The sequence below is a fragment of the Nocardioides taihuensis genome, from assembly GCF_042657275.1.
Lineage (GTDB): Bacteria > Actinomycetota > Actinomycetes > Propionibacteriales > Nocardioidaceae > Nocardioides > Nocardioides taihuensis.
Window position 1 is genome coordinate 222,362 of the sequence record NZ_JBHSKD010000008.1, and the last position, 112,724, is coordinate 335,085.

The following is a 112,724-nucleotide window of genomic DNA, read 5'->3' on the forward strand; positions in this document are numbered from 1 at the left end:
CAGCTGCCGGCTGGGCCGCGACGCCGTGGACGCCCGGCTCGTCCTGGCCCACGCGCTCGTCGAGCAGGGCGAGCTCGACCAGGCGACCACGACCTTCCTCCAGGCGGCCGACCAGGCCACCGCGATGCCGATGCCGCTGCGGGTCGCCGACGCGTTCGACGGTCTCGCGTGGCTGGCCCGCGAGCGCGGCTTCCGCGAGGCCCGCGGCATCGCCGCGGCCGCCCGCGCCCTGCGCGCACCGCGGTACGCCGTCCCCTGGGGCGCCGCGACCCTCCACCCGGTCGATGCCGGCCGCACCGCTCCCGAGGGGTGGGTCGAGGACGCCCACGCCACGCCCGTCGCGCTGCGCGAGCTCGCCCGGATCTTCGCCCGGCGCGAGGAGCCCACGGTCGACTCGCCGCTGGCGCAGCTCACCACGGCCGAACGCGCCGTGGCCGAGCGGGTCGCCGACGGCCTGACCAGCCGCCGGATCGCCGAGGAGCTCTTCATCTCCCCGCGCACGGTCGACGCGCACCTCGCGCACATCTACCGCAAGCTCGAGATCAACAGCCGCGCCCGCCTGGCCGCGCTGGTGATCGCCGAGGCCGGTTGAGCGGTCAGTCGGGCGGCGCCGCGAGCCAGGCGTCGACCTCCGCCAGCGACCGTCGTACGACGTCCTCGGGGGCGCGCGAGGCGCGGAACGACATCCGCGCCAGCTCGGCCAGCGTCGCGTCGTCGAGGTCGTGGGCGGCGCGCATGGTGGCGTACTGCCCCGCCAGCCGCGACCCGAAGAGCAGCGGGTCGTCGGCGCCGAGCGCCACCGTCGCGCCGGCCGCGAGCAGCTCCGGCAGCGGCACCGAGGTCAGGTCGGAGTAGACACCCAGCGCGACGTTGGACACCGGGCACACCTCGAGCGCGATGCCGGCGTCGACCACCCGGGCCAGCACCTCGGGGTCCTCGACCGACCGGACGCCGTGGCCCAGACGCCCCGGGTTGAGCCGGTCGAGGCAGGTGCGGACGTGCTCGGGGCCGCGCAGCTCCCCGCCGTGCGGCGCCAGCAGCAGGCCGGCTCGCTCGGCGATCGCGAACGCCGGCGCGAAGTCCTCGGTGCTCCCGCGCCGCTCGTCGTTGGACAGGCCGAAGCCGACGACCCCGCGGCCGGCGTACTGCCCGGCCAGCCGCGCGAGCGTGCGGGCGTCGAGCGGATGCCGGGTGCGGTTGGCCGCGATCACCACCGCGATCCCGAGGCCGGTGTCGCGCGAGGCCTCGGCGACCGCGTCGAGGACCAGGTCGGTGAAGGCGGTGATCCCGCCGAACCGCGCGGCGTACCCGCTCGGGTCGACCTGGATCTCCAGCCACCGGCCGCCGTCGCGGACGTCGTCCTCGGCCGCCTCGCACACCAGCCGGCGCACGTCCCCGGGCGTGCGCAGCACCGACCGCGCCACGTCGTAGAGGCGCTGGAACCGGAACCAGCCCTTCTCGTCGGCCGCCGACAGCTCCGGCGGCCACTCCGAGACCAGCGAGTCGGGGAGCACGATGCCGTCGCGCTCGGCAAGCTCGAGCAGCGTCTCGTGCCGCATCGACCCGGTGAAGTGCAGGTGCAGGTGCGCCTTGGGGAGGTCCTCGATCCGGCGGTGCACTCAGGCGAAGAGCTTCTGCAGCCGGGTGATCCCCTCGACCAGGTCGTCGTCGCCGAGCGCGTAGGACAGCCGCAGGTAGCCGGGCGAGCCGAACGCCTCGCCGGGCACGACGGCCACCTCCACCTCGTCGAGGATGTACTCGGCCAGGTCGGCCGACGTCTCCACGAACCGCCCGCCGTGCTCGCGTCCGAGCAGACCCTTGACCTGGGGATAGGCGTAGAACGCACCCTGCGGGGTGGGGCAGACGACGCCGTCGATCTCGTTGAGCATCGCGACGATCGTCCGGCGCCGGCGGTCGAACGCCGTCTTCATCTCCTCCACGGCCGACAGGTCGCCCGACACCGCGGCGATCGCGGCCCGCTGGGCCACGTTGGACACGTTGGACGTCGCGTGGGACTGCAGGTTGGTGGCCGCCTTGACGAGGTCCGTCGGGCCGATCATCCAGCCGACCCGCCAGCCCGTCATCGCGTAGGTCTTCGCCACCCCGTTGACGACCACGCAGTTGTCGGTGAGGAAGGGGCACAGCACCGGCATCGAGCCGGTGTCCACCCCGTCGTACACGAGGTGCTCGTAGATCTCGTCGGTCAGCACCCACAGCCCGTGGTCCTCGACCCACTGACCGATCGCGCGGATCTCGTCGGCGCTGTAGACCGCGCCGGTCGGGTTGGACGGCGAGACGAACAGCAGCACCTTGGTGCGCTCGGTGCGGGCGGCCTCGAGCTGGTCGACGGTCACCTTGTAGTCTTGGGTCTCGTCCGCCAGCACGGCCACGGGCACGCCCCCGGCGAGAGTGATCGCCTCCGGGTAGGTCGTCCAGTACGGCGCGGGCACGATCACCTCGTCGCCCGGGTCGAGCATGGCCGCGAACGCGCCGTAGATGGCCTGCTTGCCGCCGTTGGTGATCAGCACCTGGGCGGGCTCGATCTCCAGGCCGCTGTCACGACGGGTCTTCTCGACGATCGCCTGCTTGAGCTCCGGCAGCCCGCCGGCCGGGGTGTAGCGGTGGTTGCGCGGGTCGCGGCACGCCTCGACCGCGGCGTCCACGATGTAGTCGGGCGTCGGGAAGTCGGGCTCGCCGGCGCCGAAGCCGATCACGGGGCGGCCCTCGGCCTTGAGCGCCTTGGCCTTGGCGTCCACCTTGAGCGTGGCGGACTCGGCGATGCCGCCGATCCGCTGCGAGACGCGGCGCTCGCGGGGACCGGCAGGGGGCTTCTGGCCCTCGTTCGGGGAGGTGGCGGGCGGCATGGCACCAGTCATGCGCCCATCGTAGGTCCGTCCCCTGTTTGGACGCCGCCTCGGTCTGACCCGTAGACTCCACCCTCGGTGGATTCTTCCCGATGCTCCGGCCTGCCCACAGGGCGGTCGCGGCGTCGCGGCGGAGCCCGGAGGGCACTAGCTCAACTGGCAGAGCATCGGTCTCCAAAACCGAAGGTTGGGGGTTCAAGTCCCTCGTGCCCTGCAGGACGATGGCAAGACGCAGCGAAAGGCAAGCGACCCGCCCCGCGAGGGACCGGTCAGGAGAGGTGACGTCGTGACCGACAGCAAGGCGGTGCGCCGCGAGCGTGCCGACAACCGCACGAGTCCGGTCACCTTCTACCGCCAGGTCGTCGCCGAGCTGCGCAAGGTGGTCTGGCCGACGCAGGAGCAGCTGGTCACCTACTTCGTGGTGACCATGGTGTTCGTGATCTTCTTCATGACCTTCGTCTCGCTGCTCGACCTGGGGTTCGGAAAGCTCGTCTTCGAGCTCTTCACCCAGGACAGCAAGTGAGCGGGGCCGGACACATCCAAGACAACGAGCGGGACAGCGAGTGACGGAGCAGGACGTGTCGGAGCAGTACGACGAGTCGGGCGAGACCGTGCAGGGCGGCGCCCCGGCGTCGGCGACCACGGAGGAGGACGCCGCGCTCGACGCGGCGACCGCCGAGGAGACCGACGAGAGCCTGGTCGAGGCGACCGAGGGCGAGGCCGAGGGTGCCGAGCTCGACGCCGTCGAGTCCGGTGACGACCCGATCGAGACCGAGCCCGAGGAGGCGCCGGTCGACGACGCCCTCGCCGCCGCGGAGGAGCTCGCCGACGAGGCGGCCGAGGAGCTGGCCGACCAGCCCGAGCCGAGCGTCGAGGAGGCCGAGGCGGACGCCGAGGTCGCCGACGACGACCCGCTCGAGGCGTTCCGCCGCGAGCTGTGGGCCAAGCCCGGTGAGTGGTTCGTCGTCCACACCTACTCCGGCATGGAGAACCGGGTGAAGTCCAACCTCGAGAACCGCATCATCAGCCTCAACATGGAGGACTACATCCACGAGATCGTGGTCCCCACCGAGGAGGTCGCGGAGATCAAGAACGGCCAGCGCAAGATGGTCAAGCGGACCGTCCTGCCCGGCTACGTCCTCGTGCGCATGGACCTCACCGACGAGTCCTGGGCCGCGGTGCGGCACACCCCGTCGGTGACCGGCTTCGTCGGCCACAGCCACCAGCCGGTGCCGCTCTCGATGTCCGAGGTCGAGAACATGCTGGCCCCGAGCGTCGTCGCCACGGCCGAGGCCGCGGCGGCCGCCGCCGGCCAGGCCAGCGGGGGCGGCGCCACCGCGGCCCGCAAGCCCGTCGAGGTCGCCGACTTCGACGTCTCCGACTCCGTGATGGTGGTCGACGGTCCGTTCGCCACGCTGCACGCGACGATCACCGAGATCAACGCGGAGTCCCAGAGGGTCAAGGCCCTCGTCGAGATCTTCGGCCGGGAGACCCCGGTCGAGCTGAGCTTCAGCCAGATCCAGAAGGTCTGAGGCCCAGGCAACACAGGTGGCAGAGGGCCTCGGCCCTCGTCATGACCACGAGACAGAAAGAGACACAGAGGAATGCCTCCCAAGAAGAAGATCGCTGCGCTCGTCAAGGTGCAGCTCCAGGCCGGCGCTGCGACCCCGGCCCCGCCGGTCGGGACCGCGCTCGGTCCGCACGGCGTGAACATCATGGACTTCTGCAAGGCCTACAACGCGCAGACCGAGTCCATGCGCGGCAACGTGATCCCGGTCGAGATCACCATCTACGAGGACCGCTCGTTCACGTTCATCACCAAGACCCCGCCGGCCGCGGAGCTGATCAAGAAGGCGGCCGGCCTGCAGAAGGGCTCGGGCGTCCCGCACAAGGAGAAGGTCGGCAAGCTGACCAAGGACCAGGTGCGCGAGATCGCCCAGACCAAGCTCCCCGACCTCAACGCCAACGACATCGACGCCGCGATGAAGATCGTGGAGGGCACCGCCCGGTCGATGGGCGTCACCACCGAGTAACCAGTGGCAGGGCCGCGCTGGCCCACGTTGACCACGACCTTCCGAAGAGAGAAGAAGAAGCATGCAGCGCAGCAAGACCTACCGCGCGGCGGCCGAGCAGTTCGACAAGGACGAGCTCTACGCCCCGCTGGCCGCGATCAAGATCGCGAAGAACACCAGCAAGAAGAAGTTCGACGAGACCGTGGACGTCGTGATGCGTCTCGGCGTCGACCCCCGCAAGGCCGACCAGATGGTGCGCGGCACCGTCAACCTGCCGCACGGCACGGGCAAGACCGCCAAGGTCCTCGTGTTCGCCAACGCCGACAAGGCCGAGGCCGCGCGTGAGGCCGGTGCCGACGTCGTCGGTGGCGACGAGCTGATCGAGAAGGTGTCGGGCGGCTGGCTCGACTTCGACGCCGTGGTCGCGACCCCGGACATGATGGGCAAGGTCGGCCGCCTCGGCCGCGTGCTCGGTCCCCGCGGCCTGATGCCGAACCCGAAGACCGGCACGGTGACGCCCGACGTCGCCAAGGCCGTCTCGGACATCAAGGGCGGCAAGATCGAGTTCCGCGTCGACCGCCACGCCAACCTGCACTTCATCATCGGCAAGGCGTCGTTCTCCGAGGCCCAGCTCGCGGAGAACTACGCGGCGGCGCTCGAGGAGGTGCTGCGGCTCAAGCCCGCCAGCTCCAAGGGCCGCTACATCAAGAAGGTGACCGTCTCCACGACGATGGGGCCGGGCGTCCAGGTCGACCCCAACCGCACGCGCAACGTGACGGCCGAGGACGAGAACCAGGACTGACCGCCGCGGGCACCCGCCCACGACGCACGACGACGGCCCGGAGCGTGAGCTCCGGGCCGTCGTCGTCCCTCGGGGAGGAGTCGCTCAGGCGAAGAGGCGGTCGTCGACCAGCTGCTCGGTGACCTGGCTGCCGTCGGGCGAGAAGCGGCTCTGGTGGAAGTACTTGCGGAACTCCAGGTTGATGCCGTCCTGGCCGAACCGGTTCTTCTCCACCGTCAGCACCGCCCACTGGTGGTACTTCTCGGCGTTGGTCACGTCGTAGACGAGGTGGTGGCGCGCCACCACGTCGTACTTCTGGTTGAAGATCATGACCGCGTCCGCCTCGTAGGCGAGCGCCGAGGAGCCCCGCAGGTGGTGGACCCGCATCCGGCGGCCGGACGTGATGCCGTCACGGTCGGAGGCGACCATGGCGAGCACCGGCATCCCGCCGTCGATGGACAGGTCCTTGAGCCCCTCGGCGACGATGCCCGAGCGTTCCTCGTCGTTGGTCTGCGGGCCGGGCACGTTGACCTTCTGGAGGTAGTCCACCACCAGCATCGGCACCTGGCCGCTGGCCTGCCACACCTGCTCCGCGGTGTTCTGGATCTCGGTCAGGTCCGTGGAGGTCCCGGTCGCCCGGTGCACGTGCAGGCGGTCGGCGTACTCCCGCACCGCGGCGAGCGCCTCGGGGCCCGAGGGCAGGTCGGCGAGGCGCTCCTCGATCGACGTCGAGACGCTGCAGTCCTCGAGCACGGTGCGGATCTGCTCCAGCCCCGGCGCCCGGCTGGAGAGCAGCTCCCCGGCCTCGAGGGAGATCAGGCGGGTGAGCAGGTCCTCGGGATCGTGCTCGAAGCTGAAGTAGACGACGCTCTTCCCGCTGCGGGCGACGTTGCGCGCGAGCTGCAGCGCGAACGTCGTCTTGCCGACGCCCTGCGGGCCGGCGAGGAGGGTGAGTCCTCCGCCCCGCAGACCGCCCCCGAGGGAACGGTCGAGCGCCGCGAATCCGGTCGGCCAGACCCTCGCCAGCGACTCGCCTGCATTGCGTAGGCGTTCGTCGCTCTGCTCGAGGATCCCCGAGATGCTGCTGGTCTGCTCCATCACGCTTGTCATGGGAGCACGGCGGGACCTCCGGCGCAGGACTTTCGTCAATTTTTCGTCAAGGTCCCGTGGTTGGTCCGGACCAGCCCGGGACCCCCCACATGGGCCCCCCGGCCGCCGAACGGACACCTGGCATGGCTCGCCCCGGACCACCCGGACCCCGATTTGGCCCCTCCGGGCCCGCGGCGTAGAGTCCTCGACGAAACCAGAGACCGCCGGTCTGTCGCGATCCTGCACCGTGGGGTGAGCGACCGAAGGTTCCGCGTCAGCGGACGGCCAGCGCAGGGATCAGAGCAACCGGGCCGGTCCGCCGGCTCCACGCCCTGAGCGCCTGCGCTCGGGGCGTTCGTCGTCGCTGGGCCCGGGCCCGGAGCGGTGGTCTCCCCGATCGGAAGGAGACCCATGGCGCGGCCAGAGAAGGCAGCAGCCGTCGCGGAGATCGTTGAGTCGTTCAACGGTGCCGCCGGTGCTGTGCTGACCGAGTACCGCGGTCTCACCGTGAAGCAGCTGCAGGAACTGCGGCGCTCCCTCGGTGCGAACGCCAACTACGCCGTGGTCAAGAACACGCTGGCCAAGATCGCCGCCACCGAGGCGGGCATCGACGGCTTCGACGACCTGCTGACCGGCCCGACCGCGATCGCCTTCATCAACGGCGACGTGGTCGAGGCGGCCAAGGGTCTGCGTGACTTTGCCAAGGCGAACCCCACCCTGGTCATCAAGGGTGGCGTCCTCGACGGCAAGCCCCTCGACGCGCAGGAGGTCGCCAAGCTGGCCGACCTCGAGTCGCGCGAGGTGCTGTTGGGCAAGCTGGCCGGCGCGATGCTCGCGTCGCTCAGCCAGGCCGTCTACCTGCTCAACGCGCCGATCGCGCAGGCTGCCCGGCTCGCCGGCGCCCTGCAGGCCAAGGCCGAGCAGGACCCCTCGATCCTCGCGGGTGGTGCCGGCTCGCCGGCCGCTGACGAGGAGGCCCCGGCCGCGGAGGCGGCTCCCGACGAGGAGCCCGCTGCCGAGGCGGCCGAGACCACCGACGCCTGAGCCCAGCGCGTCGTACACCACCTGAATCCGAAGTACCAAGGAAGGAAGCCATCATGGCGAAGCTCACCACCGACGAGCTGCTCGACGCGTTCAAGGAGATGACCCTCATTGAGCTGAGCGAGTTCGTGAAGCAGTTCGAGGACACCTTCGGCGTCACCGCCGCTGCCCCGGTCGCGGTTGCCGCGGCTCCGGCTGCGGGCGGCGCGGCCACCGGCGGCGGCGAGGCTGCTGCCGAGCAGGACGAGTTCGACGTCGTCCTCGAGGCGGCCGGCGACAAGAAGATCAACGTGATCAAGGAGGTGCGCGCCCTCACCTCGCTCGGCCTGAAGGAGGCCAAGGAGCTGGTCGAGTCCGCACCCAAGGCGGTCCTGGAGAAGGTCGCCAAGGACGCTGCCGAGAAGGCCAAGGAGGCCCTCGAGGGCGCCGGCGCCACCGTCACCCTCAAGTGACCCCCGGCTGACGCGTCCCGCGGACGCGCAGCCACCGCGAGGGCGGTCCCACCGACACGGTGGGACCGCCCTCGTCTGCGTCTCCGGGCACCTGAGGAGACTGCTGGTCCAGCGCTCAGGTGGACCTCGGACCGTGCGGCTCGACGCGTAACCTCCGCGCCGCACCAGCGTTGTTCCCGGCGAGTGGGGGGCTCGGGCAGACGCTCAGCGTCGCGCCCTGGACAGACGGCGACACCGAGCGAGACCTGGGAGAGGGAGGGCCAGCGCGTGGGCGTGGAGATCGAGGTCGACGGCCTCACCAAGTCCTTCGGCAAGCAGCTCATCTGGGGCGACGTCACTCTCACCGTCCCCGCCGGGGAGATCTGCGTGATGCTCGGCCCCTCGGGCACGGGAAAGTCGGTCTTCCTCAAGGCGCTGATCGGCCTGCTGAAGCCCGACCGCGGCTCGATCGTCATCGAGGGTACCGACATCGCGAGCTGCTCCGAGCGCGACCTCTACGAGATCCGCAAGCTGTTCGGCGTCCTGTTCCAGGACGGCGCGATGTTCGGCTCCATGAACCTCTACGACAACGTCGCCTTCCCGCTGCGCGAGCACACCAGGAAGTCGGAGTCCGAGGTCCGCGACATCGTCATGGAGAAGATGGACCTCGTCGGCCTCGTCGGCGCCGAGACGAAGCTGCCCGGCGAGATCTCCGGCGGCATGCGCAAGCGGGCCGGCCTGGCCCGTGCCCTGGTCCTCGACCCCGAGATCGTCCTCTTCGACGAGCCCGACTCCGGTCTCGACCCCGTCCGCACGGCGTTCCTCAACCAGCTGATCGTGGACCTCAACGCCCAGATCGACGCGACGTTCCTGATCGTCACCCACGACATCAACACCGCCCGCACGGTCCCCGACAACATCGGCCTCCTGTACCACCGCCACCTCGCGATGTTCGGTCCGCGCGAGATGTTGCTGTCGTCGGAGGAGCCGGTCGTGCGCCAGTTCCTCAACGCCCAGCGGGTCGGCCCGATCGGCATGTCGGAGGAGAAGGACGCCGACGAGCTCGAGGCAGAGAAGGACCAGGAGCTGCCGCCGCTCCCGCCGATCCCGCTGCAGCTCGAGCCCTCCAACGGCATCCCGCGGCGCTCGCAGCGCGAGCCCGGCGCGTGGTGCCGCGACAACGGCGTCACCCCGCCGCCGGGCTCGTTCGAGGCCACCATGTCGATGGCACCGGGTGGGGCCTGACCGACGCCATGGCCACCTCCCTCACCGCCTCCCGGGCTCTCGCCCCGATCGGGACCGCAGGCAAGCTCTTCGCCTTCGGCCTCGACGTCGGGCGCGGCATGTTCCGCCGCCCCTTCCAGCTGCGCGAGTTCATCCAGCAGGCCTGGTTCATCGCCTCGGTGACGATCATCCCGACCGCGCTCGTCGCGATCCCGTTCGGTGCGGTGATCGCGCTGCAGGTCGGTGGCCTGATCAAGCAGTTCGGCGCCCAGTCCTTCACCGGCTCGGCCGCGGTCCTCGCCGTCGTGCGCGAGGCCGGGCCGATCGCCACCTCGCTCCTCATCGCCGGCGCCGGCGGGTCCGCGATCGCCGCGGACCTCGGCGCGCGCAAGATCCGCGAAGAGCTCGACGCGATGATGGTGCTCGGCATCGACCCGATCCAGCGGCTCGTGGTGCCGCGGGTGCTGGCCTGCATGCTGGTCGCCGTCTTCCTCAACGGCCTGGTCAGCGTGGTCGGGGTCGCCGGCGGCTACGTGTTCAACGTCGTCCTGCAGGACGGCACACCAGGGGCCTACCTCGCCAGCTTCACGGCGCTCGCCCAGCTGCCCGACCTGTGGCAGGGCATGGCGAAGGCACTGGTCTTCGGACTGATCGCCGCGATCGTCGCCTGCTACAAGGGCATGAACGCGGCCGGCGGCCCCAAGGGGGTGGGCGACGCGGTCAACGAGTCCGTCGTCATCACCTTCATGCTCCTGTTCGTCGTCAACTTCGTGATGAGCGCGATCTACTTCCAGCTCGTCCCACCGAAGACAGGGTGAGGCCGGTGTCGAGCCTGAGGTCCGTCTACGAGCGCCCCGTGCGGCAGCTCGACCAGCTGGGACAGGAGCTGGCCTTCTTCGTCCGGGCGCTGGCCTGGACGCCGCGCACCATCCGCCGCTACAAGAAGGAGATCCTGCGGATCCTCGCCGAGGTCACGCTGGGCTCCGGCGCGCTGGCCGTCATCGGCGGCACCGTCGGCGTGATCACGGCGATGTGCTTCTTCACCGGCACCGAGGTCGGCCTCCAGGGCTACGCCGCCCTCAACCAGATCGGCACCGCGGCGTTCTCGGGGTTCGTCTCGGCGTACTTCAACACCCGCGAGATCGCTCCCCTCGTGGCGGCCATCGCCCTCGCGGCGACGGTCGGGTGCGGCTTCACCGCGCAGCTCGGCGCGATGCGGATCTCCGAGGAGGTCGACGCGCTCGAGGTGATGGCGATCCCGTCGCTGCCCTTCCTGGTCACCACCCGCATCATCGGCGGCCTGATCGCGATCATCCCGCTGTACGTCGTGGGCCTGCTCGCGTCCTACTTCGCCACCCGGCTCACGGTCACCCAGTTCTTCGGCCAGAGCACGGGCACCTACGACCACTACTTCAACCAGTTCCTCCCGCCGGGGGACGTGCTGTGGTCGTTCGGCAAGGTGCTGGTCTTCGCGGTCGTGGTCATCCTCATCCACTGCTACCACGGCTACAACGCCTCGGGCGGCCCCGCGGGCGTGGGCGTCGCGGTGGGCCGCGCCGTCCGCACCAGCATCGTCGCCATCAACGTCATCGACCTCTTCCTCTCGATGGCGATCTGGGGCACCACCACGACCGTTCGGCTGGCGGGGTGAGCTGACCGTGTCCCGCATCATCGCCAACCCGCGCCTGCTCGGAGTCGTGTTCCTTGCCCTGCTCGTCGGCGCGGTGTACCTGACCTACGGCATCTTCACCAAGAAGTTCGCGGACTACGACGAGGTCACCCTCCAGACCTCGAAGATCGGCCTGCAGCTCCCCACCCGGGCCGACGTGAAGATCCGCGGCGTCATCGTCGGGGAGGTGCTCGACTTCGACACCACCGCCGACGGCGCCGAGCTCACCCTCGGCATCTACCCGAGCCAGATCGACACGATCCCGGCCAACGTCACCGGCTCGATCGTGCCCAAGACGCTGTTCGGCGAGAAGTACGTGTCGCTCGAGATCCCGCAGTCGGGGGCCGCCGGCACGCTGCAGACCGGCGACGTCATCGAGCGGACCCAGGTCTCCATCGAGGTCGAGAGGGTCCTCTCCGACCTCTACCCGCTGCTGCGCACGGTGCAGCCGGCCGACCTCAACATGACGCTGAACGCGCTGGCCACCGCGCTGGAGGGCCGCGGCAGCGAGCTCGGCGAGAACCTCGAGACCGTCGACAGCTACCTCGAGCGGCTCAACCCGCAGATCCCCGCGCTGGTCGACGACCTCCGCCTGACCTCGAGGGTCTCCGACACCTATGCCGACGTGATGCCCGAGATCGCCTCGATCCTGCGCAACACCGTGACGACCACGGGAACGCTCCAGGACCGCGACGCCAAGGTGCACGCGCTCTTCACCGACGTGGCGGCGTTCGCCGACACCTCGCGCGACTTCCTCGACCGCAACGGCGACAACCTGATCCGGCTCGCCGACGTCTCGCAGAAGCAGATCGGCGTCTTCGCCAAGTACGCCCCGGAGTACCCCTGCCTCACCCAGGGCATCGTGAACGCCGGCCGGCTCCAGGCCGAGGCCTTCCGCGGCTTCACCCTGCACATCGTGCTGGAGACGCTGCCCAACCAGCCGCGCGGCTACGGTCCCCAGGACAAGCCCCGCTTCGGCGAGACCCGCGGACCGGCGTGCGTGAACCTCCCCCACCCGCCGTGGTCACAGACCAACCCGGTCCGCGTGCAGCCCGACTTCGACGACGGCGTCGACGAGCCGACGGGCAAGGGCACCAGCCGCACCGCGCCGGGCTACTGGACGACGGGGACCGGCTACGAGGGCAGCGCGCAGGAGACCGCCCTCCTCAAGTCACTGCTCGCGCCCTCGCTGGGTCTGTCGAGCGCCGACGTGCCCGACCTGGGCGTGCTGCTCGTGGGCCCGATGGCGCGTGGGGCGGAGGTGGGGTACCGATGAGCGTCCTGGACAAGAGGACCACCGTCGACCTCGCCAAGCTGCTCGTCTTCATCGTCGTGACGACGGTCGCGACGAGCATGCTGGTGATCACCATCGGCAACATCTCCTTCGCGGGCAGCAAGGAGTACAAGGCCGAGTTCGTCGACGCGACCGGGGTGGTGGACGGCGACGACGTGCGCGTCGCGGGCGTCAAGGTCGGCACGGTCGAGGACGTCGAGATCGTCGACCGCACGCGGGCGCTGGTCACCTTCACCGTCGACGAGGACACCGCGGTCACCGGGGCCACCAACGCCGCGATCCGCTACCGCAACCTCGTCGGCCAGCGCTACCTGTCTCTCACGCAGGAGATCGGCGACTCGGCGCCGCTCGAGGAGGGCGCCACGATCCCGGTCTCGCAGACCTCGCCGGCGCTCGACCTGACGGTCCTGTTCAACGGCTTCAAGCCGCTCTTCCAGGCGCTGTCGCCCTCCGAGCTCAACCAGCTCTCGTACGAGATCGTCCAGGTCTTCCAGGGCGAGGGCGGCACGCTCGAGGGGCTGCTCGCCAACACCGCGTCGGTGACCAGCACGCTGGCCGACCGCGACCAGGTGATCGGCGCGCTGATCGACAACCTGAACGAGGTGCTCGACCACCTCGGCGACCGTGACGAGCAGCTGAGCCGCCTCATCACCACGTTCCGCACCTTCGTCGGCGGCCTGAAGGACGACCGCAAGGCCATCCTCGACAGCCTCGACCAGATCTCGGCGCTGTCGGTGCAGACCGCCGACCTGGTCTCGGGCATCCGCCGGCCGTTCGTCGACGACGTCCACCAGCTCCGCCGGTTCGCGGGCGCCGTGGACGCCAACAAGGCCGAGCTCGACCGGGCCCTGCAGGTGCTCCCGATCAAGCTGGAGAAGGTCGGCCGCACCGCGGCCTACGGCTCGTGGTTCAACTTCTACCTCTGCTCCTTCTCCGGCAACGTGCACGTCGCCGGCCGGACGATCCCGGTCGACTACCAGACCGGCTCCGACAGGTGTGATCTCCGATGAGCACCCCCTTCCGCGAGCGCAACCCGGTCGTCGTCGGGGCGATCAGCCTCGCCGTGATCGCGGCGCTGATCCTCGCGGCCTTCCGCGCACAGGACCTCCCCGTCATCGGGGGCGGTGACACCTACTACGCCGACTTCGCCGAGGCCGGCGGGCTCAAGGTCAACGACGAGGTCCGCATCGCCGGCGTGCGCGTGGGCAAGGTCGAGGACGTCGCGCTCGAGGGCGACCACGTCCGCGTGACCTTCCGGGTCGACAGCGGCGCCGAGTTCGGCCCCGAGACCGCGGCCGCGATCAAGGTGAAGACCCTCCTCGGTGCCATGTTCCTCGCCCTCCAGCCGGCCGGCGAGGGGCAGATGCCGGAGGGCGACGCGATCCCGGTCGAGCGCACCAGCTCGCCGTACGACGTCGTCGACGCCTTCTCGGGGCTCGCCGAGACCTCCGAGCGGATCGACACCGACCAGCTCGCGCAGTCGCTGACCACGCTGGCCGACCTGACCCGCAACACACCCGAGGAGTTCCGGGCGGCGCTCGACGGGGTCTCGCGCCTCTCGGCCACGGTGGCCTCGCGCAACGAGAAGATCAACGACCTGCTCGGCAACCTCGACCGCGTCTCCACGGTGCTCGACGACCGTGACGAGGACATCGTCGCGCTGATGAAGGACTCCGACGTCCTGTTCCGCGCGCTGGTGGCCCGCCGCGAGGCCGTGCACAACCTGCTGGTGTCCACCACGCGCCTGTCGAAGGAGCTGACGAGCCTCGTGCAGCAGAGCCGCGAGGACCTCGAGCCGGCGCTGCTGCACCTCGAGAACGTCGTCGAGGTGCTCAACAAGAACGAGGACAACCTCGACAACAGCCTCCGGCTGATGGCGCCGTTCTACCGGGTCTTCGCCAACACCCTCGGCAACGGCCCGTGGTTCGACACCTACATCGAGAACCTGCCCCCCGTCCCCCAGGTGGGTGGTTGAGATGGCGCTGCGCAGGCTGGTCGCCCCGGTCATCGTCCTCGCCCTCGTGGTGGCGGCGGCGTTCACCTTCCTCGGGGGAGAGGAGCGCAAGACCCTCACCGCGCACTTCCCGCGGACGGTGTCGATCTACGAGGGCAGCGACGTCCGCGTGCTCGGTGTGCCAGTCGGCACGGTCGACACCGTCACGCCCTCGGGCACCGACGTCGTGGTCACCATGTCCTACGACGCGGACACCGAGATCCCCGCGGACGCCAAGGCAGTGATCGTGGCCCCCTCGATCGTGGGCGACCGCTTCGTGCAGCTCACCCCGGTCTTCGAGCAGGGTGACGACGTGCTCGCCGACGGCGCGACCCTCGACGAGGACCAGACCGCGGTGCCGCTCGAGCTCGACCAGATCTACTCGAGCCTCGACGACCTGACTGTCGCCCTCGGCCCCACCGGCGCGAACAGCAAGGGCGCGCTGACCGACCTGCTCGAGTCCACCGCCGCCAACTTCGGCGGGCAGGGCGAGCAGTTCCACCAGACGGTCGAGGACTTCAGCCAGCTCAGCCAGACCCTCGACGACAACAAGGAGGAGCTGTTCGGCTCCGCTGCCGAGCTCGAGGGCTTCATCGGGACCCTGGCGCGCAACGACTCGACGGTGCGCCGGTTCAACCAGTCGCTGGCCCAGGTGGCCGGCGTCCTCGAGGGCGAGCGGGGCGACCTGCGGGCCTCCCTGCGCAACCTCGGCTCGGCGCTCGGCGAGGTGTCGTCGTTCGTGCAGGAGAACCGCGAGGTGCTCGGCCGCAACATCCAGGGGCTCAACCGCGTGGCGAAGGTGCTGGTCAAGCAGCGCGGCGCGCTCGACGAGATCCTCACCGCCGGCCCGCTGGCGCTCAACAACCTGGCCCTGACCTACAACCCGCAGGCCGGCACGCTCGACACCCGGGCCAACATCGGGGAGCTGCCCGGCCAGGTCGCGGCCGACCCGGCCGCCTTCCTGTGCAGCGTCGTCGACCAGGTCGACACCAGCGGCAACACCTGCGACCTGATCAACCGCGGCCTGCCCCGGGCCGCCTTCGGCCAGGTCGGCGTGCGCACGCACGACCGGTTCGACCCGACCCTCGGCGGCCTGGCGGAGGTGCAGCCATGATGACCCGTCTCAAGGCCCTGCTCCTGCTGCTCGTCACCTCGGTCGCGCTCAGCGGCTGCGACTTCGACGTCTACGAGCTGCCGCTCCCGGGCGGCACCGACGTCGGCGACGACCCGATCATGGTCACGGTCAAGTTCCGCGACGTGCTCGACCTCGTGCCCAGGTCGACGGTCAAGGTGAACGACGTGAACGTCGGGCAGGTCACCGACATCACGCTCGACGGCTACACCGCCGACGTCACGCTCGCCCTGCAGAACGACGTCGACCTCCCCGACAACGCGATCGCCGAGCTGCGGCAGACCAGCCTCCTCGGCGAGAAGTTCGTCTCCCTCAGCCCGCCGCCCACCGGCGCGACCGGACAGCTGGAGTCGGGCGACGTGATCGGCCTCGACAGCACCGGTCGCAACCCGGAGGTCGAGGAGGTGCTCGGCGCGCTCAGCCTGATCCTCAACGGCGGCGGGGTGGCCCAGCTGCAGACGATCGCGCCCGAGCTCAACCAGGCGCTCGAGGGGCGGGAGGACTCGGCGCGCTCGGTGCTGCGCCAGGTCGAGCTGCTCACCGGCCAGCTCGACGACAACAAGGAGGACATCGTCCGGGCGATCGACTCCCTCAACCGCCTCGCGGTCTCCGTCAACGACCAGACCTCGAGCATCGACTCCGCGCTGGAGGAGCTGCCGAGCGCCCTTGAGACCATCGACAAGCAGCGCGGCGACCTCGTCCGGATGCTGCAGAGCCTCAACCGGCTCGGGGACATCGGCGTCCGGGTCATCAACGCCTCCGAGGACGCGACGATCCAGACGGTCCGGCAGCTCGACCCGGTGCTCACCGAGCTCGCCAACAGCGGCAAGGACTTCGTCGACGCGTTCAACGTGTTCCTGACCTACCCGTTCGTCGACGAGGTGGTCGGCCGCGACCCGCAGGTGGCGCGCAACCTCCACATGGGCGACTACACCAACCTCTCCGTCGAGCTCGACGTCAACGTGGGGAGCGACGAGAACGACACCGGGCTGCCCGACCCCACCGACCTGACCGACCTGCCCACGGTGGTCGACCCGACGGTGGTCCTCGGCGACGTCGCGAAGTGCCTGCGGTCCGGCAAGGTCACCAGCAAGGCGTGCCAGAGGGTCCTGAAGTCGCCCGAGAAGCTGCTCAAGCTCCGTGAGGAGTGCGCGAAGCCGGAGAACGAGGACAAGCCGATCTGCACCTACCTCGTCAACCAGGTCCCCGGCCTGCCCTCGCTGCCGAGCCTGCCGGGCCTGCCGGGCCTGCCCCGCGTCGGGTACGGCCCCTCCCTGCCGGACGCGTCGTACGACCCGGCGAAGGGACCGACCATGGGCTGGCTGCTCAAGCGCTACGACCCCGCCCTCGTCTCCCTCCTCGTCCCCGGGATGGTGACCCGGTGATCACGCGTCGCACCAAGGTCCAGCTGATGGTCTTCGTGCTCATCACGCTGCTCGGCGTCAGCTTCGTCGGCGCCCGCTACGCGCGCCTCGACAGGCTGCTGTTCGACGACACGTACGCCGTCACCGCGCACTTCGCCGACTCCGGCGGCATCTTCGCCGGCGGCGAGGTGACCTACCGGGGCGTGCGGATCGGCCAGGTCGAGAAGCTGGTGCTGACCGACCAGGGTGTCGACGTCGTCATGGACATCGACAAGGGCTACGACTCGATCCCCGCCGACACCCTCGCCGTGGTCGGGAACCGCTCCGCGGTGGGTGAGCAGTACGTCGAGCTGCAACCGCAGGTCGACGCGCAGCCCTACCTCTCCGACGGCGACGAGATCGCCGAGGAGGACACCCGGACCCCGATCCAGACCCAGCAGCTGCTCGGCGACATCTCCGACACCGTCGAGTCGGTCGACAAGGACGCCCTGTCCACCACCGTCTCCGAGCTCGGCGACGCCTTCGGCGGCACCGGGCAGGACCTCCAGCGGATCATCGACTCGGGCAACTCGTTCATCGCCGAGGCGAATGCCAACTTCGACACCACGAAGGCGCTGATCCGCGACAGCAACACGGTGCTGCGCGGCCAGCTCGACTCGGCGCAGGCGATCCGCTCGTTCGCCCGCGACCTCCAGCTGTTCACCGGCACGCTGGCCGGCTCTGACCGGGCGCTGCGCGAGGTCATCGACAACGGGTCGGCCACGGCGACCCAGCTCCGCACGTTCCTCGAGGAGAACGACGTCGACCTGGGCGAGCTGATCGGCGAGCTCGTCACGACCGGCGAGGTCGTGGTCGAGAACATCCACGGCGTGGAGCAGATCCTCGCGATCTACCCCTACGTCGTCGAGGGCGGTTTCACGGTGGTCTCGAAGTCCCCCGAGACGGGCCTGTACGACGCCCACTTCGGCATGGTGCTCACCCAGAACCCGTCCGTGTGCCACGACGGCTACCAGGGCACCGACATCCGGCCGCCGCAGGACGGCAGCAACGCGAAGATGAACACCGACGCGCGCTGCACCGAGCCGCCGTCGCAGAGCGACCCGCGCGGGGCGCAGAACGCTCCGCGCGCCGCGGCCGCCTACCGCGCGCCCGTCGCGTCGTACGACCCGACCACGGACCGGCTGACATGGGGCAGCCAGGTGCCGGGAGGACTCACCTCCCCGGGCACCCCCGCACCACGCACTCTGGGAGAGGAGTCCTGGAAATGGCTGTTCCTTCAGCCCTTGTTGACAGGGAAGTGATCCACGAGGAGCAGACCTCTGCTCCTCCCGCCCCCCGTTCCCGCGGCTTCCGGGTGGCGCTGCTCGGCGTGCTCGTCGTGGCGCTGTTGGCCTCGGCGGGGACCCTCGTCTGGCTGTTGGCCGGCCGTCGCGGGGAGGCCGACGAGCTCCAGCGGCAGCGGGAGCAGGTGATGGCGCAGACCGAGCAGTTCATGCTCCGCATGGGCACCTTCGGTCCCGACCAGCTCGACGACCGGGGCCAGATGCCGGACTACCGGGAGAAGGTCAAGGAGGTCATCACGCCGAAGTTCGCCACCTCCTTCGACAAGGAGGTGACGACCGCCGAGCAGCTGGTCTCCCAGGCCGAGGTGTCGCGCGTGGCGAAGGTGTTCTCCACCGGGGTGTCGATGATCGACGCCGACTCGGCGACCGCGCTGGTGGCCGGCAGCTTCACCGACACCTACCCCTCGGCGAAGGACGGGGAGCCGGTGCAGGCCCAGCCGGTGCCGTTCCGGATCGAGGTGCAGCTGGTGAAGACCGACGGCCGGTGGCTCGTCGACGACTTCTCCCCGATCACCGGTGCCGACGGGGAGGAGCAGCAGTGACCCCGAGCATGTACGACCTGCTGGACGTCGACCGCGACGCGAGCCCGGAGGAGGTCCGGGTCGCCTGGAAGTCCGCGATCGCGGACCTCGACCCCTCCGACCGACGCTTCCGCGCCTACAACCAGGCGGCCGAGGTGCTCCTCGACCCCCGGCGCCGGGCCGCGCACGACCACGCGCTGGCCGCCGACGACGAGGCCGCGGGTGCCCCGGCCGCGGTGGCGACCGCCGTCCCGCTCGAGGACCCGCTCGAGGACGAGGAGGCCGGCTCCGCGCGGGCCGGCTGGGTGCCGCCCACCTGGTTGCTGGTGGGGCTCGCCGCCGTCACGGCGGTGGTGGGCGGCTTCGCGGGCTACCTCGCCACGACCCCGTCCGACGACGACGTCGAGGCCGCGACCCGGGCGGCCCAGAGCGCGGCCGAGCGCGCCGTCGTCCCGCTGCTCTCCTACGACTACCGCCACCTCGACGACGACCAGGCCGCGGCGCACGCGTACCTGACCTCCTCCTACCAGGAGGACTACGACCAGCTGTTCGGGGTGCTCCAGGACAACGCGCCGGGCACGAAGACGGTGGTGCAGGTCGACCCGCCCCTGGCCTCGGCCGTCGTGCGGTCCGGCGAGGACCGCGTCCAGGTGCTGCTGTTCGTCGACCGGCCGACCACCAACAAGGCCGACCCGGAGCGACCGGTCGTCTACAAGGACCAGGTCACGCTGACCATGGCCCGTGAGGGGGACCGGTGGCTGGTGGACGACCTCGAGACCTCCCCGGTCGCGCAGTAGGTCGTCTGCACACCTCCACCCGACGCTCCCGCGGCCCCGCCGCGGGAGCGTCTTCGTTCCCCCGGGATGCCGTGTTCTGCTTGACCTCGGTCGCGCGGTCCCTCATCATCGTCGGCAGGCGCTGGCCGTGAGGGCTGGCCGCGCCTTGTGGTGCGCGCTCTGTTGCGCTATCGTGGGTCCTTGCGTCTGCCCTCATATGCCCTTCCGCCTGCCCGGTGGCGGTCCTGGTGGTCGGTGGACGCCCTTCCCAGAGCGACCCTTGAAAAGGACACCTCTTGGCCGCGCGCACCACCTCTGGTCAGTCTCGCCGCATCTCCTTCGCAAAGATCACCGAACCTCTCGAGGTTCCCCAGCTCCTCTCTCTGCAGACCGACAGCTTCCACTGGCTGATCGGCGACGAGGGGTGGGAGCAGCAGGTCCAGGCTCGCGTCGACGCGGGCGAGGACGTCTCCCCGAAGTCCGGTCTCCAGGAGATCTTCGAGGAGATCTCCCCGATCGAGGACTTCTCCGAGACGATGTCGCTCTCGTTCGAGAACCCGGTCTTCTACGACCCGAAGTACACCGTCGACGAGTGCAAGGAGAAGGACTTCACCTACTCCGCGCCGCTCTACGTCTCGGCGGAGTTCACCAACAACGACACCGGTGAGATCAAGGGCCAGACGGTCTTCATGGGCGACTTCCCGCTCATGACCGACAAGGGCACGTTCATCATCAACGGCACCGAGCGCGTCGTGGTCTCCCAGCTGGTCCGCAGCCCGGGCGTCTACTTCGAGCGCACGGCCGACAAGACGTCCGACAAGGACATCTACACCGCGAAGCTCATCCCCTCGCGCGGCGCCTGGCTCGAGTTCGAGATCGACAAGCGCGACATGGTCGGCGTCCGCCTCGACCGCAAGCGCAAGCAGAACGTCACGGTGCTGCTCAAGGCCCTCGGCTGGACCAACGAGCAGATCCGCGAGGAGTTCGGCGAGTACGAGTCGATGATGCTGACCCTGGAGAAGGACCACACCCAGGGCCAGGACGATGCGCTGCTCGACATCTACCGCAAGCTGCGCCCGGGCGAGCCGCCGACGCGCGAGGCAGCGCAGACGCTGCTCAACAACTACTACTTCAACCCCAAGCGCTACGACCTCGCCAAGGTCGGCCGCTACAAGGTGAACAAGAAGCTCGGCCTGCTCGAGGCGTTCGACCAGCAGACGCTGACCGTCGACGACATCGTGGCCGCGATCCGCTACATCGTCGCGCTCCACGACGGCCGTGAGCAGCTCGAGACGCCCCAGGGCACCTTCGACATCTCCGCCGACGACATCGACCACTTCGGCAACCGCCGCATGCGCACGGTCGGCGAGCTGATCCAGAACCAGCTCCGCACGGGCCTGGCCCGCATGGAGCGGGTGGTCCGCGAGCGGATGACGACCCAGGACGTCGAGGCGATCACGCCGCAGTCGCTGATCAACATCCGCCCCGTGGTGGCGGCGCTGAAGGAGTTCTTCGGCACCTCGCAGCTGAGCCAGTTCATGGACCAGACCAACCCGATCGCGGGCCTGACGCACAAGCGTCGCCTGTCCGCGCTCGGCCCGGGCGGTCTGTCCCGGGACCGCGCCGGCATGGAGGTCCGCGACGTCCACCCGTCGCACTACGGCCGTATGTGCCCGATCGAGACCCCTGAGGGTCCCAACATCGGTCTGATCGGCTCGCTGGCGTCCTACGGCCGGATCAACCCGTTCGGCTTCGTCGAGACGCCCTACCGCAAGGTGAAGAACGGCAAGGTCACCGACCAGGTCGAGTACCTCACCGCGGACGACGAGGACCGCTACGTCATCGCCCAGGCGAACGCCCCGCTCGACGACAAGAACAAGTTCGTCGAGGAGCGGGTGCTGGTCCGCCAGCGCGACGGCGAGGTCTCCGAGGTCCTGGCCGACGAGGTCGACTACATGGACGTCTCCCCGCGCCAGATGGTGTCGGTGGCGACCGCCCTGATCCCGTTCCTCGAGCACGACGACGCCAACCGCGCGCTCATGGGCGCGAACATGCAGCGCCAGGCCGTGCCGCTCATCAAGAGCGACGCGCCGCTGGTGGGCACCGGCATGGAGTACCGCGCAGCGGTCGACGCCGGTGACGTGGTCGTGGCCCGGGCGGCCGGTGTCGTGAAGGAGGTGTCGGCCGAGGTCATCGAGACCATGAACGACGACGGCACCTACACGACGTACAAGCTGGCGAAGTTCCGTCGCTCCAACCAGGGCACCTGCATCAACCAGCGTCCGCTGGTGACCGAGGGCGACCGGCTCGAGGTCGGCACCCCGATCGCCGACGGTCCGTGCACCGACAACGCCGAGATGGCGCTGGGCACGAACCTGCTGGTCGCGTTCATGCCGTGGCAGGGCCACAACTACGAGGACGCGATCATCCTCAGCCAGCGCCTGGTGCAGGAGGACATGCTCACCTCGATCCACATCGAGGAGCACGAGGTCGACGCCCGCGACACCAAGCTCGGCCCCGAGGAGATCACCCGGGACATCCCGAACGTCTCCGAGGAGATGCTGGCCGACCTCGACGAGCGCGGCATCATCCGCATCGGCGCCGAGGTCACCACCGGTGACGTGCTGGTCGGCAAGGTGACGCCGAAGGGCGAGACCGAGCTGACCCCCGAGGAGCGCCTGCTCCGCGCGATCTTCGGCGAGAAGGCGCGCGAGGTGCGCGACACCTCGATGAAGGTGCCGCACGGCGAGTCCGGCACCGTCATCGGCGTCCGGGTCTTCGACCGCGAGGACGGCGACGAGCTGCCCCCGGGCGTGAACCAGCTGGTCCGCGTCTACGTCGCGCAGAAGCGCAAGATCTCCGTGGGTGACAAGCTCGCGGGCCGTCACGGCAACAAGGGCGTCATCGCGAAGATCCTGCCGATCGAGGACATGCCGTTCATGGAGGACGGCACCCCGGTCGACGTGGTCCTCAACCCGCTCGGCGTCCCGCGACGCATGAACATCGGCCAGATCCTCGAGCTCCACCTCGGGTGGCTGGCCAAGCAGGGCTGGGACATCGAGCTGAGCGAGGACAAGAAGACCGAGGCCTGGAAGCAGCGCCTGATCAAGATCCACGCCGAGAAGGCCGAGCCCAACACCAACGTGGCGACACCGGTGTTCGACGGCGCGCGCGAGGACGAGATCACCGGCCTGCTCGGGGCGACCCTGAAGAACCGCGACGGCAACCGCCTGATCGGCGTCAACGGCAAGGCCAACCTGTTCGACGGCCGCTCCGGCGAGCCGTTCCCGGACCCGGTCTCGGTCGGCTACATGTACATCCTCAAGCTGCACCACCTCGTGGACGACAAGATCCACGCGCGCAGCACCGGCCCCTACTCGATGATCACGCAGCAGCCGCTGGGCGGTAAGGCCCAGTTCGGTGGCCAGCGGTTCGGCGAGATGGAGGTCTGGGCGATGGAGGCGTACGGCGCCGCCTACGCCCTGCAGGAGCTGCTGACGATCAAGTCGGACGACGTGCCCGGCCGGGTCAAGGTGTACGAGGCGATCGTGAAGGGCGAGAACATCCCCGACTCGGGCATCCCCGAGTCGTTCAAGGTGCTCGTCAAGGAGATGCAGTCGCTCTGCCTCAACGTGGAGGTGCTGTCGCAGGACGGCACGGCCATCGAGATGAAGGACGCCGAGGAAGACGTCTTCCGGGCGGCCGAGGAGCTCGGCATCGACCTGTCCCGTCGCGAGCCCAGCAGCGTCGAAGAAGTCTGAGGTGACCCCGTCGCCGTCGGTCGAGCAAGTCGAGACCACGGCGGCGGGACCTCGGTCCACAGCCTTGACTCAAGAGAACTAACCGAAGGAATCCAGCCATCGTGCTCGACGTGAACTTCTTCGACCAGCTTCAGATCGGCCTGGCCACAGCGGAGGACATCCGCCAGTGGAGCCACGGCGAGGTCAAGAAGCCGGAGACCATCAACTACCGCACGCTCAAGCCCGAGCGTGACGGCCTCTTCTGCGAGAAGATCTTCGGTCCCACCCGGGACTGGGAGTGCTACTGCGGCAAGTACAAGCGCGTGCGCTTCAAGGGCATCATCTGCGAGCGCTGCGGCGTCGAGGTCACCCGCTCCAAGGTGCGCCGCGAGCGCATGGGCCACATCGAGCTCGCCGCACCGGTCACCCACATCTGGTACTTCAAGGGTGTCCCGAGCCGCCTCGGCTACCTGCTCGACCTCGCCCCGAAGGACCTCGAGAAGGTCATCTACTTCGCGGCGTACATGATCACGAGCGTCGACGAGGACGCCCGTCACCGTGACCTGTCCTCGCTCGAGGGCAAGGTCGGCCTGGAGCGCGAGCGGCTCGAGAAGCGCCGCGACGGCTCGCTCGAGGACCGCAGCAAGAAGCTCGAGGAGGACCTCGCCGCGCTCGAGGCCGAGGGTGCCAAGGCCGACGCCCGCCGCAAGGTGCGCGACGCCGCCGAGCGCGAGATGAAGCAGCTGCGCGACCGTGCGCAGCGCGAGCTCGACCGTCTCGACGAGGTGTGGAACACCTTCAAGACGCTCAAGGTCCAGGACCTCATGGGCGACGAGATGCTCTACCGCGAGATGAAGAACTGGTTCGGCAAGTACTTCGAGGGCCACATGGGCGCCACGGCGATCCAGAAGCGCCTGCAGGACTTCGACGTCGAGGCCGAGGTGGAGTCGCTGCGCGAGACCATCGCGACCGGCAAGGGCCAGCGCAAGGTCCGCGCCCTCAAGCGGCTCAAGGTCGTCGACGCCTTCCGCAAGACCGGCAACCAGCCGATCGGCATGGTGCTCGACGCCGTCCCGGTCATCCCGCCGGACCTGCGCCCGATGGTGCAGCTCGACGGTGGCCGGTTCGCGACGTCGGACCTCAACGACCTCTACCGGCGCGTCATCAACCGCAACAACCGCCTCAAGCGGCTGCTCGACCTCGGCGCGCCCGAGATCATCGTGAACAACGAGAAGCGGATGCTCCAGGAGGCCGTGGACTCGCTGTTCGACAACGGCCGCCGCGGCCGGCCGGTGACCGGTCCGGGCAACCGCCCGCTCAAGTCGCTGTCCGACATGCTCAAGGGCAAGCAGGGCCGCTTCCGCCAGAACCTGCTCGGCAAGCGCGTCGACTACTCCGGCCGTTCGGTGATCGTCTCCGGTCCGCAGCTGAAGCTGCACCAGTGCGGTCTGCCCAAGCAGATGGCGCTCGAGCTGTTCAAGCCGTTCGTGATGAAGCGGCTCGTCGACCTGTCGCACGCGCAGAACATCAAGTCCGCCAAGCGGATGGTCGAGCGCGCCCGCCCGGTCGTGTGGGACGTCCTCGAGGAGGTCATCACCGAGCACCCGGTGCTCCTCAACCGTGCGCCCACGCTGCACCGCCTTGGCATCCAGGCCTTCGAGCCCCAGCTGATCGAGGGCAAGGCGATCCAGATCCACCCGCTCGTCTGCACCGCGTTCAACGCGGACTTCGACGGCGACCAGATGGCGGTGCACCTGCCGCTGTCGGCCGAGGCGCAGGCCGAGGCCCGGATCCTGATGCTGTCGACGAACAACATCCTCAAGCCGTCCGACGGCCGCCCGGTGACGATGCCGACCCAGGACATGATCGTGGGTCTGTTCTTCCTCACCACCGACCGTGACGGCGAGCCCGGCGAGGGTCGCTCGTTCTCCTCGCAGGCCGAGGCGATCATGGCGTTCGACCGTGGCGAGATCTCGCTGCAGAGCAAGGTCCGGATCCGCCTCGACGACGTCGTCCCGCCGCTCGACTGGGACCTCACCGACTGGGAGGAGGGTCGCTCGCTGACCCTCGACACCACGCTGGGGCGCACGCTGTTCAACGACACGCTGCCGGCCGACTACCCCTACGTGAACTACGAGGTGGGCAAGAAGGCCCTCGGCGCGATCGTGAACGACCTCGCCGAGCGCTACACCAAGGTCGAGGTCGCCGCGTCGCTCGACGCCCTCAAGGACACCGGTTTCCACTGGGCCACCCGGTCCGGTGTCACCGTGTCGATCGAGGACGTCGTGACGCCCGCCAACAAGGCGGAGCTGCTCGCGGACTACGAGACCCAGGCGGCCAAGGTCCAGAAGCAGTTCGAGCGCGGTCTGGTCACCGACGAGGAGCGCCGCCAGGAGCTCATCGAGATCTGGACCGAGGCGTCGAACAAGGTCGGCCACGCGATGGAGACCAACTTCGACCGCACCAACCCGATCTACATGATGGTCGACTCGGGTGCCTCCGGAAACATGAACCAGATCCGGCAGGTGGCCGCCATGCGAGGCCTGGTGGCGAACCCGAAGGGCGAGATCATCCCGCGGCCGATCAAGTCGAACTTCCGCGAGGGCCTGACCGTGCTGGAGTACTTCATCGCCACGCACGGTGCCCGCAAGGGTCTGGCCGACACCGCGCTGCGGACCGCCGACTCGGGTTACCTGACCCGTCGTCTGGTGGACGTCTCGCAGGACGTGATCATCCGCGAGGACGACTGCGGCACCGAGCGCGGCCTGCCCAAGCGGATCGGCCGTCGCGACGACGCCGGCGTGGTCCGCAAGGACGACAACGCCGAGACCGCGGCGTACGCCCGGACCGCCGCCGTCGAGGTCACCCACCCGGAGACCGGCGAGGTGCTGGTCGGGGCGGGCGAGGACCTCGGCGACGTCAAGATCGGCGAGCTGGTCGCGGCGGGTGTCGAGGAGGTCAAGGTCCGCTCCGTGCTGACCTGCGACGCCAAGACCGGCACCTGCGCCAAGTGCTACGGCCGCTCGCTGGCCACCGGCAAGCTGGTGGACATCGGCGAGGCCGTCGGCATCATCGCGGCCCAGTCGATCGGTGAGCCCGGCACGCAGCTGACCATGCGTACCTTCCACACCGGTGGTGTGGCCTCGGCCGACGACATCACGCAGGGTCTGCCCCGCGTGGTCGAGCTCTTCGAGGCCCGCTCGCCCAAGGGCCGGACCCCGATCTCCGAGGCCGCCGGCCGCGTGGAGATCGAGGAGACCGACAAGGCCCGCAAGGTGCTGGTCACGCCCGACGACGGCTCGGAGGTCCAGGAGTACCCGGTCTCCAAGCGGTCGCGCCTGATGGTCGCCGACGGCGAGCACATCGAGGTCGGGCACCACCTGACGGCCGGTACGCCGGACCCGCAGGACGTGCTGCGGATCCTCGGCGTGCGCAAGGCGCAGGAGCACCTGGTGGACGAGGTCCAGGCCGTGTACCGGTCGCAGGGTGTGTCGATCCACGACAAGCACATCGAGATCATCGTGCGGCAGATGCTGCGCCGGATCACGGTGATCGAGTCGGGCGACACCAACCTGCTGCCCTCCGACCTCGTGGACCGTGTGGTCTTCGAGGAGGAGAACCGGCGCGTGGTCTCCGAGGGCGGCAAGCCGGCCTCGGGTCGTCCGGTGCTCATGGGCATCACCAAGGCCTCGCTGGCGACCGAGTCGTGGCTCTCGGCGGCCTCCTTCCAGGAGACCACCCGCGTCCTCACCGACGCGGCGATCCACGGCCGCTCCGACTCGCTGCGCGGTCTGAAGGAGAACGTGATCATCGGCAAGCTGATCCCGGCGGGCACCGGCCTCGAGCGGTACCGCAACATCCGGGTGGAGCCGACCGAGGAGGCCCGCGCCGCGGCGTACTCCGTCACGGGCTACGACTCCTACGACTACGAGTTCGGCAACACCGGCGGCCAGGCCGTCGCGCTGGACGACTTCGACTTCGGTTCCTACCAGAACTGAGCCGACCCCACGCTGACCCGCCGTTAGTTAACGGCGGGTCAGCGTTGATTTCGGGCCCTGACCTGCCGCCTGAGAGAATCGGGGCCGTGAGCACAGGAGTTCCCGCGCAGACCGACGTCCTGGTCGTCGGCGCCGGCCCGGCCGGGTCCGCGGCTGCCGCGTGGGCCGCGCGCGCGGGTGCTGAGGTGCTGCTCGCGGACGCGGCCGTCTTCCCCCGCGACAAGACCTGCGGCGACGGGTTGACGCCGCGCGCGGTGCACGAGCTCGAGAAGCTCGGCCTGCGCGACTGGCTGCGGGCCCGCACCGTCAACCGGGGCCTGCGCGCCCACGGGTTCGGGCAGACCCTGCACCTCCCGTGGCCGGGCGGCTCGCTGCCCGACTGGGGTTCCGCCGTGCCCCGCACCGAGCTCGACGACCACCTGCGCACGACCGCGATCAAGGCGGGGGCCACGGCCGTCGACGGCGCCCGCGCGGTCGACGTGCGGATGGACGGCGACCGGGTCGCCGCCGTCGTGTTCCGGGGCCAGGACGGCACCCACGAGATCGCCTGCCGCCGCCTCGTCGTCGCCGACGGCGTGCGTTCGCCGCTGGGCAAGGCGCTGGGCCGGGAGTGGCACCGCGACACGGTCTACGGCGTCGCCGGTCGGGCGTACGTCGAGTCCACGCGCGCCAACGACCCGTGGATCAGCTCGCACCTCGAGCTGCGGGGCGAGTCGGGCGAGATCCTGTCGGGCTACGGCTGGATCTTCCCGCTGGGCTCGACCTCCGGCACCGGCGAGATCAACATCGGCGTCGGCACCCTGGCCACGGCCAAGCGCCCGGCCGAGGTCGCGCTGCGCCCGCTGATGCGCCACTACGCCTCCCAGCGCCGCGAGGAGTTCGGGCTCAGCTCCGACCTGCGCGCGCCGACGTCGGCGCTGCTGCCGATGGGCGGTGCGGTCTCCCACGTGGCCGGCCGCAACTGGGCCCTCATCGGCGACGCCGCAGGCTGCGTGAACCCGCTCAACGGCGAGGGCATCGACTACGGCCTCGAGACCGGACGCCTGGTCGCCGAGGAGCTGGCCGCCGGCGACACCGACCTGGGGGAGCGATGGCCGGCGGTGCTGCGCGAGCACTACGGCGAGTCGTTCTCGATCGCCCGACGCCTGGCCGGGCTGGTCACGGTCCCGCGGCTGCTGCCCACCCTCGGCCCGGCGGGCATGCGCTCCGACCTGCTGATGACCCTGGCCCTGCGCTGGATGGGCAACCTGGTCACCGACGACGACCGCGACCGCGCCGCCCGCGTGTGGCGCTGGGCCGGTCGTCGTTCCATCGCGCGCGACGCGCGCCCGCCCTTCGCCTGAGCCGCCCGTGCGCCACAATGCCCCGGTGGCCGGGACGGGAGCGCGGGAGGGTTGGTACCGCAGCACGGTGCTGCTCGGCCGGGGCCTGCTGCGCGGCCTCGGCGTGCGGGTCCGGCTCTCCGGCACCGAGCACCTGCCGGCCGACGGCCCGGCGCTGCTCGCGGCCAACCACGTCTCCTTCCTCGACTTCGTCTTCCTCGCCCACGCCGGGATCGACCGCGGACGCCACGTCCGTTTCCTGTGCCGCCACGACATCTGGGGCGCTCCGCTCGTCGGCCGGGCGATGGACGGGATGCGCCACGTGCCGGTCGACCGCGCCGCTCCGGCGCACTCCTACCTGGTCGCCCGGCGGCTGCTCCGGGCCGGCGAGGCGGTCGGCGTCTTCCCCGAGGCAGGGGTCTCCCACTCGTTCACGGTCCGGGGGCTGATGCCCGGCGCCGCGGCGCTCGCCCGCGACACCGGCGTCCCCGTGCTGCCCGTCGCGCTCTGGGGCGGCCAGCGGATCTGGCGGGCCGGGCGCGCCCCCGACGGCCGGCGGATCCGGCCCGAGCTCGCCCGGGGCCGCGTGGTCGACGTGCGCATCGGCGCGCCGCTGCCGGTGGCGCCCGACGCCGACCCGGTCGTCACCACCCGCCGGATCGGCGAGGTGCTCACCGGCCTCCTCGAGGACGTGCAACGGCTCCCGGACCACCGGCCCCGGCCCGGCGAGGGCGCGCCGTGGTACCCCGCCCACCTCGGCGGCGACGCTCCCGACCGGCGCGCGGCCCTGGCGCTCGACGTTCTGCCGCGCTCGGCCGTCGCGCCCACCTGGGGGCCGAGCCTGCCGCCGCGACCCGCGCTGCCCGAGGCCGGCTGATGGCCGGGCTGCCGCGACGCCAGCGGGTCGGCGCGTACGCCGTGATCGTCCGCCACGACCACATCCTGCTGACCCGCCTCGCACCCCACATCACCCGCGGCGAGCTGTGGACGCTGCCCGGCGGCGGACTCGACCACGGCGAGGACCCGCGCGACGCCGTGCTGCGGGAGATCCGCGAGGAGACCGGCCTCGAGGCCCAGGTCGGCGAGACGGCGCGCGTCTACTCCGCCCACCTTCCCGCCACCTGGCGCGACGGTCGCCGGGTCGACGCCCACGCCCTGCGCATCGTGTACGACGGGTGGGTGGCGCCCGACGCCCCCGAACCGCAGGTGCTGGAGGTCGGCGGCTCCACGGTGGCGGCGGCCTGGCACCCGGTGGCCGGCGTCATGGACGGCTCGGTGCCGGTGGCCGCCCTGGTGCGCGAGGCCCTCGCCGACCACCGGCCGTTCCGGCGGCAGCGGGTCGCGGCGTACGCCCTGTGCGTGCGGGGATCGGGCGACGCCGCCGAGGTCCTGCTGACCCGGATCTCCGCGCTCGGCGCCCACGCCGGCTCGTGGACCCTCCCCGGCGGAGGCATCGACCACGGCGAGCCGCCCCGCTCGGCGGTGCTCCGGGAGGTCCGCGAGGAGACCGGCCTGGAGTGCGAGGTGGGCGAGCTGCTCGACGTCCACGACGTGCACTTCGACGGGGTCGCGCCGACCGGGCGGTTCGAGGACTACCACGGCCTCCACCTCGTCTTCGCCGCGACGGTGTCGGGCGGGGAGCCGCGCGTGGCCGAGGTCGACGGCACCACCGCGGAGGCCGCGTGGGTGCCGGTCATCGCGGTCGCCGACGGGAGCTGCGAGGTGCTGGACGTCGTGCGGCACGCGCTGGCGGTGGCGGGGGAGGGGTAGTCCCCGACGTCAGGGTGGTCTATCGGGGGGATCGACCACGGGAACGTCGGGGACTACCGGTCAGGGGACGCGCCGACTACTGCGGGGCGACGGCGTCCCAGAGGTGCAGCGGCTCGAGGACCGACTGCATCCAGTCCTGCACCGCGGCGGTGTCGACGCGGTAGGAGAAGCCCTGGCCGCCACAGCTCCAGTTCTTCACGAACGAGTTGACCGCCAGCACGCTGGTGGTGTCGCCGGCGAACACCGGGCCGCCGGAGTCACCGAAGCAGGTGCCGACGCGGCCGCCGCCGGGGTTGGACGACAGCTGCAGGTTGTAGCCGGCCGTGTACGTGTTGCGGGTGCTGATGATGAACGCGTGGCCCATCAGGCGCTCGCGGAACGACACCGTGTGGTTGCCGTTCCTGCCGTTGACGCGGGTGATGCCGTAGCCCGAGACCGTGACCACGGCGTCCTCACCCGTGCCGAGCAGCGAGGCGTCACCGACGCCGGCCAGGGTGCCGTAGGTGTCGATGTCGGGGTACACGTCCGCGACCGCGCCCGGGGCGAGCACGATCAGGCCGGCGTCGTGCGTCTCCGGGATCGAGCCGAGGTCGGTGAACCCGTAGTTGTAGAGCATCGTCGAGGTGACGCCACCCGACTCGGGGTAGCCCGAGGGGGCCGGCGTTCCGGTGGCCGGGTCGTAGCCGACCCCGGCGTCCTGCTCGAACCAGATGCGGGCCGAGGGGGCGACGTTGCCGGCGTCGTCGGCGGCGACGCAGTGCCCGGCGGTCAGGAAGACCTCGGGGGAGAGCAGCGTGCCGGTGCAGCGGTGGAGGAAGTTGCCGTCGGCGTCGTAGAAGGCGACGAGACCGACGTACTCGTGCTCGAAGTCGGGGGCGATGTTCTTGCCGGTGACCGCGAGCGAGGGTGGGGCGATCAGGGCGGCGAGCAGGGCCAGGGCGAGCGCGAGTGGCGCCAGCGCGAGGCCGGTGAACTTCTTGAGCATCAGGGCTCCTTCACACGGTGGGTGTATCCGACCCTCGGTTGTAACCCGGCAGCCGCGCCGCGGCGGCGTTCGTCGTGAGAGTTACCCAAAACCGGTCTGCCGGCGACGCCGGCAGACACCCCGCGCGAGTCAGTGGGCGCGGTGGGAGGCCGAGGAGTCGGTGGGGTGGAGGGCGTCGACCTCGTCGGCGAAGCGGGCCAGCGAGTCGGTGAGCTCGTCGAGGGTGCGGCGGTCGGCCTCGAGCTCGGGCGTGGCCGGGGCGCCGGCGCCCATCGCGATCCGGTGGGCCTCGCGACGGGCGTTGAGGCGGATCAGCTCCGCGTCGAGCTCGGCCTGGGCCATGAGGAGGTCGGTACGGCGCTCGGCCTCGGCCTCGATCGCCTCGAGGTGGCGCAGCATCGCCTGCTCGGTGTCGAGCAGCCGCTTCACCACCCGGCGTGCGACCTCCTCGACACCGGTGTCGTCCCCGGCGTGGCTGCCCGGGCGCGCGGGCAGCGGCGGGGCGACGGGGTCGGGGGCGAGGGCGTCGGGGCGGCGGGTCGGGTCGTCGTACCACGCCTCGACGAGGTCGCGGCGGGCCGGACCCGTGGTCGTCGCCGGCCCGGTCGTCATGGTCGGTCCCTGCGGCTCGGTCGTGCTCATGCTCTGCTCCCGTGGTCCGGGCGTGCCTGATGGAACGGTTTCCCTGCGCCCGAGACCTCGCTTGCCACGATAGGGAGGGCGCCCGGCGCGTCCCACGCCGACACGCGTTTGTGGAGAGACTGTGGACGGGTTGTTACCGTCTCGTTGATCTGCGAGCCCGCCCCGCGAGGGCCGGTCTGGCCCACGTCACCGCCGAGGAGCGCCCGTGCCCGAGCCGTCTGCGGAGCAGGTCTTCACCTACGGCGCCCCGGCACTGAAGTTCGGGCCCGGTGCGTCGGCCGAGATCGGCTTCGACCTCGAGCAGCTCGGGGCGCGGCGCGTGCTGCTGGTGACCGACCCCGGGGTGGCCGCCGCGGGGCACCCCGCCGCGATCGCGGAGCGGCTGGCCGACCGCGGGCTCGACGTCACGACGTACGACCGCGCGCGGGTCGAGCCGACCGACGCCTCGCTGGCCGACGCCGCCGACTTCGCCCGCGCCTCCGGACCGTACGACGCGCTGGTCGCGGTCGGCGGAGGATCGGCGATCGACACGGCCAAGGCGATCTCGCTGCTGCTCACCAACCCCGGCACGGTGCTCGACTACGTCAACGCGCCCGTGGGAGGGGGGCGCGCCCCCGCCCACCCGCTGCTCCCGCTCGTCGCCGTGCCGACCACCACCGGCACGGGTAGCGAGAGCACCACGGTCTGCGTCCTCGACGTGCTCGACCAGCACGTCAAGAGCGGCATCAGCCACCCCCGGCTGCGCCCGACCCTGGCGGTGGTCGACCCGCAGCTGACCTGGTCGCAGCCGGCCATGGTCACGGCGAGCTCCGGGATGGACCTGCTCTGCCACGCGCTCGAGAGCTGGACGGCGCGCCCCTACTCGTCCTTCCCGGCCAGGCAGCCCGAGCAGCGCGTCCCCTACTGCGGCGCGAACCCGATCTCCGACCTGTGGGTCGAGCGGTCGCTGGTGCTGCTGGCCGGCGCGTTCCGCACGGCGGTGCACCGGGGCGACGACGTCGTGGCCCGCGAGCAGATGGCGACGGCGGCGACCTTCACCGGCATCGGCTTCGGCAACGCCGGCGTGCACGTGCCGCACGCGAACGCCTACCCGATCGCCGGCCGCGTGCGCGGCTACCGGCCCGCTGACTACCCGCAGGACGAGCCGATGGTGCCGCACGGCATGGCGGTGTCACTGACCGCGCCCGCGGCGTTCCGGCTCACCTTCGACGCCGACCCCGCGCGCCACCTGCGGGCCGCGCGGCTGCTCGACCCCGACGGCGCGGGGGTGCCCGACGGCCCCGACCAGCTCCCGGCGGTGGTCTCCGCGCTGATGCGCGACGTCGGGATGCCGCCCGGCCTCGCCGCGATCGGGTACGGCGAGGCGGACGTCGACGACCTCGTCGCCGGCGCCCTGCAGCAGCAGCGGCTGCTCGCGACCGCCCCGCTGGAGGTGACGCCGGACGACCTGGCGGGGGTGTTCCGGCGGTCGCTGGAGCTCTGGTGACCGGCGCCCCGCCCGACCCCGCGACCGGTGACCTGCTCGCGGAGCTGCGCGGCCGCGGCGTGACCGACGTCGACGCCTCCACGCTGACCCGGGCGCTCTACTCCTCCGACGCCTCCCTGTACCGGGTGGTCCCGCGGGCCGTCGCCCGGCCTCGGCACCCGGACGAGGTCGTGGCCGCGCTCGAGGCGGCCCGCGCGGTCGGCGTGCCCGTCACCGCCCGCGGCGCCGGCACCTCGATCGCCGGGAACGCGGTCGGGCCCGGCCTGGTCCTCGACACCGTGCGCCACCTCGGCAAGGTGCTCGAGGTCGACCCGGAGGCCCGCACCGCGCGGGTGTGGCCCGGCACCGTGCACGCCGACCTGCAGCGCGCCGCCGCGCCGTACGGCCTGCGCTACGGCCCCGACCCCTCGACGCACACCCGCTGCACGATCGGCGGGATGGTCGGCAACAACGCCTGCGGCTCGCGGGCGCTCGGCTACGGCCGCACTGCCGACACCGTGCGCGACCTGCAGGTGGTGTGGGGGACCGGCGAGGTCGGGCGTGCGGGCGACGGCGCCGTCGGTCGCGCGCTGGTCGACCTCGTCGCCGACGACCTCGGTCACGTGCGCATGCACTTCGGGCGCTTCTCGCGCCAGGTGAGCGGGTACGCGCTCGAGCACCTGCTGCCCGAGCGCGGCGGGCGCGTCGACCGGTTCGTGGTCGGGTCGGAGGGCACGCTCGGGCTCGCGCTCGAGGCGACCGTCGACCTGGTGCCCGAGGAGCCGCGCACCCTCGTCGTGCTGGGCTACCCGAGCATGGCGGAGGCGGCGGACGCCGTGCCCGCGATCCTGGCCAGCGGCCCGCGGCTGGTGGCCTGCGAGGGGCTCGACCACCGGATCACCGACCTGGTCGCTTCGGTGCCGCCGCTGCCGCGAGGCGCGGGCTGGCTGTTCGTCGAGACCACCAGCGACACTGCCACAGCGGCCGCCGCGGTGGTGGCCGCGGCCGGCGCCCTCGACCACCGGCTGGTCGACGACGAGCGCGAGGCCGCCGCCCTCTGGCGGATCCGCGAGGACGGCGCCGGCCTCGCCGCCCGCAGCCTGGAGCGCCCGGCGTCGAGCGGCTGGGAGGACACCGCCGTCCCGCCCGAGCACCTCGGCGCCTGGCTGCGCGACCTCGACGGCCTGCTCGACGAGCACGGCCTGCAGGGCGTGCCGTACGGCCACTTCGGCGACGGCTGCGTGCACGTGCGGATCGACTTCGCCTTCGACGACGGCGGCCGGCGGTTCCGCGAGTTCCTGGTCGCCGGCGCCACGGCGCTCCAGCGGTACGGCGGTTCGCTCTCCGGCGAGCACGGCGACGGCCGGGCCCGCTCGGAGCTGCTGCCCCTGATGTACGACGAGCGCTCGCTCGCGCTGTTCGCCGCGGCCAAGGCGGTGGCCGACCCCGAGGGCCTGCTCAACCCCGGGGTGCTCGTGGACCCGGCCCCGCTCGACGCCGACCTGCGCCCGGCCCGACCGGGGCACGAGCCGGCGCTCGCGCTGCGGATGGTCGACGACGGGGGCTCCCTGGCCGCGGCCGTCCACCGCTGCACGGGTGTCGGGAAGTGCGTCGCGCCGCGGCCGGGCGGCGTGATGTGCCCGTCCTACGTCGCCACCCGCGAGGAGAAGGACTCCACCCGCGGCCGCGCGCGGGTGCTGCAGGAGGCCCTCGACGGCACGCTGGTGCACGGCCTGGACGACCCGGCGGTGGCCGAGGCGCTCGACCTCTGCCTGGGCTGCAAGGGCTGCGCGAGCGACTGCCCCACCGGCGTGGACCTGGCGACGTACAAGGCGGAGGCGCTGCACCAGCAGTACCGCGGGCGGCGTCGCCCCCGCGCGCACCACGTGCTCGGCGCCCTGCCGAGGTGGGCCGCGCTGGCGCCGCCCGGCTCGGGCGCGCTGGTGCGGGGGCCGGTGGCCGCGCTGGCCAAGGCCGTCGCCGGCGTCGACCGTCGCCGCTCGCTCCCTGCCCTGGCCCGCACCAGCGCCCGCCGGGCCGCGGGGGAGCCGCCCGCCGACGTCGACGTCTGGATCTGGGCCGACACCTTCACCGACCGCTTCCTGCCGCAGACCGCCGCCGCCGCGGTCGAGGTGCTGGCGGCCGCCGGCCTGCGGGCGGCGGTGGTGCCGGAGGCCGCCTGCTGCGGGCTGACCTGGTTCACCACCGGCCAGCTCGACGAGGCGCGGGCGCGAGTCGCCGACGCGGTGCGCACCCTGGCGCCGTACGCCGGGCGGGGCACGGTCGTCGGCCTCGAGCCGTCGTGCCTGGCGATGCTGCGGGGCGACGCCGCCCAGCTCGTCGGCGGGACGGTGGAGATCAGCACCCTGGCCGAGGTGCTGACCCGGCAGCTCGAGGCCGGGGCCTGGACGCCGCCCGACCTCGCCGGCGTCGAGGTGGTCGCGCAGCCGCACTGCCACCACGCGTCGGTGCTCGGGTGGGAGAAGGACGAGGCGCTGCTCCGCGCGGCGGGGGCCACCGTGACCCGGGTGCCGGGGTGCTGCGGGCTCGCCGGCAGCTTCGGCATGGAGCGCGGCCACTACGACGTCTCGGTCGCCGTGGCGGAGTCGCACCTGCTGCCGGCGGTGCGGGCCGCGGGTCCCGGCGCGGTGGTGCTCGCCGACGGGTTGTCGTGCCGCCACCAGCTCGCGGACCTCGCCGGCGTCCCGGCGCAGCACCTGGCCGAGCTGCTGGCTCGCCCCGCTCAGTAGGCTCGGCTCGTGAACCCTCGCCACCGCCGCCTGATCATCCCGGTGGCCCTGGGCCTGCTGATCCTGATCGTCGTCGTCGCCGCGGTGGTGTGATGGCCGAGCCCCTCCTGCGTGCGCTGACCCGACTCCGGTCGCACCTGCTCGACCCCGACGCGCTGGTGCGCGCCGTCGCCTCGGGTCGGCAGAAGGGCGCGACGCCGCGCTGGCGGCGCGCCGAGCTGCGCTACGTCGACCTCAAGACGGGCCGCCACCTGCAGGTCACGACGTACGACGAGACCCAGGCCTTCACCGCCAACCACGCCCCCGGTGAGCCCGCGCGCGAGGCGGTCGACGCGCTGCTCGACGAGCCCTTCGGCAACTGGCACGTCGAGACCACCACCCAGCAGCACCAGCTGCGGGTGACGCGCAAGGGCGAGGCGCTGGTGCACACCACGGACCGCGCGGACGACGTCGAGGTCGACCGCGACCACGACCGCGACAAGGGCCGGCTGCTGCCCGAGGACGACGCCGCCCTCGTGGCCCTCGGCATCTCCGACCACGAGGGCCGCGTCAAGCCCAGCCGGCAGGCGAAGTACCGCCAGGTCGAGGAGTTCCTGCGCATCCTCGACGCCTCCCTCACCGACGCCCTGGCCGGCGGGCACGTCCGCACGCCGACCCCCGACGACCCGCTCCGCATCGTCGACCTCGGGTGCGGCAACGGCTACCTCAGCTTCTCGGCGCTGCAGTTCCTCGGCAACGTGCGCGGGCTCCCGGTGCGGCTGATCGGGGTCGACGTGCGCGAGCAGTCGCGCGAGCACAACGAGCGGATCGCCCGCGAGCTCGGCGACCGGCTCGGCGGTGCGACGGAGTTCGTGGTCGGCACGATCCACGACGCGACCCTGCCCGAGCCACCCGACGTGGTGCTGGCGCTGCACGCCTGCGACACCGCGACCGACGAGGCGCTGGCGCGGGCGGTCGGCTGGGGAGCCGGGCTGGTGCTCGCCGCGCCCTGCTGCCACCACGACATCGCCGCGCAGCTGCGCAAGCAGCAGACGCCGTCGCCGTACGCCGCGCTGACCCGGCACGGCATCCTGCGCGAGCGGTTCGCCGACACCATGACCGACGCGCTGCGGGCCTCGCTGCTGCGGCTCGAGGGCTATCGCGTCGACGTCATGCAATTCGTCGAGAGCAAGCACACCCCGCGCAACACCCTGCTCCGCGCGGTGCGCACCGGATCGCCGGTGCGCGGGGGCAAGCTGCGCACCGAGTACGACGACCTCGTCGCCACCTGGTCGGTGCACCCCCGGCTGGCCGAGCTCCTGGCCGGCGGGGAGGCCGACCGTGCGTGACGCCGTGCTCGGCGTGGCGGCCGTGGTGCCGCTGCTCCTGGGGTCGGTGGTGGGCGGCGACGAGGTCGACGGCCGCGTCGAGATGCGATTCCAGGACCCTCAGATCACCGAGGCGAGCGGCCTGGTCGTACGCGACGGGCTGGTGGTCACCGTCAACGACTCCGGCGACTCGGCGCGGATCTTCACCGTGGACCCGGCGGACGGCCGCACCGTGGGCATCACCACCTGGGACGCCAAGCCGGTCGACGACGAGGCGCTGGCGCCCGCGGGGCCGGGCAAGGTCTGGGTCGGCGACATCGGCGACAACGCGGCGGCCCGGCCGTCGGTGACGGTGACCCGGGTGCCGTTCGGGCCGGGCGAGCGCCACCTCGCAGGCACGCCGTACGAGCTGGTCTACCCCGACGGTCCGGTGGACGCCGAGACGCTGATGGCGGACCCCGGCACCGGCCGCCTGTACATCGTCAGCAAGGAGGTCTTCGGCGGCACCGTGTACGCCGCACCGGAGACGCTCGACCCCGACCGGCCCAACCGGCTCGAGGCGGTCGGGAGCGCCCTGGGCATCGCCACCGACGGCGCCTTCCTGCCCGACGGCCAGCACGTCGTGGTGCGCGACTACCGCCAGGCGGCCTTCTACACCTGGCCCGACCTCGACCTCGTCGGCGAGGTGCAGCTGCCGCCGGAGCGGCAGGGCGAGGCGATCGCGGTGGACGAGGAGTTCTCGATCCACGTCACCTCGGAGGGCGTCGAGGCGCCGGTGCTGAGGGTCGACGTGCCGACCCGCCTGGCGCGCCAGGTGGCGCCGGCGTCCGCGCCGATCGCGTCGCCGCCGCCGTCGCCCGAGGTCGACCGCGAGGGCAGCGAGCTGCCGGAGGCGCCTGCCTCGGACCGGCCGGCGTGGCCGTGGTTCCTCACCGGCTGGATCGGGCTCGCGGTGATCGTGGCGCTGGTCTTCGCGCTGCGGCGCCCCCCGAAGCAGCGCGGGCACGACGAGCCGCCCCCTGGTCTTGACCGGCCCTCCTAGGGTCACCGCATGACCCGCTTGCGCCGCAGCTCGCCCGACCAGCCGGGCTGGACGCGCCGGCGTGCGGGCAAGGGCTTCGTCTACCTCGACGAGTCGGGCGCCCGCCTGCCCGAGGAGGACGCGCAGCGCGTGCGCGACCTGGTGATCCCGCCGGCGTGGACCGACGTGTGGGTGTGCCCGTGGCCCCACGGCCACCTGCAGGCGGTCGGCACCGACGACGCCGGACGGCGGCAGTACCTCTACCACCCGGCCTGGCGCAGTCGGCGCGACAGCGAGAAGTTCGACCGGGTGCTGCTGTTCGGCAAGGCGCTGTCGAAGGCGCGCGAGCAGGTGCTCACCGATCTCGGCAACGACGGCATGGACCGGACGCGCGCGTGCGCGGTCGCCGTCCGGTTGCTCGACCTCGGCTACTTCCGGATCGGCAACGACGTCTACACCGACAAGCACGGCAGCTTCGGGCTGACCACCCTCGAGCGGCGGCACGTGCGTCGCAAGGGCGACGCGCTCGTGTTCTGCTTCGTCGGCAAGTCGGGCGTCGAGCACTCGATCACGATCGACGACCCCGCGACGGTCGAGGCGCTGGAGGCGATGCGGCGCCGCCGGGGTGGCGAGGACCGGCTGCTGGCCTACAAGGAGGGGCGCGACTGGCGCTCGCTCGACTCGGCCACCGTCAACGACTACGTCCGCGAGACCACCGGGATGGACGCGACGGCCAAGGACTTCCGCACCTGGCACGCCACCGTGATCGCCGCGGCGGCCCTGGCCGAGACCACGGAGAAGGGCGCGTCGAAGGCGTCGCGCAAGCGGGCGATCACCGCCACGATGAAGGAGGTCGCGGAGTTCCTCGGGAACACCCCGACGCTGGCGCGCACGTCGTACGTCGACCCGCGTGTGGTGGACGCCTACGAGGAGGGCCGCACGATCGCCTCGACGACCCGGCGGACCTTCCAGACCGCCGACGAGCGGCAGGCAGCGCTGGAGCGTGCGGTGCTCCGGCTCCTGCGCAACCAGGGGTGAGGCCGTGTCCGCGCGGGTGACGGTGGTCGAGGGCGACATCACCGCCCAGGAGGTCGACGCGGTCGTGAACGCCGCGAACCGCGCGATGCGTGGTGGCGGCGGTGTCGACGGCGCGATCCACCGGGCCGGCGGGCCCGAGGTGCTCGAGGACTGCCGCCGGCGCTTCCCGCACGGGCTGGCCACCGGCGACGCCGGCTGGACCACCGCCGGCCGGATGCCCGCCCGGTGGATCATCCACGTGGTGGGACCCAACTACCGGGCCGGCGAGACCGACCGGGCGCTGCTCGTGTCGTGCTACGCCCGCGCCCTGGCGGTGGCCGACGAGCTCGGGGCCTCGACCGTCGCCTTCCCGCTGGTGTCGGCCGGGATCTACGGCTGGCCGCGGGGCGACGCGATCGATGCCGCGGTCTCGACGCTGGGCTCGACGCCGACGTCGGTCGAGGAGGCCCGGCTGGTCGCCTACGGTCGTGCGGCGTACGACGAGATCGTGACGGCGCTCAGCCGGTGACCTCGACCTCGCTGATCGCGTAGCCGATCTCGTCGTCGACGGCGTCCTGGATCGGGTCGAGACCTGCGCTGTCGGGCCACGCCTGGTCGGCCGGCCAGTCGAGCGTGACGCGGTCGACGCGCGGGTCGAGGGCGCGGTCGATGATCTCGGGGATCGTGAGCCGCAGGAACGCGGGGACTGCGGGCGACCGCGGGACCTGGTGCGCCTGCGTCACCTCGCCGTCGGCCACCGTGATCCGGGTCTGCGTGCCCGCACCGGGGCAGAAGCAGCTGACCACGAGCGTGTAGGAGTAGTCGTCCGCGGTGAAGGCCGGGCGCTCGCCGACCGGGGTGTCGACCGTGGTGGGCGCGCCGTCGGTGGTCGGGCCGGCCTCACCCGGGTCGCCGTACCCCGTGCCCGACCCGCAGCCGCCGAGCAGCGCGAGCGCGGCGACTGCCGCCGCCAGCACGGTGATGCGTCGTCGGGAGGCGGGGCTCATGCGGGTCGGACGTGTGCGCCGCCCGCACGGTTCCGTGCCGGTACCGGTGCCGGGTCAGAGGCGCTCCACCACGAAGTCGACGCACGCGGTCAGCGCCTCGACGTCGGCGGGGTCGATGGCGGGGTACATCGCTATGCGCAGCTGGTTGCGGCCGAGCTTGCGGTAGGGCTCGGTGTCGACGATGCCGTTGGCCCGGAGCACCGCCGCGATCGCAGACGCGTCGATGCCCTCGTCGAAGTCGATGGTGCCGATCACGAGCGAGCGGTCGGCGGGGTCGGGGACGTACGGCGTGGTGTACGCGGTCTTCTCCGCCCAGCCGTAGAGCGCGTCGGACGACGCGGTGGTGCGCTCGACCATGCCGGCCAGGCCGCCCTGGGCGTTCATCCAGTCGAGCTGCTCGGCCATCAGGAACAGCGTCGCCACCGAAGGGGTGTTGTAGGTCTGGTTCTTGCGCGAGTTCTCGACCGCGGTCGGCAGGTCGAAGAACGCCGGGACGTGCCGCCCCGACGCCGCGATCTCGTCGACCCGCGCCAGCGCGGCCGGCGACATGATCGCGATCCAGAGTCCGCCGTCGGAGGCGAAGCACTTCTGCGGTGCGAAGTAGTAGGTGTCGACCTCGGCGGGGTCGAGGGGCAGGCCGCCCGCGCCCGAGGTCGCGTCGACGAGCACCAGCGCGTCGTCCGCCGTCGTCCCGGCCGGCCGGCGTACGGGCGCCATCACGGCGGTCGAGGTCTCGTTGTGCGCCCAGGCGTAGGCGTCCACGCCCTCCTCGGCCACCGGCTCGGGACGCGATCCCGGGTCGGAGGCGATCACCGACGGGTCGGCCAGCCACGGCGCGGCCTGTACCGCCTTGGCGAACTTCGCGGAGAACTCCCCGAAGGACAGGTGCTGGCTCTTCTCCCGGATCAGGCCGTAGGTCGCGACGTCCCAGAATGCCGTCGCGCCGCCGTTGCCGAGGACGACCTCGTGGTCCTCGGGCAGCGAGAACAGCGCCGCGAGCCCGTCGCGCACCCGGCCGACGACGTTGCGCACCGGCGCCTGGCGGTGCGAGGTGCCCATGAGGGAGGTGCCGGTCGCGGCCAGCGCGTCGAGGTGGCTGGTCTGGATCTTGGAGGGCCCGGCGCCGAACCGGCCGTCCGCGGGCAGCAGGTCGGCGGGGATCGTGATCGCGGGAGCGTCGCTCATCGAGGACAACCTTCCGGAGGAGGGATGGGGTGGTCTGTCACGACGGCGCTGTCGGGGCCGCCTATTGTGTCACGGTCACGCTCGGGAACGACCAGGGGGAAAGCACATGGACAGCACGCCCGACACCCACCGGCAGGGCTCCGCCGGCCCCGGCCTGCGCGACCAGGGCGCCGCGCGCACCGTCTTCCGCGTGCTCGGCTGCCTGCTCACGCCCCTCGGTGCGGTGCTGGTCGCGGTGGGGTTCTACCGGTTCGTGACGGTCGACCCGGGCTTCGACGGCCCGCCCGCCGGGTTCCTCGTGTTCGCCGCCGGCGGCTTCATGACGGTGGTCGGCTTCGGCTTCCTCAACGCCGGCTTCCTCGGCACCGCGGCGCGCTACAGCGCGGGCGAGACGATGCCCGTGGTGAAGGACAGTGCGTCGTACCTCAGCGACGGTGAGGGCATCCTCGGGATGGGCCGCACCGTCGACGACGGCCGCCCGGCCCCGACCGCCGGCAGCACCGCCGCGGCCGGCCCGTACTGCCGCTCCTGCGGCACCCGCAACGACCCCGAGGCCAGGTTCTGTGACGGGTGTGGACACTCCCTCGCCTGAGGTCACCTTCGTCCGGGTGGGCTTCGGCCACCCGGACGCCCTGCTGCTGATCGAGGCGGTGCAGGAGGAGTACGTCGCGCGCTACGGCGGGCGCGACGAGACGCCGCTCGACCCGGCGATGTTCGACCCGCCGAGCGGCTCGTTCTACGTCGGGTACCTCGACGGCGTGCCTGTCGTCTCGGGGGCGTGGCGCCGCCGGGACGACGTCGACGCGCTGGGGACCCGGCACACCGCCGAGGTCAAGCGGATGTACGTCGCGCCGGCCGCGCGCGGCCTCGGGCTGGCGCGCGCGATGCTCGCGCACCTCGAGACCACCGCGCACGCGGCCGGCGCCGCGGCGACCGTCCTCGAGACCGGGCTCGCGCAGCCCGAGGCGATCGCGCTCTACGAGTCCTCGGGCTACACGCCGATCGCGAAGTTCGGCTTCTACGCCCACGCGCCGCAGTCGCGCTGCTACGCCAAGCGGCTGGGCTGAGCCTCGGCGGCCTCGGCGGCCTCGGCGGCCTCGGCGGCCTCGGCGGCCTCGGCGGCCTCGGCAACCTCGGTGCGGCGCGCGGCGACCAGGCTGGTCGCCGTCGTCGCGGCGAGGATGGCCACGATCACGCCCAGCGAGGCCAGCGTCGGGATCTCGGGGACCGACGGCCACACCAGGTGCGCCCAGTGGAGCACCAGCTTGACGCCGATGAAGCCGAGGATCGCCGCGAGGCCGAAGGCGAGGTGCGAGAGCTTCGACAGCGCGCCCTCGAGCACGAAGTAGAGCGCCCGCAGGCCGAGCAGCGCGAAGGCGTTGGTGGCGAAGACCAGGTAGGGGTCGCCGGTGATGCCGTAGACCGCCGGCACCGAGTCGATCGCGAACACCAGGTCGGTGACGAAGACGGCCGCCACCACAATCGCCAGGGGCGTCAGGGCCCGCACGCCGTTCTGGGTGACGGTGAGCCGGGGGCCGTGGTAGTCGTCGGTCACCGGGCGCCAGCGGCGCAGCAGGCGGACCACCCGCATGTTCGCCACGTCGGGACCGGCGTCGTGGCCGCGCACCGCGTCGCGGAGCAGCTTGACGCCGGTGACCAGCAGCACCAGCCCGAACAGCAGGAACACGACGTCGAACGCCGACAGTGCGGCCGCGCCGAGCGCGATGAAGATGCCGCGCAGCACCAGCGCGCCGATGATGCCGTAGAGCAGCACCCGCTGCTGGAGCTCGCGCGGCACGGCGAAGGCTGCGAGCAGCAGCAGGAAGACGAAGAGGTTGTCGACGCTGAGCGACTTCTCGACCAGGTAGCCGGTGTAGTACTCGACGCCGGTCCCGCTGCCGTGCTGGGTCCAGACCCAGACGCCGAAGCTGAGCGGCAGGGCGACGTAGAACGCCGACCAGGCCAGCGCCTCCTTCATCGAGACCTCGTGCGGGCGCCGGGTGACGACGAAGTCGACCGCCAGCAGGGCGATGACCGCGCCGATCGTCACCGCCCACAGGGTGGGGGTGCCGATGGTGTCGAGCGCCAGCGGCGCCGGCGACGGCAGGGAGACGGAGGGGAGTACAGCGGACAGGGGCACAGCGGGCTCCTCGGATCGGTGAACGGTCCGAGGTCTCCCTCACCCGGCGGGCCGGGTGTCCACCCGGGGCGCCAGTGGCGCCGTACTGACCGGGATGGAGCTGGTGAGGTACTCCCCTCGGGGTAAACCGTACCGGATCGGTTCAGTTCGTCCAAACGGTGACCCCTTGAGAAAATCTTGTGAAACCGCTGACGGGCTCCGGAACCACACGTAGCGTCGATGACGAGTCGCACGAGCCCGTGGGAAGGCCCGGCGGCCACGACCGCCGCCGGGGAGCGTGGCGGTCTCGTCATGCAGACCGACCACGGGGAGGGACGCACGTCATGGACGCGCGCGCACACACCGACGACCACACGCTCCGCACGCCCGCGACGACCGGCCCGGGGAGGGTGGTCCGCGTCGTCGCCGGGCTGGTGCTGGCGCTGCTGCTGGCACCGCTGCTGGCGCTCGCCGCCGCCGGGCCCGCCTCGGCCAAGATCGAGGACTACCCGGCCTACCAGCCGCAGACTCGCTGCTCGCCGGCGGCCAAGGTGGGCACGCTCCGGCTCGCCACCTACCTGCTGCACCACGGTGGCGGCGACCTCGGCATCTCGCGCTCGTGCACGATCGGGGGGACCTCTGAGCACAAGGAGGGCCGGGCGTTCGACTGGGCGCTCGACGCGACGTCGAAGCACGACCGCAAGCTGGCGATGTGGTTCATCGACATGGTGCGCGAGACCGACGAGCGCGGCAACGAGGACGCCGTCGCCCGCCGCATGGGGATCATGTACATCCTCTGGAACGACCACTCCTGGTCGGCGTGGAACGGCTACGAGAAGGCCGACTACCTCAGCTCGAGCTGCAAGTCGGTCAAGAAGTGCTCCGTGACGCTGCGGCACCGCAACCACGTGCACGTCTCGATCACGCGGCCCGCGGCCCGCGGCGAGCTGTCGTGGTACACCCGCCACGGCGTCACGCCGGTCACGCCGACCAGCTGAGCCGACCGCTCAGTCGGCGCGGGCGGTGACCAGGTAGCGCTCGTCGTCGATCTCGCGGCCCCAGTACGCCGCATCTCCCAGCGGGTGGAGCTCCGGTTGCACCCCCTGCGCTCGCAGCAGGGCCACCGTCTGCTCGCCGGTCAGCCCGGCGCCGGTGCCCCAGTGGCCCTCGACGAGCACCAGCTGCCCGCCGGGCACGAGCAACCGGCGCCAGCGGTCGAGGGCGGCGGGCTGGTCGGGGAGTGCCCAGAGCACGTGCCGGCAGAGCACCACGTCGTACGACGCGTCGGGCAGCGGCGGGTCGCCGGCGTCGCCCTCGGCGACGGTGAGACCGGCGAGCCCGGAGTCCGCGACCTTGGCCCGGGCCCGCTCGACCATGGCGGGCGAGAAGTCCACACCGTCGACGGCGTAGCCCTCCTCGCCGAGCAGCACCCCCAGCGTCGCCGTGCCGCAGCCGAGGTCGGCGACCCGGGCGGGCGCCGGTGGCAGCACGCCGCGCAGGAGCTCGCGCCACGCGGCGCGCACCGCCGGGTCGTGCAGGCCGTGGTCGGCCGCCTCGTCGAAGGTCTCCGCCTCGCGGTTCCAGAGCCCGACCGCGTCGTCCCGAGTGCTCATCCGGCCATCCCACCACGGGCGGCTCGGTACTGCCTGCCCGGGAGCTGCGCCGCCCGGACCGGACGACCCACGGCCCACCGTCCGGGGCCTTTCGGCACTTACCGCGGCACGGGCTCGGGACCACCATGGAACGAGAGGGACCCAGCAAGGAGGCACTGTCATGCAGTGGGACCTGGGACTTCAGGGATTGGCCGTGCTCGGCGTCATCTCCCTCGGCTTCGGGGTGGTCGCCGGGTTGCTCGTCGGGGGAGGTCGAGCGCGCCGGCTGTGGGCGACCGTGATCACGACCGTCGCCTGCTTCGGCGTGGGGATGCTGACCAGCGAGTGGGTGTTCGGCTGGGCCACGGAGGAGGACCTGCAACCGAACGTCGACGGGTTGTCCCGTGACGAGGTGCTCCTGTCGAGCCTGCTCACCACCGCGGCGGTCGTGCTGGTGATGCGGTACCTCGCCCACGGGCGGACGCGGTCGACCTCGCGCGGCAGGCACCTGGTCGGACAGCACCGCGGTCAACCGACCGGCCACGCCTGAGCCACCGCAGGCGCCGACCTCGCCGGCGGCTGAGTCGCCGGCGGTGTGACGCGCATCCGCGCATCGGAGGCATCCGTGGCACCTGACACCACCGCCGTCCAGCCCCGGGCCCGGCTCGTCCACCTGGACCGGCTGAAGATCGTGCTCACGGCCGGGGTCATCGCCGCGCACGCCGCGATGAGCTACGGCGCGGCCGGGACCTGGCTGTACGAGGAGAACTCCCTCTCGGACGCCCTGGCCCTCGTCCTCAGCGTCCTGGTCGGGGGCGGCGTGATGTTCGTGCTGGGGCTGTTCTTCCTCATGTCGGGGATGCTCACGACCGGGCCCCTGCAGCGGCGCGGTCCTCGACAGTTCCTGGTCTCGCGACTCGTGCGTCTCGGCGTCCCGGTGCTCGCCTATGCCCTGGTGGTGTGGCCGGTGCTCCAGTGGCTGGTCGAGAGGGTTCGGTCCGGGTCCACGTCGTCGCTCGTGGACTTCTACCGCTCCGAGTTCTCCGCCACCAGCTGGACGTCGCGCGGCACCGGCCCCCTCTGGTTCGTCGCCATCCTGCTGGTGGTCACCGTCGCCTGGTGCCTGTGGCGTTGGAGGTTCCCGGCCTCTCCCTCGACGACTCCGGCCGGCACGACTGCCGCCCTGGCTGCCGTGGCCGTGGCCGTGGGCACCTTCGTCGTCCGCACCCGGTTCCCGATCGACTCGGAGCAGTTCCTGGACCTCCACGTGTGGATCTGGCCCCAGTCGCTCGGCCTCTTCGTGCTGGGCGCCGTCGGTGCCGAGCGGGGCTGGATCTCGCCCGTTCCCCGCACCGTGCTGAGGGGATGCCGCTGGGCGGTCCTCGGCGCCGTGCTCCTGCTCGCCCTGCTGGTTGCGCTCTCCCAGGGTCCGGACGCCTTCAGGGGCGGGTGGCACTGGGAGGCGGCCGGCATGGCCGTCTGCGAGGGTGCGATCTCGGTCAGCGTCTCCCTGCTGGTCCTCGACTGGGCGCGCCGTCACGTCGTGGCGCGCGGCCGGTTCGAGCGGTCCCTGGCCGAGTCGGCGTACGGCGCCTTCGTGGCCCAGGGTCCGGTGCTGGTGCTCAGTGCCCTGCTGCTCACCTCGCTCGACCTCGCCGGCGACGTGAAGTTCGCCGTCCTCGCCGTCCTCGGCGTCGCGGGCTCCTTCGCCTGCGGCTGGGTGGTGCTCGTGCTCGTCCGAGCGCTCACGGGATCCGGAGCCGACGGCGGGTGCCCGGGACGTCATACGCTTCGCGCGTCCTGACCGGCAGACCGTATGACGTCGGCCCGTGGTGCCGTCCCGCTCAGCCGGCGGCCTCCTGCCGCAACGCGGTGACGACGGGTGCGCTCGAGCCGGGGAGCAGGCGGGCGGCGTCGGTGGGGAGCTCGATCCGGGCCTCGACCGAGGAGGAGAGCCGGTAGGGCTGGTGCTCGAGCACGGGCCCCAACGAGCGCCGCAGGCGGGAGAGCTCGGCGCGGACGGTCACCACGCGGGTGTCGTCGGCGAAGAGGTCGAGGGCGAGCTCGCGCGCGGAGCGTCCCTCGGGGTGGCGGACGAGCGCGAGCAGGAGCTCGGTGTGCCGGGGTGAGAGCCGGTGGGTCCAAGTGCCGCTCGGCCCGCTGACCGTCACCGTGGGCACGTCGCCGGCGAGGTCGAGCACCAGCTGCGAGGCGCCGGGCGTGGCGCCACCGTCGAGCCGCAGCAGCCAGCCGCCGGGCACCGCCTCCGCCGTGGCCGGTCCGAGCGTGGGCAGCCAGGTGGTGCCGACGGCGAGGTCGTCGGGCAGCGGCACCCGGGCGGGCGGGCTGGTGCCGACGGCGGCGGCGACGTGGCCGTGGGGGTCGACGACGAGCGCGGGGCCGGGCAGGCCGTGCACGAGCGGCGCGGCGTAGGCGCGGAGCCGGTCGAGGCCGGCGCGGTGCTGCTCGCGGACCTGGAGCTCGGCGACCTGTGCGGCGAGCTGCACCATCGCGAGCGCGTGCGGGTGCATCGCCGGCGCGGGGCCGCTGACGTCGAGCACGCCGAGGGTCCGGCCGGTCCACGGGTCGTGCACCGGGGTGGCCGCGCAGCCCCAGAAGGTGTGGGAGTCGACGAAGTGCTCGCCGCCCTGCACCATCACAGGCGCGTCGAGCACCAGCGCGGTGCCGATGGCGTTGGTGCCGACGTTGCCCTCGGTCCACGCCGAGCCGCCGACGAACCCGAGCCGGTCCGCGAGGCGTCGTACGGGCATCTCGCCGGTGCGCCACAGCACCCGCCCCTCGGCGTCGCTGACCACCGCGAGCAGGCCCGACTGCTCGACGGCCGGGGCCAGCGCCCGGCGCAGGTGCGGCAGCAGCGGGGCCAGCGGGCTCTCGGCTCGCCGACGTTCGAGCTCCGCGCCCGTCAGCGGCGCGACCCGCGGGCCGCCGCCGGGGTCGAGTCCGCGCGAGCGCATCCGCCGCCAGGACGCGGCGACGACCGGGCGCACCGAAGCGGCGCGGCCGGCGAGCACGGCCTCGCGCCGCCGCTGCCGCTCGATCTCCTCGCGCACCGTGCCTCCCGCACCGCTGCAACCCGCTGCAACCCTTCCCGGCCGACGCGGCTCGGAGTGTGCTGGCGGTCACACCAGACTAGCCGTGAGGAGAGCCATGACCCAGACCCTCGACTCCGCCGGTGCGCTCGAGCAGCGCGTCGACGGGTGGTTCGCCGACCTGCAGGCCGCCTTCGACGCCCGCGACAGCGCCGCGGTCGCCGGGCTGTTCGCCCCCGAGTGCTACTGGCGCGACCTGGTGTCGTTCACCTGGAACCTCAAGACCGTCGAGGGTCGCGACGAGGTCGCGGCCATGCTCGACGAGGTGCTCGACCGGGTGGCGCCCTCCGGGTTCGCGGTCACCGAGCCGCCCACCGAGGAGGACGGCGTGGCCACCGCGTGGTTCCGCTTCGAGACCGCGGTCGGGCGGGGCACCGGCCTGCTCCGGCTCACCGACGCGGGCGCCTTCACGTTCCTGACCACCCTCGACGAGCTCAAGGGCCACGAGGAGCCGCGTGGTCGGCGCCGCCCGCAAGGTGTCGACCACGGCGCCTTCCGCGACCGTGAGGTGTACGCCGAGCGCCGCCGGCGCGAGGCCGAGGAGCTCGGCATCTCCACGCAGCCGTTCGTGCTCGTCATCGGCGGCGGGCAGGGCGGGATCGCGCTCGGCTCGCGGCTGCGCCAGCTCGGGGTGCCCGCGCTGGTCGTCGACAAGCACCCGCGCCCGGGCGACCAGTGGCGCCGCCGCTACAAGTCGCTCTGCCTGCACGACCCGGTCTGGTACGACCACCTGCCCTATCTCAAGTTCCCGGACAACTGGCCGGTCTTCGCGCCCAAGGACAAGATCGGCGACTGGCTCGAGTCCTACGTCACGGTGATGGAGGTGCCGTACTGGTCGAGCACCGAGGTCAAGCACGCGTCGTACTCCGACGAGACCGGCGAGTGGACCGTCGAGCTCGAGCGCGAGGGACTCCCGCTCACGCTGCGCCCGCAGCAGCTCGTGCTCGCCACCGGCATGTCCGGCAAGCCGCGGATCCCCGACCTCCCGGGCGCGGACGTCTTCCGCGGCGACCAGCACCACTCCTCGCAGCACCCCGGCCCCGACGCGTACGCCGGGAAGCGGGTCGTGGTGATCGGCTCGAACAACTCGGCGTTCGACATCTGCGGTGCGCTGTGGGAGGTCGGCGCCGAGGTGACGATGGTGCAGCGCTCCTCGACCCACATCGTCAAGTCCGCCACCCTGATGGAGATCGGGCTCGGCGGCCTCTACTCCGAGGACGCTCTGGAGGCCGGGATCACCACGGAGAAGGCGGACCTGATCTTCGCCTCGCTGCCCTACCGGATCCTGCACACCTTCCAGATCCCGCTCTACGAGCAGATGGCCGAGCGCGACCGCGACTTCTACCTGCGCCTGGAGAAGGCCGGCTTCGAGCTCGACTGGGGCGACGACGGCTCCGGGCTGTTCATGAAGTACCTGCGCCGCGGCTCCGGCTACTACATCGACGTGGGTGCGGCCGACCTGGTCGCGGACGGCGAGGTGAAGCTGGCGCACGGGCAGGTCGACCACCTGACCGAGGACGCCGCGGTGCTCGCGGACGGGACGACCCTGCCGGCCGACCTCGTCGTCTACGCCACCGGCTACAACTCGATGAACGGCTGGGCCGCGGACCTGATCGGCCAGGACGTCGCGGACAAGGTGGGCAAGGTCTGGGGCCTCGGCTCCGACACCACCAAGGACCCCGGCCCCTGGGAGGGCGAGCAGCGCAACATGTGGAAGCCGACCCAGCAGGAGCACCTGTGGTTCCACGGCGGCAACCTGCACCAGTCGCGCCATTACTCGCTCTACCTCGCGCTGCAGCTCAAGGCGCGGTACGAGGGGCTCGAGACCCCGGTGTACGGGCTGCAGGAGGTGCACCACCTGGGCTGACCCACCGTCCCGCGCACGTCGGGCCCAACGCCTCTGGCGGTCCACGCTGGCCGCTGGCAGCGTGGAGATCGAGGCGAGGACCATGGACGAGCTCCTCCGGCGGTTGCGGACCCGGGTCGAGGACGTCGACGAGCTGCGGTGGAGCGCGCTCGCAGTGGCGCTCGGGTTCGTCGGCCTGGTCACGCTGTTCGTCGGCGGCGACGCCGTGACCGATCCGGGCGGGTGGACCGGGATCGGTGGCACGGCTGCGGGGCTGCTGGTGCTGCTCGGGTCGTGCGTGCTGGCCTGGTGGCGGCCGGGCTTCGCGCTCGTGCTGCTCACGGTCCTCGCGTGCGCCCCGCTGGCCTTCGGCCTCTGGTCGCTGGTCGACTACGGTGCGGCGCACCACTGGGAGAACGACCACGGACCCGTGTCCCTGGTGTTCGTCCTGGCCGTCTGCGCACCGGCTGCCGTCGCTGGCCTGTTCCGTCCGCGCGCCGCCGGCTGGCTGATCCTCGCGGTGACCGTCGTCCCGCTCCTGCTCGCCGCGGTGGGCGCGACGTCCCACTTCTTCGAGCCGCTGTCGGTGGGGGTGCTGGTCACGCCGCTCGTGGTCTCCGGCGCGCTGTTCCTGCGGTCCGCTCGACGGCAGGACCATCCCGGCACACGGCCTGCGGTGGGGCAGGGACGCGGCGCGTAGCATCGCCGCGATGACTCACGAGCCTGCCGCGGAGGTCGCCGTCATCGGCGGCACCGGCTTCTACTCCTTCCTCGAGGACCCCGTCGAGCACGTCGTCGGGACGCCGTACGGCGCGCCGTCGGCGCCGGTCTCGGTCGGCACGGTCGCGGGGCGCCGGGCAGCGTTCCTGCCGCGGCACGGCCCGCACCACGAGCTGCCGCCGCACCGGATCAACTACCGCGCCAACCTGTGGGCGCTGCGCTCGCTCGGAGTGCGGCAGGTGCTCGCACCCTGCGCGGTGGGCGGGCTGCGTGACGACGTCGCGCCGGGCGACGTGGTCGTGCCCGACCAGCTCGTCGACCGCACCTGGGGCAGGGCCCAGTCGTACGTCGAGACGGGCGCGGTGCACGTGCCGTTCGCCGACCCCTACTGCCCGCGGGTCTCCGCAGCGGTGGTCGCGGCCGACGAGCGGGTGCGGCACGGCGGCACCATGGTCGTGGTGGAGGGCCCGCGCTTCTCGACCCGCGCAGAGTCGCGCCACTACGCGGCGCAGGGGTGGACGCTGATCAACATGACCGGGCACCCCGAGGCGGTCCTCGCCCGCGAGCTCGGGCAGTGCTACGCCGCGATCGCGCTGGTCACCGACATGGACGCCGGCGCCGAGAGCGGTGCCGGGGTGGGGCAGGAGGAGGTGTTCGCGCGCTTCGCCGCCAACCTCGACCGGCTCCGCGGGCTGCTGGCGACCGCGATCGGCAACCTCGGCGACCCCGATGGCTGTACGTGCTCCACCTGGGCCGACGGCATCGAGCTGACCTACGAGGTCCCGTGAGGGTGCTGGTGACCGGATCCGCCGGATTCATCGGCGGGGCCGTGTGCGCCGCACTGCGCGAGCGCGGCGACGCGGTCGTCGGCGTCGACGTGATGCTGCCGCTGGCCCACGGCGCCGGTGAGGCGCCGGCCGGCACGCACCGGCTCGACGTGCGCGACGCCGACGACTGGCGCTCGCTCCTCGAGGGCGTCGACGTCGTCTGCCACCAGGCCGCGGTGGTGGGCGCCGGAGTCCGTGTCGGCGACCTCCCGGCGTACGCCGCCCACAACGACCTCGGCACGGCTGCCCTGCTGGCCGCGATGCACGAGGCCGGCGTCGCCCGGCTCGTCGTCGCCTCCTCGATGGTGGTCTACGGCGAGGGGCGCTACACCTGCCCCGAGCACGGCGACCAGCTGCCCGGGCCGCGCCGTCGCGACGACCTCGACGCGGGGCGCTTCGAGAACCCCTGCCCGGTCTGCGACGGCCCGCTCGACTGGGCGCTGGTCGACGAGGACGCCAGGCTCGACCCGCGCAGCGCCTACGCCGCGAGCAAGGTCGCCCAGGAGCACTACGCCGCCGCGTGGGTGCGGCAGGCCGACGCGGCTGCGGTCGCGCTGCGCTACCACAACGTCTACGGCCCCCGGATGCCGCGGGACACGCCGTACAGCGGGGTGGCGGCGATGTTCCGCTCGTCGCTCGAACGGGGCGAGCCGCCGGTGGTGTTCGAGGACGGCGGGCAGGTGCGCGACTTCGTGCACGTGCACGACGTGGCGCGGGCCAACCTCGCGGCGCTCGATGCCGTCGTCGACCGGCCGGGCGGCAGCTGGGAGACCTACAACGTCTGCTCGGGCCAGCCGGTCACGATCCTCGACGTGGCCCGCCTGGTCGCCCGCGGCACCGGCACCGGCACCGGCGTGGAGCCGCGGGTCACCGGGCAGTACCGGCTCGGCGACGTGCGGCACGTGGTCGCCTCGCCGCGGCTGGCGGCCGAGCGCCTCGGCTTCCGCGCGGAGGTCGCACCCGAGGACGGCCTGACCGCCTTCGCGACGGCGCCGCTGCGTCACCAGGTCGTGTAGAGCAACGTCTCGATCACCACCGCGGTGGCCACCTGGAGCACGAGCCCCCAGCGCCGCCACCGCTCCGACAGCAGGGCCACCGACAGCAGCAGCCACGGCACGAAGGGCAGCCAGATCCGCTCCACCTCGGCCTTGCTCATCCGCGACGCGTCCGCGAGCAGCACGGACGCGGCGGCCGCCCCGACCAGCCACCGCACCACCGGCTCGGCCCGGCGCCGCAGGGCCAGGAGCTGACCCACGCCCGCCGCCAGCAGCAGGCCGGCGCTCAGCAGGAGGGCGGCCAGGTTGCCCCAGAGCCAGTACGACGCGGGCCGCAGCTTGGCCAGGCCCCGCCAGTAGCGCTGGTCGAGCGCCGGGTAGGCGTCCCACCACGCGAAGCCGGCCCACGCGAAGCCGAGCACGACGGCCAGGGCCACCGCGGCGGCGACCGGCAGCGGGCGCCACCGGCCGGCGAGGTGCAGCACCGCGAGGGCGAGGAGCCCGAGCAGGGGCAGCCCGTAGGAGAGCATCACGCACGCGCCGAGCAGCAGGCCGGCCAGCACCGCCCGCGCCACCCACCAGCCGTCGCGCCGGGTCGCCGCCAGGGCGAGTGCGGCCAGGCCCCAGGCCGCGACCGCGCCGAAGAGCGCGTCGGCCGAGACCGCCATGAAGACCGCGGCCGGGCCCAGCACCAGGAACGGCGCCGCCCGGCGGGCCACCGGCTCGGCGCCGAGGGCACGCAGCGTCACCAGCACGGCCGGGGCCGTGGTCGCGGCCAGCACCACGACCACGAGGCCCGCGGCCAGGTCGCCACCCAGCCCGATGCGCACCAGGCCGATGAAGAACAGCACCGCCAGCGGCGGGTGCCCGGCCACGTGGGTCGGCCAGTTGTCGGGGTGGTCGGCGTCGATCCGCGCGACGTACTCGTGGAGCATGGCGCCGACGTCGGTGACCGAGCGGGCGGTGCCGAGGTACTCGTAGGGGTGGGCGAGCGCGCGCGAGATGCCCACGGTGCCGTCGACCAGGGCCAGCGACAGCATCCAGGCCAGGGCGGTGGCGAAGGCAGCGACCAGCAGCCACCGCCACGGGAGTCGGGCCGCGAGCGGCACGGCGTACACGCACCCGAGCACGGCGAGCACCAGCGTCGGCAGCGTGCCGGGGCCGAACCAGATCGGGTCCCACAGGCCGTGCAACGGCTCGGCGGCGTGCTCGGGGCTCGAGCGCGCGGTCACCGGCCAGTCGAGCAGGCGGGGGAGCGTCGCCGCCAGGAGCACGAGCACCGCGCCCACGGCCAGCCCGACCCAGGGCGCGCGGGCCCGCGGCTCTCCGGGGCGGTCGTCCACGCGAGCAGCCTAGGAGGAGGGGGTGCGGACGGCCCGCTCGACCGGGCGGCGTCACCGATCCGTAAGGACGGCAGGGCCGCTGCCGCCCACAGGCCTCCTACGGTGGCGACGTGGATGCCGACTGCGACCTCGTCCTGCCGTGCCGCGACGAGGCGCGAGCGCTGGAGCGGCTGCTGCCGCGGGTGCCCGACGGGATCTCCGTGATCGTCGTGGACAACGGGTCGGTCGACGACACCGCCGCCGTCGCCCGCGCGCTCGGGGCCCGGGTGGTCGCCGAGTCACGCCCGGGGTACGGCGCGGCCGTGCACGCCGGCGTGGAGGCCGCGACCCGTGAGCTGGTCGCGGTGATGGACGGCGACGACTCCTTCGACCCGCTCGACCTGCTGCCGCTGATCGACGACGTCCGCAGCGGCGCGGCCGACCTCGCCGTCGGCCGCCGGCGGCCGGTTGCCCGGGGTGTCTGGCCCTGGCACGCCCGCGCCGGCAACGCCGCCGTGGTGGCGCTGCTGCGGCGCCGCGGCTTCCCCGCCCACGACATCGCGCCGATCCGGGTGTGCCGGCGCCGGGCGCTGCTCGAGCTCGGGGTCGCCGACCGCCGCTTCGGCTACCCGGTCGAGCTGCTGCACAAGGCGACCGTCGCCGGCTGGCGGATCCGCGAGCGCGACGTCGCCTACCACCCCCGGGCCGCGGGGACGCGCTCGAAGGTGTCGGGGTCGGTCCGCGGCACGGTGCGGGCGGCGCGCGACTTCTGGCGGGTGCTGGCATGACCGACCTCCGGGTGCTCGTCGTCGCCAAGGCCCCGGTGCCGGGCCGGGTCAAGACGCGGCTGGGGGCCACGATCGGTGCGACCGCGGCCGCGGAGGTCGCCGCCGCCTCGCTGCTCGACACGCTGCTGGCCGGCACCGCTGCCGCCGGCGCGGGGCGCTGCCACCTGGCGCTGGAGGGTGACCTCGCGGAGGCGGTCCGCGGCCGCGAGCTGCTCGCCGCCGCGGCCGGGTGGACGACCAGCCCGCAGCGCGGGTCGGGACTGGCGGAGCGTCTCGTCCACGCGCACGCCGCGGTGCCCCCCGGACCCGGACCCGTGGTGCAGGTCGGGATGGACACGCCCCAGGTCACCGCCATCGACCTGGTCGAGGTGGCCGGGGCGCTGGGGGACGCGGACGCCGTGCTCGGCCCGGCCGACGACGGCGGCTGGTGGGTGCTGGCGCTGCGCGACCCGGCGGCGGCGCGACCGCTGCTCGGCGTACCGATGTCCACGCCGACGACCCACGACGACACCCTGGCTGCCCTCACCGCCGCCGGCCTGCGGGTCGCGAAGGCGCCCGCGCTGCGTGACGTCGACACCGCCGAGGACGCCGAGGCGGTTGCCGCGCTGGCGCCGGACGGGCACTTCGCCCGCGCGTGGCGGGCCCACCGCGTGGTGGCAGGAGGTACGGCGTGACCGCGGCGGGGAGCGACGTCGAGGACCCCTTCCGCGAGGTCTTCGCCCGGGCCCTGCGGGGGGAGCCCTGCTCGGTGGTCGGCCCCGGCGGACTGTCGGCGCCGCTGCCGGTCGGCCGGTGGAACGACGACGACGACGCGCACGACGCCAGCCTGCTGCGGCACTGCCGTGGCGCCACGATCGACGTGGGCTGCGGCCCCGGCCGCCTCGTGGCCCGGCTGGCCCGGCTCGGCCACGTCGCCCTCGGCATCGACGTGGTGCCGGAAGCGGTCCGGCAGGCGCGCGAGCGGGGTGCGGCCGCCATCGTGCGCGACGTCTTCGACCCGGTGCCGGGGGAGGGGCGCTGGGACACGGCGCTGCTCGCCGACGGCAACATCGGCATCGGGGGCGACCCGGAGCGGCTGCTCAGACGGGTCCGCGCCCTGCTGGCGCCGGGCGGCCGCGTGGTCGTCGAGGTGGCCGCACCCGGGACCGGTCTCCAGTCGTCGTGGGCGGCGCTGCACTGCGGCGAGGTCCGCAGCCGGCCCTTCCGCTGGGCCGTGGTGGGCGGCGACGCGGTCGCCCCGCTGGCCCGCGACGTCGACCTCGAGCCCGGGCCGGTGGACCGGCACGGCGACCGCTGGAGCACGGTGCTGCGGAGGCCGTGGTGAGGGCGCCGTCGGAGTCCGACTTCGGCTCGCGCCTGCGCAGCGCCGCCGTCGCGGCGCGGGTCGGCACCTGGCTCGGGGTCTGCTTCCTCGTGGCCTTCGTGACGGGTCTGGTGAGCCACTACGCCCAGACCGGCCACCAGCCGGTGCCCTTCCCGGCCTCGCCGGCGTGGGGATACCGGCTCACCCAGGGCGTCCACGTCGCGGCCGGCACCGCTGCCGTGCCGCTCCTGCTGGTCAAGCTCTGGACCGTCTACCCGCGGCTCTTCCAGCCGCTGCCGCGGGGTCGGGCACGGGCGCTGGTGCTGGCGGGGCTCGAGCGCGGCTCCATCGCCGTGCTGGTCGCGGCGGCGATCTTCCAGCTCGTGACCGGGCTGGCCAACGCGGCGCAGTGGTACCCCTGGTCGTTCTCGTTCCGGTCGAGCCACTACGCGATCGCCTGGGTGGCGATCGGCGCGCTCCTGCTGCACGTGGCCGTCAAGCTCCCGGTCGTGCGCGACGCGTGGTTGACCGACGTGGACGGCACGACGCACGACCGGCCGGCCGCCGTCGAGCCGGGGTCGCTGACCCGGCGCGGCCTCCTGCGCACCACCTGGCTGGCGGCCGGGGTGGCCGTGGTCGCCACCGCCGCGAGCGGGGTGCCGGGGCTGCGCCGCGCCTCGGTGCTCGCCGTCCGCTCCGGCGAGGGCCCGGGCGGGGTGCCGATCAACCGCTCGGCCGCGGCCGCCGGGGTCACCGCCGACGCCGTCGGCCCGTCGTACCGGCTCCAGGTCGCGCACGGCGACCGCCTGGTCGAGCTCAGCCGGGACGACCTCGTGGCGATGCCGCAGGCCACCGAGGTGCTGCCGATCGCGTGCGTCGAGGGGTGGAGCGCGTCGGGCACCTGGACCGGCGTCCGGCTGCGCGACCTGCTGGCCCTGGTCGGTGCGCCGGCGGACAGCACGGTGCGGCTCACCTCGCTGCAGACGCGGTACGCCTTCGGCACCTCGACGCTGCCGGGGCAGTTCGCCGCCGACCCGCGCACGCTTCTGGCGCTCGGCCTCGCCGGCGAGGACCTCGCGCTCGACCACGGGTTCCCCTGCCGGCTGATCGCGCCTGACCGGCCGGGCGTGCTGCAGACCAAGTGGGTACGACGGATCGAGGTGCTGGCGTGAAGGCCGTCCGCCTGGCCCTGGGTGTCGTCGGGCTCGCCGCGGCCGCGTACGGCGCCTGGCTGGTGCTGGGCCTGTCGACGTCGTCGTGGCCGGGACTCCTGACCTGGCTGGCGGCGGGGGTGGTCGTGCACGACGCCGTGCTCGCGCCGCTGGTCGTCGCGGTCGGTCTCGCGCTGCGCCGGGTGGTGCCGGGCCCGGCGCGGGGGCCGGTGGTGGTGGGGGCCGTGGTGCTCGGCGCGGTCACCCTGGTGGCGGTGCCGGCGATCGGGCGCTTCGGCGCCCGCCCCGACAACCCCACGCTGCTCGACCGCGACTACGTCGCCGGGTGGCTCGCGCTGGCCTGCCTCGTGGCCGTCGGGGTGGGGGCGGCGACGCTCGTGCGGAGCCGTCGCGAGCGCCGCCGGGATAGGGTCTGACGTGGCCCGCGTCCTGGTGGTCGACGACGACCCGACCGTCCGTGAGGTGGTCGTCTCCTACCTCCGCGCCCACCACCACGAGGTGGTCGAGGCCGCCGACGGCGAGTCGGCGCTGCGGCTCTTCGCCGCCGAGCAGGCCGACCTCGTCGTCCTCGACCTGATGCTGCCCGACCTCGACGGGCTCGAGGTGTGCCGCCGGCTGCGCGCGCGGGCCGACGTGCCCGTCGTCATGCTGACGGCCCTCGGCGCCGAGGAGGACCGCGTCGCCGGGCTCGAGCACGGTGCCGACGACTACGTCGGCAAGCCCTTCAGCCCGCGCGAGCTGGCGTTGCGCGTCGACTCGGTGCTGCGGCGCTCGGGCGAGGCGACGTCCGAGGGCCCCCAGCAGCTCGTGGACGGCGACCTCGTCGTCGACGTGCCGGCCCACGTGGCCACGCGCGCGGGCGCCCCGCTCGCGCTGACGGCGCGCGAGTTCGACCTCCTGCGCTTCCTGCTGGCGCACCCCGGCACGGCGTACTCCCGCGACGAGCTGTTGCGCCAGGTCTGGGGCTGGACCTTCGGCGACCAGTCGACGGTCACCGTGCACGTCCGCCGCCTCCGCGAGAAGGTCGAGCCCGACCCCACGCGGCCCGAGCGGCTCGTCACGGTGTGGGGCGTCGGCTACCGGTGGGAGCCGGCATGAGCAGCGACCAGGTGCAGATCGTGCTGGTCGCGATCGCGGCGGCGCTGGTGGTCGGCGCCGTCGGGCTGCTCGCGGCCTGGGGGGTGCGGCACCGCTCGATCCGCTGGCAGATGAGCGTGGTCGCGGTCGTCGGGGTCGCCGCCGTCCTCGCCGGCGTGCTGGCCACCGCGCAGCTGATGTTCCTGTCGGCGCACGACTTCCAGGTCGTCGTGGTGGTGGGCGCCGCGGCCGGCGCAGTCTCGCTGGGCGTGGCGCTGGTCGTCGCCGCCGCCGTACGCCGGTGGTCGGAGCGGCTGCGTGTCGAGGCCCGGCGGTTCGGCACCGACGGGGTCTTCGTCGCCGAGCGGCACGGGCCCGCCGAGCTCCAGGAGCTCGCCGAGGAGCTGGCCCGCACGAGCGAGCGGCTCGAGGAGTCGCGGCTGCGGGAGGCCCGGCTCGAGGGCTCGCGCCGCGAGCTGGTCTCCTGGGTCTCCCACGACCTGCGTACACCCCTGGCCGGGATCCGCGCGATGGCGGAGGCGCTGGAGGACGGGCTGGCCACCGACCCGGCGCGCTACCACCACCAGATGCGCCTCGAGGTGGACCGGATGGCGCGGATGGTCGACGACCTCTTCGAGCTCTCGCGGATCCAGGCCGGAGCCCTGCGCGTCAGCGTCGAGCGCCTCGTGCTCGGCGACCTCGTGAGCGAGGCGATCGCCGGCGCCGACCCCGTCGCCCAGGCCCGGCAGGTGCGGCTCGGTGGCTCGGTCGAGCAGGGCCTCGAGGTGCACGCCGACCCGGCGGGCCTGTCGCGGGTGCTCTCCAACCTGGTGATGAACGCGATCCGGCACACCCCCGCCGACGGCACGGTGGAGATCCGCGGGCGGGCGGTGCCCGAGGGCGTCGAGCTGACGGTCGTCGACGAGTGCGGCGGCATCAGCGACCAGGACCTGCCGCGGGTCTTCGACCTCGCCTGGCAGGGCAGCCGGGCCCGGGCCACCACGGTCGACGACGCGGTCGCCGGCCCCGGGGCCGGGCTGGGGCTGGCGATCGTGCGCGGCATCGTCGAGGCGCACAGCGGCACCGTCGAGGTGGCCAACCAGCACGACGGCTGCCGGTTCCGGGTGCTCCTGCCGGCCTGACCGGCGGCCCGTGCCCGCGCTACTCCCGGCGGAGCTCGTGGACGACCTCGCCCTGCTCCCAGCCGGGGATCGGCTCGTCCCACTGGTCGACGTAGGTGCGGACGTACGACATCCCGAGGCGCTCCATCACGCGGCGCGAGCGGGTGTTGACCGCCATCGTCTCCGCCCACACGCGGTGCAGGCCGAGGGTGGTGAAGGCGTGCTCGACGAGCGCCCGTGCCCCCTCGACGGCGTACCCGTGCCCCCACGCGGCACGGGGGAGGCGCCACCCCGTCTCGCCCGCGTCGGGGTCCTCGGGGTCGGCCGAGAGGAACCAGATGCCGGCGAAGCCGTCGGCCGCGTCACCGGCCCAGAGGCCGAAGTCGCCCTCGCCCGCGACCCAGCCGGGCAGCTCGGCGGCGACCTCCTCCGCGGTCTGGGTGGGGCCGAGGTACGCCATCACCTCGGGGTCGGCGTTCATCGCGACCAGGGCCGCGAGGTCGTCGTCGCGGACCGGCCGCAGCGTCAGCCGCGCGGTGCGCAGCGTGGGTCGCACGGCGTCGTCCGCCCGGGCCCGACCGGTGCCCTCAGCCCGCCCACGTCTCGTCCCACCCGGGGACGTCGCTCGCCGGTCGCGACGCCGGCCCGGTGTAGATCGCGGAGGGGCGGATCAGCCGGCCGGTGCGCTTCTGCTCGAGGATGTGCGCCGACCACCCACCGGTGCGGGCGCAGGTGAACATCGAGGTGAACATCGGCGCCGGCACGTCGGCGAAGTCGAGCACGATCGCGGCCCAGAACTCCACGTTGGTCTCGAGCACCCGGTCGGGCCGGCGCTCGCGCAGCTCGGCCAGGGCCGCCTCCTCCAGCGCCTCGGCGACCTCGTAGCGCGGGGCGCTCAGCTCGCGGGCGGTGCGGCGGAGCACACGGGCACGGGGGTCCTCGGCGCGGTAGACGCGGTGGCCGAAGCCCATCAGGCGCTCGCCCTTGTCGAGCAGCTCCTTGACGTAGCCGCGGGCGTCGCCGCGCTGCTCGACCTCCTCGATCATGCCGAGCACCCGCGAGGGGGCGCCGCCGTGCAGGGGGCCGCTCATGGCACCGATCGCCCCGGAGAACGCGGCCGCGACGTCGGCGCCGGTCGAGGTGATCACGCGGGCGGTGAAGGTCGAGGCGTTCATGCCGTGCTCGGCGGCCGAGGACCAGTAGGCGTCGATCGCCCGCACGTGGTCGGGGTCGGCCTCGCCGCGCCAGCGGATGAGGAACTTCTCGGCGAGCGTCGCGCCCTCGTCGACGATCCTCTGCGGCACCACCGGGCGGCCGAGGCCGCGCGCCGACTGCGCGGCGTACGACAGGATCATGACGGCCACCCGCGACAGGTCGAGGCGCGCCTGCTCGTCGGAGATGTCGTAGGTCTGGCCCATGCCCAGCATCGGCGCCAGCATGGCGACGGAGGCCTGCACGTCGGCGCGCACGTCGCCCGTGTGGATGGCGATGTTGTAGGGCTCGGCCGGCGGGAGGCCCGGCTCGTAGGAGCCGTCGACGAGCAGCCCCCAGACCTTCTCGAAGGGCACCCGCCCGACGAGCTCCTCGATGTCGACGCCGCGGTAGCGCAGCGCCGACCCCTCCTTGTCGGGCTCGGCGATCTCGGAGGCGAAGGCGACGACGCCCTCGAGCCCGTGGTGGACCTCGGTCATGACCAGTCTCCCGTTCCGGCACGGCGCCACGATGGCCGCGCCGGTCGCATTCTGCCCCGCACCGCCGGTGCGCTGTGCAGCCGGACCTACAGTCGGGACCATGGACCTGGCTCACCTGCGCGAGGAGTACGCCCGCGGCGGCCTCGAGGAGTCGCACCTCGCCGCCGACCCCTTCACGATGTTCGGCCGCTGGATGGAGGAGGCGGTCGCCGCCGGGCTGCACGAACCCAACGCGATGGTCGTGGCCACCGCCGACGCGTCCGGCGTGCCGTCCGCACGGATGGTGCTGCTCAAGGGGTACGACGCGCGGGGCTGGGTGTTCTACACCAACACCGCCTCGCGCAAGGGCGAGGAGCTCGCCGCCAACCCCCGCTGCGCGCTGCTCTTCCCGTGGCACCCGCTCGAGCGGCAGGTGCGCGTCGACGGCACGGCGACCCGGGTCTCCGACGACGAGGTCGCGGCGTACTTCGCCCGCCGCCCGCGCGGCTCACAGCTCGGCGCCCACGCCTCCCGCCAGTCGCGCCCGGTCGCCGGCCGCGAGGAGCTCGCCGCGTCGTACGACGAGGTGGCGGCGCGGTGGGACGGCGACGCGCCCGTGCCCGTGCCGGAGGAGTGGGGCGGCTACCGCGTGGCCCCCGAGGCGGTCGAGTTCTGGCAGGGCCGTCCGGGCCGGATGCACGACCGCCTGGTCTACCGGCGCTCCGGCGATGTCTGGGGGACGGTCCGCCTGGCGCCGTGAGCGCCGCGTGGAGAACCCACTTGTGAGTGAGTGCTCACTCACTTACTCTCGACCGGGTGACCACGCCGAAGCCGACCCGTGAGCGGGCCCGCCCGATGTCGCCCGACGAACGGCGCGCCGCGATCGTGGCCGCGGCCCGGCCGCTCTTCCTCGAGCACGGGCACGCCACGACGACCCGGCTCGTCGCCGAGGCGGCCGGGGTCGCCGAGGGCACGATCTTCCGGGCTTTCGCGACCAAGGAGGAGCTGGTCGACGCCGTGCTCGACGCGGAGTTCGACCCGCAGGTCTTCCTCGACCAGGTGGAGCAGATCGACCTCGACCTCCCGCTCGAGGAGCGCCTGGTCGTGGCGACCTCGCTGCTGCAGCGCCGGTTCCTCAAGGTCTTCCACCTGATGACCGCGCTCGGGCTGACCAAGCCGCCCGAGCGGTTCCGCGCCGAGGAGTTCCGCCGCCGCCTCGGCATGGAGGGCATCGCGCGGGTGGTCGGCCCCGACGCCGACCGCTTCCGCGTGCCGCCCGCGGAGGTCGTGCGCGTGCTGCGCCTGCTGACCTTCGCCGGCAGCCACCCCCACATCTCCGACGGCCGCACGATGACTCCCGAGGAGATCGTCGGCGTCGTCCTCCACGGGACCTTGAAGGAGAACGACTGATGCTCCTGCACCTGATGCGCACCTACCTGCGCCCCTACCGCCGCTGGCTCACCGTCATCGTCGTCCTGCAGTTCACCGCGACCGTGGCCATGCTGTTCCTGCCCTCGCTCAACGCCGACATCATCGACAACGGCGTCGCCACCGGTGACACCGGCTACATCGTCCGCATGGGCGCGGTGATGCTCGCGGTCTCGCTGCTCCAGATCCTGTGCTCGGTGGTCGCGGTGTGGTTCTCCGCCCGCGCCGCCATGGCCTTCGGGCGCGACCTGCGCGGCTCGCTCTTCCACCGGGTCGGCTCGTTCTCCGGCAGGGAGGTCGCGGCGTTCGGTGCGCCGTCGCTGATCACCCGGACGACGAACGACGTGCAGCAGGTGCAGATGCTGACGCTGATGACCTGCACGATGGCGGTCTCGGTACCGATCATGATGGTCGGCGGTGTGCTGATGGCCATGCGTGAGGACCTCGCCCTCTCGTGGCTGCTCGTGGTCGTGGTACCGGTGCTGTTCCTCTGCGTCGGGCTCGTGGTCTCCCAGATGGTGCCGAGCTTCCGGCTGGTGCAGGTGCGCATCGACGAGGTCAACCGGGTGCTGCGCGAGCAGATCACCGGCATCCGCGTCGTGCGGGCCTTCGTGCGCGAGCCCCACGAGACGCAGCGCTTCAGCGAGGCCAACGCCGGGCTGACCGAGGTGTCGGTGCGGGCCGGGCGCTGGATGGCCACGATGTTCCCGCTGGTGATGCTGGTCGTGAACATCTCCAGCGTCGCCGTGATCTGGTTCGGCGGGCACCGGGTGAACGACGGGGAGATGGAGGTCGGCGCCCTCACCGCCTTCCTCAGCTACCTGATGCAGATCCTGATGTCGGTGATGATGGGCACCTTCATGCTGATGATGATCCCGCGCTCGTCGGTGTGCGCCGACCGCATCGGCGAGGTGCTCGACACCGACTCGACCGTGGTCCCGCCGGAGCGGGGGGTCACCGAGCTCGACCTCCGGGGCCACCTCGACCTCGACGCCGTCTCGTTCACCTACCCCGGTGCCGAGCAGCCGGTGCTCGCCGACGTCTCGTTCAGCGCCCGCCCCGGCCAGACCGTGGCGGTGATCGGCTCGACCGGGGCGGGCAAGAGCACCCTGGTCAACCTGGTGCCCCGCCTCTTCGACGCGACGGCGGGCAGGGTCCTGGTCGACGGCGTCGACGTGCGCGACCTCGACCCCGACACCCTGTGGTCGCGGATCGGGCTGGTGCCGCAGAAGGCGTTCCTCTTCACCGGAACCGTCGCCAGCAACCTGCGCCACGGGGACCCCGACGCCACCGACGAGGAGCTGTGGCGCGCGCTCGAGATCGCGCAGGCCCGCGACTTCGTCGAGGCGATGCCGGGCGGACTCGAGTCGCCGATCGTCCAGGGCGGCACCAACGTCTCCGGAGGTCAGCGGCAGCGGCTCGCGATCGCCCGCGCGCTGGTGCGACGCCCCGAGATCTACCTGTTCGACGACGCCTTCTCGGCGCTCGACCTCGCCACCGACGCCCGGCTCCGGGCCGCGCTGCGACCCGTGACCCGTGACGCGACGGTGGTGGTGGTCGCGCAGCGCGTCACCACGATCCGCGACGCGGACCTGATCCTGGTGCTCGAGGACGGGCGGGTGGTCGGGCGCGGCACGCACGCCGAGCTGCTCGCCGGCAACGCGACCTACCAGGAGATCGTCGCCTCCCAGCTGAGCGCCGAGGAGGCGGCATGAGCACCGACACGAGCGCCGGCACCGCGGCCACCAGTCCCGCGGCCGGCAAGCCCGGCGCCGGCCCGACGATGAAGGAGACCGAGCGCGTCCAGGCGCCGATGGGCGGCCCGGGTCGTGGTCCGATGGGCGGCGGCATGGTCGGCCAGAAGGCGATGACCTTCGGCCCCTCCGCACGCCGCCTCGTCGCCCGGATGGGCCCCGAGCGCGCCCGCGCGCTGGCGGTCGTCGTGCTCGCCGTGGTGAGCGTGACGCTGATGGCGCTCGGGCCGCGCCTGCTCGGCCACGCCACCGACCTGATCTTCGAGGGCTACCTCACGCAGACGCCCATCGACTTCACCGCCGTGCGCGACGTGCTGCTGACGGTGCTCGCCGTGTACGCCGGGGGCGCGTTCCTCGGCTGGGTGCAGGGCTACTTCCTCAACGACGTCGTGCAGCGGACGGTGCAGCGGATGCGCGCCGACGTGGAGGAGAAGGTGCACCGGCTGCCGCTGGCGTACTTCGACCGCCAGCCGCGCGGTGAGCTGCTGAGCCGTGTCACCAACGACATCGACAACGTCAGCCAGACGCTCCAGCAGACGATGAGCCAGCTGCTCACCTCGCTGCTCACGGTGGTCGCGGTGCTGGTCATGATGTTCTCGATCTCCCCGCTGCTGGCACTGATCGCGCTGGTCTCGGTGCCGATCTCGATGGGCGTCACGGCGCGGATCATGAAGCACTCGCAGGGCGAGTTCATCGCGCAGTGGCGCCGCACGGGGGTGCTCAACGCCCACATCGAGGAGACCTACTCGGGCCACGCGCTGGTCACGGTGTTCGGTCGCCAGCGCGAGACCCAGCAGACCTTCGACGACCAGAACGACGAGCTCTACGAGGCGTCGTTCAAGGCGCAGTTCATCAGCGGCCTGATCATGCCGGTGATGATGTTCGTCGGGAACCTCAACTACGTCGTGATCGCGGTGGTCGGCGGCCTGCGCGTCGCCAACGGCACGCTGTCGCTGGGCGAGGTGCAGGCCTTCATCCAGTACACGCGCCAGTTCACCCAGCCGCTGACCACGGTCGCCTCGATGACCAACCTGCTGCAGTCGGGCGTCGCCTCCGCCGAGCGGGTCTTCGAGCTGCTCGACGCCGAGGAGGAGCGCCCCGAGGCCACCGACGACGTCGTGTGGCCCGAGCGCAGCGGCGAGGTGCGGTTCGAGGACGTCTCGTTCCGCTACGAGCCCGACAAGCCGGTGATCGAGGACCTCTCGCTCGTGGCCCGGCCGGGCGAGACGGTCGCGATCGTCGGCCCCACCGGCGCCGGCAAGACCACGCTGGTCAACCTGGTGATGCGCTTCTACGAGCTCGACGCCGGCCGGATCACCCTCGACGGCACCGACATCACCGCGCTTCCGCGTGCGGAGCTGCGGGGCCGGATCGGCATGGTGCTGCAGGACACGTGGCTCTTCGAGGGCACGATCCGCGACAACATCGCCTACGGGCGTCCGGGGGCGACCGAGGAGGAGATCCTCCGCGCCGCACGGGCGACGTTCGTCGACCGCTTCGTGCACTCGCTGCCCGACGGCTACGACACGGTGATCGACGAGGACGGCGGCAACCTCTCGGCGGGCGAGCGGCAGCTGATCACGATCGCGCGGGCGTTCCTGGCCGACCCCGCGCTGCTGATCCTCGACGAGGCGACCTCCTCGGTCGACACCCGCACCGAGCTGCTGGTGCAGCACGCGATGGCCGCGCTGCGCACCGACCGCACGTCGTTCGTGATCGCGCACCGGCTCTCCACGATCCGCGACGCCCACCTGATCCTGGTGATGGAGGAGGGGCGGATCGTCGAGCAGGGCACCCACGACGAGCTGCTCGCCCGCGAGGGCGCCTATGCCCGGCTGTACCAGTCGCAGTTCGCGGCGGCGGTCGCCTGACCCGTGGGAAATGCCTTGAGCGCGCCCGGTGCGCGACCTACGGTGTGGGCACACGGGAAAGGAGGTGATCCGAAGAATGAATTCTTCTGGGACGCGTGAGGTGGCTGCCCGCTAGCAGCCCCAGCACCATCACGGGCTGAGACGCCCGCGACGCTGCTGGCGAATCCTTGGCAGCTACCCGACCCGCAGACGAGCCGGTACCACGTCCACCGGTGCGGGGCCTCTCCGGAGGCTCCACGTCTGCGGGTCGCTGCATTTCCCGGATTCCGCCATGCCGGGGGCGCTCCGCTCCTAGCCTTGGGAGAGTGCCGGCTCGACGAACGACCCCGTCGCGGCACAGGACGGAACGTCGACCTGTGTCGTGGCGCTACCGCGGCTGCGCGGTCGCAGCCATCCTCGCCCTCCCCCTCGCGCTGAACCCGAGCGAGGGCGTCCTCGCGTCCCTCTCGCACACCCCCGCGCCAGCGGCCTCCGAGGCCGAGGTGACGACCCTCGCGGCGACCGTCCGGCAGCTCGACGCCCTGGCGGCGTACGCACGCGCCGGCGCCGACCACGCGCAGCGGACCGTCGAGGTGAAGACGTCCACGGGCACCGTCACCTGGACCGCCAGCTCGCTCACCGACAATGGCCTCCCGTCCGCGGCCCGCCGCGCGTACGTGCGTGCGGCCTCGTCGATGGCACAGACCGATCCCGCCTGCCAGGTCCCGTGGACGCTGCTGGCCGGGATCGGCCGGGTCGAGTCCGACCACGGCCGCGACGGCGGCTCGGTGCTCGGCGCGGACGGAGTCTCGCACCCGCTCATCATCGGGGTGACGCTCGACGGGTCCGGCCCGGTCGCGGCGATCCGCGACACCGACGACGGACGGTTCGACAAGGACCCGGTCTGGGACCACGCCGTCGGCCCGATGCAGTTCATCCCGTCGTCGTGGGCCGCGGTCGCGCGCGACGGTGACGGAGACGGCGTGAAGTCGCCCAACGACATCGACGACGCGGCGCTCGCGACCGCCGCCTACCTCTGCTCGGGGAGCGGATCGGTGCTCGGCGAGACGGCGATGCGCGCGGCGATCTACAGCTACAACCACTCCCGGCAGTACGTCGCGCTGGTGATGGCCATGGAGGTCGGCTACCGGACCGGCGTCTTCATCATGCCGACCTTCGGGGGCCACCACGGTGGCAAGCACGCGCACCACGGTGGCAAGCACGCGCATCACGGCGGTCACGGGGGCTCCGGCTCCGGCGGGCACTCCTCGACGGGCGACGGTGGCGGCCAGTCCGGCGGCGGTGGCGGTGGCTCCACGGGCGGCGGCTCGACCGGTGGTGGCGGCGGTGGCGGCTCCACCGGCGGCGGTGGCGGTGGCTCCACAGGCGGTGGCGGTGGCTCCACCGGCGGTGGTGGCGGCGGCGGTGGCGGTGGCTCGACCCCGCCCCCCGACCCGACGACCGAGCAGAAGTCCGGGACGCTGGCGACCTGCGGGTCCGGGTGGTGCCTCGACGGCTGGGCGCTCGACCTCGGCGGCGACGCCGTGCTCGCGCAGACCGCGACCCACGACTACGACGGCGACGGCGCGTCCGGCGAGACGAACCAGCAGGAGCTCGAGGGCCTCGCCGGCGTGAACGTGACGGTGGTCGTGTCGTTCGGCACCGCCACGGTCCTCAAGCTCCAGGGCCTCGCCTACCCGTAGCGCACGTCCCAGGTCTCGGAGAATTGCGGTCGACCAAACCAGCAGGCTGCGTGGTCCCCGGCGAGCCTGACGTGCGGATCTCGGTCACCAGCGGCGTGACGGACGCGGACGCCGTGGAGGTCTGGCTCGTCCACGACGAGGTCTTCGGCGACCAGCCCCGACCTGACCACGTGGCGTGGGGCGGTCTGGGACCACCACCGCGGACGCGCGTACTTCCGTCTCGCCCGGGCGCACGACTCGGGCGAGAGCACGGCGCGGGCGTGGTCGGTGAACCACTGGCCGTCCTCCCCGGTGTGGCCGTAGGCGAAGGCACCAGGCGGCTTCGCCGTGCTCGCCCTCGAGTCCGAGCCGCTCGACCCGCGGCTCTGAGCGTCAGCGCCGACGGCTCCCGGAACGAGATCCCGCCCGGGCGCGGCCGGGTACTTCGAGAGCCGCGCAACCCTCAGCGTCGGGATCTCCAGCAGGTCGTTCACGGACCTGCACTCGGGGCGCACGCCGAACAGGTTCACCTCCTCCAGCTTCGTCAGCGCCCTGAGCGGCTCGAGGTCGGCGGCGAGCCAGTCGATGACCTCGAGCGACACCAGCTCGGTCAGCTCGCCGATCGCAGCCCAGTCGGCGTAGCGGCAACCTTGCACCCGGGCGTGAGTGATGGCGAGGAGCTGCGGGAGGTGCGGGAAGGCCTCCTGGCGGTCTCCGACGATCATGAGCTCCCGCGCCATGCGCGGAGCCTCGGGCCGGACATGCCGCTGGCCCCGCCGTGGGGCGGGGTGTGGGGCGGGGTGGTCAGGTGTGGCCGGGTCGGCCGGGTGGGCCGGGTGGGTCGGACAGGAGTCGGGTGCCGGTGTGGTCGCGGAGCAGGTGGAGGCCGTGGGGCGAGCGCCAGAGGTACTCGCCCGGACGGATGACGGTCAGGTGCCAGCCGGCGTGGGTCTTGGCGCGGTGGTGTCGGCGACACGGGGGCGCGGTGTTGTCGGTCGACGTCGGTCCGCCGGCGTCCGAACGGCTGGACGTGGTCGGTGTCGCAGCGTTCGGCGGGTCGGGTGCACCAGGGGAAGATGCAGGTGTGGTCGCGCAGGGCGGCGTGGTCGCGGATGCGGTCGGGGACCTCGTAGGCGTTGACGTGGATCCGCTGGTTGAGGTCGATGACGGGCTTGATGACGAGGTGGTCGGCGGTGCCGCACCAGGTGCGGATGGTGTCGGCGGTGACGGGGGTGTGGGTGGTGCCGACCCGGCCCAGCGGCTCCGCGCCGGGTCCCGAGGTCCGTCGTGTGGCTCCCCGGCCGTGGACCCCTCGCCGACCCGTCGCCAGCCGCCCTCCTCCGCTTCGCTCCCCCGGTACGTTGCCGACGGGTCGGCTCCGAGCCCGTCGCCGGGAGAGGACGCTCCGCGCCCCCTCGCCAGCAACCGGGTCAGGCGGTGCAGTCGAGCGGTGACGTCGAGCGCGGTCTCGGCCGTGTGAGGCGGGCATGCCGCGCCGCCACCGCGGCGAAGTAGCCCTCGCGGCGCCGGTCCGCGCGGCCGCCCGGACGCGGGGGAGCGGACACCAGGTCGGGGTCGAAGGCCTTGTTGACGGCGTCCCGCAGCAGCGCGAGCGCCTCGGCCCGCAGCTGCGAGATCCGCGACTCGGTGACCCCGAGCTCGGCGGCGATGTCGGCCATCGTCCGCTCGGACCGGAAGGACTCGCAGACGACGAGGCGCGGTCGCCAGGGGAGCTCCTCGACGGCGGCCACCACGTAGCAGAGCTGCTCGCGGTGCTCGACCTCGGCACCCGGGTCGGGCTCGCTGCTGACCAGGAGGTCGTCGAAGGCGCCCTCCCGGGTGGCCTGGAGCGAGAGCACACGGGCGCGGGCCACGTCGTGGTCGTTGGCGACGACCTTGTCGACGGGGACGCCGAGGGCAGCGGCGACCTCGTCGTCGGAGGGGGACCGGCCGAGCGTGACCGACAAGGTGGCGCGCGTGTCGTCGAGGTCGCGTGCGCGGCGGCGGACCGCCCGCGAGGCCCAGTCGAACGAGCGCAGCTCGTCGAGGAGGGCGCCGCGGATCCTCGTGGCGGCGTACCGGGTGAAGGGGACGCCTCGCGAGGCGTCGTAGGCCCGACCCGCCTGCACGAGCGCAGTCAGGCCGGCAGACAGGAGGTCCTCACGGTTGACGTGGGCGGGCACCCGTCCCAGCGTCTCGCGCACCAGGTGCCCGACGAGCGGGATGTTCTCGGTGATGAGGTCGTCGACGGTGGTCTCGGCGGGGGGTCCGAGGGGGTCGACCTGCTGGGGGTGGGAGCCCGGTTTCGGGGGGAGGGGCGGGGTCACCTCCCAAAATTGAGTCAATCTTGAGGATTTCGGACGCCGTCCGGGGCATTTGGCACCGAGGTGCTACCCCTGGTGGGACCTTGGTCCCGGTCGACCCCTCCCGTGCTGACTACGGCCCGCCCCAGGTCAGGCGACGCCGAGCTTGGCGGCCAGCAACGCGGCCTGCGTGCGGCGGGTGACGCGGAGCTTGGACAGGATGCTGGTGACGTGGTTCTTCACGGTCTTCTCGGCCAGGGAGAGCTCGTCGCCGATCTGGCGGTTGGTCATGCCCCGGGCGACGAGCACGAGCACCCGGCGCTCCGTGGGGGTGAGGTCGGCGAGGCCGGGGGCCTCCTGCGCGGCGGGCTGGTTGCGCTCGGCGAGCCGGAGCACGACGGCGGGGTCGATCATCGAGTGCCCGCTCGCGACGAGGCGCACCGAGCTGACCAGGGTGTCGATCGCGATCTGCTTCTGCACGAAGCCCGACGCGCCGGCGACCACCGCGGCGAACAGCGCCTTGTCGTCCTGGAAGCCGGTGAGCACCAGGCCCTTGATCTCCGGGTTCTGCTGCCGGACCTCGCGCAGCACCTCGATGCCCGACCCGTCGGGCAGGCGTACGTCGAGCACCGCCACGTCGGGCGAGGCGTCGAGGATCGCGTCGGCGGCGCCCCGCGCGGTGTCCCACTCGCCGACGACCTCGAGGTCGGGCTCGGCGTCGAGCACGGCGCGGATGCCCTCGCGGACCACCTCGTGGTCGTCGAGCAGGAACACCCGTTTGCTCGTCACCCGGCCATCCCACCATCCACGGGCGCCCGAAGGCGCATTGTCCGGCAAATGCTGACGGACCGCAGCGCCAGTGGTCTGGTCGGGCGGCAGGTCGTCTGGTTTGGACACCGGAGCGTCGTCCCGATATGGTTGCCAATGGCAACTAATCCGCGTCCCCGAATCGAGCAGCTGTGCCTCAGACCCCGCAACCCGCCGCCGCGCCCGGTGCCCAGACCGCCGTCGCCGGTGCCGCCAGCAGCGCGGAGCAGGCCGGGCAGATGACGCACCGGGAGGTGCTCGAGGCCCTCAGCGGCCTGCTGCTGGCCATGTTCGTCGCCATGCTGTCGAGCACCGTCGTCACCAACGCGCTGCCGCGCATCATCAACGACCTCGGCGGCAGCCAGACCGGCTACACGTGGGTCGTCGTGGCCACTCTGCTGACGATGACCGCGACCACCCCGATCTGGGGCAAGCTCGCCGACCAGTTCAGCAAGAAGCTGCTGGTGCAGTCGGCGCTGGTGATCTACTCGATCGGCTCGTTGGTCGCGGGCCTCGCCCCCTCCATGGGCGTGCTGATCGGTGCCCGCGCCGTGCAGGGCCTCGGCGTCGGCGGGCTCACCGCGCTGGTGCAGGTCGTGATCGCCTCGATGGTGCCGCCGCGCGAGCGCGGACGGTACGCCGGCTACATCGGGGCGACCTTCGCCCTGGCGACCGTGAGCGGCCCCCTCGTCGGCGGCGTGATCGTGGACGCGCCGGGCATGGGCTGGCGCTGGTGCTTCTTCCTCGGCATCCCGATCTCGATGATCGCCTTCCTCGTGCTGCAGAAGACCCTGCACCTGCCGGTGATCCGGCGCGCGGTCGACATCGACTACCTCGGCGCCACGCTGCTGGTCGCGGGTGTCTCGCTGCTCCTCGTGTGGGTGTCGCTGGCCGGGTCGTCGTTCGACTGGGTCTCGCTGACCAGCCTCGGGCTGGTCGCCGGCGGCCTGCTCGTGGTCGCCGCGGCGATCTACGTCGAGGCCCGCGTGGCGGGCGACCCGGTGATCCCGCCGCGGCTCTTCCGCGACCGCACCATGTCGCTGGCCACCGGGGCGTCGGTGCTGGTCGGCCTCGCGATGTTCGGCTCGACGGTCTACCTCAGCCAGTACTTCCAGCTCGCCCGCGGCATGAGCCCCACCGAGGCCGGCCTGATGTCGGTCGCCATGGTCGGCGGGCTGCTGGTCTCCAGCATCATCAGCGGCCGCCTGATCACGAAGTACGGCCGGTGGAAGAAGTTCCTCGTCGGCGGCATGACGCTCGTGGTGGCCGGCCTGCTGCTGCTCTCGCGCATCGACGAGACGACCAGCCTCCTCTACGTCGGCGCCTCGATGTCCGTGCTCGGGCTGGGGCTCGGCGCCTCCATGCAGAACCTCGTGCTGGCCGTGCAGAACAACGTCCCCCAGTCCGACCTCGGGGCCGCGAGCTCCGTGGTCACCTTCTTCCGCTCGATGGGCGGCTCGATCGGCGTCTCGGCGCTCGGTGCCGTGCTCGCCCACCAGGTGGCCCAGCAGGTGGCCTCCGACCTGAGCCGGCTCGGGATCGCCGCCCAGCACAGCACCGGCGGCATCCCCGACCTCCGCACGCTCGACGAGCCGTTCCGGTCGATCTTCGAGCACGCCTTCGGTGTGGCCACCGGCCACCTGTTCCTCGTCGCCGTGCCGTTCGCCGCGCTCGCGCTGCTCCTCATCCTCTTCATCGAGGAAGTGCCGCTGCGCACCACCGTGCTCAGTGACGACGAGATCGCCCAGCAGCAGGATTCGGCGGAGCCGGGTGCCGAGCAGGAGCCGGTCCGGTGAGCGCCGCCACGGTGACCCGCACCGAGACGCTCCGGCGTCTCGAGCAGGAGGTCGGCGTGCTGATCCGTCGGGTGCGCCGCGTCATCGGCGAGCGCGCCCGCGCGGTGCACCCCGACCTGCAGCCGTCGTCGTACCTGCTGCTCGCCCACGTCGCCGAGGCCGGCCCACAGCGGTCGTCCGCGGTCGCCGAGGCGCTCGGCATCGACAAGGGCGCGGTCAGCCGCCAGGTGCAGCACCTCGTCGACCTCGGCCTCGTCGACCGCACTCCCGACCCCGCCGACGGTCGCGCCACGCTCGTCTCCGCGAGCACCGACGCCGTACGCCGGCTGGCCGAGGTGCGCGGGAAGCGTCGCCGGCAGCTCGAGGACCGGCTCGGCGACTGGACTGACGCCGACCTCGACGTGCTGGTCACCATGCTGGGCCGCTACAACGCCTCGCTCGACACGCCGGCGCGCTGAGGCCCGCCCGACCTACTCCACCAGTGGCTGCCAGGCGATGCCTACGAAGTAGCCCGGGGACACCAGCCGGTCATCGGACCCGTCCGGCCGCATCACGTGCAAGCCGGCGGAGGGACCGTTGTGCCGCACCGTGACCGCGAGGTACCGGCCGTCCGGGCTCCAGGTCATGACGGGAACCGGCTGTCCTCCGCACGGACACGAACCCGCGTCGAAGAAGCGGTGTTCGCCGCTGCCGTCGACCGCCATGGTGACCACGGTCCAGTCGAGCTCGTCGTCGTCGCCCCCGTCGCGGGGCACCCCCTCGAGAAAGGCGATCCTGGAGCCGTCTGGCGAGAAGGTGACGGGTCGCCAGACCGCGGCCCGCCCCGGCAGCGGCTGCACGAGGCGCAGGTCGCTCCCGTCCGGTCGTACGAGGTAGACACCCTCGGGAGATGTGAACGCGATCCAGGAGCCGTCAGGTGACCAGCTCGGCCACCCGGCCCAGTCGACCTCGTCCGTGAGGGGGATCGTGCGCAACTCGTCCTGCCCGACCTGCTGGAGGCGCAGCCCCGGCGGCCCGCTCCAGGCGAGGGTGGAGCCGTCGGGTGAGAGTGCGGCCACACACACCTGGTCGGGGCACGTGCCGATGACCTGCGAGCCACCCGTGTAGACGTCCAGCATCAGGACTCTCCCGCGCTCGTCCACGTAGACGGCCTGACGGCCGTCGGGCATGAACTGGAGGTCGGTGCCGTCGCTGGAGGAGTCGGGGAGGTGGTCCAGGGCCGGTCCCTGGATGACCCGCCACCCGCCGACGGCGTCGCTGACGTCGGGCGCCGCGACCAGGGCGCCGTTGCTGACCCGGTGGGGCGACGGGGCCGGCTCGATCCGGTCGTCGTCGGTGTTGGTGGCGACCCACGCGGTGGCGCCGACGAGGGCGGCGGCCGCGACCGCGAGAGCGGCGAGGCGTCCGGTGTCGCGGCGGCGCCGGGTGGCCCGGAGGTCGGCGAGCCGGCGGGTGACGTCGACGTCGGTGGCGGCGAGGAGCTCGCGGACGGCCGCATCGGCGCGCTGGTCGAGGGTCATCGCTCCTCCTCCCCGGGCTCGACGTGGAGCGCGGCCGCGAGGCTGTGCCGGGCCCTGCTGAGGTGCTGCTTGACGGTGCCCTCGGTGCACTCCAGCGTGTGGGCGATCTCGGCGACCGGCAGGTCGTAGACGTAGCGCAGGGCCGCCGCCTGCGCCTGCCGGGCGGGCAGGGCCCGGACCGCCGTCCAGAACTCCTCGGCCTCCGCCCCGAGCTCGGCTGCCGGTGTCTCGGGCGTACGACGACCGCCGAGCCGCGACACCGCGCGGAGCTCGACCACCCGGCGGCGGAACGTCGAGACCGCGAGGTTGGAGCACGTACGCCGCACCCAGGCCTCCGGCCGCTCCAGCGAGCTCACCTCGCGCCAGCGCCGGTAGGCCACGAGCATCGCCTCCTGGGCGACGTCCTCGGCGTGCGCCGGGCCGCACAGGCCGCGGGCCAGGGCGACCAGCCGCGGCAGCTCCGCGACGTAGAACTCGTCGAAGTCCCTCTCCCGGGCACCGGCGCGCGAGCGACCACGGGTCGCTGCAGCGGTGGGAGAGGCGTCGTTCATGACCAGTTCCTCGCGCGAGCCTCGGATCAGGATGACACGACGTGTCATCCCGGCGAGGGGTCGCGCGCGAGGACAAGGCAAGGACCGAACCCCGAGGAGGACGTCATGCCCCTGCCCACCACACCCGCCCGACGGCTCACCCGACCGGCTGCGGCCGCCGCGGCCCTGGCCGGTGTCGCCGTCGCCCTCGCGCCGGCCGCGGCCCACGCCGCCGGGCCGGTCCCGACCACCTTCACCGACCAGCGGTCCGTCACCGGCGAGAGCGTCGTCACCTCCGACCTGCCCGGGTGCACCACGGGCACCGCGGTCGACCTGCGCGCCGGCGCGCACGACCACCCCGGCGGCGGCGTGTTCAGCGCCGTCCGCGAGGTCCGGTGCGACGGCGGGTCGGGCTTCGTGCTGACGATCACCGCGCGCTACGGCGGCGGCGACTCGACGGGCACCTGGGCCGTCACCGGCGCCTACGGCGAGCTGGCCGGGCTGCGGGGTCGCGGCACGGTGGAGGGCGCGCTGTTCGACGCCGACGGCGACGGCCAGCCCGACGGCATCACCGACACCTACACCGGGGCCGTGGTCCTGGGCTGACCCGGCCCCTCAGACCAGCCAGGCCGCGCTGTCGGGCGGCAGGGAGCCGCCGGCCACCGGGGAGCTGGCGGCGACCACCGTTCCGGCCGGCAGCGCGACCGAACGGTCGCTGCAGTTGACCACCACGGTCAGCGGCCCGCGACGCAGCACGAGCACGTCGTCCGCGCTGGAGACGACCTCGAGGTCGTCGCCGGCCGGGTCGGCGTGCGCCCGCCGGGCTGCCAGCGCCCGGCGGTAGAAGGACAGCGTGGAGCCCTCGTCGCCGAGCTGTGCCTCGACCGTCAGCGCCTTCCACTCCGCGGGCTGGGGGATCCAGGGCTGGCCCTCGCCCGGCCCGAACTCGAAGGGCGGCTCCGTGCCGCCCCACGGCACGGGCACCCGGCAGCCGTCGCGCCCGACCTCGCCGGTGCGGAACCAGACCGGGTCCTGCCGGTGCTCGGGTGCGACGTCGACCTGCTCGAGGCCGAGCTCCTCGCCCTGGTAGAGGTAGGCCGAGCCGGGCAGCGCGAGCATCGTCAACGTGGCCGCCCGGGCGCGGGCCAGCCCGCGCTCGCCCCCGCCGTAGCGGCTGACGTGACGGTCGACGTCGTGGTTGCTGAGCACCCACGTCGGCAGCGCGCCGACCGGCTCGACGGCGGCGAGGCTGTGGGTGACCACCTCGGCGAAGGCGACCGCGGACCACGGCGCCATCAGCCAGGCGAAGTTGAAGGCCTGGTGCAGCTCGTCGCGCCGCACGAACGCTGCCATCGACTCCGGAGTGCGGGTCCAGGCCTCGGCGACGGCGATCCGCTCGCGGCCGGGCGTCGAGGCGGCGTCGAGCACGCGCCGCCAGCGGCGGTAGACGTCGTGCACCTCGGGCTGGTCCCACATCGGCTCGTCGTGGTGGCGGCGGTCGATGAGGCGCGTGTCCTCCGCGGGCTCGCCGGCGTCGCGGACCTGGTCGCGGAGGTTGACCTCCTTGTGCAGACCGTGGGCCACGTCGACACGGAACCCGTCGACCCCGCGGTCGAGCCAGAACCGCAGGACGTCGTCGAACAGGTCGGCGACCTCGGGGTTGCGCCAGTCGAGGTCGGGCTGCGTGGCGTCGAAGAGGTGGAGGTACCACTGGTCGCCGCGCGCGTCGGGCACCTTGGTCCACGCCGGGCCTCCGAAGACCGACTCCCAGTTGTTGGGCGGCACGTCGGGGGCGGCCGGGTCGACGTCGCGGAAGTGGTAGCGCGCCCGCTCGGGGCTGCCCGGTCCGGCGGCGAGGGCGGCGCGGAACCACGCGTGCTGGTCGCTGGTGTGGTTGGGCACCACGTCGACGATCACGCGCAGGTCGAGCTCGTGCGCGCGCGCGATGAGGGCGTCGGCGTCGGCGAGGGTGCCGAAGAGCGGGTCGACGTCGGTGTAGTCGGCGACGTCGTAGCCGTGGTCCTTCTGCGGCGAGGTGTAGAAGGGCGTGATCCAGAGCGCGTCGACGCCGAGGTCGCGCAGGTGCGGCAGGCGCGCGGTGATGCCGGCGAGGTCCCCCACCCCGTCACCGTCACTGTCGGCGAAGCTGCGGACGTAGACCTGGTAGCAGACGGCGTGCTGCCACCAGAGGCTCTTTGGATCGTTCCAAGACATGCGGGCAATTGGACCGGCCGGGCCGGGGTCGCGTCAACTCCCGGGCCGCGGGCTCAGGCCGGGTCGTTGAAGACGGCGGGGTCGACCGCCACCCAGAGGTGCTCGGCCACGGCGACCACCCGACCATCGGCGTCGCGCAGGGTCGAGGCGGTCCAGGTCTTGCGGCCCTCGATGCCGCGTCCCTCGCCGACCACGACGTGCGGCTCGCCGACCTCCGGGAGCGCGTCGACCCGCGCGGTCATCGAGGCGAGCACCATCAGCCGCTCGGTGAGGTCGCCGGCCCAGCCGCCGACGCAGTCGACGGCCGCCCAGGTGGCGGCGAGCAGGTCGTCGGCGAGGGAGGCGTCGGGTGTCCACGAGGCCGCGACCCGGGCCAGCGGACCGCCGTCCGCGCCCTCGTCGACCGAGTCGGCGACCCGTCCGGGGAAGATCCGCAGCCCGTCACCCGGTGCCCGGGCGGTGCCGCAGGCGAAGCAGGTGGGGAAGGGGTGCGAGGCCAGCCCGGCGTACGACGCCTCCGCGGCGCGGGCCTCCTCGAGCGAGACCCCCTCGACGTCGGTGAGGGCGCCGTGGACCTCGACGGCGCTGGCGACCACCGTGGCCGGCGTGCCGTCGAGGGTGACGCTGGTGGTGCCGGCGTGCTCGTCGACCAGCACCGGCATCGCGGTGTCGAGCGGCGGTGGCCGGTGCAGCGAGACGCGCACGGTGGCCCGGGTGTCGGACGTGAGCGCCGCCAGCGCGCCGGCGGTCCAGCCGCCGTTGCCCGAGGCGGCCGGCCCGCAGAACCGGGCCGGGACGACGAGGCTGCGCTCGCGCGCCGGGGTCACGCCCGCACCGCCTGGTAGCGGTCGAGCGCCTCCTGGCGCTCGGCCTTGTGGTCGACCAGCGGGGCGGGGTAGCCGACCTCGCGCCTGGTCGCCTCGTCGGGGTCGTGCGGGTCGGGCACCCGGTCGGGGTCGGCGAGCTCGGGCACCCAGCGCCGCACGTAGGCACCGTCGGGGTCGAACTTCCTGCCCTGCGTCGTGGGGTTGAAGACCCGGAAGTACGGCGCGGCGTCGGTGCCGCTGCCCGCGACCCACTGCCAGCCGTGGTTGTTGGACGCGAGGTCACCGTCGACCAGCCACTGCAGGAAGTGCCGGGCGCCGTGCTGCCACTCGACGTGCAGGTCCTTGACCAGGAAGCTCGCCACGATCATCCGCACCCGGTTGTGCACCCAACCGGTCGCACGCAGCTGGCGCATCCCGGCGTCAACGACCGGGAAGCCGGTGCGCCCCTCCCGCCACGCGTCGAACTCCGCGCCCGGCTCGTCGTACGCCATCCGCGACAGCTCGGGGCGGTAGTAGTCCCGCGCGCTGTCGGGCCGGTGGTGCAGCACGTCGGCGTAGAACTCCCGCCAGGCCAGCTCGGTGCGGTAGGTCGCGGCACCGCGCGAGCGGCGCCGGGCGAGGTCGGCGAGCAGCGTGCGGGGGTGGACCTCGCCGTACTTGAGGTGCACCGACATGCGCGAGGTGCCGTCGGTGCCGGGCAGGTCGCGCCGGTCGGCGTAGTCGTCGACGTCGTCGAGGAACTCCGCCCACCGGCGCCGGGCCGCCGCCTCCCCGGCCTCGGGCAGCGCGATGCCGTCGGGCAGCGCCGGGTCGGGGATGTCGGTGGTGTCCTCGTCGAGCGAGAGCCAGTGCGCGCCGGTCGGCGGGTCCACCGGCGCCCGCCACCCGTGCTCGGCCCAGGCCCGCGAGAACGGCGTGAACACCTGGTAGGGCTTGCCGGAACCGTTGGTCACCCGCCCCGGCGCCACGGCGTACGGCGAGCCGGTGCGCACCAGCTCGATCCCGGCGGCGGTCAGCGCCTCCTCGACGCGACGGTCGCGCTCGGCGCCGTAGGGGCCGTGGTCGGCGGCGACGTGCACCCGGTCGGCGCCGACCGCCTTCGCCGCCAGTACCACGCGGCGCACCGGGTCGCCGCGCACGACGGACAGCCCGGCCCGCCGCTGGCGCAGCGACGCGTCGAGCGAGCGCAGCGAGGCGCCCAGGTAGGCGCGCCGGGGGGCGCCCGCCGGCCCCCACAGGTGGGGGTCGAGCACGAACAGCGGCAGCACGCCGCCGCCGGCGTCCGCGGCCTCGACCAGGGCGGGGTTGTCGGCGAGCCGGAGGTCGCGGCGGAACCACATCACCGCAGTCGGGGAGCTCATCGGTCCCCATGCTGCCAGCCGCCACCAGCGGACGTCGCGGGTCATGGGGGAGGATGGGCCGCGTGAGCGACCTGATCGACACGACCGAGATGTACCTGCGGACCATCTACGAGCTGGTCGAGGAGGGCATCGTCCCGCTGCGCGCGCGGATCGCCGAGCGGCTGCACCAGAGCGGGCCGACCGTCTCGCAGACCGTGGCCCGGATGGAGCGCGACGGGCTGGTCACGGTCGAGGGCGACCGGCACCTCCAGCTCACCGACGAGGGCCACCGCCTCGCCACCCGCGTGATGCGCAAGCACCGCCTGGCCGAACGGTTGCTCACCGACGTGATCGGGCTCGACTGGGAGCTCGTCCACGCCGAGGCGTGCCGCTGGGAGCACGTGATGTCGGAGACCGTCGAGCGGCGCCTCATCGAGCTGCTCGACCACCCCACCGAGTCGCCGTACGGCAACCCGATCCCGGGGCTCGACGAGCTCGGGGAGTCCGGGCTCGGCGAGGAGTTCCGCGACGGGGTCGAGCCGCTGTCGCGCGCCGCCGGTGCCGAGGAGTCACTCGTGCACATCCGGCGCATCTCCGAGGAGATGCAGAAGGACGAGGTGCTGATGTCGGCCCTGCGCCGGGTCGGCGCCCTGCCCGACAAGACCGTCACCGTGGCGGCGACCTCCGAGGGAATCCTGATCGGCTCGGGCGGGGAGACCGCCGAGATCGTGCCCGAGGCGGCCGAGCACATCTTCGTGCGCCGCGGCTGACCACCGGATCAGCATCCGGACCAGACCGGGACCGTCCTGCTGGTCCTGAACGCCCGTGCAGCCGCTCCGGGCGTCGCTACGCTCCCGGGAACGGCGCTCCGGCGCAGCAGTGCCACGTCCTCATCGGCACGTCAGGACGGACAGGCCGGACGACAGGGGGACAGGAGCACACCATGGAGCTGATCGACGTCCCGGTGACGCGCCTCGAGGGGCACGAGGGGACCGTCGAGGTCTCGCACCGCGCCGCGGGCTGCCGTCGCGGGCTCGAGTTCGGCGAGGTGGTCATGCTGCGCGGCGGTGACGGCCAGACCTGCCTGGCCCGCGTCGCCGACATCGCCTTCGAGCTCGACGACACCGTCTACCACCTCGAACCGGTCGTTCCTGCCACCGTGGACGGTCTCAACGCGCTGCTCGAGGAGCTCGACCTCCCCGGCGTCGCCGCCCCCGCGCCGCGCGACGCGCGCACCCCCGACCTCAGCTCCTGACGGTCGCGTGGCTCAGGGCGCCAGCCTCGCCAGGAACTCGCTGCACCCGGCCTCGACCCGCTCGGTCGCGAGCGGGTCGCCCCGGGTGGCGCCGCGGTTGACGACCACCACCGGGACCCCGGCCCTGGCCGCCCGCTTCACGAACCGCAGCCCGCTCATCACTGTCAGCGACGAGCCGGCCACCAGCAGCGCCCCGCCGGAGCCGGCCAGCGCGTCGACCGCGTCGTAGCACCGGGCCACCCGGGGCGCCGGCACGTTCTCGCCGAAGAAGACCACGTCGGGCTTGAGCACACCGCCGCAGTCCTCGCAGGCGGGCACCACGAAACCGTCGGTGTCGTCGAGCTCGACGTCGCCGTCGGGGCGCACCGTCGCCGCCCCGTGCCGCTCGGCGTACGACGGGTTGGCGACCGCCATCCGCTGCTGCAGCGCGGCCCGGCTCGACGTGGCCCGGCAGTCGAGGCAGACGACGTCGGCGATCCGGCCGTGCAGGGCCACCATGCTGCGGGTGCCGGCGCGCTCGTGGAGGCCGTCGACGTTCTGGGTGATCAGCAGGTGCGGGTCGAGCCGGGCCAGGGCGCGGTGGCCCGGGTTGGGCTCGGCGTGCCGCATCCGGCCCCAGCCGACGTGGCTGCGGGCCCAGTAGCGCCGGCGGGCGTCGGGGCCGGAGACGAACTCCTGGTAGGTCATCGGCATCCGCGCCGGGGCCATCGGCCCGCGGTAGTCGGGGATGCCGGAGTCGGTGGACAGCCCCGCGCCGGTGAGCACCACGAGCGGGCGTCCCGACAGCAGGGCCAGGGCCCGCTCCGCCGCCGCGGGGTCGGGCGCGGGCGCGGCGTCACCGCTCGCGGGCGGTCCGCCGTACGCGGTGCGGAGCGTGGGCACGGTCAGCGGCCGTAGCGCACGGCGGCCCGGGCGCGCGCCTTCTCCGCCTCGACCTCGCGGTCGCGCGGCGGGGCGGCGGTGACCAGCGCGTCGAGCAGGTGCCGGGTGGCGTGGGCGACCTCGGCGACGGCGCGGTCGAAGGCCTCCTGGTTGGCCTGCGAGGGGTGGGTCGAGCCGCTGACCTTGCGGACGTACTGCAGCGCGGCGGCGTGCACCTCGTCCTTCGTGGCAGGCGGCTCGAAGTTGTGCAGGGTGCGGATGTTGCGGCACATGGCGACGAATCTACGCCGCCGCGGAAGGCGTCAGTAGTCGAAGGCCGACACCTCGTCGCCGGCCACGAGCACCACGCGGGTCGGGCCGTCGGGGTCGTCGGCGGTGGGCGGCAGCGGCACCAGCCGCACGCCGGCGGCGGGACCGTGCGCGACCTCGACCAGCCGCCTCTCGACCGGCCCGCCGTCGATGGTCAGCTGCGAGACCCAGACGCCGCGCGGCCGCCAGCCGTGGCTGACGACGGTCAGCACCTGCCGCTCGCGGGGCAGCCAGGTCAGCTGCCGCGGGTCACCGGCCGCCGCCGCCGTCGTGCCCGGGCCGTAGTGGACGACGTGCAGCCGGCGCACGTGGGCGAGGTCCTGGACGTCGAACAGCGCGGCCTGCGCGCCGCCGCGGCCGGTCTGCCCGACGCCGAGCATCCGGCGGGGGCCGAAGGGGTGGAGGTACTCCGAGAACCCCGGGATCTCCAGCCGCCCGGCCAGTCGTGGGTCGGCCGGATCGGAGAGGTCGACGGTCCAGAGCGGGTCGACCTGGCGGTAGGTGACCACCACGGCGAGTCCGTCGAACCAGCGCACCGACTCGATCTGCTCGTCGCGGCCGAGCCCGCCGAGATGGCCGAGCTCGACCAGCCGGTCGCCCTCCTCGGCCAGGGTCACGACGGCATTGGCCCGGCCGGTCCCGACCGAGGGTCCGACGGCGACCCGCAGCACGCCGTCGACCTCGTCCATCGCCCAGCGGTCGGCGACGGTGCCCGCGACCTCGCCGGCGGCGGTGTAGGTGGTGGCCGGCCCGTCGAGGGAGAAGGAGTAGAGCCGGGTGACACCGCGCCCGACGGCGTCGGTGACGCGCCAGCAGCAGCCCCAGCCCAGCGGCGCGGGTGGCGTCGCGAGGTAGAGCCGGTCGGTCGAGACGTAGGCGATGTCGGAGCCGGTGGCGATCCCCTGCGCCGACGTCGTGGTCGGGGCGGCCGGGTCGAGGCCGACGACGGCCAGCGTCCCGAGCCCGGCGTCCTTGCCGGGCACCGCGACCTGGTCGCAGCCGAGCAGCCGTTGCGTGGTGCCGTCGGGCGACCCGGTGGTGACGTGGGGGAGCCAGTCGTCGAGCGTGGAGCTCCGCACGACCTCGCGGTTGCGCCGCTCCGCCCACCGGGTCGCGGGGGCACGCCAGCCGTGCGGCACGACGAAGTCGAGGTCGGGGAGGGGAGTGGTGAGCACCAGCCGGACTGTGCTCCCGTGCTGCACCGCGCTGACCAGCCCGGTGTCGTAGGTCGAGGTCGAGGCCACCGACGGCTCCGCGGGGTCGGCGAGGTCGACGACCACCGCCGCCGTCGACGCCCGCCCGCTCGGTGCCGTGTGGCTGCCCAGCACGACCGCCCGGGTGCCCACCAGCAGCAGCTCGGGGTGGCGGCCGGGGAGGTCGAGGGCGCGCGAGCCGAGCTCGGTGGGCTCGCGCGCGGAGACGTCGTACGTCGTGAGGGTGGCACCGCGGACGCGCACGAGGAGCTCGCCGTCGGCCTTGACCTGGTCGGGCTCGTCGACCCCGGCCTCCTGCACGGTGGTCCCGGTCGCGCTGGCCACCGCCTGCGAGGTGTGCGGCCCGCTGGCGAGTGCCTGGCGCGCGAGCGTCGCCGTGTCACCCTCCGCGGCCGCGAGCGTGGCGGTCGGCCCGTCGTACATGCCGAGGTAGGGCGACGACCAGCCCCAGGGCCCGACCTGCTCCATGCCGAGGCCGACGTAGTGGTCGAGCAGGTCGGCACACGACCCCGGGGCCAGCGCCTCGTCCCAGGCGGCCGCAGTGATCGCCGGCGCCTCGGTGCGTGCGGCCGGCGCGGCGTCCTCACCGGGCCGGGCCGCGACGGCGCCACCCGCCAGCGCGGCGGCCGCCAGGGCGAGCACGACCGCGCTGGTCAGGGGGCGGGTGAGGAGTGGGCGTGCCATGGCTGCTCCTGCGGGTGGTCCGGATCCACGTCTTGGACGCTGCCCGCGGCGCGCTGGTTCCCCCCTGCCACGATGGCGGCATGCCCCGTGACACCCGTGAGTCCCGCGAGCTCGACGTCGTCCTGTTCGGTGCCACCGGCTTCACCGGCCAGCTGACCGCCGCCTACCTCGCGGAGCACGCGCCTGCCGGGCTGCGGTGGGCGATCGCGGGACGCAACGCCACCAAGCTGGCGGCAGTGCGTGACGCCCTGGTCGCCGGGCACCCCGACCGCGCCGGCCTCGCCGACCTCGAGCTGGTCGAGGCCGACTCCTCCGACCCGGCGTCGCTCGCGGCCCTCGCGACCCGGACGAAGGTGGTCGCGACGACGGTCGGCCCCTACCTCTCCTACGGCGAACCGCTGGTCGCCGCCTGCGCCGAGGCCGGCACCGACTACGTCGACCTGACCGGTGAGCCCGAGTTCGTCGACCGGATGTACGTCGCGCACCACGCCACGGCGTCGGCCAGCGGCGCCCGGATCGTGCACGCGTGCGGCTTCGACTCGATCCCGCACGACCTCGGCGCCTACTTCACGGTGCAGCAGCTGCCCTCCGACCAGCCGATCACCCTGCGCGGCGTCGTGCGCAGCGGCGGCAGGTTCTCCGGCGGCACCTTCCACTCGGCGATGACCGCGATGTCGCGGCCGCTTCAGATGAAGGAGGCGCGCAGCGAGCGGCGGGCGCTCGAGCCGCGCCCCGCGGGCCGCTCGTCGCGCTCGGTCGGCGCCCGGCCGACCCGTGACCCCGACCTCGGCTACTGGCTGCTGCCGCTGCCGACGATCGACCCGCTCGTCGTCGCCCGCAGCGGCGCGGCACTTGCGTCGTACGGCCCGGAGTTCCGCTACTCCCACTTCGCCGGGTGCAAGACCCTGCGCTACGCCGTCGGTGGCGCGTCGGCGGTGACCGCGCTGGGCGTCGCTGCCCAGGTCGGGCCGGTGCGACGGGCCCTCCTGGGCAGGGTCTCGCCGGGTGACGGTCCCGACGCGGGCCGTCGGGCGAAGTCGTGGTTCACCGTGGACTTCATCGGCACGGCGGGTGGCCGGTCGGTGCACACCCGCGTCTCCGGGGGCGATCCCGGCTACGACGAGACCGCCAAGATGCTGGCCGAGTCGGCGATGTGCCTCGCGCTCGACGACAACCCGCCGACGTCGGGCCAGGTGACCACCGCCCAGGCGATGGGCGACCACCTGCTTGCGCGGCTGCAGGAGGCCGGCATGCGGTTCGAGGTCGTCGGCTGAGCCGAGGGGGGCAGCTCGCTGGGCTCCCGCCGGACCCGTGGCAGCACGGGTGAGCGGGGGCCGGGGCGAGGGTGCCGGTCCCCACCCCGCCCCCCTGCGGAAACCGTACTACCGCGGGCAGGTGGCTGGACCTGTCCGGTCTCTCAAGGGTTGGTCAAACTCGGACGCGACCCGCGCCCGGCGTGCTCCCGATGCGCGCGCGGGCGCCGGCGCGCCCTATTCTGGGGCCGTGACGACCGACCAGCTCGACGTGGCGAAGCCCAAGGCCCACGGGCCCGACTTCGCCCTCTTCCTCGTCATCGGCGTCGCCCTGCTCGTGCTGGCCGCCCTCTACCCGGCGGCGAGAGTCGTCGACGCGTATTTCGACAGCAAGCGTCCGCTCTACGACGACGTGAGCGAGATGGCGTGGATCCAGTACAACTACTACCAGCTCGAGGGCGAGGCCTACCCGATCGAGGTCCAGGGCGGCCAGTCGGTGACCGTCGGCGACCAGACCTACGCGGTCAACCCGGGCGTCGAGCTCGCGGTGAGGGCCACCGAGGACGGCTGGTGCATCAAGGGCCACGACGACCACGGCAACAGCGGAGACTGGTGCTTCCCGGGTGACGTCGACCCCGGCAACCCGAACTGAGGCCTGACCGGCCGAGAGACACCCGACGCCCCGCCGGTCGTGGCCGGCGGGGCGTCGAGGGTGGAACCTCAGGGGGTGCGTCCGGAGCGGCGTCAGCCGACCGAGACGCAGGAGGCGTACGCAGTGACGTCGAAGCTGGTGGTGCCGGTGGCACGCCGGAACGTGACCACCCAGCCGCCCGACGTCGGGTAGGTCGCCGCGACCACCAGGTCGGTGGTGCTGTAGACGCCGCCGCCGAGCGCGACCTTGCCGGTCGGGCAGCTGACGGTCACCGTCTTGTTGCCGGCGCCGTTCTGCGTCGAGGTCGCGGTGACGAGCTGGTAGCCCGAGACGCCCGCGGGACCCGCCGGGCCCTGCGGGCCCTGCGGCCCCTGCGGACCCGCGGGTCCCTGCTCACCCTGCGGACCCTGGGGGCCCTGCTCGCCCTGGGGGCCCTGCGCGCCGTCGGCGCCGTTCGCGCCGTCGGCACCGTCGCGGCCGTCCGCGCCGGGCGCGCCTGCCGCGCCGTCGACACCGGCCGGGCCGATCGGACCGGCGACGCCGTCCGCGCCGTCCGCGCCGTCCTGGCCGTCCACGCCGTCGACACCGTTCGTCCCGTCGACACCGTCGGCGCCGGCCGGACCCGCGGGGCCCTGCTCACCGGCCGGACCCGCCGGGCCCTGCTCGCCGGCGGGGCCCGCCGGACCGGTGGCGCCCGTGGCGCCGGTCGCCCCCGTGGCACCGGTGGCGCCGACCTGGCCGGCGACGCTGTCGATCCAGGCCAGCAGGGTGTCGGAGAGGTCCACGGACGTCAGCGTGCCGTTGCGCACGTCGTTGCTGCGGACGTTGTTGTTCTTGATCTTCTTGGTGGTGACGGCGTTCTTCTTCAGGTCCACCGAGCCGATGCTGCGGTCCTGGATGTCCTGGCCGCCGACCTTCTGGGAGGCGACGGCGCCGCCGACCCCGCCGAGGGCGAGGAGCAGCGAGGCGCCGGTGGCGACCGCGAGTGTGCGACCGCGGAGTGCGGAGCTGGGCATGGGTTTCTCCCGTGTCGAGAAAGGGGGCGACGGGAGGGCGGCCTCTGAGGCGAACGGCCCCGTCCGCCGGTCGCGTGACCATTGAGTCAAGAAAGTTGCCGAAAACCTCAAGATCGCGCCAGAGTGGCCGATGGGCCTACGGGGTGGTGCGGCCCTGACCACGTACGGTCTGGTGCCGCAGGGCTGGTCTGGACCGCCCTAGGTCCCGGGTCTGCGCTCGTCCGAGCCTCAGCCGACCTCGCCGAGCGTCCGCCGCAGGACGCGGCAGGAGACCCAGCCCTCGCGCGCCTCGCCCTTGCGGCAGGCGGCATCGAGGCGCACACGGAGCGCCCACAGCTCCATCTCCGGCGAAGCGGGCCAGTCGAACTCGCTGACTGGTGCGGGGTCCGGGCGCCGGTGACGGCCGGGTGCGGCCGTCTGCCCGGTCCGGGGCTCGGCGTCGAGTGCGGTCATCGCCACCACCTCCGTGCGAGGACGGCTCCCGCGTCCTCTCCCGACGACGGTAGGGAGGACCGTGCCTGCGGGGGCGGATTCGGTGGGCACGTACCCCAACCTGAGGACCGCCGGCGGACGGGAGGCCGCCGTGAGGTGCCCCAGGCAGGAGTCGAACCTGCGACCTTTCGCTTAGGAGGCGGCTGCTCTGTCCACTGAGCTACTGGGGCCCGGACGCCGCCCCCGGGCGGCGTCGGCGCACATCTTGTCACGCGCGCGGAGGGGCGCTCGTGGGGGCGTCCGGGGCCCCCGCGCGCGGTGCGGGCATTTTGTGGTACGGCTCCGCCGCCGTCATATTGGGGTGCTGGCGTAGGTTCGGCTTGCGCCTACCGCCCTGCCTCCGACCGCGAAGGCCCCCATGTCAGATCTCGAGAACGGCCCCGACGACGCCGCCGAGACCGGCGACGCCGCTCAGCCGTCCGACGGCGACGAGGACGTGGCAGGCAATGACGTGACGGGCCAGGCCGGCGAGGGGGACGACGGCAAGCCGGGGGCTCCCAAGCGCAAGGGCAAGACGGCCAGGAAGCACACGGTCGGCAAGGTGCTGCTGGCGTCGGTCCTCGTGCTCGCCCTGGCCACCGGCCTGGGCGTCACCTACCTCTACCGGCACCTCAACGGCAACCTCAACGTCGTCGACGTGACCGGCCAGCTGGAGAACCGGCCCGAGAAGAAGCAGGTCGAGGGTCCGGCCGAGCCGCTCAACATCCTGGTGATGGGCTCCGACGAGCGGTTCGGGCCCAACAGCGACGGCTCGGCCCGCTCCGACACCACGATCCTCATGCACCTCTCCGCCGACCGGCAGCGGGCGTACGGCATCAGCATTCCGCGCGACTCCCTCGTCACCCGGCCGAGCTGCAAGCAGGAGGACGGGACCCGGATCCCCGGCGGCACCGACGTGATGTGGAACGAGGCCTTCCAGCTCGGCGGCCCGGCGTGCACGATCCAGCAGTTCGAGCAGACCACCGGCGTCTTCATCGACCACTACGTCGTCGTCAACTTCGAGAGCTTCGAGAACATGGTCGACGCCATCGACGGCGTCCCGGTGTGCATCCCCGAGCCGGTGGTCGACCCCGAGCACAACATCAACATCCCGGCCGGCACGCGCGAGATCCAGGGCAAGGAGGCGCTCAGCTACGTGCGCGCCCGCTACACCCTGGGCGACGGCTCCGACATCAGCCGGATCAAGCGCCAGCAGGCGTTCATCGCCGGCATGGTGCACAAGGTGATGTCGGCCGGCACCCTGACCCGCCTCGACCGGCTCGTGCGGTTCCTCGACGCCGCGACCAAGGCGCTGCAGACCGACATGGACAACGTGGTCAAGATCGCCAAGGTCGGCGTCGGCTTCCAGAACATCGGTCTCGACAACATCCAGTTCCTGACCGTGCCGATCGAGTACGACCAGCGGCCCGAGTACGCCGGCCGCGTCGTCTGGACGCCGGCCGCCGACAAGCTGTGGGCCAAGATCGCCGCGGACGAGCCGCTCAGCAAGCAGCTGACCGCGGACTCGATCAACGCCGCGAAGCTGCCGGGCGCGGACGAGTCCCCCAACTCGAAGGACCCCTCCTCCAGTCGTCCGAGTGGCCAGTCCTCGTCGAGCGTGTCCCCCTCCGACTCGCCCTCGTCGGCCGCGGAGGCCGAGGCCAACGGCCTCTGTGCCTGAGGGTCACGCGGTGAGCGAGCGGCAGGAGACCCCGGACACCCCGGACACCCCGGAGACCCCGGAGCAGCGCCGCCGCCGGCTGGCCGCGGTCTTCGGCGACGTCCTGCCGGAGACCACCACGGACGAGCGCGACCCTGCCGAGGACCGGGGCACCTCGGGCGACGACTGGCTGCGCGCCCAGGTGCCGCCGCACCACGGCAGCTGAGCCGCCCGGCCAGCCTCAGGGCGTGGGCGTGGTGCCGCGCTGCTGGGCGAGCAGGTCGCGGATCTCCTCGAGGAGCTTGACGTCGTCCGGGACCCCCGGCTCGTCCTTCGGGAAGTACTTCTCCTGGGCCATGGTGTAGGGCTTCACGATGAGGAAGTAGACGACGGCGGACATCACCACGAAGGAGATCACCGCGGTGATCCAGGCGCCGACGGACAGCTGGTAGGGGTCCCAGTCGCTGAAGTCGGGGGAGCCTCCGACCTTGCCGATCAGGTCCATGATCAGGTTGACGGTCGCCGTCACCACCGCCGTGAAGGCCAGTGCCATGATCAGGGCCACGGCGAGCTCGACGAGGTTGCCGCGGAGGAGGAAGTTCTTGAAGCCGGTCATCTCGACTCCTGCGTGAGGGCCCCGAGGGGAGCCGGTGGGTGGACGCGCCTCACGCTAGCGGGCGTAGGCGTAGCCGAGGAACAGGCGGGCAGCCGCCCCGGACACCGCCGCCACCTCCACGGGCTCGACCCCCACGACCACGAGCGCGCCCGGCGGCTCGGCACCCGTCGTCCCTGCGGGCGCGGGCAACGCCAGCACGGTCGCGCGGGCGGCGACGGTGTCGGTGGTGCCCGACTGCGGGTCGGTCGCGAGCAGGTCGATCCGGTCGCCGACCGCCAGCAGCCGCACCGCACCCGCGTCGGGCATCCGCACCGGCAGCGCCGTGAGGCCCGGGTCGGCGGTCGCGAGCGGTGTGCCGACCAGGCGCACGTCGGTCAGCGGCTCGCCGCGGCGCACGGGGGCGGCGAGGGTCCGGCCGACCGCGTCTCCGAGTGTGGTCGTCGCGCCGTCGGGGACGCCGTCCGGTGGCAGCGCGACGTGGGCCAGGTCGTCGTCGTCGAGCAGCGTGCCGGCCGGCAGGTCGCGGCCGGCGGCGAGCACCGCCACGGTCGGCGGCGGTGGCGCGGCGACGACGTGGAGCCCCGCGACCACGGCGACCGCGAGGAGCCCCGCGGCGATCAGGCGCCGGCGGCGCAGCACCGCCCGCCGGAGGCGGCTGCGGGCACGGGCGAGGTCGTCGCGGGCGGGCATGGCGCCACGCTAGGCAGGATCAGCAGCCCGCGTCGGCCGCTCTCCACAGGCGCCGGCGTGGGTCCGGGTCAGTCGGAGGAGGTGCTCGCGGCCGGGGCGGGGGACTTGGCGCCGGAGTCCCCCGAGGAGCCCGAGGACCCCGAGGACGACGAGCCCGCGTCGCCCGACGACGAGGAGCCCGAGGTCGTCGAGGAGGAGCCGGTGGTGGAGCGGCTGTCGGTCCGGTAGAAGCCGGAGCCCTTGAAGACCACGCCCACGGCGTTGAAGACCTTGCGCAGGCGGCCGCTGCACTCGGGGCAGGTGGTCAGGGCGTCGTCGGTGAAGCTCTGCACCTGCTCGAAGGCGTGGCCGCACTCGGTGCAGGCGTACTGGTAGGTCGGCACGGTTCCTCCGGTGGGGTTCTCCGCTGGGCGTCGCCGTGAGGGGTTGGCACTCGCGGTCGGCGACTGCCAATGGTACGGCACAATGACGACACGATGACGAGTGCGACCCCCGGCCCGCCCCCGCCCACCCCGTCGGCGTCCACGTCCGAGGACGCCGCGAGCGAGCGCGCGAGCCGTACGTCCGGCCCGGCCGCCTGGTGGCGCGCCTTCCGCGGCTGGCCACGTGCAGGCCGGGTCGCGTCGTACGTCGCCGTCGGGCTGGTGCTCGTGCTGGTGGCGGTGCTGGCCGTCGGCGTGGTGCTGGTCCGGCGCCCGATCCCGCCCTACTCCGGCGAGATCGACCTGCCGGGCCTCGACGCCGACGTGACCGTGCTCCGTGACGCCCACGGCATCCCGCAGCTCTACGGCGACTCGGTCGAGGACCTGGTGCGTGCCCAGGGCTACGTGCACGCGCAGGAACGGTTCTACGAGATGGACGTGCGCCGCCACGTCACCTCCGGCCGCCTCTCGGAGATGTTCGGCGAGACCACGGTCGAGACCGACGAGTTCGTGCGCACGCTCGGGTGGCGCCGGGTGGCGGAGAAGGAGCTCGCGCTGGTCGAGCCCGAGACCCGCGACGCGCTCGAGGCCTATGCCGACGGCGTCAACGCCTACCTCGAGACCCACAGCCCCAGCGAGATCGCCGTCGAGTACGACGTGCTCCGCGCGGGCGGGCTCGACTACACGCCCGAGCCGTGGACCGCGGTCGACTCGCTGGCCTGGCTCAAGGCGATGGCGTGGGACCTGCGCGGCAACATGACCGACGAGATCGACCGCGCCCTCGCCCTCGCCGAGCTCAGCCCCGACCAGGTCGCCGACCTCTACCCGCCGTACGAGTACGACCGGCACCAGCCGATCGTGACCGGCGGCGCGGTGGTCGACGGCGCGTTCGAGCCCGACGCCACCGGCCCGGGCACGCGGCTGCCGCAGCGCCCCGCCCCGGGAGCCCTCGAGCCGCTGCGGCGCGTGCGCGACGCGGCCGCGCAGCTGCCCGACCTGATCGGTGAGGGCGACGGCATCGGCAGCAACTCGTGGGTGGTCGACGGCGACCACTCCGCCACCGGGGCGCCGATCCTGGCCAACGACCCCCACCTCGGCGTCTCGGTGCCGGGCGTGTGGATGCAGATGGGCCTGCACTGCCGCACGGTCGGCGACGACTGCCCGCTCGACGTCGCCGGCTTCACCTTCTCGGGCGTGCCCGGCGTGATCATCGGCCACAACGACCGCGTGGCCTGGGGCTTCACCAACCTCGGCCCCGACGTCTCCGACCTCTACCTCGAGCAGGTCGAGGGCGACCAGTGGCTCTACGACGGCCGGATGCGCCCGCTGAGGATGCGCACCGAGACCATCGAGGTCGCCGGGGGCGAGGACGTCAGGATCACCGTCCGGTCCACCGCGCACGGGCCCCTGCTCTCCGACGTCTCCGACGACTTCGTGGACGTCGGGAAGGCGGCGCAGCCCGAGCACCTGGCCGGCACCCCGCCCGACGGGTACGCCGTGTCGCTGGCGTGGACCGCGCTGCAGCCGGCGCCGACCGCCGACGCGATCCTGGCGCTCGACACCGCCCACGACTGGGACTCCTTCCGCGCCGCGGCCGCGCGCTTCGACGTACCGGCGCAGAACATGGTCTACGCCGACGTCGACGGCCACATCGGCTACCAGGCCCCCGGACGCATCCCGATCCGCCAGTCCGGCAACGACGGCTACCTCCCGGCCGAGGGCTGGCGCGCGGACGACGACTGGACGGGCGACTACATCCCCTTCGACGGGCTGCCGCACGTGCTCGACCCCGACGACGGCTTCATCGTCACCGCCAACCAGGCCGTGGTGGGGCCCGACTACCCCTACTACCTGACCTCGGACTGGGACCGCGGCTACCGCTCGCAGCGGATCCGCGACCTGCTGGAGCAGGAGGGCGAGCTCTCGGTCGACGAGATGGCCGCGATCCAGCTCGACGCACGCAGCCCGATCGCGCCGGCGCTGGTGCCGCGGCTGCTCGACGTCCAGCTCGGCCACCACCAGGAGGACGACGGGCAGGAGCTGCTCGCGGGCTGGGACTACCAGCAGGACGCCGACAGCCCCGCCGCGGCGTACGTCAACGTCTGCTGGCGGCTGCTGCTCGAGCAGACCTTCCACGACCAGCTGCCCGAGGAGGTCTGGCCCGACGGCGGCGACCGCTGGGTCGAGGTCGTCGAGCGGCTCCTCGACAAGCCCGACGACCCCTGGTGGGACGACGTGGAGACCGAGGAGCGCGAGGAGCGCGACGACGTGCTCAAGTCGGTGATGCTCGACGCCCGCGACGAGATGACCCGGCTGCAGGCGCGGCGCGCGGAGGACTGGACGTGGGGCCACCTGCACCAGCTCGACCTCGAGAACTCCACGCTCGGCACGTCGGGCGTCGGCCCGGTCGAGGCGCTGGTCAACCGCGGCGGCTGGGAGGTCGGCGGCGGTTCGTCGACGGTGAACGCGGCCGGCTGGGACGCGCGCGAGGGCTACACGATCGACTGGGCGCCGTCGATGCGGATGGTGGTCTCGCTCGCCGACCTCGACGACTCGAGGTGGATCAACCTCACGGGCGTCTCGGGCCACCCCTTCAGCTCGCACTACACCGACCAGACCGACCTGTGGGTCCGGGGCGAGACGCTCGCCTGGCCGTTCAGCCGCGAGAGGGTCGAGGCCGCCACCGAGGACGAGCTCACCCTCCGGCCGGCCCCCGACCGCGAGCAGACAGGGGGGTGATGCCGCGCGGGCTCGCGGCCGCCAGCACCGGGCGGTCGTGGGGCTCGACCGGCACCTCCCGACCGACCTCGTCGTCGTAGAGCAGCACGATCGTCGGGGTGCCGACCGGCACCCGCGCCAGCGCGCGGTCGTAGCAGCCGCCGCCCTTGCCGATGCGGTAGCCCGCGTCGTCGACGGCCAGCCCGGGCACCAGCACCACGTCGGCGGTGGCGATCGCGTCCACGCCGAGCGGCGGACCCTCGGGCTCCAGCAGGCCGCGCCGGGTGGCCAGGCCCGCGCCGGTGCCCGGGTGGACCGCCCAGTCGAGGTCGAGGTCGGGGAGCACCACCGGCACGATCACCCGCTTGCCCTGCGCGTGCAGGGCCTCGAGCAGCAGGCCGGTGCCGGGCTCGCTGCCCACCGAGACGTACGACGCGACCGTCGCGGCGCGCCGTACCTCGGGCAGCGCCAGCAGGTGGTCGCGCAGCCGGCGACCGGTCTCGGCGACCTCCTCGAGGCTCCGGCGCTTGCGCGCGGTCGTCAGCTGGTCGCGCAGCGCGGTCTTCGCGGCCCTCGCTGGGGAGGGTCCGGGATGGGGCCGTTGGGTCTCGGGCACCCGGCCAGCCTACGATCGAGTCATGGCTAGTGCCGGTCTCAACGCTGCACGCGACAAGATGGTGAAGGCGGGCGTCGACGCGACCGCTATCGAGACCTTCGCCCACTACTACCGGTTGCTCGAGCACGGGGAGACCGGGATGGTCCCCGAGTCCTCGATCGAGCCGATCGACATGGAGTCGCTCGCCGACGTCGAGGTCTCCGACGACGACGCCGCCCGGGCGATCGCGACCACCGCGGTGGTCAAGCTCAACGGCGGCCTCGGCACCTCGATGGGCATGGACCGTGCGAAGTCGCTGCTCTGCGTGCGGCGCGGCCTCTCCTTCCTCGACATCATCGCCCGCCAGGTGCTCCACCTCCGTCGGCAGTACGACGCCCCGCTGCCGCTGGTGTTCATGAACAGCTTCCGCACCTCCGCCGACACGATGGAGGCGCTGGCCCGCTACGACGAGCTCCCCGTCGACGGACTGCCGCTGGAGTTCCTGCAGAACAAGGAGCCCAAGCTCCTGACCAAGAACCTGATGCCGGTCAGCTACCCCCGCGACCCCGACCTCGAGTGGTGCCCGCCGGGCCATGGGGACCTCTACACCGCGCTGCGCGGCACCGGCCTGATCGACCGGCTGATCGAGGAGGGATTCGAGCGGGTCTTCGTCTCCAACTCCGACAACCTCGGCGCCGTGCCCGACGCCCGGGTCGCCGGGTGGTTCGCGACCTCCGGCGCGCCGTTCGCGATCGAGGCGGTCCGGCGCACGGCGTCCGACCGCAAGGGCGGCCACTTCGCCCGCCGCAAGATCGACGGGCGGATTGTGCTCCGCGAGACCGCCCAGACACCGTCGGCCGACCAGAAGGCGCTCGCCGACCTCGAGCGGCACCGCTACTGCTCGACCAACAACCTGTGGTTCGACCTGCGGGCGATGCAGGCCGAGCTCGACCGCCGCGGGGGCATCCTCGGGCTGCCGCTGATCCGCAACGTCAAGACCGTCGACCCGGCCGACCCGAAGAGCGCCGAGGTCGTGCAGATCGAGACCGCGATGGGTGCGGCGATCGAGATCTTCGACGGCGCCCGCACCATCGAGGTGGGCCGCGACCGGTTCGTGCCGGTGAAGACGACCAACGACCTGCTGGTGCTGCGCTCCGACGTCTACGACCTCGGCGACGACTGGGTGCTCGACCTCAACACCTCGGCCGTCCCGTTCGTCGACCTCGACAGCGACCACTACCAGCACGTCGGCGAGTTCGACAAGCGGTTCCCCGAGGGTGCGCCGTCGATGAAGGAGGCCACCTCCTTCCGGGTGGCCGGCGACTTCACCTTCGGCCGCGGCGTGCGGGTCGTCGGCGACGTGAGCCTGAAGGCGAAGTCCGCCCAACGGGTGGCCCCCGGCACCGTGCTCACCGTCGACGCTGCGGACCGTGCATGAGCGAGGCCAGGAGCAGCGACGCACTGAGCACCGTCGAGGAGCACCTCGGCCGCGTGCTCGCCCACCTCGAACCGCTGGCCGACTACCCGCAGCCGCTGATGGACGCCCTCGGGCTCTCCGCGGCCGAGGACGTGGTCTCGCCGATCGCGCTGCCGTCGTTCGACAACTCCGCGATGGACGGCTACGCCGTGCGGCAGGAGGACGTCGCCGGGGCCTCCGACGACACGCCGGTGCACCTCCCCGTCGTCGGCGAGATCGGCGCGGGCCAGGGCGGGCTGATGGCCCTGTCACCGGGCACCGCGGCCAAGATCATGACCGGCGCCCCCCTGCCGGCGGGGGCCGACGCGGTCGTCCCCTACGAGTGGACCGACCGGGGCGTCGCCCAGGTCCGGATCGTGGCGGCGCCCAGCGTGGGACAGCACGTACGCCGCGCGGGCGAGGACGTCGCCGCCGGCGACCTCCTCGTGGAGCACGGCACCGTGCTCGGGCCGCGCCACCTCGGGCTGCTCGCCAGCGTCGGCCGCACCACCGTGCGCTCGCGCCCGCGGCCGCGCGTGGTGATCCTCTCCACCGGCTCCGAGCTGCGCGAGCCCGGGCAGCCGCTCGGCCGCGACACGATCTACGACGGCAACTCCTGGCTGCTCGCCGCCTCGGCCCGCGCGGCCGGCGCGATCGCCTACCGCGTCGGCATCGTGCCCGACGAGCCGCGCGCCTTCCTCGACGCGCTGAGCGACCAGCTGGTGCGGGCCGACCTCGTCGTCACCTCGGGCGGCGTCTCGCAGGGCGACTTCGACGTGGTCAAGGAGGCGCTGCGCCCGCTCGGCACGGTGTGGTTCGGCGGCGTGGCCATGCAGCCGGGCAAGCCGCAGGGCTTCGGCACCGTCGGCGAGGACCGCGTGCCGATCTTCACGCTGCCCGGCAACCCGGTGTCGTCGTACATCTCCTTCGAGACGTTCGTGCTCCCGGCGATCCGCAAGCTGATGGGCCGCACGCCGCTGGCGCGGCCGAGCACGCGCGCCCGGCTCACCCACGCGATCTCCTCACCGCCCGGGCGGCGGCAGTTCGTGCGCGCCAGCTACGAGGTCGACAGCGGCGGGCCGTTCGTCTCGCCCGTGGGCGGGCACGGCTCGCACCTGATCGGCGACCTGGCCAACGCCAACGCGCTGGTGGTCGTGCCCGAGGACGTCACGTCGGTGCCCGCGGGCGAGCAGGTGCGGGTGCTGCTGCTCGACGAGGAGTTCTGATGGCCGACGAGCAGCGCCTCACCCACGTCGACGAGCGCGGCGCGGCCCGGATGGTCGACGTGTCCGGCAAGGACGTCACCGCTCGCAGCGCCACGGCGACCGGGCGCGTGCTGGTCTCCGCCGAGGTGGTCGGCCTGCTGCGCGGCGAGGGCGTGCCCAAGGGCGACGCGCTCGCGGTCGCGCGGATCGCCGGCATCCAGGGCGCCAAGCAGACCCCCGCGCTGGTGCCGCTGTGCCACCCGCTCGCGATCTCGGGGGTCACCGTCGACCTCGAGGTCGCCGACGACGCCGTCGAGATCACCGCGACCGTGCGCACCACCGACCGCACCGGTGTCGAGATGGAGGCGCTGACCGCGGTCGCCGTCGCCGGGCTCACCCTGGTCGACATGGTCAAGGCCGTCGACAAGCGCGCGGTGATCACCGACGTGCGGGTCGAGGCCAAGAGCGGTGGCCGCTCCGGCGACTGGACCCGCGAGGGCCGCCCGTGAGCATGCGCGGCGAGGTCGTCGTCGCCTCCAACCGGGCCGCCGCCGGCGTGTACGCCGACGAGACCGGCCCGCTGATCGTGGCCTTCCTGCAGCGTCTCGGGTTCGCGACCAGCGACCCGGTCGTCGTGCCGGACGGCGAGCCGGTGGCCGCAGCGGTCGCGGCCGCGGTCGAGGGCGGTGCCCGGGTCGTGCTGACGACCGGCGGCACCGGGCTCACCCCCACCGACCGCACCCCCGAGGTGACGCGGCCGCTGCTCGACGCCGAGGTGCCGGGCATCGCCGAGGCGATCCGGGCCGCCGGGGTCGCGAACGGCATCCCGACCGCGGTGCTCTCGCGCGGCCTGGCCGGCGTGGTGGGCTCCTGCCTCGTGGTCAACCTGCCCGGCTCGCGGGGCGGGGTGAAGGACGGCCTCGCCGTGCTCGAGCCGATCCTGCTCCACGCCGTGGAGCAGGTCGTCGGCAGCGACCACTAGTCCCGCCGGTGTGGCCTAGGGTGACGCCCGTGGTGAAGGGCTGGCCGGCGCGCCTGAGCTCCGGAGAGGTCACGTTGCGGCCCCTCCGGCGCTCCGACGAACGCGTGTGGCGCTCGGCCCGCAGCCGCAACGCCGCCTGGCTGCTGCCGTGGGAGGCCACGGTGCCGCCGAACGGCGACCTGCGCCCCACGTCGTACAAGCAGCTGGTGCGGAGCCTGGAGCGCCAGGCCCGGGCCGGCGAGACCTTCCCGTTCGCCGTCGAGGTGGACGGGCGCTTCTCCGGGCAGCTGACCGTCAACAACATCGTGCGGGCCTCGGCGCAGTTCGCCTCGATCGGCTACTGGCTCGACCGCGACGTCGCCGGCCGCGGCGTGATGCCGCGGGCCGTGGCGATGGCGATCGACCACTGCTTCACCACCGCCGGGCTGCACCGGATCGAGATCGCGATCCGCCCCGAGAACAGCAACTCGCTGCGGGTGGTGGAGAAGCTCGGCATCCGCGAGATCGGGTTCGCGCCGCTCTTCCTCCACATCGACGGCGCCTGGCGCGACCACCGGATCTTCGCGATCACGGTCGAGGAGTGTCCTGAGGGCCTGCTGACGCGACTGTCCCACCCGTCACACGAGTAGACACGAGTAGTTCTGCGACACACGGGGGCGCCTCCCCGGCGGGACGCCGGCGCGAACCTACCCTCGGATCCGTGGACCTGAGCGCCTTCATCTTCGTCGCCCTCGCGGTGGCCTGGGCGGTGTACCTGGTGCCCAAGGCCCTGCGCCACCACGACGACGTCGTCCGCAGCCGCTCCGTGGAGCGGTTCTCGCACACGATGCGCGTGCTGGCCCGACGCGAGCCTGTCGCCGCCCGCCGCTCGCGCGGCGAGGCCCGCCTCGTCGTCACCCCCGGCCGCGGCCGGTCGGTGCCCGAGGTGACGACCAAGCCCTCCTCGGCGGCTGCGGTCGCCGAGGCCCACGAGGTGGCCGAGGCCGCCGAGGTGCCGGCGGCGCCCGCCCGGGACCTGTCGCCCGCCGCGCGCCGCGAGGCCGCCGCGACGGCCGCCCGCCGGCGTCGCCGCGTGCTCGGACTCCTGCTCGGCGTGCTCGTCGCCGTGGCCGCCGTCGCCGCGTCCGGCGTCATCTCCTGGTGGTGGACGGCCGCGCCCACCGGGCTGCTCGTCGCCTGGCTGGTCGCCTGCCGGCTGATGGTGCGCTCCGAGCGCGCCGCCCGGCGCCCCGGCGCGATCGTGCCGTCGGGCCCCTCCCGCGAGACGGAGGCCGCGCCCGAGGACGCCCCGGAGGAGGACGCCTTCGCCGAGGCGCACACCGCCTCCACACCGGCCATCACCGACGAGGGTCTCTGGGACCCGATGCCGGTCACCCTCCCGACCTACGTCTCGAAGCCCGCGGCCACGCGCACCGTGCGCACCATCGACCTCGAGTCCACCGGCGTGTGGACCTCGGGCCGCACCGAGTCCGACGCTGCCCTGGCCCGTGAGGCCGACGAGGCGGGCCGTGCGGAGCGTGCCGAGCGCAAGCGCCGGAACGACGACGACGGCCGCGCCGTCGGCTCCTGACCGCCCCCGGGGATAGCCTCGGAGCATGAGCGGACCCCTGGGCGTCGCCGCCAGCCGCACCTACCCGGTGCCCGTCGACCGGGCCTTCGACGTGGTCGCGCCGGCGCCGCTGCCGACGATCTTCCGCCGCCGCTACGGCCCGCTGCCGCCGATCCGCACGGTCCGCGACCAGACCGGCGGTGCGTGGGCGACCGGGCTCGGGCAGACCCGCACGATCGTGCTCGCCGACCGCGGCACGATGCGCGAGGAGCTGGTCACCCTCGACCGCCCGCACCGCTTCGGCTACGAGCTGACCCGGATCACCGGCCCGATGGCGCCCCTCGTCGAGCGGGTCGAGGGGGAGTGGTCGTTCGAGCCCGCCGGCACCGGGAGCCGCGTCACCTGGTCCTGGGTCCTGCACCCGAGATCGGGCGTCACCGCACCCGTCGTACGCCTCGTCGCGCGGTGGTGGAAGAGCTACGCACGCCAGGCCCTGGAGGAGATCGAGCCCCTGCTCGTCGACTGACGGGGACGATTCGGAACGCCCGCCACCCGGGTGCTAACGTTTCCCCTCGCTTGGGGCTGTGGCGCAGTTGGTAGCGCGTCTCGTTCGCAATGAGAAGGTCAGGGGTTCGAATCCCCTCAGCTCCACAACGCCGATGAACCCCGGTGAGAGCGCAGAGTGCTCCCACCGGGGTTCTCGGCCTCTCCACGGGCTGTGCGCCGACCGACGGGCCCCTGCCGGTTCGACGGGCGCCCGCGAGCCGGGTTCGGCACCGCGCGGACGCGGCAGCCCCGGGCACACACCGAGGCGCGGCGGTTCCCGCACCGCACATGTGACACCGAGGGGTTCCTCGGCGCTGGACCAGGAGGACAGGACCACGCCGGCGCCGCAGCCCGCGACCAACGGCTGGCCGACGCCTGGCTCGTCGCCGCCTGGACAGTTGAGAGCCACACCCGCACGTGGGCAGCCGATGTGAGAACGACAGTCCCAGACACCTCGACCGAGCCTCGTCAGCACCCGATCGTGAGGTCAATGGAACAAGCACCCGATGAGCGGGCGGTTGCGCTTGGCCCCTGGCAGCCAGGTCGAAGGCAACCACGGTCGAAACGATCCCTCGCACCTGGCTCTCGAGGGAGAGCGCCGCCAGCGTCGGTCACAGGGGTGGTAGGCATGCCAGCATGCTTCCGATCGCAGAGCTCCATCTCCACCTCGAAGGCACTCTCGAGCCCGAGACCATCTTCGCGATTGCCGAACGGAACGGGGTCGAGCTGCCGTACGCGGACCTCGAGGACTTGAGGGCCCGTTACGCCTTCTCCGACCTGCAGTCCTTCCTGGACCTCTGCTATGCCAACGTCGCCGTGTTGCGTACCAGCGAGGACTTTGCCGACATGACCACCGCCTATCTGGATCGTGCTGCCGCGGCAGGAGTCCGGCACGCCGAGGTCTTCCTCAACCCGCAGGCACATGTCGAGCGTGGGGTCCCGCTGCGTGACGTCATGGCTGGCGTGACGGGCCCGCTGTCCGAGTCGTTGCGGACTCACGGCGTGAGCAGCGGGCTCATCGTGGCGTTCCTGCGCGACGAAGGCGAAGAGTCGGCGATGGCGACCCTCGAGGCAGTCCTGGCGCTCGACGCGCCTTTCATCGGGGTGGGCCTGGACTCCGCCGAGGTGGGCCACCCGCCGTCGAACTTTGCGAGGGTGTTCGAGCGGGCGCGCGCCGAGGGCCTTCACTGCGTCGCTCACGCGGGCGAGGAAGGTCCCCCCAGCTACATCTGGGAGGCACTCGACGTGTTGCGCGTCCAGCGAATCGATCACGGCATCAGGTGCCTCGAGGATGACCAGCTCGTGCAGCGCCTCGTCCAGGATCAAGTGCCGCTCACAGTGTGCCCACTTTCGAATGTCAGCCTGAAGGTCGTGAACAGCATCGCCTCGCACCCTCTGCCGATGATGTTGGAGCGGGGTCTCAAGGTGACCGTCAACTCGGACGACCCCGCCTACTTCGGTGGGTACGTCGACGACAACTTCGACGCGCTGATGGGGGCTGGTCACCTTTGTGCCGCCGACGTCGCGACGCTCGCGCGGAACTCGATCGACGCGTCCTTTGCCGACCCTTCTCGCAAGCGGCAACTGATGAGCGAGCTCGACGTGGCACTCGCCGACCCCGGCATCGACACCGTGCACCAAGGTCCTCCTGGCTCGCAGCCCTAGAGGCCGACAGAGCCGGCCTGTCGACAGCGCCATCGGCCTCCAGCGCCTTTCGATCGCTGTGACCAGCTTCCAGCGCGGATGAGCGGATGGTCAGTTGGAGCGACCGACGCCCGGTACTTCCGGGGCCAGAGCCGCGCTGGAGCCGCTGCCGCAGAGCAGCAGCAGCGCTCAGGCTGGGGTCTGAGCAATGGCCTCCCGGCGCATCGCCCACGCCGTCGGCCCATCCTTGCCGAGGGTTGCCTCCTCGAGCACGCTGAACCCGAGCCGCTCGTAGAAGGGAACGTTGGCGGGTGTGTTGGTGTTGAGGTAGCACGGCAGCCCCGCCTCATCGGCCCTGGCCAACCCGTCCCGCACGAGCGCGCTGCCGCGCCCCCGACCCTGCAGCGCAGGGTCCACTCCGACGATCAGCAGCTCCCAGTGAGGTCCGTCCATGTGACGCTTGTGGATCTTGTCCATGACCCCGTTGGCACCGCCGAACCTGGCCATGGGCCCCAGCCCGGTCCGGAAGGGCACAGCGAGCATTCCGGACCGGACCATCCGCCCGGGGGACATCGGCTCCCCAGGTGGGATCCAGATCGCGACGCACCGGCCCTCGTCGGACTGCCGGACGTAGCCGTAGCGCAGTCCGTACTCAAGGGGGACCCGGTTGAGTCGGCGCAGGCGGCGTGGCCGGGTCGCGGGATCGGGGAACACCCACCGGAACAGCGAATCGTCCATGAAGGCCGCCACCAGCGTGTCGTCCGCCACGTCCAGCATCGACCGGGCGAACGGTGCGACCGCCGAGCTGTCATTCATGCCGGGACTCCGCTTCGTGGGTGGAAGGGACCCGAACCTACCCGCTGGGCAAGCGACATGTCTGGGGATCGATCATGGCGACGTCCCTCGCGGACCTGCGGCCATCAAGACCGATCAGGAGACCGCGACGTCGCCCGCTGACCTCGTCGAACGTCCATGCGGGCAGGTGGGCCACGCGAGCCAGGTTGCCGGATATTGCCCAGCACGACGCCACGCCGTCCTCACCCACCGCTCATCGGCAGGAGTGCGAGCAGACAGCGGCATGCGCGGACCGCTGCAGCGTCGCATGCTGTCTAAGCAGTGGAAGATGAAGAAGTTGCTCCCTCAGCGCGACGCTTGATGCCCCTGAGCATCTTGCGCTCCATCGCGAAGTCACCGAACTCCATCAGCCAGAGGTTGAAGGCCGCGAGGCGCGGGGTTTGCCACCTGTAGTCCTGCTTCATGCGCGTTACCAGACGCGTTCTTCCTCCGGGCTGCTCGACCAACCGCCAGCTCCACGTGCTGTCGGGCGCCTCGCCAGGATGCGGGCGGTGGACCCACAGCATCGAGGTGGGCGGGTCCATCGAGTCGACGTCGTAGGCGATGGCGAGCCCGTTCATCTCGTGGAACATGGGGATGGCATCGCCGACCTCGAGGTCCTGGAGCTCCTCGACGACGCGCTCCGCGCTGGGCTCGCCGGCGTTGTCCAGCAGGTCGTAGGTGTAGAAGCCGCCGCGCCGGTATCCCAGCTGGATGATCCACGGCCACACCGCCGAGGGAGGCGCCCCGATGGTGATGGCCCGGGTTGCGTTGAACTGTGCGCGCTTCACCACCTCATCCCCGGGCATGTCGCCCGCGACCTCGTCGGTGGTCGCACCCCATCGCATGTGCCACGGCCGTACGAAGGGGGAGGCGATCCAGACGGGAACCGCTGGCAGCGTCTCGAGAAGCATCCCGGGCCGCGATCGCGGCGACCGAGGCATCCGAGCGCGGCTGCGACGTGACATTGCTGGACCTCCTCCTGCCGACGAGCACAGCACCGGGGCAGTTCCGAGGTACAGGGTCGAAGGTCAGGTGTACAGACGTGTGCTCTTTTGTCCGCGTACGGGTCCCGAGTGCATCAGTCGCGACACGAGCACGACCCGATCAACAGGGCCGGAACCTCAACCTTCGTGGATCTTGGGAAGACGGGCTCGCTTACCTTGGCGACGTACTTCGTTGTGCCTTGTAGTCATTCCGTTCGCGAACGACTTCGCGGAGCGATCCCCGTTGGGTTGATGTCCTGTTGGGCACCTGGCAAGCCACCAGCAGAACACGGTGGTCTCCGACTCCATGACTGACATCTCTCCCATTCGAAGCAGGATTGCGGTGTTTGAAGCCTGCCCACGGGAGCCGCTCAGCGGCACGACCGCGCACAATGCGGCATGACCGGATGGCCGCAGCGAACGCGAACCTATCCGTGCGCCCGGGCGAACGCGTGGACTACCGGCGGGTGGGCGAGGAGTGGCGTCTCGAAGGAGAGGTGGCACATGCCGAGGCAACGCTCGACGCTGCGCGGGGCCGGGATCCGCCCACAGGTCCAGCACCTACCTCATCTGGGTGATCACGCCATCTCGACCTCGGCGCTGCCACGAAGTGGCGCCTACGGTCGCCAGATGAAAGTGCGGAAGGTTCTGTTGTCGGCGGGTGCAGCGTGGGTCGTGGCGTTGGGGACGGTGCTCGGCCCCGTGGGTTCGGGAGCCAGTCACGCAGCCACCCCGCAGACCAGTCGCACGCCCATCCCAGCCGTCGGCTCCACCGTGGGGCAGCGGGCGACCGACCCGTGGTTCTCCACCGTGAAGTTCACCCCCACGACGATCTACCCGCAGGTGCGCGACGGCTACAAGGACTACGTGAACCTGTACTGGTACTCCGATGATTACGACGGCGACGAGAACGCCCCCTACGGCGCGGACTACACGGTGACCAACAGCGACGGGGAGGTCGTGTTCGCCGGGCATGTCGGTACCGACAAGACCTACCTGCGGTGGCGGGGTGTCGATGACTCCGGTGGGAAGGTGCCGGTCGGGGTCTACACGGTGACCCTGACCGCCTACGACGCGGGGGGCGATGGGCACGTGCTGACCCGGGAGGTCACCGTCGCCACCGGGGAGGTCCTCAAGCGGGACCGGGTGGTCGCCAACGCCGACACTCCCGGCCGCTACCGGGCTGCGGCCCGCGGAAACTGTGACGTCCGCTCGGAGTCCACCGACGTGCTACTGGCCTGCTGGGACGGGAAGTTCGCCATGGTGACCTTCACCCTCAACATCCCCGCCAAGCGGCCCGACAACGCACAGGTCACCAAGAAGTACTTCATGTACGGGAAGCGAGAGTGCTGCCGCCGCGGCACCTTGACGAAGAAGGTGTGGAAGGTGGACCGCGACACCATCAAGGCGAGCATGAAGGTCACCGGCCGGTGCGCCTACCGGATCCGGGGCGTGGTGATGCACTACACCTACACGACCCGCATCTGACTCGCAGGGCGACTCCTGGAGGACAGGGGGTGCCTGTGGTGCCCCCTGCTTCCGTCCATCCGGGGTTCAGCGTCCCCTGCGGCTGCGGCGCGCTCGGGCACTCTGCCGTCACCCAGGACGTCCCGCCACACGGCGCGCTCGCGCGACCACTCATCGGCAGGACCGCGCAGTCTGCGGGATGAGCGGATGGTCGCAGCGTCGCCGGCCGCGGCAGGTCCAGCGGCACGCGCTCGTGCCTCGAGCTGACCTGTCAGGCGCTGATGTTCTGGTTGAGGCGGAAGAGATTCGTGGGATCGGTCCGCCGCTTGACCTCGACCAGGCGCTCGTACTTCTTCTCCCCGTACGCACGCCGCACGAAGTCCTGGCTGCTGTCGGACTGTTCGTTGACGTAGTTCGAGGTCACGCCCGATGCCTGGCTGAACAGCGCAGCAGTCTCGCGGCCCCACTGTGCGGCGACTTCACGGTCCTCGGGTCGGTCCCAGCACCCTGTCACGACGTAGTAGTAGGCGTTGGCTCGACCTGAGTAGGCGGTCTCGTCGTCATCGACGTCAGCGACAGCTCCCCCGAGTTGGATCATGTAGACGTCACACTCGGCGGTTGGTGCTGCGGCGATCTGCTGGGTCATCAGAGCGACGAAGTCATCGTCGAGCTCGGAGACGAAGCCTCCCTTGGAGTAGCAGCAGATCCCCCAGGCGACTGATTCGTCGGAAGCGTGTTGCAGCTCGGTGAACGTGCTGGTCGCCGACTTGCCACGCTGACCACCCAACCGCGTCGCCGGGGCCAAGCGCGCTTCGGCGGTGGCCGTGTCGCCGAACCAGACGGACTTCACCCTGAGCTCGTCGCGTGACAGGAACAGTCCGATGGTCTGGTCGCGGGGCAGATCGCTGGCGATGCCGGCCAGGTCTTCGAGCACCTGGTCGGCGGCGGACGTGGGGTAGGCGCTCGTGACGACACAGGGGGAGCCCAGCTCGCGCATTCGAAACTCGAACCACGTGACGACCCCGAAGTTGCCACCGCCGCCGCGGATGGCCCAGAACAGCTCCGGGTCGGACTCCGCGTCGACCGTGCGGCACGTTCCGTCAGCGGTGACCAGGTCCACGGAGAGGAGGTTGTCGATCGCCAACCCGTAGCGACGACTGTTCCACCCCATTCCCCCACCAAGCGTCAGCCCACCGACTCCGGTGTGCGAGACGACGCCAGCGGAAACGACGCCGTTGACCGGGACGGTGGCCGCATCGAGGTCGTGGAGCAGGGCGCCGCCGGGTACGCGCACGCGAGCGCGGGCGACGTCGACCTGCACCTGGTCGAGGCTCCCGAGGTCGAGCACGATGCCGTCGTCGCAGGTGGAGAAGCCGGCCAGGCTGTGTCCGCCTCCGCGCACCGCCAGCGTGAGTTCACAGTCGCGGGCCGTCGAGACGGTGCGTTGAACATCCTCGACGACGGCCGGGCGAACCACCGCCAACGGGAATCGATCGAACGCACCGTTCCACACCCGGCGCGCGGCGTCGTAGTCGGCATGGTCCCTGCCGATCACCTGACCCTCGAGAGACGCGCGCATCTCCGCGAGGACGGACTCAGGAGACGTCATCGTCCACCTCCTTCCGCGGCGACTGCGCTCCGAAACGGAATCACTGCGCCCCGGCCCGGTCAAGAGCAGGCGATGGTTTCCCCCCACGGCGCCGTCTGACCCGCGGCGTGACCGGGCGGCCGCGGCGTCGCTCGCCAGAGGCGGCACAGCCGGACCGTCAGGCCAGCAGGCGAACCTTGCGGTCTCGTCCCGAGTGAGGTGCCCACACGGCGGCTACTGCCAGCATCTCGCCGTGCGGGGCGCGGATCGGTAGGAGGTGGCTTGCGAACCGCCGGGCGATCCCGTCAGCGCACATCACAGGAATCATGATCGGTGCGCCCTGCGCGAAGCCGTTGGCGCGCACGCCCGCCCCAAGCCTCCCCATGACGAGCTCGGAACTCCTCAGGGATCAGAGAGGTGACCTTGCTGCCCGCAATCGGACGTGGGTCGGCCCTGAGGCATGTCCGAAGGCGGTCACCTGACCGTTGTCGAGGGACAGGGTCCCGGGCACGGTGGTCTCGTTGCCGCTTCCGGGCACTCGCTTGACCCAGGTGAAGATGACCTCCTCGTGGTCGGGCGAGAAGGTCGGCTGGAGGGCGCTCTGCCCCCTTCCGGCGGCATGACCCCCGGATGGCCGCAGCGACGTGCGGCCAGCACCGGAGGTACGGAAGGGGTGCATCTGCTTCCCAAGTCCAGACGTAGAGCATGCAGTCGCCCATCTCGGCGGCGAACTCGTCAGCCGCCCTTCTTGCGCATCGGACTCGAGCCGGTGTTTCTGCAGCGCTTGCCGATCAACAAAGAACCTCAGCGGCAGGTACACGCCGGGGGACACTCGCGAGGCAACGGCAGGCAACGACCTGACGGGACGCCGGATCCCCCCTCCGGACCGACACTCGGGCGTCATCGTATGGCGTCCTCGCGGGGGCAACGAGCCCCGAGTCCGGCACGCCGGTGCAGCATCGCCGGCCGCCGGGACACCAACCGTGCTCAGAGTTGCGCAGCTCTTCAGTGGTTGCTTGACAATCGGGGCGTTCGCGCTTGGATGAGGCATGACCGAGCGATCGTTCGATGTGGTGATCGCCGGCGGTGGACTTGCGGGCTCGGCGTTGGGGGGCGTACTGGCCAGGTCCGGTCTCGGCGTGCTGGTGGTCGAGAAAGAGGATGGGTTCCGGGACCGCATCCGTGGCGAGCTGAGCTTCCCGTGGGGGCACTCGGAGGCCCTGAGGGCCGGGCTCGGCGAACCGCTGGATTCGGTGGGCGCCGTGCCGCTGCCGGAGATGGGCTTCTACGAAGACGGGCGCCGCGTGGATGGGCTGGCCTGGAACTCGATCTCGATCGACGGTTTGCCCGCGATCGGGTTCTCGCATCCGCGGCTGCAGGAGGTGATGCTGGGCTGGGCGGAGTCACAGGGCGCGACCGTGCTGCGGCCCGCCAAGGTCGTCGGTGTCGCTGACGGCCACGGTGACGGCGGCGCCATCGTGTCGGCCACCAGCAGGGGTGCCACGACGGAGTACCACGCGAGGCTGGTGGTCGGGGCTGACGGCAAGACCTCGGGTGTCCGGCGTTGGCTGCAGGCGCAGACGGTGACCGATCCCGAACATCACCGGTTCGGCGGTCTTCTCCTGTCGGGCGTTCGCTGGGACGACACATTCGCCTGGGCCAGCACACCCGCGAACGTGGTGGGATGGTTCCTCACCGGCGCCGACTCGTGCCGTGTCTACATCCGGCTGACCGCCGAGCGCGTTCACGAAACAGGAGCTGGGCGCTCCCCCGAGGCGTTCATCGCCTTCGCCGCCAGGGCCGCGCCCGAGGGTACGTTCGACGGCGCGAACCCAGCCGGACCCCTCGGCTTCTTCGCCAACAGCTGCACGTGGGCCAGCCACGTCACTCGCGGACCCATGGTCCTCGTCGGAGACGCGGCCGGCGCGCTGGACCCCTCCCAAGGCCTGGGGACGTCGCTGCTCTTCCGGGACGTGCGCCTGCTGAGCGAGCTGCTTCTTGCGGACCGCGATTGGCAGCGCGCTACCGCCGAGTTCGCCAAGCGGCGAGAGGCGTACTACGACGTGCTGCGCGCCTACGACCGGTGGCTTGCCCTCATCGAGCACGAGGAGGGACCCGAGGGCGCACGTCGAAGAGAGCTGCACGCGGCCGCCCGTGAGGCGGACCCCACCCTTGGTGGGTTCGCGACCTTGGAGGCGTGCGGCCCAGACGGACTGACCGCGGACGAAGCAGCACGCAGGGGGTTCTTCGGCGAGCCTCCGGCCTGACGCCGAATCACTCAGGTTCGCCCGGTTCCATGCCGGCGTCCCTCACCGTTGGAAGTCGGTGACCGCGTCGCCATGGGGCAGTGGGCAGCACCGCCGCCGGGTTGCCTGCATCGAGTCGCCCAAGACACCAAGCGTCACTAGTGAACCCGCAGCACTCGAGGTGCCGGCTGAACTCACACGTCCCGCGAGACCGGTCCGTTGAGGAGGGGCGTTCACGGGCGTTGCAGGAGTCACGGGGGAGGAGTCGTCGTTGTTGGCGCGCGCCTGCCAGGTGGCCTGGCCCAGGCCGAGCCGGTGCCAGGCGCCGAGAATGATGCCGTGGGCTTGTCGGCCCCATGGCCCAGGCACCGTCCCTGGTCCCGTCCCAAGATCGCGCGCACATCGCGGCATGACCGGATGGCCCGGCTAGCGGCCCTTGAGGTCGCGGGCGTTGGTCGCGCTTGTCCGGTCTGGGCAGTGGTGGCGCGGCTAGGGGTATGTCCTGCTGGGTGTGAGTGGGAATGGCGGCGTGCGGCGCCATGCGTAGAAGCGCTCCGCGAATTCGAGACTTGGCAACAGTTCCAACTCCGAATAGAACGCGACGACAGCACCATCGGCCGAGATGTGCGCGTCGACGCCATCAGTGAGGATCTGGGGGTCGAGATTCGGTGACAGGCAGGTCGTCGTCTGCTCGAGGCGGTCGTGGAGGTAGACGTGGGAGTGAGAGTCCGTGCAACCCGGGGTGCTGGTGATGTCGGGGCGGCTGGAGTCGTAGGCGACGTATCGGCCGTCCTCGCTCAGCGTCGGCCTGTAACTGCCTCCGGCCAGCGGGTCCGGGGCCACCGGCGTCGTTGTGCCGGCGACCAAGTCGCGCACCAACGCCTCCCACTCGTTGTCGGTGGAGCTGAGGCCGAGCGAGTGGGGGCGCGCGATGAACGCGGCGGTGCTGCCATCGGCGCTGACGGTTGGCCACCAGGCTGGGCCGCGCGACTGGCCGCCGTCGGCGGTGACGTTGAGTCGCGTGGTCGTGCCGGCATCAAGGTCGCGCAAGAACACGTCCGCGGTGTCGTTGGTGTCGCCCCGAACCAGATTGGACGCCACCGAGATGAACACGACGGTGCGTCCGTCCGCCGTCATGTCCATGCAGCAGCTCAGGCCGTTGCCGGGACGCCCGCGCGGGGTAGCGCTCACCAGATCAACGTGCCCACTGCGACGGTCGAGAACGAAGACGTCACGACGAGCATTCGTGTCGTGCAGTGCGAAGTCAGGATCGCGCGAAGCGAACGCGACGTAACGCAGTCCACCCCCAAGGACAGGGCCCTCACTGAGGTGGGCGCCCCCGACCCGGTCGCTGACCCTCAACACGCGGCGGGTGACGTCGCGTCGCACGTCGTGGACGTAGATGTCCGCGACCAGGCGAGAGTGGCCCTGCCGGCCCACGACGTCGGTGTTCAAGTAGGCGACGAACCGACCGCCGGAGGTGATCACCGGAGCGCGCGGCATGTGATCTCGGGGCAGCGCCAACTGCTCGGTGACATCGTCGCGCAGATCGCGACGGTAGGTCCTGCCTTGGCTCTCGAAAAGCACAAACCGCCCATTGCCACTCAGGTCGAAGCTGCCCAACGTGTCCGCCAGTCGGCCATCGGGCCAGAAGCTCGCCACCTCAAGATCGCCCTCCACATCGCGGCCGGCGGCGGAGGCTGAAACTCCAGCCGTAAGGACAAACACAAGAGCCCCGACAAGTCGGACTCCTCGGCTCCTCATGGGGTCACTATGTTCTCATGGCCTTGCGGCGACAAGGAAAGACCGCGATGGCGTTGCCCGGGTCTGTCACCGGCCCTTGGCGCTGCCTTCGCACGCCGGCACGACCATCAGCACCGCGAGATGACCGGATGGCCGCAGCGAACGCCATGCGGCATGAGCGGGCGGTTGACACGCTGGAGACCCTGGTGACCTCAAGGCTCGCTGCTCATGGGCGAGTTGGTGCATCCCTGCTGCCTCCGGTCGGATGCAACCGCGAGCAGCGGTCAGGCGTGTCAGGCTGTGACAGGTCCCTCTTCTCAGCAGATGGGGAATCGCATGGATCCCAGCAGACAGGGCGACTTCACCGCGTTCTACGACGCCACCTGGCCCCGCACCGTCGCCTGCGCCTATGCCATGACCGGGATCCTCGGCGAGGCCGAAGACCTGGCGCAGGAGGCCTACAGCAGGGCTTGGCCGCGGTGGTCCTCACTGCGCGAGTACGACGACCCGGGCGCATGGGTTCGCCAGGTGGCGACCCGGTTGGCGATCTCCCGCTGGCGGAGGACGCAGACCGTCGTGAGGTTCTTGGCCAGGTCGAGGGAGCCAGAGCCGACAGCGCCTCCGTCGGAGGCGACCGCCGCCCTGGTCGCAGCGCTCCGGCAGCTGCCGGAGGCACAGCGCCGGGCGATCGTGCTCCACCATCTCGGCGATCTCCCGCTCAGCGAGGTCGCGCGGATCGAGCACTGCCCCGAGGGGACCGTCAAGGCCCGACTCTCTCGAGGCCGCGCCGCTCTCGCGACCCTGCTCGCTCCCCAGGACGGAGAACCCACCCATGCCTGACCTGGACGAATTCCTCGCCACCTTCGTCGCCGACGTCAGCGAGAACACCCGCCCCCCCGGGGCCGCGAATGCCATCAAGCGGGCCCAGCGGAGGCGTGCGAGTGCCACGGCCGCCGTGGCGGCCGTCGCCTTGGCGGCCATCGCAGTGGGCAGCGCTCTGGCCGCAGGGACTCACAGCGCCAGCGACCAGCCCTCGCCGATCGGGCAACCCACGACACCCGCGCCCACCACGCCGTCGAAGCCTGCCGCGCCGGGTTCCGAAGAAGAACTCGACATGATCCTTGCTCGCGCGGCCGCGCAGGTGCCCGGCTGGACGGTCGCCGACCACATCACGTACGACGACTGGGCGTATCAGGGGGAGTGCTCGGGAACCTGGTCGGACCGCTCCATCTCAGGCAGAAGCGGAGGTGTCAGCGGCTTCCGGTCGGAGGCCCAGGCGTCGGACGCCGCGGACACGCTCGCCGAGAACCTCATCTCCTGCACCAAGACGGCCTGGCGGACCCAGCCGATCGCCCAGACCGGTGCGATCCTGGCCACGAGCCACGGCGCGGTGGCCTGGATCGTGCAGAAAGGCACCTTTGTCAGGGTCTACCAAGTGCCCACAACCGACGGGCCGCCGCCCGCCGACGTCCAGGTTGCCATCGCCGAATGGAATCTCCATCGCGACATGCGGAGCGAGTGACCGCACGCAGATTCTGGCCGTCGGCGACAGCGAGGTAGTTCGTCTGTTCTTCGCACGAGCTAGTCCCCAAGCCGGAGTCGTAGCGCGCACTCGCGAGCCCAGCGGGACAAACGGAGACCGCAACTTCCGCTCATCGGCAGATCAGCGCGAAATCAGCGGCTGACCGGGCGGCCGCAGCGAACGCCATGCGGCATGACCGGATGGCCGCAGCGAACGCCATGCGGCATGACCGGATGGCCGCAGCGAACGCCATGCGGCATGACCGGATGGCCGCAGCGAACTCGTGATCGCTCCACCTCCACTGCGCAATAGTGCTCCCATGAAGGCTGGCGGCGAAGAACTAGCGGACGACTGCGACGAGGCAATGCGCCTAGTGCTGAGGTTAGGACTGCTCGAGATCAGGTCCGTTGCCGCCACGGGACACCGCGTGGACGCGGAGGGTGCGTCCGACGGTGATCAGAATGTTCGAGACCACATCTTCATGCTCGCGAACCTCCTCCATCACGTGCCGTCATACGTGGGCAGCGACGGACCCAAGATGAGCGGCCCCCTGCCACCCCCATATCGAGAGGGGCGTCCAGGCTTCAACTGGCTCTGTTCGCTGTGGCAGTTCAGGTCCGAGACTCAGGAGGCATGGCTCGGGAGCACGCTTGCCAACGGCGGTTACACCGTTGGGGGACTCATCGGCCCCGATGCCCTCGCGAAGGTCGAGTCGCACCGCGACGTGATGCGGCGGAGAGTCTGACACCGCGCCACCAGCGGCATGAGCGGATGGCCCCCGACTCGGTGCACCAGATCTGCAGGGAGGTCGCGACTTACGCTCGGTCGAGCCCCATGACCTGCACGCCGGGCCGCAAGGGGCCGAGCGTCCTCCATCCTGAGCGGGCGTACAGGCGTACGGCCGGGTCGTCGGGGTCGCTACTCGTGCTGAGCAGGCACCTTCCCGTCCAGCCATCCAGCAGGCAGTCATGAAGAGCCTTTCCGAGGCCCCTGCGTCGATGTTCGGGGAGAACGGCAAGCTCGACGACGTCGAAGTGGCCACCCACCCAGGAGGACGCGATCC

General features: G+C 72.4%; 108 protein-coding genes and 3 tRNA genes (2 of these 111 running past the window's edge). 75 read left to right on the plus strand and 36 right to left on the minus strand.

Annotated features, from left to right (window positions below; genetic code table 11):
• Positions 1-592 carry the final stretch of a LuxR C-terminal-related transcriptional regulator gene (locus ACFPGP_RS08920; RefSeq protein ID WP_378589349.1) on the plus strand. The gene continues 1,841 nt to the left of window position 1, outside the view, so the window shows 592 of its 2,433 coding nt (coding positions 1,842-2,433); its start codon lies beyond the left edge, outside the window; it ends in the stop codon at positions 590-592.
• A gap of 4 nt (positions 593-596) precedes the next feature.
• Here the strand turns inward: ACFPGP_RS08920 and ACFPGP_RS08925 are convergent, their stop codons facing one another.
• Entirely contained in the window at positions 597-1,619 is a 1,023-nt protein-coding gene (locus ACFPGP_RS08925) for an adenosine deaminase (RefSeq protein WP_378589351.1), read from the minus strand.
• Complete coding sequence (locus ACFPGP_RS08930; RefSeq protein ID WP_378589353.1) at positions 1,620-2,876, minus strand: pyridoxal phosphate-dependent aminotransferase; 1,257 nt, start codon at positions 2,874-2,876, stop codon at positions 1,620-1,622.
• 129 nt (positions 2,877-3,005) lie between these two features.
• On the opposite strand from ACFPGP_RS08930, the gene ACFPGP_RS08935 reads away from it, so the two are divergent.
• The 5 genes from ACFPGP_RS08935 (at position 3,006) to rplA (ending at position 5,678) form a co-directional block, all read left to right on the plus strand.
• Positions 3,006-3,078: transfer RNA gene (locus tag ACFPGP_RS08935), tRNA-Trp, on the plus strand.
• A 72-nt stretch (positions 3,079-3,150) separates the two neighbouring features.
• Positions 3,151-3,387, plus strand: a complete 237-nt coding sequence (gene secE / locus ACFPGP_RS08940; RefSeq protein WP_378589355.1) for a preprotein translocase subunit SecE — start codon at positions 3,151-3,153, stop codon at positions 3,385-3,387.
• A 40-nt stretch (positions 3,388-3,427) separates the two neighbouring features.
• Positions 3,428-4,396, plus strand: a complete 969-nt coding sequence (gene nusG, locus ACFPGP_RS08945) for a transcription termination/antitermination protein NusG (RefSeq protein WP_378589357.1) — start codon at positions 3,428-3,430, stop codon at positions 4,394-4,396.
• 72 nt (positions 4,397-4,468) lie between these two features.
• Positions 4,469-4,897: a 50S ribosomal protein L11 gene (gene rplK, locus ACFPGP_RS08950; RefSeq protein WP_378589358.1), complete on the plus strand. Its 429-nt coding sequence runs from the start codon at positions 4,469-4,471 to the stop codon at positions 4,895-4,897.
• A gap of 61 nt (positions 4,898-4,958) precedes the next feature.
• The gene (gene rplA, locus ACFPGP_RS08955; protein WP_378589360.1) at positions 4,959-5,678 is read left to right on the plus strand and encodes a 50S ribosomal protein L1; all 720 of its coding nucleotides are present in this window, start codon (positions 4,959-4,961) and stop codon (positions 5,676-5,678) included.
• Positions 5,679-5,762: 84 nt separating this feature from the next.
• On the opposite strand, the gene ACFPGP_RS08960 is transcribed toward rplA, so the two are convergent.
• Positions 5,763-6,767 carry a DnaB-like helicase C-terminal domain-containing protein gene (locus tag ACFPGP_RS08960; RefSeq protein ID WP_378589362.1) on the minus strand — a complete coding sequence of 335 codons (1,005 nt, stop codon included), beginning with the start codon at positions 6,765-6,767 and terminating at the stop codon, positions 5,763-5,765.
• 390 nt (positions 6,768-7,157) lie between these two features.
• Here ACFPGP_RS08960 and rplJ point away from each other — a divergent pair, with 390 nt between their 5' ends.
• The 18 genes from rplJ (at position 7,158) to ACFPGP_RS09050 (ending at position 30,364) form a co-directional block, all read left to right on the plus strand.
• Positions 7,158-7,790: a 50S ribosomal protein L10 gene (gene rplJ, locus ACFPGP_RS08965; RefSeq protein WP_378589363.1), complete on the plus strand. Its 633-nt coding sequence runs from the start codon at positions 7,158-7,160 to the stop codon at positions 7,788-7,790.
• A gap of 53 nt (positions 7,791-7,843) precedes the next feature.
• Complete coding sequence (rplL, locus tag ACFPGP_RS08970; RefSeq protein WP_378589365.1) at positions 7,844-8,239, plus strand: 50S ribosomal protein L7/L12; 396 nt, start codon at positions 7,844-7,846, stop codon at positions 8,237-8,239.
• Between the two features lie 267 nt (positions 8,240-8,506).
• On the plus strand, positions 8,507-9,463 hold the full coding sequence (locus ACFPGP_RS08975) for an ABC transporter ATP-binding protein (protein WP_378589366.1): 957 nt from the start codon (positions 8,507-8,509) through the stop codon (positions 9,461-9,463).
• An 8-nt stretch (positions 9,464-9,471) separates the two neighbouring features.
• A complete protein-coding gene (locus tag ACFPGP_RS08980; protein WP_378589368.1) occupies positions 9,472-10,260 on the plus strand; it encodes an MlaE family ABC transporter permease in 789 nt (262 codons plus the stop codon).
• A gap of 5 nt (positions 10,261-10,265) precedes the next feature.
• On the plus strand, positions 10,266-11,093 hold the full coding sequence (locus tag ACFPGP_RS08985) for an MlaE family ABC transporter permease (protein ID WP_378589369.1): 828 nt from the start codon (positions 10,266-10,268) through the stop codon (positions 11,091-11,093).
• Between the two features lie 7 nt (positions 11,094-11,100).
• Positions 11,101-12,387 carry an MCE family protein gene (locus ACFPGP_RS08990; RefSeq protein WP_378589371.1) on the plus strand — a complete coding sequence of 429 codons (1,287 nt, stop codon included), beginning with the start codon at positions 11,101-11,103 and terminating at the stop codon, positions 12,385-12,387.
• Complete coding sequence (locus ACFPGP_RS08995; protein WP_378589372.1) at positions 12,384-13,415, plus strand: MCE family protein; 1,032 nt, start codon at positions 12,384-12,386, stop codon at positions 13,413-13,415. The genes ACFPGP_RS08990 and ACFPGP_RS08995 overlap by 4 nt, the downstream gene beginning before the upstream one ends.
• Positions 13,412-14,380 (plus strand): MCE family protein, encoded by a 969-nt coding sequence (locus ACFPGP_RS09000; RefSeq protein WP_378589373.1) that lies wholly within the window; start codon positions 13,412-13,414, stop codon positions 14,378-14,380. The genes ACFPGP_RS08995 and ACFPGP_RS09000 overlap by 4 nt, the downstream gene beginning before the upstream one ends.
• 1 nt (position 14,381) lies before the next feature.
• Positions 14,382-15,512 carry an MCE family protein gene (locus tag ACFPGP_RS09005; protein ID WP_378589374.1) on the plus strand — a complete coding sequence of 377 codons (1,131 nt, stop codon included), beginning with the start codon at positions 14,382-14,384 and terminating at the stop codon, positions 15,510-15,512.
• The gene (locus ACFPGP_RS09010; RefSeq protein WP_378589376.1) at positions 15,509-16,915 is read left to right on the plus strand and encodes an MCE family protein; all 1,407 of its coding nucleotides are present in this window, start codon (positions 15,509-15,511) and stop codon (positions 16,913-16,915) included. The genes ACFPGP_RS09005 and ACFPGP_RS09010 overlap by 4 nt, the downstream gene beginning before the upstream one ends.
• Positions 16,912-18,195 (plus strand): MCE family protein, encoded by a 1,284-nt coding sequence (locus ACFPGP_RS09015; RefSeq protein ID WP_378589377.1) that lies wholly within the window; start codon positions 16,912-16,914, stop codon positions 18,193-18,195. The genes ACFPGP_RS09010 and ACFPGP_RS09015 overlap by 4 nt, the downstream gene beginning before the upstream one ends.
• Before the next feature lie 53 nt (positions 18,196-18,248).
• Positions 18,249-18,779, plus strand: coding sequence for a hypothetical protein (locus ACFPGP_RS09020; protein ID WP_378589379.1), 531 nt, complete (start codon positions 18,249-18,251; stop codon positions 18,777-18,779).
• The gene (locus tag ACFPGP_RS09025) at positions 18,776-19,555 is read left to right on the plus strand and encodes a hypothetical protein (protein WP_378589380.1); all 780 of its coding nucleotides are present in this window, start codon (positions 18,776-18,778) and stop codon (positions 19,553-19,555) included. The genes ACFPGP_RS09020 and ACFPGP_RS09025 overlap by 4 nt, the downstream gene beginning before the upstream one ends.
• Before the next feature lie 275 nt (positions 19,556-19,830).
• Positions 19,831-23,295 (plus strand): DNA-directed RNA polymerase subunit beta, encoded by a 3,465-nt coding sequence (gene rpoB, locus ACFPGP_RS09030; RefSeq protein ID WP_378589381.1) that lies wholly within the window; start codon positions 19,831-19,833, stop codon positions 23,293-23,295.
• Between the two features lie 101 nt (positions 23,296-23,396).
• Positions 23,397-27,272, plus strand: coding sequence for a DNA-directed RNA polymerase subunit beta' (locus ACFPGP_RS09035; protein ID WP_378589383.1), 3,876 nt, complete (start codon positions 23,397-23,399; stop codon positions 27,270-27,272).
• An 86-nt stretch (positions 27,273-27,358) separates the two neighbouring features.
• Positions 27,359-28,615 carry a geranylgeranyl reductase family protein gene (locus tag ACFPGP_RS09040; RefSeq protein WP_378589385.1) on the plus strand — a complete coding sequence of 419 codons (1,257 nt, stop codon included), beginning with the start codon at positions 27,359-27,361 and terminating at the stop codon, positions 28,613-28,615.
• Between the two features lie 25 nt (positions 28,616-28,640).
• Entirely contained in the window at positions 28,641-29,471 is an 831-nt protein-coding gene (locus ACFPGP_RS09045; protein WP_378589387.1) for a lysophospholipid acyltransferase family protein, read from the plus strand.
• Complete coding sequence (locus ACFPGP_RS09050; protein ID WP_378589389.1) at positions 29,471-30,364, plus strand: NUDIX hydrolase; 894 nt, start codon at positions 29,471-29,473, stop codon at positions 30,362-30,364. Before ACFPGP_RS09045 ends, ACFPGP_RS09050 begins: the two co-directional genes overlap by 1 nt.
• Positions 30,365-30,440: 76 nt before the next feature.
• Here ACFPGP_RS09050 and ACFPGP_RS09055 read toward each other — a convergent pair whose 3' ends face one another.
• Positions 30,441-31,349 carry a trypsin-like serine protease gene (locus ACFPGP_RS09055; RefSeq protein WP_378589391.1) on the minus strand — a complete coding sequence of 303 codons (909 nt, stop codon included), beginning with the start codon at positions 31,347-31,349 and terminating at the stop codon, positions 30,441-30,443.
• 129 nt (positions 31,350-31,478) lie between these two features.
• Entirely contained in the window at positions 31,479-31,991 is a 513-nt protein-coding gene (locus tag ACFPGP_RS09060; protein ID WP_378589392.1) for a hypothetical protein, read from the minus strand.
• 205 nt (positions 31,992-32,196) lie between these two features.
• On the opposite strand from ACFPGP_RS09060, the gene ACFPGP_RS09065 reads away from it, so the two are divergent.
• From ACFPGP_RS09065 to ACFPGP_RS09090, 6 genes are all read left to right on the plus strand, one after another.
• A complete protein-coding gene (locus ACFPGP_RS09065; protein ID WP_378589393.1) occupies positions 32,197-33,477 on the plus strand; it encodes a hydroxyacid-oxoacid transhydrogenase in 1,281 nt (426 codons plus the stop codon).
• Positions 33,474-36,206 (plus strand): FAD-binding and (Fe-S)-binding domain-containing protein, encoded by a 2,733-nt coding sequence (locus tag ACFPGP_RS09070; protein WP_378589395.1) that lies wholly within the window; start codon positions 33,474-33,476, stop codon positions 36,204-36,206. The genes ACFPGP_RS09065 and ACFPGP_RS09070 overlap by 4 nt, the downstream gene beginning before the upstream one ends.
• 92 nt (positions 36,207-36,298) lie before the next feature.
• Entirely contained in the window at positions 36,299-37,534 is a 1,236-nt protein-coding gene (locus tag ACFPGP_RS09075) for an SAM-dependent methyltransferase (protein ID WP_378589397.1), read from the plus strand.
• Complete coding sequence (locus tag ACFPGP_RS09080) at positions 37,527-38,555, plus strand: hypothetical protein (RefSeq protein WP_378589398.1); 1,029 nt, start codon at positions 37,527-37,529, stop codon at positions 38,553-38,555. Before ACFPGP_RS09075 ends, ACFPGP_RS09080 begins: the two co-directional genes overlap by 8 nt.
• A 9-nt stretch (positions 38,556-38,564) precedes the next feature.
• The gene (locus ACFPGP_RS09085) at positions 38,565-39,572 is read left to right on the plus strand and encodes a DNA topoisomerase IB (protein ID WP_378589400.1); all 1,008 of its coding nucleotides are present in this window, start codon (positions 38,565-38,567) and stop codon (positions 39,570-39,572) included.
• A gap of 4 nt (positions 39,573-39,576) precedes the next feature.
• Positions 39,577-40,080, plus strand: a complete 504-nt coding sequence (locus tag ACFPGP_RS09090) for an O-acetyl-ADP-ribose deacetylase (RefSeq protein WP_378589402.1) — start codon at positions 39,577-39,579, stop codon at positions 40,078-40,080.
• Here the strand turns inward: ACFPGP_RS09090 and ACFPGP_RS09095 are convergent.
• Positions 40,070-40,558, minus strand: coding sequence for a DUF6174 domain-containing protein (locus ACFPGP_RS09095; protein WP_378589403.1), 489 nt, complete (start codon positions 40,556-40,558; stop codon positions 40,070-40,072). The two genes, ACFPGP_RS09090 and ACFPGP_RS09095, sit on opposite strands and share 11 nt — an antisense overlap.
• A gap of 54 nt (positions 40,559-40,612) precedes the next feature.
• Positions 40,613-41,743 (minus strand): phosphoserine transaminase, encoded by a 1,131-nt coding sequence (gene serC / locus ACFPGP_RS09100; protein ID WP_378589404.1) that lies wholly within the window; start codon positions 41,741-41,743, stop codon positions 40,613-40,615.
• A gap of 106 nt (positions 41,744-41,849) precedes the next feature.
• Between serC and ACFPGP_RS09105 the strand changes: the two genes are divergently transcribed.
• On the plus strand, positions 41,850-42,335 hold the full coding sequence (locus ACFPGP_RS09105; RefSeq protein WP_378589405.1) for a zinc-ribbon domain-containing protein: 486 nt from the start codon (positions 41,850-41,852) through the stop codon (positions 42,333-42,335).
• Positions 42,316-42,810, plus strand: a complete 495-nt coding sequence (locus tag ACFPGP_RS09110) for a GNAT family N-acetyltransferase (protein ID WP_378589407.1) — start codon at positions 42,316-42,318, stop codon at positions 42,808-42,810. The genes ACFPGP_RS09105 and ACFPGP_RS09110 overlap by 20 nt, the downstream gene beginning before the upstream one ends.
• On the opposite strand, the gene ACFPGP_RS09115 is transcribed toward ACFPGP_RS09110, so the two are convergent.
• Positions 42,789-43,883: a TerC/Alx family metal homeostasis membrane protein gene (locus tag ACFPGP_RS09115; protein WP_378589408.1), complete on the minus strand. Its 1,095-nt coding sequence runs from the start codon at positions 43,881-43,883 to the stop codon at positions 42,789-42,791. The two genes, ACFPGP_RS09110 and ACFPGP_RS09115, sit on opposite strands and share 22 nt — an antisense overlap.
• A 323-nt stretch (positions 43,884-44,206) precedes the next feature.
• Here ACFPGP_RS09115 and ACFPGP_RS09120 point away from each other — a divergent pair, with 323 nt between their 5' ends.
• A complete protein-coding gene (locus ACFPGP_RS09120; RefSeq protein ID WP_378589409.1) occupies positions 44,207-44,860 on the plus strand; it encodes a VldE C-terminal domain-containing protein in 654 nt (217 codons plus the stop codon).
• A gap of 9 nt (positions 44,861-44,869) precedes the next feature.
• Here the strand turns inward: ACFPGP_RS09120 and ACFPGP_RS09125 are convergent, their stop codons facing one another.
• Positions 44,870-45,475, minus strand: coding sequence for a class I SAM-dependent methyltransferase (locus tag ACFPGP_RS09125; protein WP_378589411.1), 606 nt, complete (start codon positions 45,473-45,475; stop codon positions 44,870-44,872).
• Between the two features lie 160 nt (positions 45,476-45,635).
• Between ACFPGP_RS09125 and ACFPGP_RS09130 the strand changes: the two genes are divergently transcribed.
• Entirely contained in the window at positions 45,636-46,004 is a 369-nt protein-coding gene (locus tag ACFPGP_RS09130) for a hypothetical protein (protein ID WP_378589413.1), read from the plus strand.
• Positions 46,005-46,079: 75 nt separating this feature from the next.
• The gene (locus ACFPGP_RS09135; protein WP_378589415.1) at positions 46,080-47,258 is read left to right on the plus strand and encodes an acyltransferase family protein; all 1,179 of its coding nucleotides are present in this window, start codon (positions 46,080-46,082) and stop codon (positions 47,256-47,258) included.
• 40 nt (positions 47,259-47,298) lie between these two features.
• Here ACFPGP_RS09135 and ACFPGP_RS09140 read toward each other — a convergent pair whose 3' ends face one another.
• Entirely contained in the window at positions 47,299-48,525 is a 1,227-nt protein-coding gene (locus tag ACFPGP_RS09140; RefSeq protein WP_378589417.1) for a GAF domain-containing protein, read from the minus strand.
• 97 nt (positions 48,526-48,622) lie between these two features.
• On the opposite strand from ACFPGP_RS09140, the gene ACFPGP_RS09145 reads away from it, so the two are divergent.
• The 4 genes from ACFPGP_RS09145 (at position 48,623) to ACFPGP_RS09160 (ending at position 52,973) form a co-directional block, all read left to right on the plus strand.
• Positions 48,623-50,431: an NAD(P)-binding domain-containing protein gene (locus tag ACFPGP_RS09145; protein WP_378589419.1), complete on the plus strand. Its 1,809-nt coding sequence runs from the start codon at positions 48,623-48,625 to the stop codon at positions 50,429-50,431.
• Between the two features lie 82 nt (positions 50,432-50,513).
• Positions 50,514-51,110: a hypothetical protein gene (locus tag ACFPGP_RS09150; protein ID WP_378589421.1), complete on the plus strand. Its 597-nt coding sequence runs from the start codon at positions 50,514-50,516 to the stop codon at positions 51,108-51,110.
• 10 nt (positions 51,111-51,120) lie between these two features.
• A complete protein-coding gene (locus ACFPGP_RS09155; RefSeq protein WP_378589422.1) occupies positions 51,121-51,918 on the plus strand; it encodes an S-methyl-5'-thioadenosine phosphorylase in 798 nt (265 codons plus the stop codon).
• Between the two features lie 8 nt (positions 51,919-51,926).
• Positions 51,927-52,973 carry an NAD-dependent epimerase/dehydratase family protein gene (locus ACFPGP_RS09160; protein WP_378589424.1) on the plus strand — a complete coding sequence of 349 codons (1,047 nt, stop codon included), beginning with the start codon at positions 51,927-51,929 and terminating at the stop codon, positions 52,971-52,973.
• Here the strand turns inward: ACFPGP_RS09160 and ACFPGP_RS09165 are convergent.
• Complete coding sequence (locus ACFPGP_RS09165) at positions 52,958-54,295, minus strand: hypothetical protein (RefSeq protein ID WP_378589426.1); 1,338 nt, start codon at positions 54,293-54,295, stop codon at positions 52,958-52,960. The two genes, ACFPGP_RS09160 and ACFPGP_RS09165, sit on opposite strands and share 16 nt — an antisense overlap.
• A gap of 110 nt (positions 54,296-54,405) precedes the next feature.
• Between ACFPGP_RS09165 and ACFPGP_RS09170 the strand changes: the two genes are divergently transcribed.
• From ACFPGP_RS09170 to ACFPGP_RS09200, 7 genes are read left to right on the plus strand one after another with little or no spacing between them, the layout of a single operon-like run.
• Entirely contained in the window at positions 54,406-55,062 is a 657-nt protein-coding gene (locus ACFPGP_RS09170; RefSeq protein WP_378589427.1) for a glycosyltransferase family 2 protein, read from the plus strand.
• Positions 55,059-55,736, plus strand: a complete 678-nt coding sequence (locus tag ACFPGP_RS09175) for a TIGR04282 family arsenosugar biosynthesis glycosyltransferase (protein ID WP_378589429.1) — start codon at positions 55,059-55,061, stop codon at positions 55,734-55,736. The genes ACFPGP_RS09170 and ACFPGP_RS09175 overlap by 4 nt, the downstream gene beginning before the upstream one ends.
• Positions 55,733-56,386 (plus strand): class I SAM-dependent methyltransferase, encoded by a 654-nt coding sequence (locus ACFPGP_RS09180; RefSeq protein WP_378589431.1) that lies wholly within the window; start codon positions 55,733-55,735, stop codon positions 56,384-56,386. Before ACFPGP_RS09175 ends, ACFPGP_RS09180 begins: the two co-directional genes overlap by 4 nt.
• Complete coding sequence (locus ACFPGP_RS09185; protein WP_378589433.1) at positions 56,383-57,537, plus strand: molybdopterin-dependent oxidoreductase; 1,155 nt, start codon at positions 56,383-56,385, stop codon at positions 57,535-57,537. The genes ACFPGP_RS09180 and ACFPGP_RS09185 overlap by 4 nt, the downstream gene beginning before the upstream one ends.
• On the plus strand, positions 57,534-57,953 hold the full coding sequence (locus ACFPGP_RS09190; RefSeq protein WP_378589435.1) for a hypothetical protein: 420 nt from the start codon (positions 57,534-57,536) through the stop codon (positions 57,951-57,953). The genes ACFPGP_RS09185 and ACFPGP_RS09190 overlap by 4 nt, the downstream gene beginning before the upstream one ends.
• A gap of 1 nt (position 57,954) precedes the next feature.
• A complete protein-coding gene (locus tag ACFPGP_RS09195; protein ID WP_378589436.1) occupies positions 57,955-58,635 on the plus strand; it encodes a response regulator transcription factor in 681 nt (226 codons plus the stop codon).
• The gene (locus ACFPGP_RS09200) at positions 58,632-59,756 is read left to right on the plus strand and encodes a sensor histidine kinase (protein ID WP_378589437.1); all 1,125 of its coding nucleotides are present in this window, start codon (positions 58,632-58,634) and stop codon (positions 59,754-59,756) included. Before ACFPGP_RS09195 ends, ACFPGP_RS09200 begins: the two co-directional genes overlap by 4 nt.
• Positions 59,757-59,775: 19 nt before the next feature.
• Here ACFPGP_RS09200 and ACFPGP_RS09205 read toward each other — a convergent pair whose 3' ends face one another.
• Both ACFPGP_RS09205 and ACFPGP_RS09210 read right to left on the minus strand, forming a co-directional pair.
• On the minus strand, positions 59,776-60,291 hold the full coding sequence (locus ACFPGP_RS09205) for a GNAT family N-acetyltransferase (protein ID WP_378589439.1): 516 nt from the start codon (positions 60,289-60,291) through the stop codon (positions 59,776-59,778).
• Positions 60,292-60,322: 31 nt separating this feature from the next.
• Complete coding sequence (locus ACFPGP_RS09210; protein ID WP_378589440.1) at positions 60,323-61,426, minus strand: citrate synthase 2; 1,104 nt, start codon at positions 61,424-61,426, stop codon at positions 60,323-60,325.
• A 100-nt stretch (positions 61,427-61,526) separates the two neighbouring features.
• Here ACFPGP_RS09210 and pdxH point away from each other — a divergent pair, with 100 nt between their 5' ends.
• The 5 genes from pdxH to ACFPGP_RS09235 all read left to right on the plus strand — a co-directional run bounded on the left by pdxH (position 61,527) and on the right by ACFPGP_RS09235 (position 68,140).
• The gene (pdxH, locus tag ACFPGP_RS09215; protein ID WP_378589442.1) at positions 61,527-62,165 is read left to right on the plus strand and encodes a pyridoxamine 5'-phosphate oxidase; all 639 of its coding nucleotides are present in this window, start codon (positions 61,527-61,529) and stop codon (positions 62,163-62,165) included.
• Between the two features lie 56 nt (positions 62,166-62,221).
• Positions 62,222-62,815: a TetR/AcrR family transcriptional regulator gene (locus ACFPGP_RS09220; RefSeq protein ID WP_378589444.1), complete on the plus strand. Its 594-nt coding sequence runs from the start codon at positions 62,222-62,224 to the stop codon at positions 62,813-62,815.
• A complete protein-coding gene (locus ACFPGP_RS09225) occupies positions 62,815-64,548 on the plus strand; it encodes an ABC transporter ATP-binding protein (protein WP_378589446.1) in 1,734 nt (577 codons plus the stop codon). Before ACFPGP_RS09220 ends, ACFPGP_RS09225 begins: the two co-directional genes overlap by 1 nt.
• Entirely contained in the window at positions 64,545-66,458 is a 1,914-nt protein-coding gene (locus tag ACFPGP_RS09230) for an ABC transporter ATP-binding protein (protein WP_378589448.1), read from the plus strand. Before ACFPGP_RS09225 ends, ACFPGP_RS09230 begins: the two co-directional genes overlap by 4 nt.
• A 356-nt stretch (positions 66,459-66,814) precedes the next feature.
• The gene (locus ACFPGP_RS09235) at positions 66,815-68,140 is read left to right on the plus strand and encodes a lytic transglycosylase domain-containing protein (RefSeq protein WP_378589450.1); all 1,326 of its coding nucleotides are present in this window, start codon (positions 66,815-66,817) and stop codon (positions 68,138-68,140) included.
• On the opposite strand, the gene ACFPGP_RS09240 is transcribed toward ACFPGP_RS09235, so the two are convergent.
• The 3 genes from ACFPGP_RS09240 to ACFPGP_RS09250 all read right to left on the minus strand — a co-directional run bounded on the left by ACFPGP_RS09240 (position 68,131) and on the right by ACFPGP_RS09250 (position 71,211).
• Positions 68,131-68,859 carry a hypothetical protein gene (locus tag ACFPGP_RS09240; RefSeq protein ID WP_378589451.1) on the minus strand — a complete coding sequence of 243 codons (729 nt, stop codon included), beginning with the start codon at positions 68,857-68,859 and terminating at the stop codon, positions 68,131-68,133. The two genes, ACFPGP_RS09235 and ACFPGP_RS09240, sit on opposite strands and share 10 nt — an antisense overlap.
• 690 nt (positions 68,860-69,549) lie before the next feature.
• A complete protein-coding gene (locus tag ACFPGP_RS09245) occupies positions 69,550-70,446 on the minus strand; it encodes a sigma-70 family RNA polymerase sigma factor (RefSeq protein WP_378589453.1) in 897 nt (298 codons plus the stop codon).
• A gap of 126 nt (positions 70,447-70,572) precedes the next feature.
• Positions 70,573-71,211: a response regulator gene (locus tag ACFPGP_RS09250; protein ID WP_378589455.1), complete on the minus strand. Its 639-nt coding sequence runs from the start codon at positions 71,209-71,211 to the stop codon at positions 70,573-70,575.
• A gap of 170 nt (positions 71,212-71,381) precedes the next feature.
• On the opposite strand from ACFPGP_RS09250, the gene ACFPGP_RS09255 reads away from it, so the two are divergent.
• Both ACFPGP_RS09255 and ACFPGP_RS09260 read left to right on the plus strand, forming a co-directional pair.
• Entirely contained in the window at positions 71,382-73,025 is a 1,644-nt protein-coding gene (locus ACFPGP_RS09255) for an MDR family MFS transporter (protein ID WP_378589456.1), read from the plus strand.
• On the plus strand, positions 73,022-73,483 hold the full coding sequence (locus ACFPGP_RS09260) for a MarR family winged helix-turn-helix transcriptional regulator (RefSeq protein WP_378589458.1): 462 nt from the start codon (positions 73,022-73,024) through the stop codon (positions 73,481-73,483). Before ACFPGP_RS09255 ends, ACFPGP_RS09260 begins: the two co-directional genes overlap by 4 nt.
• A 12-nt stretch (positions 73,484-73,495) precedes the next feature.
• Here ACFPGP_RS09260 and ACFPGP_RS09265 read toward each other — a convergent pair whose 3' ends face one another.
• Both ACFPGP_RS09265 and ACFPGP_RS09270 read right to left on the minus strand, forming a co-directional pair.
• Positions 73,496-74,545, minus strand: a complete 1,050-nt coding sequence (locus ACFPGP_RS09265; RefSeq protein ID WP_378589459.1) for a hypothetical protein — start codon at positions 74,543-74,545, stop codon at positions 73,496-73,498.
• Positions 74,542-75,096 carry a sigma-70 family RNA polymerase sigma factor gene (locus ACFPGP_RS09270; RefSeq protein ID WP_378589460.1) on the minus strand — a complete coding sequence of 185 codons (555 nt, stop codon included), beginning with the start codon at positions 75,094-75,096 and terminating at the stop codon, positions 74,542-74,544. The genes ACFPGP_RS09265 and ACFPGP_RS09270 overlap by 4 nt, the downstream gene beginning before the upstream one ends.
• 105 nt (positions 75,097-75,201) lie before the next feature.
• Between ACFPGP_RS09270 and ACFPGP_RS09275 the strand changes: the two genes are divergently transcribed.
• Positions 75,202-75,681 carry a hypothetical protein gene (locus ACFPGP_RS09275; RefSeq protein WP_378589462.1) on the plus strand — a complete coding sequence of 160 codons (480 nt, stop codon included), beginning with the start codon at positions 75,202-75,204 and terminating at the stop codon, positions 75,679-75,681.
• A 9-nt stretch (positions 75,682-75,690) separates the two neighbouring features.
• On the opposite strand, the gene ACFPGP_RS09280 is transcribed toward ACFPGP_RS09275, so the two are convergent.
• From ACFPGP_RS09280 to ACFPGP_RS09290, 3 genes are read right to left on the minus strand one after another with little or no spacing between them, the layout of a single operon-like run.
• On the minus strand, positions 75,691-77,289 hold the full coding sequence (locus ACFPGP_RS09280) for a glycoside hydrolase family 13 protein (protein WP_378589463.1): 1,599 nt from the start codon (positions 77,287-77,289) through the stop codon (positions 75,691-75,693).
• 53 nt (positions 77,290-77,342) lie between these two features.
• Entirely contained in the window at positions 77,343-78,116 is a 774-nt protein-coding gene (locus tag ACFPGP_RS09285; RefSeq protein ID WP_378589465.1) for a hypothetical protein, read from the minus strand.
• A complete protein-coding gene (locus ACFPGP_RS09290; RefSeq protein ID WP_378589467.1) occupies positions 78,113-79,477 on the minus strand; it encodes a cryptochrome/photolyase family protein in 1,365 nt (454 codons plus the stop codon). Before ACFPGP_RS09290 ends, ACFPGP_RS09285 begins: the two co-directional genes overlap by 4 nt.
• 62 nt (positions 79,478-79,539) lie before the next feature.
• Between ACFPGP_RS09290 and ACFPGP_RS09295 the strand changes: the two genes are divergently transcribed.
• Together ACFPGP_RS09295 and ACFPGP_RS09300 are read left to right on the plus strand one after the other, a co-directional pair.
• Positions 79,540-80,226 (plus strand): metal-dependent transcriptional regulator, encoded by a 687-nt coding sequence (locus ACFPGP_RS09295; protein ID WP_378589469.1) that lies wholly within the window; start codon positions 79,540-79,542, stop codon positions 80,224-80,226.
• 173 nt (positions 80,227-80,399) lie between these two features.
• Complete coding sequence (locus tag ACFPGP_RS09300; protein ID WP_378589471.1) at positions 80,400-80,711, plus strand: hypothetical protein; 312 nt, start codon at positions 80,400-80,402, stop codon at positions 80,709-80,711.
• Positions 80,712-80,723: 12 nt separating this feature from the next.
• Here ACFPGP_RS09300 and ACFPGP_RS09305 read toward each other — a convergent pair whose 3' ends face one another.
• From ACFPGP_RS09305 to ACFPGP_RS09315, 3 genes are read right to left on the minus strand one after another with little or no spacing between them, the layout of a single operon-like run.
• A complete protein-coding gene (locus tag ACFPGP_RS09305; protein WP_378589473.1) occupies positions 80,724-81,593 on the minus strand; it encodes a Sir2 family NAD-dependent protein deacetylase in 870 nt (289 codons plus the stop codon).
• A 2-nt stretch (positions 81,594-81,595) separates the two neighbouring features.
• Positions 81,596-81,865: a DUF2277 domain-containing protein gene (locus ACFPGP_RS09310; RefSeq protein WP_378589475.1), complete on the minus strand. Its 270-nt coding sequence runs from the start codon at positions 81,863-81,865 to the stop codon at positions 81,596-81,598.
• 30 nt (positions 81,866-81,895) lie between these two features.
• Complete coding sequence (locus ACFPGP_RS09315; protein ID WP_378589477.1) at positions 81,896-83,800, minus strand: beta-propeller domain-containing protein; 1,905 nt, start codon at positions 83,798-83,800, stop codon at positions 81,896-81,898.
• Between the two features lie 80 nt (positions 83,801-83,880).
• Here ACFPGP_RS09315 and ACFPGP_RS09320 point away from each other — a divergent pair, with 80 nt between their 5' ends.
• Together ACFPGP_RS09320 and ACFPGP_RS09325 are read left to right on the plus strand one after the other, a co-directional pair.
• Positions 83,881-85,074: a saccharopine dehydrogenase family protein gene (locus ACFPGP_RS09320; protein ID WP_378589479.1), complete on the plus strand. Its 1,194-nt coding sequence runs from the start codon at positions 83,881-83,883 to the stop codon at positions 85,072-85,074.
• A gap of 229 nt (positions 85,075-85,303) precedes the next feature.
• Positions 85,304-85,705: a hypothetical protein gene (locus tag ACFPGP_RS09325; protein ID WP_378589481.1), complete on the plus strand. Its 402-nt coding sequence runs from the start codon at positions 85,304-85,306 to the stop codon at positions 85,703-85,705.
• 92 nt (positions 85,706-85,797) lie between these two features.
• On the opposite strand, the gene ACFPGP_RS09330 is transcribed toward ACFPGP_RS09325, so the two are convergent.
• The 3 genes from ACFPGP_RS09330 to ACFPGP_RS09340 all read right to left on the minus strand — a co-directional run bounded on the left by ACFPGP_RS09330 (position 85,798) and on the right by ACFPGP_RS09340 (position 87,383).
• The gene (locus ACFPGP_RS09330) at positions 85,798-86,721 is read right to left on the minus strand and encodes a collagen-like domain-containing protein (protein WP_378589483.1); all 924 of its coding nucleotides are present in this window, start codon (positions 86,719-86,721) and stop codon (positions 85,798-85,800) included.
• A 228-nt stretch (positions 86,722-86,949) separates the two neighbouring features.
• Positions 86,950-87,174 carry a hypothetical protein gene (locus tag ACFPGP_RS09335; RefSeq protein WP_378589485.1) on the minus strand — a complete coding sequence of 75 codons (225 nt, stop codon included), beginning with the start codon at positions 87,172-87,174 and terminating at the stop codon, positions 86,950-86,952.
• 136 nt (positions 87,175-87,310) lie between these two features.
• Positions 87,311-87,383 (minus strand) — tRNA-Arg (locus tag ACFPGP_RS09340).
• A 188-nt stretch (positions 87,384-87,571) separates the two neighbouring features.
• On the opposite strand from ACFPGP_RS09340, the gene ACFPGP_RS09345 reads away from it, so the two are divergent.
• Positions 87,572-88,873 (plus strand): LCP family protein, encoded by a 1,302-nt coding sequence (locus tag ACFPGP_RS09345; RefSeq protein ID WP_378589486.1) that lies wholly within the window; start codon positions 87,572-87,574, stop codon positions 88,871-88,873.
• 10 nt (positions 88,874-88,883) lie between these two features.
• Positions 88,884-89,078 (plus strand): hypothetical protein, encoded by a 195-nt coding sequence (locus tag ACFPGP_RS09350; protein ID WP_378589487.1) that lies wholly within the window; start codon positions 88,884-88,886, stop codon positions 89,076-89,078.
• Between the two features lie 15 nt (positions 89,079-89,093).
• Here ACFPGP_RS09350 and ACFPGP_RS09355 read toward each other — a convergent pair whose 3' ends face one another.
• The 3 genes from ACFPGP_RS09355 to ACFPGP_RS09365 form a co-directional block, all read right to left on the minus strand.
• Positions 89,094-89,468: an MscL family protein gene (locus ACFPGP_RS09355; RefSeq protein WP_378589489.1), complete on the minus strand. Its 375-nt coding sequence runs from the start codon at positions 89,466-89,468 to the stop codon at positions 89,094-89,096.
• Between the two features lie 54 nt (positions 89,469-89,522).
• Positions 89,523-90,158, minus strand: a complete 636-nt coding sequence (locus ACFPGP_RS09360; protein ID WP_378589491.1) for an SAF domain-containing protein — start codon at positions 90,156-90,158, stop codon at positions 89,523-89,525.
• Positions 90,159-90,226: 68 nt separating this feature from the next.
• Entirely contained in the window at positions 90,227-90,541 is a 315-nt protein-coding gene (locus ACFPGP_RS09365) for an FmdB family zinc ribbon protein (protein ID WP_378589493.1), read from the minus strand.
• A gap of 93 nt (positions 90,542-90,634) precedes the next feature.
• Here ACFPGP_RS09365 and ACFPGP_RS09370 point away from each other — a divergent pair, with 93 nt between their 5' ends.
• The gene (locus tag ACFPGP_RS09370) at positions 90,635-93,319 is read left to right on the plus strand and encodes a penicillin acylase family protein (RefSeq protein ID WP_378589495.1); all 2,685 of its coding nucleotides are present in this window, start codon (positions 90,635-90,637) and stop codon (positions 93,317-93,319) included.
• Here the strand turns inward: ACFPGP_RS09370 and ACFPGP_RS09375 are convergent.
• A complete protein-coding gene (locus ACFPGP_RS09375) occupies positions 93,276-93,914 on the minus strand; it encodes a 5-formyltetrahydrofolate cyclo-ligase (RefSeq protein ID WP_378589496.1) in 639 nt (212 codons plus the stop codon). The two genes, ACFPGP_RS09370 and ACFPGP_RS09375, sit on opposite strands and share 44 nt — an antisense overlap.
• Positions 93,915-93,936: 22 nt before the next feature.
• On the opposite strand from ACFPGP_RS09375, the gene ACFPGP_RS09380 reads away from it, so the two are divergent.
• From ACFPGP_RS09380 to ACFPGP_RS09420, 9 genes are all read left to right on the plus strand, one after another.
• Positions 93,937-95,331 carry a UTP--glucose-1-phosphate uridylyltransferase gene (locus ACFPGP_RS09380; protein ID WP_378589498.1) on the plus strand — a complete coding sequence of 465 codons (1,395 nt, stop codon included), beginning with the start codon at positions 93,937-93,939 and terminating at the stop codon, positions 95,329-95,331.
• Positions 95,328-96,575, plus strand: coding sequence for a molybdotransferase-like divisome protein Glp (glp, locus tag ACFPGP_RS09385; RefSeq protein WP_378589500.1), 1,248 nt, complete (start codon positions 95,328-95,330; stop codon positions 96,573-96,575). Before ACFPGP_RS09380 ends, glp begins: the two co-directional genes overlap by 4 nt.
• Entirely contained in the window at positions 96,575-97,063 is a 489-nt protein-coding gene (gene moaC / locus ACFPGP_RS09390) for a cyclic pyranopterin monophosphate synthase MoaC (RefSeq protein WP_378589501.1), read from the plus strand. Before glp ends, moaC begins: the two co-directional genes overlap by 1 nt.
• Positions 97,064-97,065: 2 nt before the next feature.
• The gene (locus tag ACFPGP_RS09395) at positions 97,066-97,536 is read left to right on the plus strand and encodes a MogA/MoaB family molybdenum cofactor biosynthesis protein (RefSeq protein ID WP_378589534.1); all 471 of its coding nucleotides are present in this window, start codon (positions 97,066-97,068) and stop codon (positions 97,534-97,536) included.
• Positions 97,537-97,565: 29 nt separating this feature from the next.
• A complete protein-coding gene (locus tag ACFPGP_RS09400) occupies positions 97,566-98,165 on the plus strand; it encodes a GNAT family N-acetyltransferase (protein WP_378589502.1) in 600 nt (199 codons plus the stop codon).
• 71 nt (positions 98,166-98,236) lie between these two features.
• Positions 98,237-99,106, plus strand: a complete 870-nt coding sequence (gene sepX / locus ACFPGP_RS09405; RefSeq protein ID WP_378589503.1) for a divisome protein SepX/GlpR — start codon at positions 98,237-98,239, stop codon at positions 99,104-99,106.
• A 25-nt stretch (positions 99,107-99,131) separates the two neighbouring features.
• Positions 99,132-99,611: an SRPBCC family protein gene (locus tag ACFPGP_RS09410; RefSeq protein WP_378589504.1), complete on the plus strand. Its 480-nt coding sequence runs from the start codon at positions 99,132-99,134 to the stop codon at positions 99,609-99,611.
• A 52-nt stretch (positions 99,612-99,663) separates the two neighbouring features.
• Positions 99,664-99,736 (plus strand) — tRNA-Ala (locus ACFPGP_RS09415).
• A gap of 531 nt (positions 99,737-100,267) precedes the next feature.
• On the plus strand, positions 100,268-101,296 hold the full coding sequence (locus tag ACFPGP_RS09420; protein WP_378589505.1) for an adenosine deaminase: 1,029 nt from the start codon (positions 100,268-100,270) through the stop codon (positions 101,294-101,296).
• A gap of 168 nt (positions 101,297-101,464) precedes the next feature.
• On the opposite strand, the gene ACFPGP_RS09425 is transcribed toward ACFPGP_RS09420, so the two are convergent.
• Together ACFPGP_RS09425 and ACFPGP_RS09430 are read right to left on the minus strand one after the other, a co-directional pair.
• A complete protein-coding gene (locus ACFPGP_RS09425; protein ID WP_378589506.1) occupies positions 101,465-102,091 on the minus strand; it encodes a GNAT family N-acetyltransferase in 627 nt (208 codons plus the stop codon).
• A 293-nt stretch (positions 102,092-102,384) separates the two neighbouring features.
• On the minus strand, positions 102,385-102,900 hold the full coding sequence (locus ACFPGP_RS09430; RefSeq protein WP_378589507.1) for an SRPBCC family protein: 516 nt from the start codon (positions 102,898-102,900) through the stop codon (positions 102,385-102,387).
• Positions 102,901-103,905: 1,005 nt separating this feature from the next.
• On the opposite strand from ACFPGP_RS09430, the gene ACFPGP_RS09435 reads away from it, so the two are divergent.
• Positions 103,906-104,583: a hypothetical protein gene (locus ACFPGP_RS09435; RefSeq protein WP_378589508.1), complete on the plus strand. Its 678-nt coding sequence runs from the start codon at positions 103,906-103,908 to the stop codon at positions 104,581-104,583.
• A 250-nt stretch (positions 104,584-104,833) separates the two neighbouring features.
• On the opposite strand, the gene ACFPGP_RS09440 is transcribed toward ACFPGP_RS09435, so the two are convergent.
• Positions 104,834-106,171 carry an FAD-binding oxidoreductase gene (locus tag ACFPGP_RS09440; protein WP_378589510.1) on the minus strand — a complete coding sequence of 446 codons (1,338 nt, stop codon included), beginning with the start codon at positions 106,169-106,171 and terminating at the stop codon, positions 104,834-104,836.
• Between the two features lie 1,028 nt (positions 106,172-107,199).
• Here ACFPGP_RS09440 and ACFPGP_RS09445 point away from each other — a divergent pair.
• On the plus strand, positions 107,200-108,417 hold the full coding sequence (locus ACFPGP_RS09445; RefSeq protein WP_378589512.1) for an FAD-dependent oxidoreductase: 1,218 nt from the start codon (positions 107,200-107,202) through the stop codon (positions 108,415-108,417).
• A gap of 468 nt (positions 108,418-108,885) precedes the next feature.
• Here ACFPGP_RS09445 and ACFPGP_RS09450 read toward each other — a convergent pair whose 3' ends face one another.
• On the minus strand, positions 108,886-110,058 hold the full coding sequence (locus tag ACFPGP_RS09450; RefSeq protein WP_378589514.1) for a TolB family protein: 1,173 nt from the start codon (positions 110,056-110,058) through the stop codon (positions 108,886-108,888).
• Positions 110,059-110,475: 417 nt separating this feature from the next.
• Here ACFPGP_RS09450 and ACFPGP_RS09455 point away from each other — a divergent pair, with 417 nt between their 5' ends.
• From ACFPGP_RS09455 to ACFPGP_RS09465, 3 genes are all read left to right on the plus strand, one after another.
• Positions 110,476-110,979, plus strand: coding sequence for a SigE family RNA polymerase sigma factor (locus tag ACFPGP_RS09455; RefSeq protein ID WP_378589515.1), 504 nt, complete (start codon positions 110,476-110,478; stop codon positions 110,977-110,979).
• Positions 110,972-111,661 carry a hypothetical protein gene (locus tag ACFPGP_RS09460; RefSeq protein WP_378589517.1) on the plus strand — a complete coding sequence of 230 codons (690 nt, stop codon included), beginning with the start codon at positions 110,972-110,974 and terminating at the stop codon, positions 111,659-111,661. The genes ACFPGP_RS09455 and ACFPGP_RS09460 overlap by 8 nt, the downstream gene beginning before the upstream one ends.
• Positions 111,662-111,980: 319 nt before the next feature.
• Positions 111,981-112,406 carry a hypothetical protein gene (locus ACFPGP_RS09465; RefSeq protein WP_378589518.1) on the plus strand — a complete coding sequence of 142 codons (426 nt, stop codon included), beginning with the start codon at positions 111,981-111,983 and terminating at the stop codon, positions 112,404-112,406.
• 70 nt (positions 112,407-112,476) lie between these two features.
• Here ACFPGP_RS09465 and ACFPGP_RS09470 read toward each other — a convergent pair whose 3' ends face one another.
• Positions 112,477-112,724, minus strand: partial view of a GNAT family N-acetyltransferase gene (locus ACFPGP_RS09470; protein WP_378589520.1) — the 3' portion only. Its footprint extends 277 nt past the window's final position; the window shows 248 of its 525 coding nt (coding positions 278-525); its start codon lies beyond the right edge, outside the window; it ends in the stop codon at positions 112,477-112,479.

What these genes read in the sequence shown, in the direction of transcription:
- rplA (WP_378589360.1), top strand. Translation starts at nt 4,959, where the DNA reads ATGCAGCGCAGCAAGACCTACCGCGCGGCGGCCGAGCAGTTCGACAAG.
- ACFPGP_RS09060 (WP_378589392.1), bottom strand. Translation starts at nt 31,991, where the DNA reads ATGAGCACGACCGAGCCGCAGGGACCGACCATGACGACCGGGCCGGCG.
- ACFPGP_RS09425 (WP_378589506.1), bottom strand. Translation starts at nt 102,091, where the DNA reads ATGAATGACAGCTCGGCGGTCGCACCGTTCGCCCGGTCGATGCTGGAC.
- ACFPGP_RS09455 (WP_378589515.1), top strand. Translation starts at nt 110,476, where the DNA reads ATGGATCCCAGCAGACAGGGCGACTTCACCGCGTTCTACGACGCCACC.
- ACFPGP_RS09085 (WP_378589400.1), top strand. Translation starts at nt 38,565, where the DNA reads ATGACCCGCTTGCGCCGCAGCTCGCCCGACCAGCCGGGCTGGACGCGC.
- rplJ (WP_378589363.1), top strand. Translation starts at nt 7,158, where the DNA reads ATGGCGCGGCCAGAGAAGGCAGCAGCCGTCGCGGAGATCGTTGAGTCG.
- ACFPGP_RS09380 (WP_378589498.1), top strand. Translation starts at nt 93,937, where the DNA reads ATGGCTAGTGCCGGTCTCAACGCTGCACGCGACAAGATGGTGAAGGCG.
- ACFPGP_RS09155 (WP_378589422.1), top strand. Translation starts at nt 51,121, where the DNA reads ATGACTCACGAGCCTGCCGCGGAGGTCGCCGTCATCGGCGGCACCGGC.
- ACFPGP_RS09210 (WP_378589440.1), bottom strand. Translation starts at nt 61,426, where the DNA reads ATGACCGAGGTCCACCACGGGCTCGAGGGCGTCGTCGCCTTCGCCTCC.
- ACFPGP_RS09130 (WP_378589413.1), top strand. Translation starts at nt 45,636, where the DNA reads ATGCAGTGGGACCTGGGACTTCAGGGATTGGCCGTGCTCGGCGTCATC.
- ACFPGP_RS09280 (WP_378589463.1), bottom strand. Translation starts at nt 77,289, where the DNA reads ATGTCTTGGAACGATCCAAAGAGCCTCTGGTGGCAGCACGCCGTCTGC.
- ACFPGP_RS09230 (WP_378589448.1), top strand. Translation starts at nt 64,545, where the DNA reads ATGAGCACCGACACGAGCGCCGGCACCGCGGCCACCAGTCCCGCGGCC.
- ACFPGP_RS09440 (WP_378589510.1), bottom strand. Translation starts at nt 106,171, where the DNA reads ATGACGTCTCCTGAGTCCGTCCTCGCGGAGATGCGCGCGTCTCTCGAG.
- ACFPGP_RS08930 (WP_378589353.1), bottom strand. Translation starts at nt 2,876, where the DNA reads ATGACTGGTGCCATGCCGCCCGCCACCTCCCCGAACGAGGGCCAGAAG.
- ACFPGP_RS09320 (WP_378589479.1), top strand. Translation starts at nt 83,881, where the DNA reads ATGCCCCGTGACACCCGTGAGTCCCGCGAGCTCGACGTCGTCCTGTTC.
- ACFPGP_RS09270 (WP_378589460.1), bottom strand. Translation starts at nt 75,096, where the DNA reads ATGAACGACGCCTCTCCCACCGCTGCAGCGACCCGTGGTCGCTCGCGC.
- ACFPGP_RS09120 (WP_378589409.1), top strand. Translation starts at nt 44,207, where the DNA reads ATGGACGCGCGCGCACACACCGACGACCACACGCTCCGCACGCCCGCG.
- ACFPGP_RS09075 (WP_378589397.1), top strand. Translation starts at nt 36,299, where the DNA reads ATGGCCGAGCCCCTCCTGCGTGCGCTGACCCGACTCCGGTCGCACCTG.
- ACFPGP_RS09000 (WP_378589373.1), top strand. Translation starts at nt 13,412, where the DNA reads ATGAGCACCCCCTTCCGCGAGCGCAACCCGGTCGTCGTCGGGGCGATC.
- ACFPGP_RS09095 (WP_378589403.1), bottom strand. Translation starts at nt 40,558, where the DNA reads ATGAGCCCCGCCTCCCGACGACGCATCACCGTGCTGGCGGCGGCAGTC.
- glp (WP_378589500.1), top strand. Translation starts at nt 95,328, where the DNA reads ATGAGCGAGGCCAGGAGCAGCGACGCACTGAGCACCGTCGAGGAGCAC.
- ACFPGP_RS09345 (WP_378589486.1), top strand. Translation starts at nt 87,572, where the DNA reads ATGTCAGATCTCGAGAACGGCCCCGACGACGCCGCCGAGACCGGCGAC.
- moaC (WP_378589501.1), top strand. Translation starts at nt 96,575, where the DNA reads ATGGCCGACGAGCAGCGCCTCACCCACGTCGACGAGCGCGGCGCGGCC.
- ACFPGP_RS09005 (WP_378589374.1), top strand. Translation starts at nt 14,382, where the DNA reads ATGGCGCTGCGCAGGCTGGTCGCCCCGGTCATCGTCCTCGCCCTCGTG.
- ACFPGP_RS08980 (WP_378589368.1), top strand. Translation starts at nt 9,472, where the DNA reads ATGGCCACCTCCCTCACCGCCTCCCGGGCTCTCGCCCCGATCGGGACC.
- ACFPGP_RS09105 (WP_378589405.1), top strand. Translation starts at nt 41,850, where the DNA reads ATGGACAGCACGCCCGACACCCACCGGCAGGGCTCCGCCGGCCCCGGC.
- ACFPGP_RS09010 (WP_378589376.1), top strand. Translation starts at nt 15,509, where the DNA reads ATGATGACCCGTCTCAAGGCCCTGCTCCTGCTGCTCGTCACCTCGGTC.
- ACFPGP_RS09360 (WP_378589491.1), bottom strand. Translation starts at nt 90,158, where the DNA reads ATGCCCGCCCGCGACGACCTCGCCCGTGCCCGCAGCCGCCTCCGGCGG.
- ACFPGP_RS09395 (WP_378589534.1), top strand. Translation starts at nt 97,066, where the DNA reads ATGCGCGGCGAGGTCGTCGTCGCCTCCAACCGGGCCGCCGCCGGCGTG.
- ACFPGP_RS09175 (WP_378589429.1), top strand. Translation starts at nt 55,059, where the DNA reads ATGACCGACCTCCGGGTGCTCGTCGTCGCCAAGGCCCCGGTGCCGGGC.
- ACFPGP_RS08995 (WP_378589372.1), top strand. Translation starts at nt 12,384, where the DNA reads ATGAGCGTCCTGGACAAGAGGACCACCGTCGACCTCGCCAAGCTGCTC.
- ACFPGP_RS09200 (WP_378589437.1), top strand. Translation starts at nt 58,632, where the DNA reads ATGAGCAGCGACCAGGTGCAGATCGTGCTGGTCGCGATCGCGGCGGCG.
- ACFPGP_RS09460 (WP_378589517.1), top strand. Translation starts at nt 110,972, where the DNA reads ATGCCTGACCTGGACGAATTCCTCGCCACCTTCGTCGCCGACGTCAGC.
- ACFPGP_RS09240 (WP_378589451.1), bottom strand. Translation starts at nt 68,859, where the DNA reads ATGGCGCGGGAGCTCATGATCGTCGGAGACCGCCAGGAGGCCTTCCCG.
- ACFPGP_RS09145 (WP_378589419.1), top strand. Translation starts at nt 48,623, where the DNA reads ATGACCCAGACCCTCGACTCCGCCGGTGCGCTCGAGCAGCGCGTCGAC.
- ACFPGP_RS09420 (WP_378589505.1), top strand. Translation starts at nt 100,268, where the DNA reads ATGCTTCCGATCGCAGAGCTCCATCTCCACCTCGAAGGCACTCTCGAG.
- ACFPGP_RS09355 (WP_378589489.1), bottom strand. Translation starts at nt 89,468, where the DNA reads ATGACCGGCTTCAAGAACTTCCTCCTCCGCGGCAACCTCGTCGAGCTC.
- ACFPGP_RS09370 (WP_378589495.1), top strand. Translation starts at nt 90,635, where the DNA reads ATGACGAGTGCGACCCCCGGCCCGCCCCCGCCCACCCCGTCGGCGTCC.
- ACFPGP_RS09265 (WP_378589459.1), bottom strand. Translation starts at nt 74,545, where the DNA reads ATGACCCTCGACCAGCGCGCCGATGCGGCCGTCCGCGAGCTCCTCGCC.
- pdxH (WP_378589442.1), top strand. Translation starts at nt 61,527, where the DNA reads ATGGACCTGGCTCACCTGCGCGAGGAGTACGCCCGCGGCGGCCTCGAG.
- ACFPGP_RS09335 (WP_378589485.1), bottom strand. Translation starts at nt 87,174, where the DNA reads ATGACCGCACTCGACGCCGAGCCCCGGACCGGGCAGACGGCCGCACCC.
- ACFPGP_RS09055 (WP_378589391.1), bottom strand. Translation starts at nt 31,349, where the DNA reads ATGCTCAAGAAGTTCACCGGCCTCGCGCTGGCGCCACTCGCGCTCGCC.
- ACFPGP_RS09410 (WP_378589504.1), top strand. Translation starts at nt 99,132, where the DNA reads ATGAGCGGACCCCTGGGCGTCGCCGCCAGCCGCACCTACCCGGTGCCC.
- ACFPGP_RS09310 (WP_378589475.1), bottom strand. Translation starts at nt 81,865, where the DNA reads ATGTGCCGCAACATCCGCACCCTGCACAACTTCGAGCCGCCTGCCACG.
- ACFPGP_RS09125 (WP_378589411.1), bottom strand. Translation starts at nt 45,475, where the DNA reads ATGAGCACTCGGGACGACGCGGTCGGGCTCTGGAACCGCGAGGCGGAG.
- ACFPGP_RS09290 (WP_378589467.1), bottom strand. Translation starts at nt 79,477, where the DNA reads ATGAGCTCCCCGACTGCGGTGATGTGGTTCCGCCGCGACCTCCGGCTC.
- ACFPGP_RS09050 (WP_378589389.1), top strand. Translation starts at nt 29,471, where the DNA reads ATGGCCGGGCTGCCGCGACGCCAGCGGGTCGGCGCGTACGCCGTGATC.
- ACFPGP_RS09225 (WP_378589446.1), top strand. Translation starts at nt 62,815, where the DNA reads ATGCTCCTGCACCTGATGCGCACCTACCTGCGCCCCTACCGCCGCTGG.
- ACFPGP_RS09275 (WP_378589462.1), top strand. Translation starts at nt 75,202, where the DNA reads ATGCCCCTGCCCACCACACCCGCCCGACGGCTCACCCGACCGGCTGCG.
- ACFPGP_RS09315 (WP_378589477.1), bottom strand. Translation starts at nt 83,800, where the DNA reads ATGGCACGCCCACTCCTCACCCGCCCCCTGACCAGCGCGGTCGTGCTC.
- ACFPGP_RS09465 (WP_378589518.1), top strand. Translation starts at nt 111,981, where the DNA reads ATGAAGGCTGGCGGCGAAGAACTAGCGGACGACTGCGACGAGGCAATG.
- ACFPGP_RS08960 (WP_378589362.1), bottom strand. Translation starts at nt 6,767, where the DNA reads ATGACAAGCGTGATGGAGCAGACCAGCAGCATCTCGGGGATCCTCGAG.
- rplL (WP_378589365.1), top strand. Translation starts at nt 7,844, where the DNA reads ATGGCGAAGCTCACCACCGACGAGCTGCTCGACGCGTTCAAGGAGATG.
- ACFPGP_RS09445 (WP_378589512.1), top strand. Translation starts at nt 107,200, where the DNA reads ATGACCGAGCGATCGTTCGATGTGGTGATCGCCGGCGGTGGACTTGCG.
- rplK (WP_378589358.1), top strand. Translation starts at nt 4,469, where the DNA reads ATGCCTCCCAAGAAGAAGATCGCTGCGCTCGTCAAGGTGCAGCTCCAG.
- serC (WP_378589404.1), bottom strand. Translation starts at nt 41,743, where the DNA reads ATGAGCGACGCTCCCGCGATCACGATCCCCGCCGACCTGCTGCCCGCG.
- ACFPGP_RS09150 (WP_378589421.1), top strand. Translation starts at nt 50,514, where the DNA reads ATGGACGAGCTCCTCCGGCGGTTGCGGACCCGGGTCGAGGACGTCGAC.
- ACFPGP_RS09300 (WP_378589471.1), top strand. Translation starts at nt 80,400, where the DNA reads ATGGAGCTGATCGACGTCCCGGTGACGCGCCTCGAGGGGCACGAGGGG.
- ACFPGP_RS09330 (WP_378589483.1), bottom strand. Translation starts at nt 86,721, where the DNA reads ATGCCCAGCTCCGCACTCCGCGGTCGCACACTCGCGGTCGCCACCGGC.